The sequence below is a fragment of the Corynebacterium sp. TAE3-ERU2 genome (assembly GCF_019209955.1).
Lineage (GTDB): Bacteria > Actinomycetota > Actinomycetes > Mycobacteriales > Mycobacteriaceae > Corynebacterium > Corynebacterium megadyptis.
In genome coordinates this window covers 57,672-173,014 of record NZ_JAHUTL010000005.1, presented here as the reverse complement: position 1 = coordinate 173,014, position 115,343 = coordinate 57,672, and the positions used below count along the sequence as shown (strand labels likewise).

Annotated in this window: 99 protein-coding genes and 1 tRNA gene (2 of these 100 cut by a window edge); 69 read left to right on the top strand and 31 right to left on the bottom strand. The window is 63.5% G+C overall.

All coding sequences use genetic code 11. From position 1 onward, the window contains the following. From KRX12_RS08495 to secG, 15 genes are all read left to right on the top strand, one after another. Positions 1–977: the 3' portion of an RsmB/NOP family class I SAM-dependent RNA methyltransferase gene (locus KRX12_RS08495; RefSeq protein ID WP_218366344.1), read on the top strand. It extends 610 nt beyond the left edge of the window; only the last 977 of its 1,587 coding nucleotides appear in the window; its start codon lies beyond the left edge, outside the window; it ends in the stop codon at positions 975–977. Positions 978–997: 20 nt separating this feature from the next. Next, complete coding sequence (rpe, locus tag KRX12_RS08490; protein ID WP_151528718.1) at positions 998–1,660, top strand: ribulose-phosphate 3-epimerase; 663 nt, start codon at positions 998–1,000, stop codon at positions 1,658–1,660. Between the two features lie 12 nt (positions 1,661–1,672). Next, positions 1,673–2,701: a bifunctional diaminohydroxyphosphoribosylaminopyrimidine deaminase/5-amino-6-(5-phosphoribosylamino)uracil reductase RibD gene (gene ribD / locus KRX12_RS08485; RefSeq protein ID WP_218366343.1), complete on the top strand. Its 1,029-nt coding sequence runs from the start codon at positions 1,673–1,675 to the stop codon at positions 2,699–2,701. Further along, positions 2,702–3,328 (top strand): riboflavin synthase, encoded by a 627-nt coding sequence (locus tag KRX12_RS08480; RefSeq protein WP_218363299.1) that lies wholly within the window; start codon positions 2,702–2,704, stop codon positions 3,326–3,328. Continuing rightward, positions 3,321–4,598, top strand: a complete 1,278-nt coding sequence (locus KRX12_RS08475; protein ID WP_218366342.1) for a bifunctional 3,4-dihydroxy-2-butanone-4-phosphate synthase/GTP cyclohydrolase II — start codon at positions 3,321–3,323, stop codon at positions 4,596–4,598. The genes KRX12_RS08480 and KRX12_RS08475 overlap by 8 nt, the downstream gene beginning before the upstream one ends. A 4-nt stretch (positions 4,599–4,602) precedes the next feature. Continuing rightward, positions 4,603–5,073, top strand: coding sequence for a 6,7-dimethyl-8-ribityllumazine synthase (gene ribH / locus KRX12_RS08470; RefSeq protein WP_218363297.1), 471 nt, complete (start codon positions 4,603–4,605; stop codon positions 5,071–5,073). A 137-nt stretch (positions 5,074–5,210) separates the two neighbouring features. Further along, positions 5,211–5,717: a PH domain-containing protein gene (locus tag KRX12_RS08465; RefSeq protein ID WP_151528723.1), complete on the top strand. Its 507-nt coding sequence runs from the start codon at positions 5,211–5,213 to the stop codon at positions 5,715–5,717. 73 nt (positions 5,718–5,790) lie between these two features. Beyond that, entirely contained in the window at positions 5,791–7,845 is a 2,055-nt protein-coding gene (uvrC, locus tag KRX12_RS08460) for an excinuclease ABC subunit UvrC (RefSeq protein ID WP_218363296.1), read from the top strand. A 170-nt stretch (positions 7,846–8,015) separates the two neighbouring features. Continuing rightward, positions 8,016–8,882 carry an RNase adapter RapZ gene (gene rapZ / locus KRX12_RS08455; protein ID WP_192796099.1) on the top strand — a complete coding sequence of 289 codons (867 nt, stop codon included), beginning with the start codon at positions 8,016–8,018 and terminating at the stop codon, positions 8,880–8,882. 63 nt (positions 8,883–8,945) lie between these two features. Next, positions 8,946–9,917, top strand: a complete 972-nt coding sequence (gene yvcK, locus KRX12_RS08450) for a uridine diphosphate-N-acetylglucosamine-binding protein YvcK (RefSeq protein WP_218366341.1) — start codon at positions 8,946–8,948, stop codon at positions 9,915–9,917. Positions 9,918–9,951: 34 nt separating this feature from the next. Next, a complete protein-coding gene (gene whiA, locus KRX12_RS08445) occupies positions 9,952–10,938 on the top strand; it encodes a DNA-binding protein WhiA (RefSeq protein ID WP_218363294.1) in 987 nt (328 codons plus the stop codon). A gap of 481 nt (positions 10,939–11,419) precedes the next feature. After that, positions 11,420–12,427: a type I glyceraldehyde-3-phosphate dehydrogenase gene (gene gap, locus KRX12_RS08440; protein ID WP_151528728.1), complete on the top strand. Its 1,008-nt coding sequence runs from the start codon at positions 11,420–11,422 to the stop codon at positions 12,425–12,427. Positions 12,428–12,669: 242 nt separating this feature from the next. After that, positions 12,670–13,881 carry a phosphoglycerate kinase gene (gene pgk, locus KRX12_RS08435; protein ID WP_151548619.1) on the top strand — a complete coding sequence of 404 codons (1,212 nt, stop codon included), beginning with the start codon at positions 12,670–12,672 and terminating at the stop codon, positions 13,879–13,881. A 119-nt stretch (positions 13,882–14,000) separates the two neighbouring features. Continuing rightward, complete coding sequence (gene tpiA, locus KRX12_RS08430) at positions 14,001–14,786, top strand: triose-phosphate isomerase (protein WP_218366340.1); 786 nt, start codon at positions 14,001–14,003, stop codon at positions 14,784–14,786. A 135-nt stretch (positions 14,787–14,921) separates the two neighbouring features. After that, entirely contained in the window at positions 14,922–15,158 is a 237-nt protein-coding gene (gene secG / locus KRX12_RS08425; protein ID WP_018019764.1) for a preprotein translocase subunit SecG, read from the top strand. A 137-nt stretch (positions 15,159–15,295) separates the two neighbouring features. Here secG and pgl read toward each other — a convergent pair whose 3' ends face one another. The 5 genes from pgl to tkt form a co-directional block, all read right to left on the bottom strand. Beyond that, the gene (pgl, locus tag KRX12_RS08420) at positions 15,296–16,000 is read right to left on the bottom strand and encodes a 6-phosphogluconolactonase (protein ID WP_218366339.1); all 705 of its coding nucleotides are present in this window, start codon (positions 15,998–16,000) and stop codon (positions 15,296–15,298) included. A 28-nt stretch (positions 16,001–16,028) separates the two neighbouring features. Then, positions 16,029–17,000, bottom strand: a complete 972-nt coding sequence (locus KRX12_RS08415; RefSeq protein WP_218366338.1) for a glucose-6-phosphate dehydrogenase assembly protein OpcA — start codon at positions 16,998–17,000, stop codon at positions 16,029–16,031. A 72-nt stretch (positions 17,001–17,072) separates the two neighbouring features. Further along, positions 17,073–18,605 (bottom strand): glucose-6-phosphate dehydrogenase, encoded by a 1,533-nt coding sequence (gene zwf, locus KRX12_RS08410; protein ID WP_218366337.1) that lies wholly within the window; start codon positions 18,603–18,605, stop codon positions 17,073–17,075. Positions 18,606–18,797: 192 nt separating this feature from the next. Continuing rightward, the gene (tal, locus tag KRX12_RS08405) at positions 18,798–19,874 is read right to left on the bottom strand and encodes a transaldolase (RefSeq protein ID WP_218366336.1); all 1,077 of its coding nucleotides are present in this window, start codon (positions 19,872–19,874) and stop codon (positions 18,798–18,800) included. 114 nt (positions 19,875–19,988) lie between these two features. Then, a complete protein-coding gene (tkt, locus tag KRX12_RS08400; RefSeq protein ID WP_218366335.1) occupies positions 19,989–22,079 on the bottom strand; it encodes a transketolase in 2,091 nt (696 codons plus the stop codon). A 609-nt stretch (positions 22,080–22,688) separates the two neighbouring features. On the opposite strand from tkt, the gene KRX12_RS08395 reads away from it, so the two are divergent. Further along, the gene (locus KRX12_RS08395; protein ID WP_218363287.1) at positions 22,689–23,621 is read left to right on the top strand and encodes a heme o synthase; all 933 of its coding nucleotides are present in this window, start codon (positions 22,689–22,691) and stop codon (positions 23,619–23,621) included. 108 nt (positions 23,622–23,729) lie between these two features. On the opposite strand, the gene KRX12_RS08390 is transcribed toward KRX12_RS08395, so the two are convergent. The 5 genes from KRX12_RS08390 to mptB form a co-directional block, all read right to left on the bottom strand. Next, positions 23,730–24,689, bottom strand: coding sequence for a quinone oxidoreductase (locus KRX12_RS08390; RefSeq protein WP_218363654.1), 960 nt, complete (start codon positions 24,687–24,689; stop codon positions 23,730–23,732). Between the two features lie 132 nt (positions 24,690–24,821). After that, a complete protein-coding gene (locus KRX12_RS08385) occupies positions 24,822–25,811 on the bottom strand; it encodes a heme A synthase (RefSeq protein WP_218366397.1) in 990 nt (329 codons plus the stop codon). Positions 25,812–25,941: 130 nt separating this feature from the next. After that, positions 25,942–26,712: an ABC transporter permease gene (locus tag KRX12_RS08380; RefSeq protein ID WP_218363286.1), complete on the bottom strand. Its 771-nt coding sequence runs from the start codon at positions 26,710–26,712 to the stop codon at positions 25,942–25,944. Positions 26,713–26,772: 60 nt separating this feature from the next. Continuing rightward, positions 26,773–27,723 carry an ABC transporter ATP-binding protein gene (locus KRX12_RS08375; protein WP_218366334.1) on the bottom strand — a complete coding sequence of 317 codons (951 nt, stop codon included), beginning with the start codon at positions 27,721–27,723 and terminating at the stop codon, positions 26,773–26,775. A gap of 81 nt (positions 27,724–27,804) precedes the next feature. Next, complete coding sequence (mptB, locus tag KRX12_RS08370) at positions 27,805–29,556, bottom strand: polyprenol phosphomannose-dependent alpha 1,6 mannosyltransferase MptB (RefSeq protein ID WP_218366333.1); 1,752 nt, start codon at positions 29,554–29,556, stop codon at positions 27,805–27,807. Between the two features lie 156 nt (positions 29,557–29,712). Here mptB and KRX12_RS08365 point away from each other — a divergent pair, with 156 nt between their 5' ends. The 7 genes from KRX12_RS08365 to KRX12_RS08335 all read left to right on the top strand — a co-directional run bounded on the left by KRX12_RS08365 (position 29,713) and on the right by KRX12_RS08335 (position 36,382). Continuing rightward, entirely contained in the window at positions 29,713–30,492 is a 780-nt protein-coding gene (locus KRX12_RS08365) for a helix-turn-helix transcriptional regulator (RefSeq protein ID WP_370625114.1), read from the top strand. 2 nt (positions 30,493–30,494) lie between these two features. After that, complete coding sequence (gene sufB / locus KRX12_RS08360; RefSeq protein ID WP_218366332.1) at positions 30,495–31,928, top strand: Fe-S cluster assembly protein SufB; 1,434 nt, start codon at positions 30,495–30,497, stop codon at positions 31,926–31,928. 5 nt (positions 31,929–31,933) lie between these two features. Further along, positions 31,934–33,130, top strand: coding sequence for a Fe-S cluster assembly protein SufD (gene sufD, locus KRX12_RS08355; protein WP_218366331.1), 1,197 nt, complete (start codon positions 31,934–31,936; stop codon positions 33,128–33,130). Positions 33,131–33,227: 97 nt separating this feature from the next. After that, the gene (gene sufC, locus KRX12_RS08350) at positions 33,228–33,986 is read left to right on the top strand and encodes a Fe-S cluster assembly ATPase SufC (protein ID WP_218363281.1); all 759 of its coding nucleotides are present in this window, start codon (positions 33,228–33,230) and stop codon (positions 33,984–33,986) included. Positions 33,987–34,053: 67 nt separating this feature from the next. Then, positions 34,054–35,313 (top strand): cysteine desulfurase, encoded by a 1,260-nt coding sequence (locus KRX12_RS08345; RefSeq protein ID WP_218366330.1) that lies wholly within the window; start codon positions 34,054–34,056, stop codon positions 35,311–35,313. Between the two features lie 149 nt (positions 35,314–35,462). Next, positions 35,463–35,915: a Fe-S cluster assembly sulfur transfer protein SufU gene (gene sufU, locus KRX12_RS08340; RefSeq protein WP_218366329.1), complete on the top strand. Its 453-nt coding sequence runs from the start codon at positions 35,463–35,465 to the stop codon at positions 35,913–35,915. Between the two features lie 50 nt (positions 35,916–35,965). Then, positions 35,966–36,382 (top strand): metal-sulfur cluster assembly factor, encoded by a 417-nt coding sequence (locus KRX12_RS08335; RefSeq protein ID WP_218363278.1) that lies wholly within the window; start codon positions 35,966–35,968, stop codon positions 36,380–36,382. 41 nt (positions 36,383–36,423) lie between these two features. Here KRX12_RS08335 and KRX12_RS08330 read toward each other — a convergent pair whose 3' ends face one another. Next, positions 36,424–37,596, bottom strand: a complete 1,173-nt coding sequence (locus KRX12_RS08330; protein WP_218366328.1) for a lycopene cyclase family protein — start codon at positions 37,594–37,596, stop codon at positions 36,424–36,426. Positions 37,597–37,751: 155 nt separating this feature from the next. Here KRX12_RS08330 and KRX12_RS08325 point away from each other — a divergent pair, with 155 nt between their 5' ends. Beyond that, positions 37,752–39,383, top strand: coding sequence for an ABC-F family ATP-binding cassette domain-containing protein (locus KRX12_RS08325; RefSeq protein WP_218366327.1), 1,632 nt, complete (start codon positions 37,752–37,754; stop codon positions 39,381–39,383). Between the two features lie 47 nt (positions 39,384–39,430). Here KRX12_RS08325 and KRX12_RS08320 read toward each other — a convergent pair whose 3' ends face one another. The 3 genes from KRX12_RS08320 to KRX12_RS08310 all read right to left on the bottom strand — a co-directional run bounded on the left by KRX12_RS08320 (position 39,431) and on the right by KRX12_RS08310 (position 41,968). Next, positions 39,431–40,804, bottom strand: a complete 1,374-nt coding sequence (locus KRX12_RS08320; protein WP_218366326.1) for a PFL family protein — start codon at positions 40,802–40,804, stop codon at positions 39,431–39,433. Between the two features lie 49 nt (positions 40,805–40,853). After that, a complete protein-coding gene (locus KRX12_RS08315; RefSeq protein ID WP_218363274.1) occupies positions 40,854–41,123 on the bottom strand; it encodes an ACT domain-containing protein in 270 nt (89 codons plus the stop codon). 92 nt (positions 41,124–41,215) lie between these two features. Next, on the bottom strand, positions 41,216–41,968 hold the full coding sequence (locus KRX12_RS08310) for a glutamine amidotransferase (RefSeq protein ID WP_218366325.1): 753 nt from the start codon (positions 41,966–41,968) through the stop codon (positions 41,216–41,218). Between the two features lie 75 nt (positions 41,969–42,043). Here KRX12_RS08310 and KRX12_RS08305 point away from each other — a divergent pair, with 75 nt between their 5' ends. Next, entirely contained in the window at positions 42,044–43,723 is a 1,680-nt protein-coding gene (locus KRX12_RS08305) for a formate--tetrahydrofolate ligase (RefSeq protein ID WP_218366324.1), read from the top strand. Here the strand turns inward: KRX12_RS08305 and KRX12_RS08300 are convergent. Continuing rightward, positions 43,720–44,283 carry a TetR/AcrR family transcriptional regulator gene (locus KRX12_RS08300; RefSeq protein WP_151528750.1) on the bottom strand — a complete coding sequence of 188 codons (564 nt, stop codon included), beginning with the start codon at positions 44,281–44,283 and terminating at the stop codon, positions 43,720–43,722. The two genes, KRX12_RS08305 and KRX12_RS08300, sit on opposite strands and share 4 nt — an antisense overlap. A gap of 87 nt (positions 44,284–44,370) precedes the next feature. Further along, entirely contained in the window at positions 44,371–47,175 is a 2,805-nt protein-coding gene (acnA, locus tag KRX12_RS08295; RefSeq protein ID WP_218363271.1) for an aconitate hydratase AcnA, read from the bottom strand. Positions 47,176–47,601: 426 nt separating this feature from the next. Here acnA and KRX12_RS08290 point away from each other — a divergent pair, with 426 nt between their 5' ends. The 6 genes from KRX12_RS08290 to KRX12_RS08265 all read left to right on the top strand — a co-directional run bounded on the left by KRX12_RS08290 (position 47,602) and on the right by KRX12_RS08265 (position 54,421). Further along, positions 47,602–48,123 carry a DUF6676 family protein gene (locus KRX12_RS08290; RefSeq protein WP_218366323.1) on the top strand — a complete coding sequence of 174 codons (522 nt, stop codon included), beginning with the start codon at positions 47,602–47,604 and terminating at the stop codon, positions 48,121–48,123. Between the two features lie 772 nt (positions 48,124–48,895). Further along, positions 48,896–50,608 (top strand): DIP1281 family NlpC/P60 protein, encoded by a 1,713-nt coding sequence (locus tag KRX12_RS08285; protein WP_370625112.1) that lies wholly within the window; start codon positions 48,896–48,898, stop codon positions 50,606–50,608. A 161-nt stretch (positions 50,609–50,769) separates the two neighbouring features. After that, positions 50,770–51,882: a ferrochelatase gene (locus tag KRX12_RS08280; protein WP_218366322.1), complete on the top strand. Its 1,113-nt coding sequence runs from the start codon at positions 50,770–50,772 to the stop codon at positions 51,880–51,882. 1 nt (position 51,883) lies between these two features. Next, entirely contained in the window at positions 51,884–52,717 is an 834-nt protein-coding gene (locus KRX12_RS08275) for a DUF3097 domain-containing protein (RefSeq protein WP_218363268.1), read from the top strand. Positions 52,718–52,742: 25 nt separating this feature from the next. Beyond that, a complete protein-coding gene (locus tag KRX12_RS08270; RefSeq protein ID WP_151528754.1) occupies positions 52,743–53,177 on the top strand; it encodes an NfeD family protein in 435 nt (144 codons plus the stop codon). A gap of 8 nt (positions 53,178–53,185) precedes the next feature. Continuing rightward, complete coding sequence (locus KRX12_RS08265; protein ID WP_218366321.1) at positions 53,186–54,421, top strand: SPFH domain-containing protein; 1,236 nt, start codon at positions 53,186–53,188, stop codon at positions 54,419–54,421. Positions 54,422–54,500: 79 nt separating this feature from the next. On the opposite strand, the gene KRX12_RS08260 is transcribed toward KRX12_RS08265, so the two are convergent. Both KRX12_RS08260 and KRX12_RS08255 read right to left on the bottom strand, forming a co-directional pair. After that, the gene (locus KRX12_RS08260) at positions 54,501–55,079 is read right to left on the bottom strand and encodes a MarR family transcriptional regulator (RefSeq protein WP_151528756.1); all 579 of its coding nucleotides are present in this window, start codon (positions 55,077–55,079) and stop codon (positions 54,501–54,503) included. A 98-nt stretch (positions 55,080–55,177) separates the two neighbouring features. Further along, positions 55,178–55,912, bottom strand: a complete 735-nt coding sequence (locus tag KRX12_RS08255; RefSeq protein ID WP_218366320.1) for a TVP38/TMEM64 family protein — start codon at positions 55,910–55,912, stop codon at positions 55,178–55,180. Between the two features lie 521 nt (positions 55,913–56,433). Between KRX12_RS08255 and KRX12_RS08250 the strand changes: the two genes are divergently transcribed. From KRX12_RS08250 to meaB, 3 genes are all read left to right on the top strand, one after another. Next, complete coding sequence (locus tag KRX12_RS08250) at positions 56,434–58,269, top strand: methylmalonyl-CoA mutase family protein (RefSeq protein ID WP_370625566.1); 1,836 nt, start codon at positions 56,434–56,436, stop codon at positions 58,267–58,269. Between the two features lie 7 nt (positions 58,270–58,276). After that, positions 58,277–60,520 (top strand): methylmalonyl-CoA mutase, encoded by a 2,244-nt coding sequence (gene scpA, locus KRX12_RS08245; protein WP_151548593.1) that lies wholly within the window; start codon positions 58,277–58,279, stop codon positions 60,518–60,520. Between the two features lie 263 nt (positions 60,521–60,783). Then, positions 60,784–61,920 (top strand): methylmalonyl Co-A mutase-associated GTPase MeaB, encoded by a 1,137-nt coding sequence (gene meaB / locus KRX12_RS08240; protein ID WP_218366319.1) that lies wholly within the window; start codon positions 60,784–60,786, stop codon positions 61,918–61,920. A 110-nt stretch (positions 61,921–62,030) separates the two neighbouring features. On the opposite strand, the gene KRX12_RS08235 is transcribed toward meaB, so the two are convergent. The 3 genes from KRX12_RS08235 to KRX12_RS08225 form a co-directional block, all read right to left on the bottom strand. After that, positions 62,031–62,489 (bottom strand): hypothetical protein, encoded by a 459-nt coding sequence (locus KRX12_RS08235; protein ID WP_218366318.1) that lies wholly within the window; start codon positions 62,487–62,489, stop codon positions 62,031–62,033. Next, on the bottom strand, positions 62,486–63,259 hold the full coding sequence (locus tag KRX12_RS08230) for a MurR/RpiR family transcriptional regulator (protein ID WP_218363263.1): 774 nt from the start codon (positions 63,257–63,259) through the stop codon (positions 62,486–62,488). Before KRX12_RS08230 ends, KRX12_RS08235 begins: the two co-directional genes overlap by 4 nt. Positions 63,260–63,346: 87 nt before the next feature. Then, positions 63,347–64,975: an alpha-glucoside-specific PTS transporter subunit IIBC gene (locus KRX12_RS08225; RefSeq protein ID WP_218366317.1), complete on the bottom strand. Its 1,629-nt coding sequence runs from the start codon at positions 64,973–64,975 to the stop codon at positions 63,347–63,349. 232 nt (positions 64,976–65,207) lie between these two features. Here KRX12_RS08225 and KRX12_RS08220 point away from each other — a divergent pair, with 232 nt between their 5' ends. Together KRX12_RS08220 and KRX12_RS08215 are read left to right on the top strand one after the other, a co-directional pair. Beyond that, positions 65,208–66,071 (top strand): endonuclease/exonuclease/phosphatase family protein, encoded by an 864-nt coding sequence (locus KRX12_RS08220; RefSeq protein WP_218366316.1) that lies wholly within the window; start codon positions 65,208–65,210, stop codon positions 66,069–66,071. Positions 66,072–66,081: 10 nt separating this feature from the next. Continuing rightward, the gene (locus tag KRX12_RS08215; protein WP_218366315.1) at positions 66,082–67,842 is read left to right on the top strand and encodes an alpha-glucosidase; all 1,761 of its coding nucleotides are present in this window, start codon (positions 66,082–66,084) and stop codon (positions 67,840–67,842) included. Positions 67,843–68,040: 198 nt separating this feature from the next. Here KRX12_RS08215 and KRX12_RS08210 read toward each other — a convergent pair. Next, a tRNA-Leu gene (locus tag KRX12_RS08210) sits at positions 68,041–68,126 on the bottom strand. Between the two features lie 176 nt (positions 68,127–68,302). Between KRX12_RS08210 and KRX12_RS08205 the strand changes: the two genes are divergently transcribed. Together KRX12_RS08205 and KRX12_RS08200 are read left to right on the top strand one after the other, a co-directional pair. Next, the gene (locus tag KRX12_RS08205; protein WP_218363259.1) at positions 68,303–68,842 is read left to right on the top strand and encodes a YbhB/YbcL family Raf kinase inhibitor-like protein; all 540 of its coding nucleotides are present in this window, start codon (positions 68,303–68,305) and stop codon (positions 68,840–68,842) included. Positions 68,843–68,931: 89 nt separating this feature from the next. Next, a complete protein-coding gene (locus KRX12_RS08200; protein ID WP_218366314.1) occupies positions 68,932–69,381 on the top strand; it encodes a hypothetical protein in 450 nt (149 codons plus the stop codon). A gap of 81 nt (positions 69,382–69,462) precedes the next feature. Here the strand turns inward: KRX12_RS08200 and KRX12_RS08195 are convergent, their stop codons facing one another. The 3 genes from KRX12_RS08195 to KRX12_RS08185 form a co-directional block, all read right to left on the bottom strand. Beyond that, complete coding sequence (locus tag KRX12_RS08195; protein ID WP_218366313.1) at positions 69,463–70,566, bottom strand: quinone-dependent dihydroorotate dehydrogenase; 1,104 nt, start codon at positions 70,564–70,566, stop codon at positions 69,463–69,465. 77 nt (positions 70,567–70,643) lie between these two features. Next, on the bottom strand, positions 70,644–71,660 hold the full coding sequence (locus KRX12_RS08190) for a YncE family protein (protein WP_218366312.1): 1,017 nt from the start codon (positions 71,658–71,660) through the stop codon (positions 70,644–70,646). Positions 71,661–71,721: 61 nt separating this feature from the next. After that, positions 71,722–72,651 (bottom strand): aldo/keto reductase, encoded by a 930-nt coding sequence (locus tag KRX12_RS08185; RefSeq protein ID WP_218366311.1) that lies wholly within the window; start codon positions 72,649–72,651, stop codon positions 71,722–71,724. 62 nt (positions 72,652–72,713) lie between these two features. Between KRX12_RS08185 and KRX12_RS08180 the strand changes: the two genes are divergently transcribed. The 10 genes from KRX12_RS08180 to KRX12_RS08135 all read left to right on the top strand — a co-directional run bounded on the left by KRX12_RS08180 (position 72,714) and on the right by KRX12_RS08135 (position 85,200). Beyond that, complete coding sequence (locus KRX12_RS08180) at positions 72,714–73,538, top strand: undecaprenyl-diphosphate phosphatase (RefSeq protein WP_151528874.1); 825 nt, start codon at positions 72,714–72,716, stop codon at positions 73,536–73,538. Between the two features lie 75 nt (positions 73,539–73,613). Beyond that, positions 73,614–74,876 carry a cysteine--1-D-myo-inosityl 2-amino-2-deoxy-alpha-D-glucopyranoside ligase gene (gene mshC / locus KRX12_RS08175; RefSeq protein ID WP_218366310.1) on the top strand — a complete coding sequence of 421 codons (1,263 nt, stop codon included), beginning with the start codon at positions 73,614–73,616 and terminating at the stop codon, positions 74,874–74,876. A gap of 93 nt (positions 74,877–74,969) precedes the next feature. Next, the gene (locus tag KRX12_RS08170; RefSeq protein ID WP_218366309.1) at positions 74,970–75,386 is read left to right on the top strand and encodes a hypothetical protein; all 417 of its coding nucleotides are present in this window, start codon (positions 74,970–74,972) and stop codon (positions 75,384–75,386) included. Positions 75,387–75,547: 161 nt separating this feature from the next. Next, a complete protein-coding gene (gene metH, locus KRX12_RS08165; protein ID WP_255550174.1) occupies positions 75,548–79,168 on the top strand; it encodes a methionine synthase in 3,621 nt (1,206 codons plus the stop codon). A gap of 38 nt (positions 79,169–79,206) precedes the next feature. Continuing rightward, on the top strand, positions 79,207–79,662 hold the full coding sequence (locus KRX12_RS08160) for a DUF2867 domain-containing protein (protein ID WP_218366308.1): 456 nt from the start codon (positions 79,207–79,209) through the stop codon (positions 79,660–79,662). Then, on the top strand, positions 79,655–80,335 hold the full coding sequence (locus tag KRX12_RS08155; RefSeq protein ID WP_218366307.1) for an HAD family phosphatase: 681 nt from the start codon (positions 79,655–79,657) through the stop codon (positions 80,333–80,335). The genes KRX12_RS08160 and KRX12_RS08155 overlap by 8 nt, the downstream gene beginning before the upstream one ends. Before the next feature lie 81 nt (positions 80,336–80,416). Beyond that, positions 80,417–80,680, top strand: coding sequence for a phosphoribosyl-ATP diphosphatase (locus tag KRX12_RS08150; RefSeq protein ID WP_151548577.1), 264 nt, complete (start codon positions 80,417–80,419; stop codon positions 80,678–80,680). A 125-nt stretch (positions 80,681–80,805) separates the two neighbouring features. Then, entirely contained in the window at positions 80,806–81,651 is an 846-nt protein-coding gene (gene hisG, locus KRX12_RS08145) for an ATP phosphoribosyltransferase (RefSeq protein ID WP_218366306.1), read from the top strand. Between the two features lie 392 nt (positions 81,652–82,043). Next, complete coding sequence (gene aspA / locus KRX12_RS08140; RefSeq protein ID WP_218363249.1) at positions 82,044–83,483, top strand: aspartate ammonia-lyase; 1,440 nt, start codon at positions 82,044–82,046, stop codon at positions 83,481–83,483. A 406-nt stretch (positions 83,484–83,889) separates the two neighbouring features. Beyond that, positions 83,890–85,200 (top strand): anaerobic C4-dicarboxylate transporter, encoded by a 1,311-nt coding sequence (locus tag KRX12_RS08135; RefSeq protein WP_218363248.1) that lies wholly within the window; start codon positions 83,890–83,892, stop codon positions 85,198–85,200. On the opposite strand, the gene KRX12_RS08130 is transcribed toward KRX12_RS08135, so the two are convergent. After that, on the bottom strand, positions 85,197–86,324 hold the full coding sequence (locus KRX12_RS08130; protein WP_218366305.1) for a TDT family transporter: 1,128 nt from the start codon (positions 86,322–86,324) through the stop codon (positions 85,197–85,199). The two genes, KRX12_RS08135 and KRX12_RS08130, sit on opposite strands and share 4 nt — an antisense overlap. 91 nt (positions 86,325–86,415) lie before the next feature. Between KRX12_RS08130 and KRX12_RS08125 the strand changes: the two genes are divergently transcribed. Next, a complete protein-coding gene (locus tag KRX12_RS08125) occupies positions 86,416–87,366 on the top strand; it encodes a LysR family transcriptional regulator (protein ID WP_218363246.1) in 951 nt (316 codons plus the stop codon). A gap of 15 nt (positions 87,367–87,381) precedes the next feature. Here the strand turns inward: KRX12_RS08125 and KRX12_RS08120 are convergent, their stop codons facing one another. Next, on the bottom strand, positions 87,382–88,254 hold the full coding sequence (locus KRX12_RS08120; RefSeq protein ID WP_255550173.1) for a RecB family exonuclease: 873 nt from the start codon (positions 88,252–88,254) through the stop codon (positions 87,382–87,384). A gap of 66 nt (positions 88,255–88,320) precedes the next feature. On the opposite strand from KRX12_RS08120, the gene KRX12_RS08115 reads away from it, so the two are divergent. The 18 genes from KRX12_RS08115 to KRX12_RS08030 all read left to right on the top strand — a co-directional run bounded on the left by KRX12_RS08115 (position 88,321) and on the right by KRX12_RS08030 (position 109,557). Continuing rightward, entirely contained in the window at positions 88,321–89,565 is a 1,245-nt protein-coding gene (locus KRX12_RS08115) for a M18 family aminopeptidase (protein WP_218366304.1), read from the top strand. 47 nt (positions 89,566–89,612) lie between these two features. Then, entirely contained in the window at positions 89,613–90,452 is an 840-nt protein-coding gene (locus tag KRX12_RS08110; RefSeq protein WP_218363244.1) for a tRNA (adenine-N1)-methyltransferase, read from the top strand. A 44-nt stretch (positions 90,453–90,496) separates the two neighbouring features. Next, a complete protein-coding gene (arc, locus tag KRX12_RS08105; RefSeq protein WP_218363648.1) occupies positions 90,497–92,032 on the top strand; it encodes a proteasome ATPase in 1,536 nt (511 codons plus the stop codon). Next, positions 92,029–93,528 carry a depupylase/deamidase Dop gene (gene dop / locus KRX12_RS08100; protein ID WP_218366303.1) on the top strand — a complete coding sequence of 500 codons (1,500 nt, stop codon included), beginning with the start codon at positions 92,029–92,031 and terminating at the stop codon, positions 93,526–93,528. The genes arc and dop overlap by 4 nt, the downstream gene beginning before the upstream one ends. Before the next feature lie 18 nt (positions 93,529–93,546). After that, complete coding sequence (locus KRX12_RS08095) at positions 93,547–93,729, top strand: ubiquitin-like protein Pup (protein ID WP_218366302.1); 183 nt, start codon at positions 93,547–93,549, stop codon at positions 93,727–93,729. A gap of 102 nt (positions 93,730–93,831) precedes the next feature. Then, on the top strand, positions 93,832–95,268 hold the full coding sequence (gene pafA, locus KRX12_RS08090; protein WP_255550172.1) for a Pup--protein ligase: 1,437 nt from the start codon (positions 93,832–93,834) through the stop codon (positions 95,266–95,268). Next, positions 95,265–96,281 (top strand): YafY family protein, encoded by a 1,017-nt coding sequence (locus KRX12_RS08085; protein ID WP_218366300.1) that lies wholly within the window; start codon positions 95,265–95,267, stop codon positions 96,279–96,281. Before pafA ends, KRX12_RS08085 begins: the two co-directional genes overlap by 4 nt. A gap of 4 nt (positions 96,282–96,285) precedes the next feature. After that, complete coding sequence (locus tag KRX12_RS08080; protein WP_218366299.1) at positions 96,286–97,287, top strand: YafY family protein; 1,002 nt, start codon at positions 96,286–96,288, stop codon at positions 97,285–97,287. A gap of 2 nt (positions 97,288–97,289) precedes the next feature. Next, positions 97,290–97,658, top strand: a complete 369-nt coding sequence (tatA, locus tag KRX12_RS08075) for a Sec-independent protein translocase subunit TatA (protein ID WP_218366298.1) — start codon at positions 97,290–97,292, stop codon at positions 97,656–97,658. Positions 97,659–97,749: 91 nt separating this feature from the next. Then, positions 97,750–98,898, top strand: a complete 1,149-nt coding sequence (gene tatC, locus KRX12_RS08070; protein WP_218366297.1) for a twin-arginine translocase subunit TatC — start codon at positions 97,750–97,752, stop codon at positions 98,896–98,898. Between the two features lie 59 nt (positions 98,899–98,957). Further along, positions 98,958–101,759, top strand: coding sequence for an RNA helicase (locus tag KRX12_RS08065; protein ID WP_218366296.1), 2,802 nt, complete (start codon positions 98,958–98,960; stop codon positions 101,757–101,759). 65 nt (positions 101,760–101,824) lie between these two features. Further along, on the top strand, positions 101,825–102,955 hold the full coding sequence (locus tag KRX12_RS08060; protein WP_218366295.1) for a Xaa-Pro peptidase family protein: 1,131 nt from the start codon (positions 101,825–101,827) through the stop codon (positions 102,953–102,955). Then, positions 102,955–103,674: an SDR family oxidoreductase gene (locus KRX12_RS08055; protein WP_218366294.1), complete on the top strand. Its 720-nt coding sequence runs from the start codon at positions 102,955–102,957 to the stop codon at positions 103,672–103,674. Before KRX12_RS08060 ends, KRX12_RS08055 begins: the two co-directional genes overlap by 1 nt. A 15-nt stretch (positions 103,675–103,689) precedes the next feature. Beyond that, on the top strand, positions 103,690–104,868 hold the full coding sequence (gene cbiE / locus KRX12_RS11015) for a precorrin-6y C5,15-methyltransferase (decarboxylating) subunit CbiE (RefSeq protein ID WP_218366293.1): 1,179 nt from the start codon (positions 103,690–103,692) through the stop codon (positions 104,866–104,868). A 13-nt stretch (positions 104,869–104,881) separates the two neighbouring features. After that, positions 104,882–105,652, top strand: a complete 771-nt coding sequence (gene cobM, locus KRX12_RS08045) for a precorrin-4 C(11)-methyltransferase (RefSeq protein ID WP_218366292.1) — start codon at positions 104,882–104,884, stop codon at positions 105,650–105,652. Continuing rightward, on the top strand, positions 105,640–106,377 hold the full coding sequence (locus tag KRX12_RS08040) for a cobalt-precorrin-6A reductase (protein ID WP_218366291.1): 738 nt from the start codon (positions 105,640–105,642) through the stop codon (positions 106,375–106,377). The genes cobM and KRX12_RS08040 overlap by 13 nt, the downstream gene beginning before the upstream one ends. An 802-nt stretch (positions 106,378–107,179) precedes the next feature. Beyond that, entirely contained in the window at positions 107,180–107,821 is a 642-nt protein-coding gene (locus KRX12_RS08035) for a hypothetical protein (RefSeq protein WP_218366290.1), read from the top strand. A gap of 284 nt (positions 107,822–108,105) precedes the next feature. Next, the gene (locus KRX12_RS08030; RefSeq protein WP_218366289.1) at positions 108,106–109,557 is read left to right on the top strand and encodes a hypothetical protein; all 1,452 of its coding nucleotides are present in this window, start codon (positions 108,106–108,108) and stop codon (positions 109,555–109,557) included. Positions 109,558–109,641: 84 nt separating this feature from the next. Here KRX12_RS08030 and cobJ read toward each other — a convergent pair whose 3' ends face one another. From cobJ to KRX12_RS08010, 4 genes are read right to left on the bottom strand one after another with little or no spacing between them, the layout of a single operon-like run. Continuing rightward, positions 109,642–111,162 carry a precorrin-3B C(17)-methyltransferase gene (cobJ, locus tag KRX12_RS08025; RefSeq protein WP_218366288.1) on the bottom strand — a complete coding sequence of 507 codons (1,521 nt, stop codon included), beginning with the start codon at positions 111,160–111,162 and terminating at the stop codon, positions 109,642–109,644. Between the two features lie 2 nt (positions 111,163–111,164). Further along, a complete protein-coding gene (locus KRX12_RS08020) occupies positions 111,165–111,809 on the bottom strand; it encodes a precorrin-8X methylmutase (protein ID WP_218363228.1) in 645 nt (214 codons plus the stop codon). A 22-nt stretch (positions 111,810–111,831) separates the two neighbouring features. Further along, positions 111,832–113,052 (bottom strand): precorrin-3B synthase, encoded by a 1,221-nt coding sequence (gene cobG, locus KRX12_RS08015; protein ID WP_218366287.1) that lies wholly within the window; start codon positions 113,050–113,052, stop codon positions 111,832–111,834. Positions 113,053–113,056: 4 nt separating this feature from the next. Then, a complete protein-coding gene (locus tag KRX12_RS08010) occupies positions 113,057–113,533 on the bottom strand; it encodes a hypothetical protein (protein ID WP_218363226.1) in 477 nt (158 codons plus the stop codon). 18 nt (positions 113,534–113,551) lie between these two features. Here KRX12_RS08010 and KRX12_RS08005 point away from each other — a divergent pair, with 18 nt between their 5' ends. Further along, entirely contained in the window at positions 113,552–114,844 is a 1,293-nt protein-coding gene (locus KRX12_RS08005; RefSeq protein WP_218366286.1) for a lipase family protein, read from the top strand. A gap of 211 nt (positions 114,845–115,055) precedes the next feature. After that, positions 115,056–115,343, top strand: the start of a protein-coding gene (gene cobN / locus KRX12_RS08000) for a cobaltochelatase subunit CobN (protein WP_218366285.1). 3,333 nt of this gene lie beyond the right edge of the window; the window shows 288 of its 3,621 coding nt (coding positions 1–288); its start codon is at positions 115,056–115,058; its stop codon lies beyond the right edge, outside the window.

Here is a 115,343-nt window from a genome sequence, read left to right as displayed (position 1 = left end):
GCCGCTCCAGTCTCGAGCAGTGGCTGGATGATGCCGGGCCGAACATGGGTGTCGCCCGCACCGCCTTCCGCGCCCAGCACCCCACGTGGATCGCTCGCTCCTTCGCGGCGGCGCTGGGGCTGGATGCCGAGGGCCAGGCGGCGGAACTCGAGGAGGCCTTGGCGGCCAACTCGGAGCGGCCCACCGTGCACCTAGTGGCCAAGCCGGGGCTGATGAGTGCTGAGGAATTGGCCTTGATCAGCGGCGGCGAGGAGGGCGCCTATAGCCCTTATGCCGTCTACCTGCCCGGGGGTGACCCGGCGGAGTGCCCGCCGGTGCAGGAGAAGCTGGCCGCCGTGCAGGACGAGGGCAGCCAGCTCATTGGCCGCGCCCTTACCGAGGCCCCGCTGCTGGGCGAGGATAGCGGCCGCTGGCTGGATCTCTGCGCCGGCCCCGGCGGCAAGGCGGCCCTGATTGCCGCGATTGCTGGTATCGATGGCGCCGCCGTGGACGCGGTGGAGCCGGCCCCGCACCGCGCGAAGCTGGTGCGCACCGCCACCGAGGGGCTGCCGGTCACTGTCCATGAAGCCGATGGTCGGGACCCAGGGCTACGCCCTGGCTATGACCGCATCCTCGTCGACGCCCCCTGCTCGGGGCTGGGCTCTTTACGACGCCGCCCCGAAGCCCGCTGGACCAAATCGGAGAGCGATATCGCCGAGCTCACCGCCCTGCAATCGGAGCTGCTGGATTCTGCCGCTCACTTGGTCCGGGAGGGGGGAGTGATCCTCTATTCCACCTGCTCTCCGGATCTGCGCGAGACCCGAGAGATCGTGGATAGGGCGCTGCGGGAGCACCCGGAGCTGGAAGAGCTGGATGTACGGCCCCTGCTGGCGCCCATGGAGCAGGTGGGCGAGTACCTCTCGGCACACATGTGGCCGCACCGTCATGGCACCGACGCGATGTTCTGCGCGGTGCTGCGCAAAAAGAGTGTGTCCTAAGGGTGTCGTATGATCGAGGCATGAGTACCCCGATCATCGCCCCCTCTATTCTTGCCGCCGATTTCACCGCCCTCGGTGCGGAGATTGATCGCGTGGCCAACGCCGATTGGCTGCACGTGGACATCATGGATGGCCACTTTGTGCCCAACCTCTCCTTCGGTCCCGGTGTGACCGCCAATGTCAACGATCACACCGATACCCACCTCGATGTGCACTTGATGATCGAGCGCCCCGAGGCCTGGATCGACACCTACGTCAAGGCCGGCGCCGACTGCATTATTTTCCACGTCGAGGCCGTGGACGATCCCGTGGCCGTGGCCCGCCAGATTCGAGCCCACGGGGTCAAGGCTGGATTCTCCCTGCGGCCTGGCACCCCCATTGAACCGCTGCTCAGCGAGCTCGAGCACTTCGATCTCGTGCTGGTGATGAGCGTGGAGCCCGGCTTCGGCGGCCAGTCCTTCATGCCGGAGCAGCTGGAGAAGGTGCGCGCCCTGCGGGCGGAGATCGACTCCCGCGGTCTATCCACTCTCATCGAGATCGATGGCGGTATCGGCGCCGGCACCATCGAGCAGGCCGCGGCCGCAGGCTGCGATGCCTTCGTGGCCGGCTCCGCCGTCTTTGGGGCCGAAGACCCCGGAGCAGAGGTGGATCGGCTCCGCGAGCTGGCCGCTGGCGCCCGCTAAACCACCGCGCCGATGCAGCCAGACCCAGCGGCGCTGCTGCGCCGCGCCATCGAGCTCTCCCGTGCAGTTGCCGGCACGACCGCCCCCAACCCAGCGGTGGGGTGTGTGATCACCGATGCCACCCAGCGCCGCATTCTGGGCGAGGGCGCCACGCAGCCGCCTGGCGGGGACCATGCTGAAATCCAGGCCCTGCGCGCTGCGGGCGCGCCTGCTCGTGGCGGCTGTGCCTTCGTCACTCTCGAACCCTGCAACCACGTTGGCCGCACCGGCCCCTGCGTCGAGGCGCTGCTGGAGGCAGGTATTGCCGAGCTGCACTATATTCACGCCGACCCCAATCCCGTGGCCGCAGGCGGAGTCGAGCGATTGCGCGCTCGCGGTGTGCGAGTGGTGCAGCATCCGCAGCTACGCAGCGACCCACTCGTGCCCTGGCTTCTCAGTACCCGCCTCGGCCGGGCGCATCTCACGCTGAAAACAGCGCATACTCTCGACGGGTTTAGCGCCGCCGTCGATGGAACCAGCCAGTGGATCACCGGCCCAGTCGCCCGTGCCCGGGTCCACGAGGATCGCTCCCGCCGCGATGCCATCGTGGTGGGCACCGGCACGGTATGGGCCGATAATCCGCGGCTGAGCGCCCGCACCCCCGAGGGCCACGAATATCCCCACCAGCCCGAGGCGATCGTGCTCGGCACGCGCGCCCTGCCACCCGAGAGCCACCTGAACCGCCGCGGCGTCCGCCAGTGCGCCAGCATCGAGGAACTGCTGGACTACCTCCGGCAGCGCGGGCACGTGGATGTGCTCATCGAAGGTGGCGCGGCCGTGGCCGGCTCGCTGCTGCGGGCGGGGCTCGTCGACGCCCTCGAGTCCTATACCGCCCCCACGCTGCTCGGCAGCGGCCGCGGAATCAGCACCGGCGGGCTGGCCACCACCATCTCCGAGCAGCGTCGTTTTGTGCTTGAATCAAGCGAAGTCCTCGATAACGACGTACTACTTATCGCACGATCCCCGCAGGCCCACCGGCTGCTCGCAACCAGGAAGGAATAAATGTTCACCGGACTCGTCGAAGAAATCGGCCAGGTAGCCGCGATCGACCATGGCAGTGACTCCGCGCGGCTCAGCATCGCCTGCCAGCGCGTGCTCGAAGACGCCACCGCCGGCGCCTCCATTGCCGTCAACGGAGTGTGCTTGACGATCACGGAGTGGAACGCCACGAGCTTCAGCGTGGACGTCATGCAGGAGACCCTAGATCGCTCCAGCATCGGACAGCTCCAGGTGGGCGATGCGGTGAATCTCGAGCGCGCCATGGCCGCCGGCGGTCGATTCGGCGGCCATATCGTGCAGGGACATGTCGACGGCGTCGCCACGCTGCTCTCGCGCACCCCGGGCGAGCGCTGGGAGGTTGTCCGCTTCAGCCTGCCCGCCCCGCTGGCGCGCTATGTGGTGGAAAAAGGCTCCATCACCGTCAGCGGCACCTCGCTGACCGTCAGCGCCGTGGGGGAGGAGTACTTCGAGGTCTCGCTCATCCCCACCACGCTGCGCGATACTATCCTCGGCGAGCTCCAGGCTGGGGACACGGTGAACCTCGAGGTCGATGTGATCGCCAAGTATGTGGAGAAGATGACTCTCGGCACCACGCCCCGCGAGGGAAAGGACACCCCGCAGGATGACTGATCATGCAGGCGTGCGCCTAGATTCCGTAGAGGAGGCGCTGCGCGATATCCGCGAGGGTAAAGCCGTGGTGGTCGTGGATGATGAAACCCGCGAGAACGAAGGCGATATTATCTTCGCCGCCGAAAAAGCCACACCCGAACTCATGGCCTTTATGGTGCGCTATTCCTCCGGCTATATCTGCGCCCCGCTGCCGGCCGCCGACTGCGACCGGCTGGGTTTGCCGCCGATGACCGCGCACAACGAGGACGCCCGCGGCACCGCCTATACCGTGACCGTGGACGCCAATACCGGCACCACCGGTATTTCCGCGGCCTCCCGCGCCGAAACCGTGCGGCGGCTGGCTGATCCCTCCAGTACCCCAGATCACTTCACCCGCCCCGGCCACGTGGTGCCGCTGCGGGCGCGGGCCGGCGGGGTGTTGGTGCGCGCCGGCCACACTGAGGCAGCCGTGGATCTCTCCCGGCTGGCGGGGCTGCGCCCCGCCGGGGTGCTCTGCGAGGTGGTCTCCGAAGACGATCCCACCGATATGGCCCGGGCCCCAGAGTTGCGGCGCTTCTGCGATGAGCACGGGCTGCGCCTGATCTCCATCGAGCAGCTCATTCACTATCGCCGCCGCAAAGAACAACTGGTCGAGCGAGTCACCGACACCGTGCTGCCCACCGACTATGGCACCTTCCGCGCGATCGGCTACCGCAGTCTCGTCGATGGGGCCGAGCATGTCGCACTGGTGGTGGGCGATCCCGCCAGCGAGGGCGGTGAGGATGTGCTGGTGCGCATCCACTCCGAGTGTCTCACCGGCGATGCCTTCGGCTCGCGGCGCTGTGACTGCGGCCAGCAGCTGCATAGCTCGATGGCGATGGTGCAGCAACGAGGCCGCGGCGTGGTGCTCTATATGCGGGGCCATGAGGGCCGCGGTATCGGGTTGCTCGCCAAGCTCAAGGCCTATCAGCTGCAGGATGGGGGAGCAGATACCGTCGATGCCAATCTCTCCCTCGGCTATCCGGCCGATGCCCGCGAGTACGGCACGGGGGCGCAGATCCTCAAGGACTTAGGCATACGCTCGCTGAACCTCCTGAGCAATAACCCAGCCAAGCGGCATGGGATCGAGGGCCACGGGCTCACTATTGCCGAACGCACCCCCGTGCCGGTCGAGGCCCACGAGGACAATATCCGCTATCTGCGTACCAAGCGCGACCGCATGGGCCACGATCTTCCCGTGGTCGAGCAGTGGGACGCGACCCACCCCAGCACCGAGCCGAAAAGGAGCTAAAAATATGGCCAAAGAAGGACTCCCCAGCACCCCACATATCAAGGCAGAGGGCCTGACTGTGGGCATTGTGAGCGCCACCTGGAATGAGGAGATTTGCGACCAGCTGCACGCCCGCGCCATCGCCCAAGCCAAGGAGCTGGGCGCTAGGGTGATCGAGGCCCGCGTGATGGGCGCCCTCGAGCTGCCCGTGGTGGCCCAGGCGCTGGCTGAGCAGTGCGATGCCGTCGTTGCCAATGGCTGCGTGATCCAGGGCGGAACCCCGCACTTCGACTATGTCTGCGACTCCGTCACCGAGGGACTTACCCGCGTCGCCCTCGACGAGCGCACCCCAGTGGGTAATGGGGTGCTGACCACCCACACCGTAGAACAGGCCCGCGAGCGGGCCGGCTTTGCCGAGTCTGTCGAGGACAAGGGCGCAGAGGCCACCGTGGCGGCGCTGCACACTGCGGCAACGCTGGCGCGGCTGCGTCGCTAAGAGGCGGCGGCCGGCACGCTCGGCTGCCGGAGTTTTTAGCCCTTGAGCATGCAGGCAGGTAAGTTTGGTCTAGTGATAGTGAAGGCGTCGGTTGCACCCCGGTGCCACGCAAAAGCAGAAAGTGGTTGGGAAAGATAGTGACTAGCTCTCGCGAAGAGAACCTTCAGACATATGTCTCGGCGGATGCGGCCACCACTACCGATAAGCCTTGGGAGCTCGTGGTGACGTCTCGGATGTTGCGCGTGATTTCGTGGGCATCCATGGCGGTGGTGCTCGCCGTCCATATCTTCATGGCCTTCGTGGTGGCTGTGGGCGATACCGGCGCCGCCGTCACCCCGATCGACCAGTGGGCCTTCGTGGGCATCGGCCTCGTTTTCGTGTGGCTGTGCTGGGGCATTCGTCGTCCTCGCGTGCGGGCCAACGCAGATGGGGTAGAGGTACGTAACTTTATCGGTACCCGCTTCTACCCGTGGCAGCTGATTTATGGGCTGTCCTTTCCCAAGAAAAGCCCCGCCGCCCGGCTGGAGCTGCCGGACTTCGAGTTTGTTCCCATGTGGGCCTTCTTCGCCCGCGATGGAGAACAGGTGGTGCGCGCCGTCACCGATTTCCGTGAGCTTGAGTCCAGGTATATGCCCCAGGACTAGCCCAGCCCAGCAGCGCCGCTGCTGTCTTTCCTCCCACACCCGCACAGCTACGTGAAGGTCCAGACCACACCCCATGGCTGATCCAGCAACCTATCGCCCCGCCCCCGGCACCATTCCTGTGGATCCGGGGGTATATAAGTTCCGCGACGAGCACGGCCGCGTGATCTATGTGGGCAAAGCCAAATCGCTGCGCTCGCGGCTGTCCAGCTATTTCCAGGACGTGGCCAATCTGCACCCCCGCACCCGGCACATGGTGTTCGCGGGTGCCAGCGTGGAATGGACGGTGGTATCCAGCGAGGTAGAGGCGCTGCAGCTGGAATATACGTGGATCAAGAAATTCGATCCCCGCTTCAACGTCAAATACCGGGACGATAAAACCTACCCCGTCCTGGCCGTCTCCATGGGGGAGGACTATCCCCGCGCCTTCGTCTACCGCGGCCCGCGCCGCCGGAACGTCCGCTACTTTGGCCCCTACTCGCACGCCTGGGCCATCCGGGAGACCCTCGATCTGCTCACCCGAGTATTTCCCCTGCGCACCTGTTCCACGGGGGTATTCAAGCGCCACGAAAGCCTCGGCCGCCCCTGCCTGCTCGGCTATATCGACAAATGCTGCGCCCCGTGCGTGGCGCGGGTGACCATCCCGGAGTACCGGGAGATCGTCGCCGGGTTCATCGACTTCATGTCCGGCCGCACAGATCAGGTGCTCCGCCGCATCGAAGCCGATATGTACGCCGCCTCCGAGGAGCTGGACTTTGAAAAGGCGGCGCGGCTGCGCGATGATCTTGCCGCCGTCCAGAAAGTGATGGAGCGCCAAGCCGTGGTGCTCGGCGATGGCACCGACTGCGATATCATCGCCGTGTCCACCGATCAGTTAGAGGCGGCAGTACAGCTCTTCCACGTCCGCCAGGGCCGTATCCGTGGCCAGCGTGGATGGATTGTGGAAAAAGACGCCTCGACCGCCAGCAACACCGAGTTTAACGACGCCGCCGACCCGGCCATCCCCGCGCTGCTGGGCACCTTCCTCACCCAGTTCTATGGGGATGCCGCCGAGTCCTCCGAACACGCCGAGCTCGATATGTCCGATAACCGCCGCGGTGTGGATCAGGAATCCCGGGCCACCCCGGAGCGCCAGGCGGTGATTCCCCGCGAGGTGCTGGTGCCAGTCATGCCCGAGGACGCCGAGCAGCTGCGGACCTGGCTCAGCCAGCTGCGCGGGGCGAATGTGGATCTCCGCGTGCCGCAGCGCGGCGATAAGCGGGCCCTCGCCGATACCGTGGCCCGCAATGCCGCCGAAGCCTTGAAACAGCACAAGCTAAAAAGGATCGGCGATCTCACCGCCCGCTCTGCCGCGCTACACGACATCCAAGAAGCCCTCGGGCTCGAGCAGGCGCCGCTGCGCATCGAGTGCACCGATATCTCCCACATCCAGGGCACCGATGTGGTGGCCTCCTTGGTGGTGTTCGAGGACGGCGCCCCGCGCAAGTCGGACTATCGCCGCTACAAAATCAAAGAGGCCGCCGGCGAGGGGCGCTCGGACGATGTCGCCTCCATCGCAGAGGTCACCCGCCGCCGCTTCATGCGCCACAGCACCGATAAATCCGCGGTGCCGCACGAGGAAGAATTCGACGGCTCCACCTTCAGCGATGAAAAGGTTGAGGAGCAGTCCGCCGAGGCCAAGCGCTTCGCCTACCCGCCGCATCTATTCATCGTCGATGGTGGTCTGCCCCAGGTGAATGCTGCCCAGGCCGTCTTCGATGAGCTCGGGGTGGTGGATGTCACTCTCATCGGATTGGCCAAGCGCCTCGAGGAGATCTGGCTGCCCGGCGAGGAGGATCCGCTGATCCTACCGCGCAACTCCCAAGGACTGTTCTTATTGCAGCAGATCCGCGATGAAGCCCACCGCTTCGCCATTACCTTCCACCGCCAGCAGCGCTCCAAGCGGCTGCGGCACTCCGCCCTGGATTCCATCCCGGGTCTGGGACCGGCCCGCCGGACGGATCTGGTGAAGCATTTTGGCTCGGTGAAAAAGCTCCGCGAGGCCAGTGTGGAGGAGATTCAGGCCGTCAAAGGCTTCGGGCCGAATCTTGCCCAAGCTGTTTATGACGGGCTGCATTCCTCCACTACTTAGTGCGCGTGACGACGCCTCTTCCCCTCCTCCGCTCTGTGGCTAGAATGAAAGCCATGGATCGAGCCCCTCACTCCCCGGACCTGACAGACGATTCCCGCCCCGCCGAGGCGGCTGAGAGCCGCAGCGAGAAGGCGTCGACAAGCGCCGTGCACAAGGATGCAGAACGGCCGCTGGAGTCGAAGCCTGTGCTCATCACCGGTATGTCCGGTGCGGGGCTGAATACCGCGGCCCGCGTGCTGGAAGACCTGGGCTATCACGTGGCGCAGAATCTGCCGGCAGCAATGGTGCTGGAGTTTGTGGATCTCTGCCTGCGCGAGGGCTCACCGGTGTCGAAGTTCGCGGTGGTCACCGATGTGCGCTCCCGCGAGTTCAAAGGCAGCCTCGATCAAACCATCGCGGAGCTGAACGAGCGCGGCAATAATCCCACCGTCTTGTTCATGGAATCCCGCGATGATGTGCTCATCCGCCGCTTCGACTCGGTGCGCCGCACCCACCCCTTGCAGGGCTCCGGCACGCTACAAACCGGCATCGAACGCGAACGCGAGATGCTCTCGGCGGTGAAGGAACAGGCCGATGTGGTCATTGACACCTCCGAGATGTCCGTGCACGATCTGCGTCGCTCCATCGAATCGAGCTTCGCCACCTTGGAACGCCGCCGCCAGCACGTGACCGTGCAATCCTTCGGCTTCAAGCACGGCGCTCCCGCGGATGCCGACATCGTGCTGGATGTGCGCTTTTTGCCCAATCCCTATTGGGTGCCGGAGCTGCGGCCCTTCCGCGGCACCGACCAGGCGGTGTCCGACTATGTGCTCTCCCAGCCCGGTGCCGAGGAGTTCATCACCGCCTTTTTGGCCATGCTCACCCCGATGACCACCGGCTACCGCCGCGAGGGAAAGAACTTCATCTCGGTGGCAGTGGGCTGTACCGGCGGGCACCACCGCAGCGTGGCAGTGGCCGAGGAATTGGCGCGCCGCATCCGGAATAACTTCAGCGATGTGGATGTCTCGGTCGCGCACCGTCACTTCAGCCGCAACTAACGGCGGCTCGCCCGCTGTCCTTATACGTCTCTCGTCGTTGCAGAAACGAGTTATACACCAACTATGTCTTCCCAACCTGCTGTGATTACCAGCCTTGGTGGGGGCCACGGCCTCTTCCAGACCCTTCGTGCTGCCCGGCTATTGGCCACTGACTCCGTCAACGCCGTGGTCACCGTGGCCGATGATGGCGGTTCCTCGGGACGCATCCGCAAGGAGCTCAACCAAGTGCCGCCCGGGGATCTCCGCATGGCGCTGGCGGCGCTATCGGCCCGCACCGAGCACGGCCAGCTCTGGGAGGAGCTGCTGCAGCACCGCTTCGGCGGCAACGGTGCCCTCGCCGGCCATGCCGTGGGCAACCTGCTGCTGGCAGGGCTAGGGGAGATCCTCGACTCGCCGGTGGCCGCCCTGGACACGGTGGCGCAGCTCGTGGGCTGCTCGGGGCGGGTGCTGCCCATGGTGGAAGAGCCCCTCGATATCGAAGCCGACGTGGCGGGGCTGGACGATGATCCGCGCATCATGCACCCCGTGCGCGGCCAGGTGGCTGTGGCCACCACCCCCGGCACCGTGCGGCGCGTGCGCGTAATCCCGGAGGCCCCGCAGGTCAGCGAGCACGCCCGCGAGGCCATTCTGGGCGCCGATATCGTCACCCTAGGCCCGGGCTCGTGGTTTTCCAGCGTGATTCCGCACCTGCTGGTGCCCGGAATCGTCGACGCCATCGCAGAGACGAAAGCGCAACGCGTGGTGGTGCTCAACCTGACCTCCGAGCCGGGCGAAACGGCGGGCTTTTCCATCGAGCGCCACATTCACATGCTCTCCCAGCACGCGCCGCGGCTGCAGGTGGATCGCATCATCATCGATGCCGATACCCCCTTCACTCACAACGAGAAAAACTATCTCATCCGCGCCGCGCAGAAGCTCTCCGCGGAGATCGACTTTGCCCCCGTGCGTGGTCGCGACGATGCCGGCAGGTACCTTGATACCCACGATCCGCAGCGCCTCGCCACGGCTCTCGAGCACGCCTACGCCCAGCGCTAGACGCACCACCACCGCATAGAACACAGGGAGGACCATGGCCTCGCTCACCGCGCGAGTCAAAGAAGAACTCGCCGTTGCCCGTTGTACCCGGCCCCAGGCCCGCGCGGCGGAACTGGCCGCTCTCATCCGCTACGGCGGCGAGATCAGCATCGCCCAGAGCCAGCCGGTCATTGACATCGAGGTAGATACCGAGGCTATCGCCACCCGCGCCGAGACCTTTTTCCGCGAGCTTTTCGACGCCACCCCGAGCATCACCACCCCCGGTCCTGGCTCGACCTCGCGAGATGGCCGCTATGTGCTGCACCTCGAGGATGGCACCACCGATATCATTCGCCGGCTGGGGCTGGTGACCCGCTCGGGGCATCTCGTGGTGGGGCTGCCGCCGCATATCGTCTCCGGCACAGTCGTGGAGATCGAAGCGGCGCTGCGGGGTGCGTTCCTCGCCTCCGGGCAGCTGGCGGATCCCGCCCGCTCGACCGCGCTTGAGATCGCCGCGCCCTGCACCCTGGCGGCCTCCGCGCTGGTGGGTGGGGCACGCCGGCTGAACGTTAACGCCAAGGCCAAAGAAACCCGCGGGGTAGTGAAGGTAGTGGTCAAAGATGGCACCGATATCGGGGTGTTGCTTGCCCGTCTCGGCGCCCATCTGACACGACTGCAGTGGGATGAAGAGCGTATCAAGCGCGAAGACCAAGCCTCGGCCAACCGGCTCGCCAACTTCGACGATGCCAACCTCCGCCGCTCGGTGCGGGCAGCGGTGGCTGCGGCCGCCAAGGTGGAGCGGGCCATGGAGATCCTCGGCGACGATGTGCCCGAGCATCTCGTCGAAGCCGGCACACTACGCATCAAGCATCGCCAGGAATCCCTCGAGGAACTCGGGCGTCTGGCCGATCCGCCCATGACTAAGGACGCGGTGGCCGGGCGTATCCGCCGGCTGCTGACGATGGCCGATAAAAAAGCCGCCGAGATCGGGGTGCCGCCGACCAGCGAGGCCGTGGTCGAAGAGAACCTCGAGGATATCTAGCGCCCTCCTGTGGCGGGTGGTGTTGCTGTGACTGTTGGGGCGCTGTGCCCGTGCCATCCATCCACCGCCACAGTAACTGTGAGTAATCCCACTATCCTCTCGCGAAGGTGGAGGCAGGCGTAGCAATCGCCCCCGCCGCGCGGGAGGATTTTCACATTCGGGGGTGATGAGAGGCGCATGCGGTGGGAAATCGGGCGTCGGGGCGGGGCAATCGCATAAACGGGCAGAGAAACCTTTTTGTTTTATTGGTTTTCGGGAGCGGATGCGGGCATGAATGGGCGTCGATAAGCGAAAAAAGTGGGGATCCGCCACTGCATAAACCTTGCTACGTCGGTAGAGTAAGTAAGCGACACCGGATGAGCCAACCGGCCCGCTGCCAAGGTGAGTGTGGGAAACCACAACCGCCCCAGTGAGTAGGGGACTAGCCCCTGTGGGTGGCTTCATTCGGAGACAACATCCCCAATCTTCAAGGAGATCTTTCGTGACCATTCGTGTTGGTATCAATGGCTTCGGCCGCATTGGCCGTAACTTCTTCCGCGCTATTCAGTCGCGCGGCGCCGACATCGAGGTCGTCGCTTTCAACGACCTCACCGACAATAAGACTCTCTCCACTCTGCTGAAGTATGACTCCATCCTTGGCCGTCTGGGCAAGGAGGTCTCCTACGACGATGAGTCCATCACCGTTGATGGCCACCGCATGGTTGTGACCGCAGAGCGCGACCCGAAGAACCTGAAGTGGGGCGAGCTCGGCGTGGACATCGTTATCGAGTCCACCGGTTTCTTCACCGACGCTAACGCTGCCAAGGCTCACATCGAGGCTGGCGCCAAGAAGGTCATCATCTCCGCTCCGGCGAAGAACGAGGATGCCACCTTCGTCGTGGGTGTGAACCACACCGACTACGACCCGGAGAACCACCACGTCATCTCCAACGCTTCTTGCACCACCAACTGCCTCGCCCCGATGGCAAAGGTGCTGGACGAGAAGTTCGGTATCGAGCGCGGCCTCATGACCACCGTGCACGCCTACACCGGTGACCAGCGCCTGCACGACGCTCCCCACAAGGACCTGCGTCGCGCCCGCGCTGCCGCTCAGAACATCGTCCCCACCTCCACCGGTGCTGCCAAGGCTGTGGCCCTGGTTCTTCCGGAGCTCAAGGGCAAGCTGGACGGCTACGCACTGCGCGTGCCCGTGATCACCGGCTCCGCCACCGACCTCACCTTCACCGCTAAGAGCGAGGTCTCCGTCGAGGCCGTCAACGCTGCCATGAAGGAAGCTGCCGAGGGCGAGCTCAAGGGCATCCTGGCTTACTCCGACGATGAGCCGCTGGTGTCCACCGACATCGTTACCGACGCTCACGCCTCCATCTTCGACTCCGGTCTGACCAAGGTCATCGGCGACCAGGTCAAGGTTGTCTCCTGGTACGACAACGAGTGGGGCTACTCCAACCAGCTCGTCTCCCTGACCGAGTACGTTGGTGAGCGCCTCTAAGAGCCTCGGCTCTCTCTACGCCCTCCGCTGCGTCCCCGTCGTGAGATGCGGCTCGGCGTAGACCCTACCTCGCGGCCCCGGGGTGTGCCTCGCGGCACACCACCGACGGGCCGCGTTTGGTTTCACTAGGCTTGACTAGCGAATAAGTGAATATCCACGGCACCGCCCTTGAGCTGCGCGCTGGGGGAGTGCCGCCTCATGAAACACACTGTGTTGACACATTTTTAAGGAGCTCAGCCGAGATGGCTTTGAAGAACATTCAGGATTTGATCAATGACGGCGTGGACGGCCGCTACGTCCTCGTTCGCTCGGACTTTAACGTGCCGCTGAACGAGAACCAGGAGATCACCGATCCGGGCCGCATCAAGGCCTCCCTGCCCACCCTCAAGGCTCTCACCGAGGCCGGCGCGAAGGTCGTCGTGATGGCCCACCTCGGCCGTCCCAAGGGTGAGGTCAACCCGAAGTTCTCTCTCAAGCCCGTCGCCGAGGCCCTGAGCGAGGAACTGGGCCAGTACGTGGCTCTGGCCGGCGATGTCGTGGGCGAGGATGCCCACGAGCGCGCTAATGGCCTGAACGAGGGCGATGTGCTGCTGCTGGAGAACGTGCGTTTCGACCCGCGCGAGACCTCCAAGGACGAGGCCGAGCGCGGCGAGTTCGCCGACCAGCTCGTGGCACTGGTCCCGGATGGCGCGTTCGTCTCCGATGGTTTCGGCGTGGTCCACCGCGCCCAGACCTCCGTTTATGATGTGGCCAAGCGTCTGCCGCACTACGCCGGCTCCCTGGTGGAGAAGGAAGTATCCGTGCTCCAGGGCGTTGCCGAGGATCCCGCCCACCCGTACATGGTGGTGCTCGGTGGTTCCAAGGTCTCCGATAAGCTCGGCGTGATCGAGGCACTGTCCTCCAAGGCGGACAAGCTGATCATCGGTGGCGGCATGTGCTACACCTTCCTCGCCGCACAGGGCCACAACGTCCAGCAGTCCCTGCTCCAGGAAGAAATGATCGACACCTGCAAGGAGCTGCTCGAGAAGTACGGCGATAAGATCGTGCTGCCCGTCGACCTCATTGCCGCCTCCGAGTTCAACAAGGATGCCGAGAGCAAGGTTGTGGATCTCGACTCCATCCCCGAAGGCTGGATGAGCCTGGACATCGGACCGGAGAGCGTCAAGCACTTCGCCGAGGTGATTGAGTCCTCCAAGACCGTGTTCTGGAACGGCCCCATGGGCGTGTTCGAGTTCGAGGCCTTCTCCGCCGGCACCAAGGGTGTGGCCCAGGCCATCATCAACGCCACCCAAAACAACGACAGCTTCACCGTTGTCGGCGGCGGCGACTCCGCAGCCTCCGTCCGCGTGCTCGGCCTGGACGAGGACGGCTTCTCCCACATCTCCACCGGCGGCGGCGCCTCCCTCGAATTCCTCGAGGGCAAGGAACTGCCCGGCGTGGCTGTGCTCGCCTAAAACCCACCACTATCACCCGCCTCAGGTCTGGGCCGCACGACTGTGCTGTGCACCGGCCTGAGGCGGCAGGGGGCATTCCCCCGCAATCCACCACCTTTTGAGAGGACAACGAACACTTTATGGCTACCCGCACCCCGCTTATCGCCGGCAACTGGAAGATGAACATCAACCACCTCGAGGCCACCGCCGTCGTACAGAAGCTCGCCTTCGCCCTGCCGAAGGAGTACTACGAGACCGTCGACGTCGCCCTCACCGTTCCCTTCACCGACCTGCGTAGCGTGCAGACCCTCATCGAGGGCGACAAGCTGCAGATCAGCTACGGCGCCCAGGACGTCTCCCAGCACGACTCCGGCGCCTACACCGGCGAGGTCTCTGGCAGCATGCTTGCCAAGCTGGGCTGCTCCTGGGCCGTAGTGGGCCACTCCGAGCGTCGCGAGTACCACCACGAGACCGACGAGATCGTCGCTGCCAAGGCGAAGGCCGCTCTGAAGAACGGCATCAGCCCCATCGTGTGCGTCGGCGAGCAGCTCGAGGTCCGCGAGTCCGGCGAGCACGTCTCCTTCGTGGTCGAGCAGACCAAGGCCTCCCTGGCCGGTCTGGACAAGGAGGAGCTCTCCAAGACCGTCATCGCCTATGAGCCCGTCTGGGCCATCGGCACCGGCAAGGTGGCCTCCCCGGCCGACGCCCAGGAAGTCTGCGCCGCCATTCGCTCCGCCGTCGCCGAGCTCGCCGATGAGGACATCGCCGCCGGTATGCGCATTCTCTACGGTGGTTCCGTGAAGGTGGACTCCATCGCCGAGATCGTCTCCCAGACCGATGTGGACGGCGGCCTCGTCGGTGGCGCCTCCTTGGACGGCGAAGAGTTCGCCAAGCTGGCCGCTAACGCCGCTCAGGCCGTGTCCTAAAATCCCACGCGGCACACACCTCGCGCCGTCTACCAGCCGTAGGCGGCGTTGGTGTATGCTTAGGGATCGTTCATCGGGCGGTGCGCCACCGGCGTCTGCCGCCCACGTCTTAACTGCCTAATCCAGAGGAGACACATGGTTCTCGCACTCCAAATTGTGCTGGTTGTTTCCGCACTTCTGATGACCCTGTTCATTCTTTTGCACAAGGGCAAGGGTGGCGGACTGTCCAGCCTTTTCGGTGGCGGCATGCAGTCGAATCTTTCCGGTTCGACCGTCGTTGAAAAGAACCTCGACCGGCTCACCATCCTCACCGCCCTGGTGTGGATCGGCTGCATTGTCGGTCTGAACCTGCTGCAGGCCTACGCCTCCTAGCTAGAGATATCCCGCACGCACATGCTGTGCGGGAGAAAGAATGCCGCGCCACCTGTGATCGGTGACGCGGCATTTGTGCTGTTCCGGTGTAGCCCGCGGAGTTCGGGCGGCTAAGGGCTAGAGCCGTGGCCTGGTCGCTATACCTCGCTCTGGCTCAGCGCATCACTAGAGACATATAGGGCTGTTTCCACCGTGCCGCGCGCCCCGCAGGCCGGCCACTCGACGGGATCGCCGCCGTGGACCACATGGGAAACCGCCTCGGCCTTTTCCTCCCCAGAGACCAAGAGCCACACATAGCGGCAGGACTGTACCCGCGGCAGAGTGAGGGTGGCGCGCTCGGCGGGCGGCTTCGGGGAATCTTGCACAGCCATCACCGTGCTCTCGCTGGCGAGAGTCGCAGCGGCATGCGGGAAGAGGGAATTGATGTGCCCCTCATGGCCCATGCCCAAGAGGTGGAGATCAATGAGCTCCGGCAGCACAGCTGCGTAGTCACGGGCAGCAGCCTCGAGGCTCTTCTCGCCCAAGCCATAACCGTGAATATGCGCAGCGGGGATGTCCACATGATCCAAGAGTGCGGCGCGGGCCTGGCCTTCATTGGACTCCGGATCATCGACCGGAACGGCACGCTCATCGCCGAAATACACGTGCACCTTCTGCCAGTCCACGCGACACTCACGCAAGGCCGCGAGGGTGCCAATACCCACCGAGCCGCCGGTCAGTACCACATGCGCCTCGCCGCGTTCTGCGATGGCCTCGGCGATGATATCGGAGATATCGCGAGCCGCGCCCGTGCACACGGCCTCTTTGGTATCGAATTCACGGATGGCCACAATAGAATCCATAGTGCGTGCTCCTTGCGAAAGGTAGGGGTTAGTCCGTGGTGGTTACGCTCGCCGCGGCGCCCGCCGGTTCATCGGCGGGGTGGACCCGCGAGATCCCGCGTAGCGCTTGGCCGTAGGCGCGATCCGGGTCGAGGTGACGCAGCTCCTCGGCGAGACAATCCGCGATACTGCGCCGCGACGCCGCCACCAAGGCATCGGTGGAGCCGGGTACGGAGACACGCATAGTACGACGATCCACGGCCTCGACCACCAACGGCTCGGCATCCTTGCGGTGCAATACGAGCGTGAACACCGGCGAGGCGAGGCGGGCAAAGGCCACAGAGTGGCGCGCCACAGTGAGCCCCAGACGATCGGCCAGCCAGCCGCCGGCGAGCTCGACGGAGGGGGACTCCTGCGGACCGGTGATCTCCACACCCACGATCTCGTGATGCGGCGGCCGATCCAGTGCCGAGGCCACCACACCGCGCCAGGTGGTCAGGCGCGACCACGCCAGGTCGGAATCGCCGGGGGCATAGTTGCTGCGGCGAACGTAGATGGCGTCCTCGCGGGGATCGAAGAAGGAATCGGTGATGCGCCGCTGGGCGATCTTGCCGATGGGATCCTCCGCCGGAATCTCCGGCGCCCGAGAGGGCCACCAAGCCACGATCGGGGTGTCCGGCAGCAGCAGGGGAGTGACCAAGGAATCGATATGCGAGGCCAATTCGCCGCGCACTCGCATGACCACGATCTCGGAGGCGCCGGCGTCGCCGCCAATGCGGATTTCCGCGTTGAGATTGTCCTCGCCCTCGGTGTGGTCGGGTAGCACCATGAGCACGCGGGCGGGGTGCTCACGGGTGGCGTCGGTAGCCAATTCGATGAGTTCTGTGGTGTTGTCCTCGGTGGAGGCCACAATGATGAGAGTGAGTACGCGACCGGTCATCACCTGGGAGCCGGTGTCGCGGATGCTAACAAGCGCCTTAGAGATATCCCTAGACGTTGTGGAGGGCAGAGAAAAGATCACGGGAGACTTGTCTTTCCTTCGTTGGGGCAGCGGACGATAAAGGGCGGGCCATCATAGCTCGCGGTGGTCGCATTAGGGGCGACGCCAATGGCGTCCGTCGCGTTCCATCATAGTGTCGGCGGATTCTGGGCCCCACGTGCCGGCGCGATAGTCATCGGGCTGGCCGCGCTGCGCCCAAAACTCCAGGATGGGATCAAGGATCCTCCAGCTCAACTCCACCTCTTCATTGGTGGGAAAGAGGCTGGCTTCGTCGAGAAGCGCATCGAGGATGAGGCGCTCATAGGCCTCGGGCGATTCCTCAGTGAAGGCTTCGCGATAGGAGAAGTCCATGTTCACGTCGCGGACCTCCATGGTGGAGCCGGGCACCTTGGAGCCAAAGCGCATGAGCACGCCCTCGTCCGGCTGCACGCGAATCACCACGGCATTCGGGCCCAGGGTGCCCATGGTGGAATCCCCGAAGGGATTATGGGGCACATTCTTCAATACCACGGCGATCTCGGTGACCCGACGGCCAAGCCTTTTGCCCGTGCGCAGGTAGAAGGGCACCCCTGCCCAGCGACGATTTTCGATCTCGAGGGTGCAGGCGGCGAAGGTTTCGGTATTGGAATCGGGATCAAAGCCGTCCTCATCGCGCAGCCCAATGACCTTTTTCGAGCCCTGCCAGCCGGCGGTGTACTGCCCGCGGGCGGTGGTCTTGCCGAGTGGATAGACCGGCTTTGTTGCCCGCAGCACCTTCACCTTTTCCGACTGGAGCTCATTGGGGGAGATGGTGCGTGGCTCATCCATCGCTACCAGCGCCAGCAATTGCAGCAGGTGGTTTTGGATCACATCCCGGGCAGCGCCAATACCGTCGTAATAGCCGGCGCGCCCACCGAGGCCGATGTCCTCGGCCATGGTGATCTGCACGTGATCAATAAACTGCGCATTCCAGAAGGGCTCGAAAAGCTGATTGGCAAAGCGCAGCGCCATAATGTTTTGCACCGTCTCTTTGCCGAGATAGTGATCGATACGAAAAACGGCATTCTCGGGAAAAACCGAGTTCACGATCTCATTGAGTTCCTTAGCCGACTCCAGATCGTGGCCGAAGGGCTTTTCAATAATCACGCGGCGCCACGATTCGCCCTCGTCCTCGGCGAGACCGGATCGATCCAGCTGATGGCACACATCGGTAAAGAATGCCGGCGGAACCGAGAGATAAAAGGCCCAGTTACCGGCGGTGCCCCGAGAAGAATCAATGGAGTCGAGCGTGTCGCGCAGCCGATCGAAGTCCTCGTCCACGTCGAGGTTGCCGGTGACAAACTCCATGCCCTCGGCGAGCCGCTCCCACACGTTTTCGCGGAAAGAGGTGCGGGCGCCTTCCTTCACGGCGGTGCGCACATAGTCCTCGAAGTCCTGTTTATCCCACTCGCGACGTCCATAACCCACCAAGCTAAAACCAGCCGGCAGCAGCCCACGATGGGCGAGATCATATACCGCTGGCAGCAGCTTCTTGCGCGCCAGATCGCCCGTGACGCCAAAAATCACCATGCCGGAGGGGCCGGCGATACGCGGTAGGCGCTTATCGTGCGGGTCCCGCAAGGGGTTCGACGGCGGCTGATAGTCCATGTCAGTCCTCTTCTGATGTGTGGATCGTTCCTGCGTTCTCACTACCCCAAATCTAGCGCGCACGCTGCAGCATTGACGACGCCGCCTCCTCGGGGTACGAAAGCGAGCCGCTTCATTCTAGGCTGCAGGGCCATACAGCCGGAAACACCGCCTAGAGGGGAGATATTCCCCTAGGCGGTGCAGGTTCGGCCGCTAGATGCGGGCGTCGATCTTTTCCAGCAGGTCATTCCAGCTGTCAACGAACTTCTCCACGCCCTCGCGCTCGAGGGTGTCAAAGACATCCTCGAAGTCCACGCCGAGCTTATCGAGCTGGCTGAACAGCTCGTCCGACTCGGCGGAGTGGCCGGTGAGGGTCTCGCCCTTGGCGCTGGCGGCGAGGGTTGCGTCGATCGTCGCCTCGGGCATGGTGTTCACCGTGTGCGGGCCCACCAGCTCGGTGACATACAGATCCGCGGGGTAGTCCGGGTTCTTCACCCCGGTCGAGGCCCACAACGGGCGCTGCACATGGGCGCCGGCAGGCAGATCGGCGGCGTCGAAAAGCTCTTGGAAGACGTCATAGGCGCGGCGAGCATTGGCCACGCCCGCCTTGCCGCGCAGTGCCAGGGCTTCCTCGGAGCCGATCTTTTCCAGTCGGGCGTCCACCTCGGTGTCGAGGCGGGAGACGAAGAAGGAAGCCACCGAGTGAATAGTGGAGACATCGTGGCCGTTCTCGGCGGCGCGCTGAATGCCCTCGATATAGGCGGCAACAACCTCCCGGTAGCGGGCCACGGAGAAAATAAGGGTGACGTTGACGCTGATGCCCTCGGCCAGCGCATCGCTGATCGCCGGCAGAGACTCTTCGGTGGCGGGGATCTTGATCATCAGGTTCGGACGGTCCACCCGCTGCCACAGGTTGCGGGCCTGCACCAGCGTGGCCTCCCGCTCAGCAGAGATGCGGGGATCAACCTCGATGGAGACCCGTCCATCGACGCCCTTGGTCTGCTCATAGACCTCGGCGAAGGCGTCGCAGGCGCGACGCACATCGTCGATCGCCATGGCGTAGACGGCCTCATCCGCGCCCAGGCGGGAGCTGGCGAGCTCCTTCAGCTGCGCATCATAGGCGTTGCCGGTGGTCATGGCCTTGGCAAAGATCGCCGGGTTGGTGGTGACTCCCTTAATGGACGTGGAGGCGATCATCTCGGCGAGGTTGCCGGAGTCGAGGCGATCGCGCGAGAGATCATCGAGCCATGTGGAGGTTCCGAGCTCATAGATGTCATCGATAGTGCTCATAAACTGCACACTCTCCTTGAGAGCTAGTGGGGTAATGGATGCCCACCACCATAACCCCGGTCGCGGCGGACCGCTTGTGGCTATGGCGATGGGCAGAGGATGGTGAAGAAGTGCTTAGCGGGAGAGGCTCTTCGTGGCGGCGGCCACCACGGCGTCGGTGGTGATACCGAACTCCTCGAAAAGCTTCTCATAGGGGGCAGAGGCACCGAAGTGCTCCAGAGACACGGCCTCGCCCTGGCTGCCCAGCCACTGGTACCACGGCATAGCCACACCGGCTTCCACGGACACGCGGGCGCTCACTGCGGGCGGCAGCACCTCGTCGATATAGTCCTGGTCCTGCTCGGCGAACCAATCCATGCAGGGCATGGAGACCACGCGGGTGGCGGTGCCCTCGGCTTCCAGACGCTGGGCGGCCTCGACAGCCAGGTGCACCTCGGAGCCGGTAGCCATGAGGATCACATCGGGGGTCTCAGCGGATTCCTGCACCAGCACATAGCCGCCGCGGGCGACGCCCTCGATAGCCTTGTCCTTCGTGCCTTCCAGCACGGGGATGTTCTGGCGGGTCAGTGCCAAGCCCTTCGGTCCCTTGCGGTACTCCAGTGCCGCCTTCCACGCCGCGGCGGTCTCATTCGCATCCGCGGGGCGCAGCATGGACATATTCGGGATGGCACGCAGCGAGGCCAGCTGCTCCACCGGCTGGTGGGTGGGGCCGTCCTCGCCCAAGCCGATCGAATCGTGGGTCCACACGTAGAAGGCGTCGGTGCCCATGAGGGCGGCCAGGCGCACAGCCGGACGCATGTAGTCGGAGAAGATGAGGAAGGTTCCGCCATAGGGGCGGGTGCCGCCGTGCAGGGCGATACCGTTCATGATCGAGCCCATAGCGTGCTCACGGATACCGAAGTGCAGGTTGCGGCCATAGGGGCTGGTGGACCACGTATCGGTGGTGATCTCCGTCGGGCCGAAGGAGTCGGCGCCCTTGATCACGGTGTTATTGGAACCAGCCAGGTCGGCGGAGCCGCCCCAGAGCTCGGGCAGGGTGGCGCCCAGGGCCTGCAGCACGGCCTCGGAGGCCTTGCGGGTGGCCACGCCCTTGGCATCGGCATCCCAGGTGGGCAGCTCATCGGCATAGCCCTCGGGCAGCGTGTAGGCCTTGAGTCGATCGAAGAGGGCGCGGTTTTCCGGATTGGCCTCGGACCAAGCATCGAACTTCTCGGTCCAGGCCGCCACCTTCTCCTTGCCGCGCTCCACGGCTTCGCGGGTGTGGGCGATCACGGCGTCGTCGACGGCGAAGTGTGCCTCGGGGTCGAAGTCGAGCTCGCGCTTAATGGCGGCCACTTCCTCCTCGCCGAGGGCAGCGCCGTGGGAGGCGCCAGTGTTCATGGCGTTCGGGGCGGGGTAGGCGATCACCGAGCGCATACGAATGAAGGTGGGGCGCGAGGTCTCAGCCTTGGCCTGGGCGATCGCATCTTCGATGGCGGTCACGTCTTCGCCGGTGACCTCGAGCACCTGCCAGCCATAGGCCTCATAGCGCTTGGCGACGTCCTCAGTGAAGGCGATGGTGGTGTCATCCTCGATGGAGATGCCGTTATCGTCCCAGAACACGATGAGGTTACCCAGCTGTTGGGTGCCGGCCAGGGAGCACGCCTCGGCGGTCACGCCCTCCTGCACATCGCCGTCGGAGGCGATGACGTAGATGAAGTGATCGAAGGGGGACTCGCCGGGGGCGGCCTCGGGGTCGAAGAGACCACGCTCACGGCGGGCGGCCATAGCCATGCCCACAGAGGAAGCGAGGCCTTGGCCCAGCGGGCCGGTGGTGATTTCCACACCGTCGGTGTGGCCGTACTCGGGGTGTCCCGGAGTCAGCGATCCCCAAGTGCGCAGCGCCTTGAGATCGTCCAGCTCGAGGCCGAAGCCTGCGAGATAGAGCTGGATGTACTGGGTCAGCGAGGAGTGGCCGCAGGACAGCACGAAGCGGTCACGTCCGGCCCACGTGGGATCGTGCGGCGCGACGTTCATGACGCGGTGGTAGAGGGTATAAGCCAGCGGGGCCAGGCTCATGGCGGTACCGGGGTGGCCGGAGCCGCAGTTCTGGACGGCGTCGGCGGCGAGGACGCGCGCGGTATCCACGGCGCGAGTGTCCAACTCAGTCCACGTCTCCGGGTAGTTCCGGGCGGTGAATTCCTTCAGCTCAGGGGAAAGGGCCACTGCTTCAATCATCCTTCTTATCAGTGCTGGTCGTATGGTCGCGTCCACCGAAACTGTGAGACCCACCCGCGTTGGGGTGGGGCAGGGGCGGTGGCCGCGGCAGTGCGCGACGGGGCCACGCACAATCGTTCACCAGTGTAGTGGGTGCGGCGCCCTCGCACCCACACGCGGTAGCGGTGTTTCTCACACCCCACGGATGAGGCCGATTCCTCCCTCCCACACGGTGGGAAGGTGTGGCGGTGATTCACCTTCGGCGCTGGCGCACGCTAGGATTAGGCCCTTGGTGGCTGTCGTGGCCGCCGCCGCGGCCCGTGGTGTGGGTTGCGGCACACTTATTCGGTAGCGGCCCGCCCCATATAAGCGGGGTACGGAATTCGAGTCCGCATAAGCGATGCGAGATCGGTTCCCGAACCACTAGGGGGCGGCGTGTGGGAACTTTTTTGCCCCGGCCACCGACTACTCTCGAGGTGGACTGCGGAATTTTTCATGCAGCGAACTGAGAGTAGACGCACCGATGCCGCCGTTTCGTGCGTTGTGCACGGGTGCGCGGCAAGCACCAGACAGCGATAACCAGCGACGAGCGATGTACACCTGTGGGAAGGCGATTTCTTGGAGACGATCAAGGCTTATTTTGCGCTGACGAAGCCCAGAGTGATCGAGCTTCTCCTCGTGGCTACTTTCCCCGCGATGCTCCAAGCCGATCGCGGCTCCATCGACCTCGTCCTGATCCTGCTCACCCTCATCGGTGGCTGGATGGGCGCGGCCGCCGCCAATACCTTCAACATGGTGGCTGATGCCGATATCGATCAGGTGATGGCCCGAACTTCCACGAGGCCGCTGGTGAAATCGAGCGTCTCTACCCGCAACGCCGCCGTCTTCGCCTGGGCACTGACCGTCGCCAGCTTCCTCTGGCTATGGCTGCTGTGTGGCTCGCTGACCGCCGCGATGTTGGTGATGGTGACCATCGCCTTCTATATCTTCGTCTACACCAAATGGCTGAAGCGTCGCACCCCGATGAACGTTGTGTGGGGCGGCGCCGCGGGCTGTATGCCCGTGCTCGTGGGCTGGGCGGTGATTACCGATAACATCCCCAACCTCGCTAATGCCCAGTGGTGGCAGGCCATCGTGCTCTTCCTCATCATCTTCTTCTGGACCCCGCCGCACACCTGGGCGCTGGGAATGAAGTATAAGAAGGACTATGCGGCCGCGGGCGTGCCCATGCTGCCGGTGGTGGCCACGGAAACACAGGTGACCAAACAGATCGTGGTCTACACCTGGATCACCGTGGCGACCACGCTGCTGCTCTTGCCAGCCACAGGCTGGATTTACGCCGTAGCAGCTGTGGCTGCGGGCGTGTGGTTCATCATGGAAGCCCATCGCGTGCACCGGCTCACCGCCGCCGGTGATCGTTCCAAGCCCTACCGGCTGTTTATCATCTCTAATAACTATTTGGCCGTGGTATTCGTGGCGCTCTCCGTCGACGCCGCCTTGGGGTTACAGACCCTCGGCGAAGGCTTCGGCTGGGGCCAGATCCTCTTCTAATAGCGGCACCAGCCCAGCCGGTCCCCAGCGACAGCAGCACCCTCGATCCCTGAGAGTTCAGCGCAGGTATCGAGGGTGCTGTTATGTGTGCCGAGGGCACGACGGGTCTTAGATTTTCAGCACAATCGAGCCGGTGGTGGCGCGGCTCTGCAGATCGCGATGCGCCTGGGCGGCGTCGGCAAGATCATAGACCCCGCCGACTCGGACGTTGAGGTTGCCGTCGATAATCTCTTGGGTTACGGCCTGGGCGCGACGGGTAAATTCGCCCTCGAGGCTGGTCCACGCACCGATAGAGGGGCGGGTGAGATAAATGGATCCGTGGGTATTGAGCAGCTGCGGGTCGAAAGGCTCCACCGGCCCGGAGGCGGCACCGAAGAGACACACCACGCCCCGCGGTTTGACCACCTCGAGGGATTCGTGGAAGGTCGCCTGGCCCACACCGTCATAGACCACATCGACACCATGCCCGCCATTGAAGCGTCGTACCTGCTCGGCAAGGTTATCGGAGTAGCGGAAAACCTCGGTGGCGCCGGCCTCATAGGAGAGCTCGGCCTTCTCCTCGGAGGAGGTGACGGTGTAGACGGTGGCCCCGCGCAGCCGCGCGAACTGGGTAGCCATCAGGCCCACACCGCCCGCGCCGGCGGTGATGAGGCAGCTATCGCCCTGCTTCAAGGGATAGACGCCATCGGTGAGATAGTGGGCGGTAATGCCCTGCAGCAGCATGGAGGCCGCGACCTCGGGCTCGATGCCTTGGGGCACCGCCACGAGACGATCCCGGGGCACGGTGGCGTATTCCGCATAGGAGCCAAAACCATCGCACCACGCGACGAGCGTGCCAGCGGCGATCTCGCCCTGGGGGTCATAGGCCACCCGGCCGGTGCCTTCGAAGCCGATAGTCATGGGCAGCGAGGAGTGGTAAATGCCCTCGCGATAGTAGGTGTCGATATAGTTGACGCCCGCATAATCCACGGACACCAGCACCTCAGAATCACTCGGCTCGGGAACGCTGACCTCCTGTAGTTGGAGCTTCTCGACGCCACCAGGCTCCTCCACGCAGATCGCGCGCATGGTGCTGGGGACAGTGGTCTTCGATGCGGTATGTGCAGTCATAGTGTCGATACTAATGAACAACCCCAGCACCGCGCTGCGGGTTTAGCAGCGAGGTACTGGGGGAGAGGGGTTCGAGCGCTCGACAGGGCGCTAGTTCTTCGCGGTCTTGTTGCTGCGATCCTCTTGGATGATGGTGCGTTTTTCGTCGCCTGCAGGAGAACCGGTCACGAGCGCCGAACCTTGACGGCGGGCGTAATGAGCGTAGACCACGGCAGTCAGCGCGGTACACACCGAACTCATGCCGACGTGCACCGGCACGGTCCACGCCGGAATGGACCAGTTGTACTGGATGATGCCGATAGCACCCTGGACCACGACCATGGCTACCAACCAGAAGCCGAGCTTGACGATCTTCAGCTGGGTCTTCACTGCCACGAAGGCCACGGCCAAACCGATGGTGAGGCCGAGATAGAGATACATCGCGTGCGCGTGCAGATTGGCGATCTCCACAATGTCTACCTGCAGGCGATCCTCGGGGCGGATATCCGCGTCACCGGAGTGCGTTCCAGCGCCGGTGACCATGGTGCCGGTGATCACGGTGATGAGCAACGCCACGGCCGCGCCGGCGGCAAGCCCGCGAAGGGCGGCAGGATAGTTGAAGGTGATCGTGCCGGTATCGGGCTCTTGGACGCGCACGAAGAGTATGCCGGCGAAAAATACCAGCAGAATGGAGGGGATAAAGTGCAGGGCCACCGACCACCACTGGAGATTGATGAGCACCGAGATACCGCCGATAATCGCCTGCAACACGATGCCGAGGACCTGCACCAATGCGAGGTTGATGATCTCCTTGCGGCGCCCAGCGGAGATCACTGAGAGCAGCAGCATACCGGCGAAGATGATGAGCACGAAGGTCAGCAGGCGGTTGCCGAACTCGATGGCCTGTTGAATCCACGGTGCTGCCCCAGCTACGGGCACGAAGGAGCCATCGTGACATTGTGGCCACGTATTACACCCCAATCCGGAGCCGGTGACGCGCACAATGGAGCCGGTTACGGTGATGCCGCCTTGGGCGATCAGCGTGAATAGGGCGAGCAGGCGCTGGGTGGATACTTTGGGCGACTGGCTGCGCAGACCCATGCGACGATTCTGCACGGGTTGCGGCGGCGTTGGGGTCGATGCGTGGGTACTCACAGTTGTCCTATTTTATTGTCTGACGTGGCTGAAAGAAACTTAGGCGTGCATGAGAACAGCGAGGTGTGACACGGCTCTAGTCGTGGAACTTAAACCAGCGATTCGCAGCCCACATGGCCGCTGCTGCCCACAGCACCAATATCAGTGCCTGCGCGAGGGGGAAAGTGCCGTTGAAGGCCCGGTCGAGGCCGATGGCCAAGGCCACCGAGGGCACCGCATTTAACAGCCCAGCCGCGGCGGGGTCGAGCATGGAAAAACCGGCGATGCCGATGAGAATGAACCAGATGAGATTGGCGAGTGCGAGCACTGCCTCGGAGGAGAGCGTGCCGCCGAGCAGCATGCCGAGCGAGGTGGTGACGCACAACCCGATGACGAGCATGAGCGCGGCATAGGCCACCCCTATGCCGCTGGTGTGCCAGCCGAGGAGCAGGGCCGTGCCGCCGATGAGTACCACCTGCACGATAGTGACTACCACCACCGCGCAGATCTTGCCCACGATGATGGCCCAGGCCGGCACTCCCGAGGCGCCGATGCGTTTCAGCGCCCCGTAGCGGCGATCGAAGGCTACCGCGATGGCCTGACCGGTAAAGCCGGAACTGAGCGCCGCAATGGCGAAGGTAATGGGCACGGCGAGCGCGATGGGATCGTCGAGATCAAAGACGTTGACCTTGCTTATTCCCAGCAGCAGGGCAATGGGAATGATCACACTGAGCAGTTGCTGCTCGCCGTGGCGCAGGAAGAGCTTGGATTCAATCACCGCCTGGGCCCACACCATGGCCGGCACGGAGGCCCGTTGGGGATCCGCACGAAACGTGCCCGCGGGGAAGGGGGTCTGCGCGCTAGTCACTAGTTATTCCTCTTTTCTCTGCTTCAAGTCAGCGTCATGCAACGTGGGGCGCTCGCGCTTCTAGGAGCGCATCTCGCGTCCGGTGAGATCAAGGAAAACATCCTCGAGGGTGCGATGGTTGGTGGATATGCTGCGCAGCAGCACGTCCTGGGCGCGGGCGGTGGCGGCGAGCGTTTCGATCAGTGCCGGGGTGGCCGCCGCCTGCACGCGATAGCTGCGGGGGTGGGTCTCCACGACGTTCGCCCCCACGGCGGCGGAGAAGGCTGCGGTATCGATACCCACGCTGGTCTCAAAACTGATATCGGCGGTCTCCGCACTCAAGGAGCTGAGCTCTTCGGGGGTGCCCTCGGCCACGACGCTGCCGTGGTCGATGATGACGACGCGATCCGCGAGCGCCTCCGCTTCGTCCATGATGTGGGTGGTCAAGATCACCGTCACCCCATCCGCTTTGAGGCTGCGGATAATCTCCCATACTTGCAGCCTGGATTGGGCATCCATTCCTGCGGTGGGCTCATCCAAAAACACCAGTTCGGGGCGCCCGATGAGGGCACAGGCTAGGGAGACGCGCTGTTGTTGGCCGCCAGAGAGCCGCCGGTAGTTGGTCTTGACGATCCCCTCGAGGCCGAGGGTGTGCAGGAGCCAGTCCACATCGAGGGGGCGGGCCGAATAGGAGGCCACCAGCCGGAGCAGTTCTCCGACCTTGATGCCTGGATAGGTGCCGCCGCCTTGGAGCATGATGCCGATGCGCCGGCGGACGTGCTCTGGGTGAGTCGTGGGATTGATCCCCAGCACCTCAATGCTGCCTGTGGTGGGGGTGAGGAAGCCTTCGCACATCTCGATCGTGGTGGTCTTGCCTGCGCCATTGGGGCCAAGCAGGGCCACGACCTCGCCGTGATCCACGCTGAGACTGAGCGCGGCGACGGCCCGGGTGGCCCCGAAGGATTTGCTTAGCTCTTTAAGCGCGAGGGCGGGACCTGGGGCCGCCGTTCGATCTCTGTGCTCAGTATTCACAACTCGATAGTCTATGATACCCAGCCGCCGCGTGGCATAACCTGCCCACCGTGGCGCGCATCCTGTGCCGCTTATCGACGCTTAGTTCCAGCCAACGATCCCGCGACGGCGCAGGAAAACGTAGACCAGGGTGAGGAAAACCACGCCCAACAGGGCAGAGCCCACATAGATGGCGATCACTGTGGTGGGGGGAAGAGACAACCCGCGCGGCATGATGAACAAACTCAACAACGCGCAGTAGCCGGCTGCCCCGGCGCGGAAGAGTCGCCGGTTGGCCCAAGCGGCGAGAGGCAGGATTGCCCAGAGCATGTACCAGGGATGCACCACCGGAAAGAGGATCACCAGCATGAAGGTGGCCACGCCCAGTCCGCCAATGGGATGAATGGTGCCGCGATAGGTGGCAAAAAGCATGCGCACCATAAAGGCGGCGGCCAGCAGCAGGCCCACACCGCGGGTGATGGTCAATAGTGCCTCGGTGTGGTCGCCGAGTTCGAGCAGCATGCCGATCCAGCCGCCGATCACCCCGATGTCGGTGGTGAGGGAGAGCCAGGAGCGAATGGTGGCTGCACCGCCTTGGCCACTAATCCAACCCGTGGGGATACCCGTGAGCGCGGTGACGGCCGCCACGGAGCCGATGAGGACGGCGAGTTGCACCGCGCCGGCGCTGAGAACTGCCATGCTCGTGTGGCGTCCACGCAGATGGAAATGACGGGCGAGTGCCATGCCGATGAAGCCGAGGCCAATAAAGCCGGTGACTTTCACCATGCCTGCGCCGGAGATCAGCACGCCGCTGGCCACCACCAAGCCCCACGCCTGCCAGGCCGGTCCCTGGAGGGCGCTGAGCCGGTCGATGCCGCGCAGCCCCAATTCCATGCCGAGCAGCACGAGGCCTAATTGGATCGACTCATTATGAATCCCGCCCACCAGGTGCAAGATAGCTAAGGGATTGAGAATGCCCAGCCACAGCGCCGCCTGTACGGACACCCCGCAGCGAGTGGCAAGCTGGCTGAGCGCCCACGCCGCGAGAAGCATGCCCACCAAGCTGACGATGCGGTGGGCAAATACCCCGGCCGCGATCGAATCGCCGGTGATCTTGGCAATCACGGAGGCGATGCCGAGTGCCACGGGGCCATAGGGCGAGGGGGAGTGGGACCAAATCAACGGCACCGAGCGGGCCAGTACATCATCGGTGCCGAGGATATCCACGGGGCCAGCGCTATAGGGATCGAAACCGCGGTCAACGATCGCCCCCTGCGCCAGATAGGAATAAATGTCTTGGGTGAATAGGGGAGCGGTGAAGAAGATGGGCGCTACCCATGCCACGAAGGTGCGCGCCAGCATGGAGGTCGATACCAGCACCCGCGAGTGGCGGGGGCGGGCGATATCCGCGCCCACAAAGGGAGCAATGAGTAGCCACGCGATCACCATCAACCCCGCCCCGGTGATGACCAGGATGGAGGAGGTTTGGATCATGCGCCCCATGATCGAGCCGCCGGGAAAGGATGTATAGGGATCTCCCAATACCGGTTTGGCCCCGGCGCCGAGACCGCCGAGGGCCAGCATCAGTGCCCCGAGGGTGCCCAGCCAGCGCAGCGTCGCAAAGCGAGCGAGCTGCAGTGGATCCAAGCGCCGTGGGGCGCGGGAGCTAGAGACCGGGAGGAGATCATGGCCGGTGGCGGCGCGAACGATGGTGGATCCGCCCGCCTCAGACTCGGCACCAATGTGCAGACTGGCCGAGCGCGAGCCAGCGTGGCCGAGACGCGGCAGGGTCGCCTTGAAATCATCTGCTGCTGCGGCCGCGCGCCGGCGGCGGGGCTGTTGGGGGTCCGACACAGCTATGAGTCTAAAACATCACCGAGACATTCTTGGCGCACGCTATCCGGCGGGGATCGCGTTTGCGCGGCCCCGGCTAATTAAGGAACACTAGTGTTGTCTTATAATGAGACACGAGTTGTCCATCATAGTGAATTTAAGGAGGTGAACGCGCACATGACGCACTCTGTTTCCCGTCTCACCACTCCGTCCGTGCAGCCACGGGCGGCGTCTGCTGCTCGCCCGTGCCCCGCTCGCGGCGAGGAGAAGAAACGCGGCGAAGTCGAAACTCGCTCAACGGATGGTGATACCCGCAAGCACATCCTCATGACTCTGCTCAAGCAGGGGCCGATGACGGCCTCCGCATTGGGCAAGGCCTTGGGGCTATCCGCAGCAGGTGTGCGGCGTCACCTCGATATTTTGGTTGACGACGCCCTCGCGGAAACGGTGGAGCCTCGCTCCTCTCGCGGGCGTGGGCGCGGTCGACCAGCCAAAGCATTCCAGCTCACCGACGAAGGCCGGGCCCACTTTGGGCACGACTACGACACTCTCGCTGCGCTCGCTATCACGGCGCTGCGGGAGACCGGTGGGTCCGAGGCCGTGCGGCAGTTCGCTCGGCAGCGTGTAGCCCAGCTACTTGCGCATGTGGACCCTGCGGCGGACGATGAAGACTCGACATATAAAACAGCCCAACAGGTCGCGGATGCACTTAACGCCAATGGCTACGCATCCGAAGTCAAAGAAGCTGGTGGGGGCGTGCAAATTTGCCACCACCATTGCCCCATCTCGCACGTGGCCTCGGAACATCCGGAGCTGTGCGCTGCAGAGTATGAGGTGCTCTCCGAGCTACTCGGTCAACACGTGCAACAACTGGCGACCATTACCGAGGGGCACGGAATTTGCACGACCAACATTCCCTTAACACCCATAGACCACACTCCTGAAGAAAGGAGCTGAACATGACTCAAGCAACACCCACTGCTCCGTCCTCCGATGACGAGATCATTGAGTCCATTGGCCCCTATAACTACGGCTGGCATGACTCCGATGAGGCTGGCGCCACCGCCAAGCGCGGCCTCTCCGAGGACATCGTTCGCGACATCTCCTCTAAGAAAGATGAGCCGGAGTGGATGCTGAACAACCGCCTCAAGGCGCTCAGCATCTTCGATAAGAAGCCCATGCCCACGTGGGGCGCGGACCTCAGCGGCATCGACTTCGACCAGATCAAGTACTTCGTGCGCTCCACCGAGGAGCAGGCACAGACCTGGGATGACCTGCCCGAGGACATCAAGAACACCTATGACAAGCTGGGCATCCCCGAGGCCGAAAAGCAGCGCCTCGTCGCCGGCGTCGCCGCGCAGTACGAGTCCGAGGTGGTCTACCACCAGATTCGCGAGGACCTCGAGGCCCAGGGTGTGATCTTCCTCGATACCGATACCGCCCTGAAGGAGCACCCCGAGCTCTTCAAGGAGTACTTCGGCTCCGTGATTCCGGCTGGCGATAATAAGTTCTCCGCGCTGAACACCGCCGTCTGGTCCGGTGGCTCCTTCATCTACGTGCCCAAGGGAGTCCACGTCGACATCCCGCTGCAGGCCTATTTCCGAATCAACACGGAGAACATGGGCCAGTTCGAGCGCACCCTCATCATCGTGGACGAGGATGCCTATGTGCACTATGTGGAGGGCTGTACCGCCCCGATCTACAAGTCGGATTCCCTGCACTCCGCCGTGGTTGAGATCGTTGTGAAGAAGGGTGGTCGCTGCCGCTATACCACCATCCAGAACTGGTCCAATAACGTCTACAACCTGGTGACCAAGCGCACCAAGTGTGAAGAGGGCGCCACCATGGAATGGGTCGATGGCAATATCGGTTCCAAGGTGACGATGAAGTACCCGGCCGTGTGGATGACCGGCCCCCACGCCAAGGGCGAGGTGCTGTCTGTGGCCTTTGCTGGCGAGGGCCAGTTCCAGGACACCGGAGCCAAGATGACCCACATGGCTCCCTACACCTCCTCGAATATCGTCTCCAAGTCCGTGGCCCGCAGCGGCGGTCGCGCCGCCTATCGCGGCTTGGTGCAGATCAACAAGGATGCCCATCACTCCACCTCCAATGTGGAATGCGATGCCCTCCTAGTCGATAGCATCTCCCGCTCGGATACCTATCCCTATAACGACATTCGCAATGACCACGTGACCCTCGGCCACGAGGCCACCGTCTCGCAGGTGTCGGACGATCAGCTCTTCTACCTCATGTCTCGCGGCATCCCCGAAGACGAGGCCATGGCCATGATCGTGCGTGGTTTCGTGGAGCCGATCGCCAAGGAGCTGCCGATGGAATACGCCCTCGAGCTCAACCGCTTGATCGAATTGCAGATGGAAGGATCGGTGGGTTAAGCACAATGTCAACTCCCCTCACTGAAACCGAAGCAACTATCACCCCAGTTGGGGCCGGCACCGGCCACCAGACCAAGGGCGATCGCTTCACATCGTTCTCCACCGCCGATTTCGAAATCCCGAAGGGACGCGACGAGGACTGGCGTTTTACCCCCATGCGCAAACTCCGCGGGCTGCACGATGGCAGCGCCGCTGCGGGCCAGCGCGCCGCGATCACCGTCACGGGCGCGACTGAGGGCGTGAGCGTCAGCGAACTGGCGATGGACGATCCCTCGCTGGGCCGCGCCGGCGCCCCCGTGGATCGTGCCGCCGCTCAGGCATGGGAGAACTCCGAGGTAGCCGACCACGTGAAGGTGGCCAAGAACGTCGCTCTCTCCGAGCCCGTGGTGATTACCATCAGCGGCCCAGGCACCGATGCCGTCTCCTATGGCACCTTGGTGATCGAGCTCGAAGAGAGCGCCGAGGCCGTGGTGTTCCTGCGCTATGAGGGCTGTGGCGCCCACTCCGACAATGTGGAGTTCATCATCGGCGACAATGCCCGACTGAGCACTGTGGTGCTCGAGGACTGGGACGATGACGCCGTCCACCTGTCTAACTCGCACCTGCTGGTGGGAGCCGACGCCACCGTGCGCCACTACTACGCCGCCTTCGGTGGCGAGGTGGTGCGCGCCGTGCCGCACGTGCGCTATACCGCCCCCGGTGGTGACGCCGAGATGCTCGGACTCTACTTCGCCGACTCCGGCCAGTACTTCGAGCAGCGCCTGCTGGTGGATCACTCCATAAAGAACTGCCGCTCTAATGTGCTCTACAAGGGCGCACTGCAGTCCACTGGTGAGTCCAGCCGCTCCGAAGCCCGCACCGCGTGGATCGGCGATGTGCTGATCCGCCCCGAGGCCACCGGTACCGATACCTACGAGAAAAACAATAACCTGCTGCTCACCCAGGGTGCCCGCGCCGATGCGGTGCCGAACCTGGAAATTCAGACCGGAGAAATCGTCGGTGCCGGCCACGCCGCCACCGTCGGCCGCTTCGACGATGAGCACATGTTCTACCTGCAGTCCCGCGGTATCCCCGAGTCCGAGGCCAAAATGCTGATCGTGCGCGGCTTCTTCACCGACGTGATCAAGCGGATCCCGCTGCAGGAGATCCGCGACAACCTGGAAAAGATGGTGGAGCAGGAACTGACCGCCACGGTGCTCTAGCGCATCGTGCGCTACACCACCGCCCCTGCCACACCATTGCGACAAGGCGCCGCTATGCTCGGTGCCGATTCACCACAGTTAGGAATACATACCACTCATGAGCACTCTTGAGATTAAGAACCTGCACGCCCAGGTTGTGCCGGCCGACGAAAACGAGAAGCCGAAGATGATCCTGCACGGCGTGAACCTCACCATTAAGTCCGGTGAAACCCACGCCATCATGGGCCCCAATGGCTCCGGCAAGTCCACCCTGTCGTATGCGATCGCCGGCCACCCCCGTTATGAGATCACCGAGGGCGAGGTGCTTCTCGACGGCGAGAACCTGCTGGAGATGGACGTCGACGAGCGCGCTCGCGCCGGACTCTTCCTCGCCATGCAGTACCCGACCGAGGTACCCGGCGTCTCGATGGCGAACTTCCTGCGCAGCGCCGCCACCTCCGTGCGCGGCGAGGCCCCGAAGATTCGCGATTGGGTGAAGGAAGCCCGCACCGCAATGAATGAGCTCGACATCGACCCGGCCTTCGCCGAGCGTTCGGTGAACGAAGGCTTCTCCGGTGGCGAGAAGAAGCGCCACGAGGTGCTGCAGCTCGGCCTTTTGAAGCCGAAGTTCGCTGTGCTGGACGAGACCGACTCCGGTCTGGACGTCGACGCTCTGCGCATCGTCTCCGAGGGCATTAACCGCTATAAGGAGCGCGAGAACGGTGGCGTGCTGATGATCACCCACTACCAGCGCATCCTCAACTACGTGAAGCCCGATTACGTGCACGTCTTCGCCGCTGGTCGCGTGGTGGAGTCCGGCGGCCCCGAGCTCGCCCAGCAGCTCGAGGCAGAAGGCTACGAGAAGTTCATTAAGTAGTAGCCCAGCGAGTAGTCGCCGCCGCTGCGATCACCTCGACCGAGACACCCCTAGAGGAGAATCACCCATGGCAGAACGGCAGAGCCCTGTCGATACCGCGCGGATTCGCACGGATTTCCCGATCCTGAGCCGCACGGTGCGCGAAGAGCGCCCGCTGATCTATCTGGATTCTGGCGCCACCGCCCAGCGCCCTCGTCAGGTAGTGGATGCGGAGCGAGACTTCCTCTTCCACCACAATGCCCCCGTGCACCGCGGGGCCTATCAGCTGGCTGAGGAAGCCACCGATGACTACGAGCAGGCCCGCGAGCGTATCGCTGGCTTCGTGGGCGCATCGGTAGGGGAGATCGCCTTCACCAAAAATGCCACCGAGGCCCTCAACGAGGTCGCCTATATTCTCGGCGATGATCGCTCCGGCGGCTACGCCGTGGGCGCAGAGGATGAGATCGTGGTCTCCGAGCTGGAACACCACGCCAATCTCGTGCCCTGGCAGGAGCTGGCGCGACGTACAGGCGCCACCCTTCGCTGGTACAGCAGCACCGAAGATGGTCGTATCGACCTCGATTCCCTCGAGCTCAGCCCCCGCACCAAGGTGGTGGCACTGACCCACCAGTCCAATGTGACCGGAGCCGTGCTCGATGTCGAGGAAGCCGTGCGCCGCGCCCACGAGGTAGGGGCACTCTTCGTGCTCGATGCCTGCCAGTCGGTGCCGCATATGCCCGTCGATCTGCATCAGCTGGGGGTGGACTTCGCCGCCTTTTCCGGGCACAAGATGCTCGGCCCCACGGGAGTGGGTGTACTCTATGGCCGCCAAGAACTGCTGGATTGCCTTCCGCCCTTCCTCACCGGCGGCTCCATGATCGAGAAGGTGAACATGGACGGCTCCACCTATACGGTGGCGCCGCAACGCTATGAGGCCGGCACCCAGATGACGAGCCAAGTCGTGGGGCTCGGCGCTGCGGTGGCCTATCTCGAAGAGGTGGGGATGGAGGCGATTGCCGCCCACGAGCACGAACTCACCGCCTATGCCTTGGAGCAGCTGCAGCAGATCGAGGGGCTGCGCATCATTGGCCCCACCACCGCCGAGAATCGGGGTAGTGCCGTGAGCTTCGTGGTGGAGGGCATTCATCCGCACGATCTGGGGCAGGTCGTCGACGATCACGGCGTGTGCATCCGGGTGGGCCACCACTGCGCCTGGCCGGCGCACACCACCTTGGGTGTCCAAGCCACCGCGCGGGCGAGCTTCTACCTTTACAACGAGAAATCGGAGATTGACGCCCTCGTTGAGGCCATCACGGCCGCCCGCTCGTTCTTTGGCCTGAGCCGCTGATAGCACAGGCGGCCACGGCCACCATTTCCCCAAGCCGCTAAGATCGGGGAGATAGGTTGATAGCTTGAGGCGGGCGTGTGCACGCCTGCACCGCGGAATACCCCGTGCGAAAATCCGACTTTGTATTGCAGAAGGGCTAGTCCAGGCTGATGAAGCTGGAAAACATGTATCAAGAAGTGATCTTGGATCACTATAAAAACCCCCAACACGCAGGGCTGCGCGAACCCTTCAACGCGGAAGTGCATCATGTGAATACCTCCTGCGGCGATGAGCTCACCCTGCGCGTGCGACTGTCCGAGGACAAGTCCACCGTGGAGGACGTCTCCTATGAGGCCATCGGCTGCTCGATTAGCCAGGCCTCCACCTCGGTGATGGCAGAGGAGATCGTGGGCAAGTCCGTGGAGCAGGCCTTCGCGATTCTCGCCGAGTTCGAGAAGATGGTCACCTCCCGCGGCACCATCGAGGGCGATGACGAGATCATTGGCGATGGCATCGCCTTTGCCGGCGTCTCGAAATACCCAGCCCGCGTGAAGTGCGCTCTTCTGGGCTGGAAAGCCTTCGAGGCCGCCACGTATGATGCCGGCGCCGACCCCGCCGCCTAGAGCCACACCACCGCCAGCCCGAGCAGCTACCCACACCAAAGCGAGGACGCATGTCTGAAGAACACACCACGCCCGAGACCGAGGACACCACCATCGACGCGGCCGCCGAGCAGCCGCAACCACCCGCCGAGCGCACCCCTGAGCAGCTAGCGCTCGCCGGCAAAGTAGAGGAATACCTCATGGATGTGATCGACCCCGAGCTCGGCATCAACGTTGTTGATCTCGGCTTGGTCTATGACATCTGGATCGAAGGGGAGAGCACCGCCATGGTGAACATGACGCTGACCTCTCCCGCCTGCCCCCTGCAGGGGGTCATCGAAGAGCAGGCCAATACCGCCGTGCTCACGAACCTCGAGGGCGAAATCAGCGAACTCCAGATCAACTGGGTATGGATGCCCGCCTGGGGCCCGCAGATGATCAACGAGGAAGGCCGCGAGCAGCTACGCGCGCTCGGCTTCTCCGTCTAAGCGCGAGCCACCGTCGCCTACAGCCACGGCGCCGTCGTATCTCACCGCACACCCGCGGCGATACGGCGGCGCTTTGTGCTACTACGCAGCAGCGCGGGAAGCACAATCGCCCACGGCCGCCGCCACAGCGGGCGCAGAAAGGGGTGGCGCAGGCTGATGCGGCTCTGCAGCCGGACCATGGTGCGCGCTACCGCCCACGCATCCTCGCCGGTGACATACGCCAGCTGATCCGCCGCAGGCAAGGCGAAGAAACAGCCGAAGAAGTCCTGCAGCTGCGGGCCAGAGGCCTGGGTAATCAACTGGGCGCCGATATTGCGCAGCAGATGAGCCAGCCAGCGCCGTGGCTGCGGCATACGCAGAGCCGGAAAAACAGAGCGCTCGGCCGCGGCGAGCCGATCCAGCAGGGGATCGACGCTGCGTGCGGTGTCAGCCACCGAATAGCCAGTGGCGGGATTAATCGCCCCAGCTCGCGCCCCGCACGCCCAAGCACCGGACAGCGGCCGGCCATAGGTGCCCATCGGGATGAACACGATCTCCTCATCCTCCTGCGCGGCTGCGCCTGCGCCTGGATCCGCGAAATGGTCCGCTAGGCGGGTGTCGAGCCGCTCGCGGAGAAGAGCGAGGAGATGGCGTCGTGAAGCGGCATCAGTGCAATCGATATCGGTGGCGAGGATGGTTTCCTCCCACAGCCACTGCCCCTGCACCCGCTGGGTGTAGAGGAAACTCGGCGGCAGCTGCTGCTGGGTCGTGGGCTGCCGCCAATCCATGAATACCGGCGTATCCTGCGGCGGGGCCGCGGGCAGCAGCCGGCCGACGGCGACCTGCCAGAGCGCCCGCTGCGGGTTGGCGCCACGGCAATCGATGATCGCATCGGCGCTCACATCGGCGGCGCTATGAACAGCCTCGGGGTGAACTCGGAGCCGATCTGCCCGGCACAGCCGCTCTACGGCCTCGTGCACCGCGGCATTGTCCAGCATGCGATAGCAGAAGGGCAGCGGCTGCAATTGAGCGCTCCTGCCGCTGGCCTGCATGGGAGTCGGCGGCCCGAGTAGCGGCTCCAGCCAGGTGGGCAGCTGATGATCGATCAGGCCATAGGTGGCGTTCCACTGCCGCAGTCCGTTCGGGTCATAGGCGTCGATCTCCCAGCCGCGGGCTGCGGCGCGCAGCGCCACCATCGCCCCGGCCGGCCCTAGTCCGAGTATCGCTATGCGCACGCTTACCTTCCGGTTGTTGTCGGTGTTCGCCGCCGCCGATGGGTGGGAGCACGCAGGCTCGGTGATGGCCGTGGCCCCGAGTCATGTGCCACCCCGTGCCGTTCGCGCCGCCTCGCCGCATCGATGCCAAGGTGCACCTGCTATCTTGGCTGTTTGTGATTGTAACCAATGATCTTGAAGTCCGAGTTGGCGCCCGCACCCTGCTCAACGCACCGGGGCAGCAGCTGCGCGTGCAGCCCGGTGATCGTATCGGTTTGGTGGGGCGCAATGGCGCAGGAAAAACCACCACCATGCGCATCCTCGCGGGGGAGGGCGAGCCCTATGGCGGTAGCGTTACCCGCAGCGGCGAGATCGGTTATCTGCCCCAGGATTCCAAGGAGGGCGATATCGAGCAGACCGCCCGGGATCGCGTGCTGTCTGCTCGGGGGCTGGATCAGATCCGGCGCAGTATGGATAAGCAGCAAGAGATCATGGAATCCACGCTCTCTGATGCCAAGCGGGATGCCGCGATCGGCAAATATGCTCGGCTGGAGGAACGCTATCACTCTCTCGGCGGCTATGAGGCCGATAGCGAAGCTGCCCGCATCTGCCATGCGCTCGGCCTCGAGGAGCGCGTCTTAGAGCAGCAACTGAAAACGCTCTCCGGTGGGCAGCGTCGCCGTGTCGAGCTGGCGCAAATCCTTTTCGCGGCCACCGCCGGCTCGGGGCGCTCGGCGACCACGCTGCTGCTCGATGAGCCCACCAACCACCTCGACGCGGACTCGATTACCTGGCTGCGGGAGTTCCTCTCCAAGCACGAGGGTGGGCTGATCATGATTTCCCACGACGTCGAGCTCCTCGAGGCCGTGTGTAACAAGGTGTGGTTCTTGGACGCGGTGCGCGGCGAAGCCGATGTCTACAACATGGGCTGGAAGAAGTACCTAGACGCCCGTGCCACGGACGAGGCGCGCCGCCGGCGCGAGCACGCCAATGCGGAGAAGAAGGCCGCCGCCCTCAAACAGCAGGCGGCGAAGCTGGGCGCGAAGGCCACCAAGGCGAAGGCCGCCAAGCAGATGGCCGCCCGCGCGGAGAAAATGGTGGACTCCCTCGACGAGGTGCGCGTGAGCGACCGTGTGGCCTCCATTTCTTTCCCCACCCCAGCACCCTGCGGCAAGACACCGCTCAACGCGCAGGGCCTGACCAAAATGTATGGCTCCCTCGAGGTCTTCGCTGGGGTGGATCTGGCCATTGATAAGGGCTCGCGCGTAGTGGTGCTCGGGTTCAATGGTGCCGGCAAGACGACGCTGCTCAAACTGCTCGCCGGGGTGGAACGCACCGATGGCGAAGGCGGCATCGTCAGCGGTCATGGCCTAAAGATCGGCTATTTTGCCCAGGAGCACGACACCATCGATACCGAGGCGAGCGTATGGGAGAACGCCATCAACGCCTGCCCCGATGCCAATGAGCAGGACCTGCGTGGTCTTCTCGGTGCGTTCATGTTCTCCGGCGATCAGCTCGAGCAGCGCGCCGGCACCCTCTCTGGTGGTGAGAAAACCCGCCTGGCCTTGGCCACGCTGGTGAGTTCGCGCGCCAATGTGCTGCTGCTGGACGAGCCCACCAATAACCTCGACCCGCAATCCCGCGAGCAGGTGCTCGATGCTTTGCGCACCTACACCGGAGCGGTGGTGCTCGTCACCCACGATCCGGGCGCGGTGGAAGCCCTCGAGCCCGAGCGCGTGATCGTGCTACCCGATGGCACCGAGGATCTGTGGAACGAGTCCTATCTCGAGATTGTGGAGCTCGCCTAAGGCAACAGCGCAGCGTGCCGCCGCGAGGCGCCCCGCGGCGCCGGTGCCTAGTTGCGGAAACCGTGCACGGGCGCGGGGATGAAGCCGCCGCGGTCGATGAAGGCCTGATTGCCCACGGTATTCACGGGCATGACGGGCGCGTAGCCCAGAAGCCCGCCGAAGTCCACCTCATCGCCGACCTGCGCGCCCGGTACCGGGATCACGCGCACGGCGGTGGTCTTATGGTTCATCACGCCAATGGCCGCCTCGTCGGCGATGAGACCGGAGATGGTCGAGGCCGGGGTGTCGCCGGGAATGGCGATCATGTCGAAGCCCACCGAGCAGATGGCGGTCATGGCCTCCAGCTTGTCGATGCTGATCGCGCCCGAGCGCACCGCATCGATCATGCCCTTGTCCTCGGAGACGGGGATGAAGGAGCCAGATAGCCCGCCGACGCGGGAGCAGGCCATGAGCCCGCCCTTCTTCACGGCATCGTTGAGCAGGGCGAGCGCCGCGGTGGTGCCATGGGTGCCTACTTGGTCGAGGCCCATGTGCTCGAGAATGTGCGCCACCGAGTCGCCCAATTCGGCGGTGGGGGCGAGGGAGAGGTCCACGATGCCGAAGTCCACTCCGAGTCGCTCGGCGGCCATCACGCCCACCAGCTGGCCGGTGCGGGTGATTTTGAATGCGGCGCGCTTAATCTCTTCGGCCACCTGGTTCAGCGAGGCGCCGGCGAGGCTGCCGACGGCGCGATCGACCACTCCGGGGCCGGAGACGCCGACGTTGATCACCACGTCCTGCTCCTCGAGGCCGTGATAGGCCCCGGCCATGAAGGGGTTATCTGAGACCGAGTTGGCAAACACGACCAGCTTGGCGCAGGCGATGGCCGAGCGATCCGCGGTATTCTCCGCGCACTCCTTGATGATGTGGCCCAGCGTGGCCACGGCATCCATGTTGATTCCGGCGCGGGAGCTTGCCACATTCACCGAGCCACAGACCACATCGGTGGTGCTGAGCGCCTCGGGAAGGGAGGCGATGAGCCGTTTCTCTCCGGGGGTAGCGCCCTTATCTACCAGGGCGGAATAGCCGCCGATAAAGTTCACTCCCACTTCGGCGGCCGCCCGGTCGAGGGCGCGGGCGATCTCCACGGGGTTGCCGTCTACGGCAGAGGCCAATACGCCCACGGGGGTGATGGAGATGCGCTTATTCACGATTGGGATGCCGAGCTCGCGTTCGATCTCTTGGCACACCGGAACGAGATTCTCGGCGGCGGAGACCACGCGCTCATAGACCGCCTCGGCGGTGGCGCTCATGGTGGAACGAATGCATCCCATGAGGTTGATGCCCATTGTTACCGTCCGGATATCCAGGCGGTAGCGTTCGATCATCTCAATGGTTTCAAGAATGTCAAGGCTATTGCCCTGACGGTAGCGGGAATCCATGTGTCTTCTCTCTCGGATGTGGTATCGACTACTCGCGGAGGGGCTCCCGCTAAATGCTGTGCATGGCGGAGAAAATGGCCTCCGATTGGACGCGGATTTCCAGCTTCTCGGCGGCCTCCACTTCCTTCATGGCGTTCTGCACATCGGAGATGCCACGGACGGAATCGTCGAATTCGCAGTGCAGAATCATGGTGAAGTACTTATCCATGATGGTCTGAGAGACGTTGAGGATGTTCACATCCAGCTCTGCACACTTGGTGGAGACGGCAGCAATGATGCCGGTGTGGTCCAAACCGGTGACTGTCATGATTGCGATCATGGTCTTATTAGACCACACCACCCAGACACCCTCGGCTAGCGGATGCTTATCGACGCCACCTCGCCGCCCAGCACCGCGCCCGCGGCCAGCGCCTAGAGCGCGGGTGCGCGCAGCGCCGGCGACTGCGGAACATAGTCACGGGCGAAGGCGATGAAGTTGTGCACGATTGTGTGGGCGGGGCTGACATCGGCGGCATCGAGTTCCGCGCAGATGCGCTCATAATCGTCCTGGGCAAAGTAGCCGTCGTTCATATAGAAGCTCATGCGACGCTTCATGCCCGCGGCATTCATCTCGGGGTGGAACTGGGTGGCCCAGGAATGCTCGTGGGTGCGGAGCATGTGCGCGAACCCGCCGGGGCCCGTGGCGAGAACCGTGGAACCCGGTGCGGGCGTCACGACGTTTTCTTTATGGCCGGTCATGGCGCGGAAGGTCGTGGGCATCCCGGCGGTTAAGGGATCGCTGGCGGCGGCATCGCTCAGCGTCACCGTGGTCAGCCCAGCTACCTCGGGATGGGTATTTCCGACCTCGCCGCCACGGACGGCTTGGCTAAAGCCGGTACCGAAGCAGACGAAAAGGCTCGGCACGGGGGAGTGCAGGATGGCATCCAATTGCTCATGGACGGCCAATTGGTGCTCGCTGTAGTGCTCATTGGTCACGTTGAAGGGGCTGCCGCCGATGAACACCCCGGCGTAGCGGCGGAGATCCGGCAGCTGCGCTGTGGGGGAGTCGAGCATGTAGTGCTCCATCTCGGTGGCGTCGAGTCCTGCAGTGTTGAGGAAGTCGTCGAATTCTGCGCGGGCCACCGCATGGCCCAGACGAGGGGAAACCACCAAGAAAGTACGCATGGCAGACAGTGTACATACCGCTTGGTCTATTTTGTCAATACATGCTGTGTCCGAGCGTTCATTACGATGGATACTATGAGTTCTCGCACCCAACCCTCGGACGTTGACATTGCCCAGGCTCACACCCTTGAGCCCATCACTGATATCGCCCATCGCGCTGGATTCAGCGACGAAGAATTGATCCCCTATGGCACCCGCAAGGCCAAGGTGGATATCACCTCGAGCATCGAGAAGCCCGCCGACGCCAAGCTGGTGCTCGTCACCGCCATGTCGCCCACCCCCGCCGGGGAAGGAAAATCCACCGTGCTCATCGGCTTGGGCGATGCCTTGCGCACTGCCGGCCACAACACCATCGTGGCTATGCGCGAGCCCTCGCTCGGCCCCGTCATGGGTATCAAGGGCGGCGCCGCCGGCGGCGGCTATGCCCAGGTGGTGCCCATGGAAGACATCAACCTGCACTTCACCGGAGATTTCCACGCCATTTCCACCGCCACCAACACTTTGGCGGCAATGATCGACAATCACCTACACCAGGGCAATGAGCTCGGTATCGATCCCCGCAGCATCACCTGGAAACGCTGCCTCGATGTCAATGATCGGGCGCTGCGTACCGCCGTGATCGGCTTGGGTGGTCGCGCCCACGGCGTGCCGCGCGAGACCGGCTTCGATATCACTGCAGCCAGCGAGATCATGGCCATTCTCTGTCTCGCCAGCGATCTGGAGGATCTCAAGGCGCGCTTCGCCCGCATCGTGATTGGCTTCACCACCGACGGCGAGCCCGTGACCGCGGGCGATCTGCACGCTGAGGGCGCCATGACCGCCCTCATGGCCGATGCCATTCACCCCAACCTCGTGCAAACCTTGGGCGGCACCCCGGCTCTCGTGCACGGCGGCCCCTTCGCCAATATCGCCCATGGCTGCAACTCGCTCATCGCCACCACGACCGCCATGCGTCATGCTGATGTGGTGGTGACCGAGGCCGGATTCGGCTCCGATCTGGGCGCGGAAAAGTTCTTTGACATCAAGTGCCGCATGGGCGAGATCTCCGCCGATGCGGTGGTCGTGGTCGCCACCATCCGCTCCCTGAAGTACAACGGCGGGGTAGAGCGCGAGGCTCTCAATGAGGAGAATCTCGATGCCTTGCGAGCTGGTCTGGCGAATCTTGAGCGGCACTGCCGCACTATCGACACCATCGGAGCGCATCCCGTGGTGGCGCTCAACCGCTTCGTCTCCGATAGCGATGCGGAGCGGGCGGTGCTGCAGGAGTGGTCCGAGCGTACCGGCTTCGCCGTGGTGGATACCCAGGTATGGTCCGAGGGAGGCGCCGGTGCCGCCGAGCTGGCGGCCGCGGTGGCCGAGGAGATGAACTCTGGGCGCAATAACCCGGCTCCGCTCTATGACCCCGCCGAGGGCGTGGAGGCCTCCATCACCACCATTGCCACCACCGTCTACGGTGCGGCGGATGTGGAGTTCAGCAAGCAGGCCCGCAAGGATCTCCAGGTGCTGCGCGATCATGGCTGGGACACCCTGCCCGTGGTGATCTCCAAGACGCAATATTCCTTCTCCGATGATCCGAGCCAGCTGGGCGCGCCTGAGGGCCACACCCTGCATGTGCGGCAGCTGATTCCCAAGATTGGCGCTGGCTTCGTCGTCGCTCTCACCGGCGATGTGATGACCATGCCGGGGCTGCCGAAAATACCCGCCGCCAACGGCATTGATGTCGATGGCAGCGGGCGAATCTCGGGGCTGTTTTAACGGCCGCGGATGGTTTCCTCGATGAGGTTGAGAACCTGCTCCAAGTGGGCAGGTTCTTGGCCGCTCACGAGCTGAGAGATGAATCCATCCATAAAGGTCTCGAGGTAGACCATGAGCACATCCACTTCTACGTCATCGCGCATCCGACCGCGGCTGGCATTGTCGCTGAGGCGAGAGCGCACGGCCTCATCCAGCACCGCCTGATGCTGCTGCCAGAGCGAGCGGAAGTGGGGATCGGTGCGCAGCATGCGCGAGATCTCTAGCCGGGTGGAGAGCCAGTCATAGCGCTCAGGGTGGTGCAGCATATCGCGCATCACCTCCACTAGGCCTTCCCGGGCGGTCACTTCCGCCATGCGGGCAGCGTCTTCTCGGGCGAGTGCCAAGAAGAGGTGCTCTTTATCGTTGAAGTGGTGGAAGATCGCACCGCGGGATTTTCCCGTGGCTTCTTCCAGCCGGCGCACAGTGGCGCCTTCGTAGCCGTGCTGGGCAAAGCAGGCCCGCGCCGCGTCGAGAATGCCTTGGCGGCGCCGATTGAGGTCACTCGAACTGACTCGAGGCATAGTCCCGCACCTACTTTCTTCACGACAAAGGCGGGCAGGTGGCATTGGATGCTTCCTGCCCGCCTTGTCTCACGTCTGAGCTAGGACCTAGCTCTTGACCATGTTGCGCAGCACGTACTGCAGGATGCCGCCGTGGCGGTAGTACTGGGCCTCACCGGGGGTGTCGATACGCACAACGGCGTCGAACTCAGTGGTGGAGCCGTCTTCCGCGGTGGCGGTGACGTGCACGGTCTTCGGGATGGAGTCGTTGTTGAACTCCTCGATGCCCGTGATGTCGAAGGTCTCGTGGCCGGTCAGGCCCAGAGACTCGTGGGACTCGCCCTCTGGGAACTGCAGCGGCATGACGCCCATACCGATCAGGTTGGAGCGGTGAATACGCTCGAAGGACTCGGTGATCACGGCCTTCACACCCAGCAGCAGGGTGCCCTTAGCAGCCCAGTCACGGGAGGAACCGGTGCCGTACTCCTTGCCGGCGAGCACGACCAGCGGGGTGCCCTCGGCCTTGTAGTTCTCGCAGGCGTCGAAGATGAAGGACTGCGGAGCGTCATCCTTGGTGAAGTCCAAGGTGTAGCCGCCGGTCACATCCACCAGCTGGTTAGCCAGGCGGATGTTGGCGAAGGTACCGCGCATCATCACCTCGTGGTTACCACGGCGGGAGCCCAGGGAGTTGTAGTCCTGCTGCTCCACTCCGTTCTCGTCCAGGTACTGCGCGGCGGGGGTGCCGGGCTTAATGGAGGAGGCGGGGGAGATGTGGTCGGTGGTGACGGAGTCGCCGAGCTTCGCGAGCACGCGAGCACCGTGGATGTCCTCCACCGGAGCCGGCTCGGACTGCATGCCATCGAAGTAGGGAGCCTTGCGGATGTAGGTGGAATCATCATCCCATGCGAAAGTCTTGCCGGTGGGGATGTCCAAGGAGCGCCACTGCTCGTCGCCCTTGAACACATCGGCGTAGTCCTCGACGTACATGTCGCGAGAGATGGACTCGGCGATGACGTCCTCGATCTCCTGGGTGGAGGGCCAGATGTCCTTGAGGAAGACATCGTTGCCGTCCTGGTCCTGGCCGAGCGGCTGGGCCTCGAAATCGAAGTCCATGGTGCCGGCGATGGCGTAGGCGATCACCATGATCGGGGAGGCCAAGTAGTTCATCTTCACATCGGGGGAGATGCGGCCTTCGAAGTTACGGTTACCGGAGAGCACGGCGGTCGCAGTGAGGTCGTGCTCGTTGATGGCGTCCGAGATCTCCTGCGGCAGCGGGCCGGAGTTACCGATACAGGTGGTGCAGCCGAAGCCGGAAAGGTAGAAGCCCATGGCCTCCAGGTCCTTCCACAGATCAGCGCGCTTGTAGTAGCCGTCCACAACCTGGGAACCGGGGGCGCAAATGGTCTTCACCCATGGCTTTGCCTTCAGGCCCTTCGCCGCGGCCTTGCGGGCGATCAGGCCAGCGCCGAGCATCACGGAGGGGTTGGAGGTGTTGGTACAGGAGGTGATGGAGGCGATAGCCACCATGCCGTGGTCGATGGTGAACTCGCCACCGTGCGGGGACTGCACCACGACCGGGTTGGACTGGCGGCCCTCGGCGCCCACAGCGGCGGACTCGCCGTGGCCGGAGCGGGAGGCGTTGTAGTTGGACTCACCATCGGACTCGCCGGTCGGACCCTCGTGGTCCATACGCTTGGCGGGCTCGGAGGCGTCGACCGGCTCAGCAGAGCAGTAGTCCGGCAGATCCTTGCGGAACTGCTCCTTGGCCTCGGACTGCTTGATGCGGTCCTGCGGGCGCTTCGGGCCAGCGATGGAGGGCTCCACGGTGGAGAGGTCCAGCTCGAGGTACTCGGAGTACTTGGCCTCGGGGGCGTCCTGCTCCAGCCACATGCCCTGGGCCTTGGCGTAGGCCTCGACCAGAGCAACCTGCTCCTCGGGGCGGCCGGTCAGGCGCATGTACTTAGTGGTCTCCTCGTCGATCGGGAAGATCGCACAGGTGGAACCGAACTCGGGGGACATGTTGCCGATGGTGGCGCGGTTGGCCAGCGGCACCTGCTTCACGCCATTGCCGTAGAACTCGACGAACTTCTGCACCACGCCGTGCTGGCGGAGCATATCGGTAATGGTGAGCACCACGTCGGTGGCGGTCACGCCGGCGGGGATCTCGCCGGTGAGCTTGAAGCCCACGACGCGCGGGATCAGCATGGATACGGGCTGGCCGAGCATAGCGGCCTCTGCCTCAATACCGCCGACACCCCAGCCGAGGATGCCGAGGCCGTTTTCCATGGTGGTGTGGGAGTCGGTGCCGATGCAGGTATCGGGGTAGGCGAGACCCTCGTTGTCGAAGACGACGCGGGCCAGGTACTCGATGTTCACCTGGTGGACGATGCCGGTTCCCGGAGGCACCACGCGGAAGTTGGAGAAGTTCTCGGCGCCCCAGCGGAGGAACTTATAGCGCTCCTCATTGCGCTGGTACTCGATGTCCACGTTCCGCTCCAGGGCGTCGGAACGGCCGAAGGCCTCGACGATCACGGAGTGGTCAATAACCATCTCGGCCGGGTTCAGGGGGTTCACCTGATCAGGGTTGCCGCCCAGGCTGGACACGGCCTCACGCATGGTGGCCAAGTCCACCACACAGGGCACACCGGTGAAGTCCTGCATGAGCACGCGGGCCGGGGTGAACTGAATCTCGGTGTCCGGCTCCGCCTCCGGATCCCAGTTGGCGAGTGCCTTGATGTGGTCGGCGGTGGTGTTGAGCCCGTCCTCGGTACGCAGAAGGTTCTCGGCGAGAACCTTCAGAGAGTAGGGCAGCTTCTCCATGCCATCGACGGCATCGAGGGCAAAGTAGTCATAAGACTTATCGCCGACCTCGAGCGTCTTCTTCGCATCGAAGGAGTTATTGCTTTCAGTCACGTAAAGCTCCGTTTCCTAGAAAATATGAGTGAACTGCTGCGAGGGGCGGTTCGTCTTAGGCTGACTCCTCCCTCGCGGCGCCCCGAATCCGTGCCACTCACATGCATGGGCACTGGTATCCGGTGCGAACCCAAACCAGCATAACAGTACGCTCGTTATGTTTAATAAAGATTGGGCGGGCAACGCGGTGCAGCCAGCGCTTCCACCCCATCGCGGGGGTGAAAACGGCGGCGTGCGTCACGCCGCACCTATCTATCTATGGTAGCCGCAATGCCGTGGAGATGGAGGAGATTAGGGCACGTGTGGGCAAAGAATTGGGCAATATATATGTCCTCCGCGCGGCTGCTCGATCTGGGTGAGTGGTGCACTAGACTCAGGGGGCAATGATCCGCCCCCCTTAACGAGGGGTGTCCCGAGGGGCGGCGAGTGAGCGTCGATAAGCAAGAAAGCGATACAGCATCCATGGTTCCGAGCTCTATAGACATGGCCTCCATAATTGCCCAGCTGGAGGAGGACGGGGTGGCCTTTAGCTATGAGCATGAGGGCAATGCGGCGCTCAACGCCAAGCTCGTGGAGGTCGTGGAGATGGCCGCGGGCGAGGGGTATGAAAACCCCGGGATCATCGTGCTGGGTGCGACGCAGCCGGGGCCGGGGGATGAACGCGATATTGCACAGGCGGCCGCCGATGCCACGGACTCCAGCTTGATGATGGTGCGCACTCCCGGCAGTGCCGCGGTGGTCTCGAGCGAGCATGCCCGCGCCGATATCGAAAGTGTGCAGTATGAGCTCGCCACCACAAAGGATTATGTCCTCGGAGCGCGTGAGGTGGTCGAAGAGCTTCCCGAGTCAAGCGTAGGGGCTGTACCTCTAGTTATTGGAACGCTTGCCCTTGTGGCCGCCGCAACGGCCTTTAGTGTTCGCTGGAGCGCGAAGCTTCACCACAGGTAAAGCCCACAGGCTAGACAGTACTAAACCTAGCGTTCAGGCGTGTTCGAAAGTCGAACACTACCTTCACTCCTTTTCGCAGCGTGACACGCCGATATCTCCGCCCAAGTGACGAAACTCACATATAGTTTTGATAAAGCTAAGTCTGCAGGTGAGCCGCCCGCACAGTCATGGGGCAGGGCTTTACTCGTGTGACTCAAGTGGATTGTCTGGTTATTGGTGCCGATTGTGTCCTAATGTTTCCATTGTCAGCTTGTGAGTAGTGCTGGGTTCGAAAGACGAGAGTCTCTCAGCCCCTATCACCTTCAGACGCCACAGTTGTTCCACAGCGCCGCTTCACGCGGCGGGGTGATCCAGGACAACGCCCTCGCCTCTGGCGCCATGCCGGCGGCGGGATATCTTCATATCGAGTTCAGTGACTGCTGGTTTTTACCCGCATTCATCACAGACGCGTGGTCCGCAATCAAAGGTGCGGCCTGTGGCGCACTGCGATGGAGTATGGCCACACCGAAGAGCACGTGGGGAAGCTTGCTTTTAGCCGTGGTCGCAGGAGAGAACGAGAGCAGAACTCGAGAGGAAGACGCGGCGCTTAGATAGTGATAGCCGTGCGGTACTCACTGGCCGATAGATGGTGCGGCTGCCGCACGCCCGGTTCCCGCGGGCAAGGCTGCGGCCGCTGCATCCCTATCCTGATCTCGGCGTGTCTTAAAAAGGCGGCCGAGGCGGGAATAGGAGTAGTTCTGATCTAGTTTTCGATAGCGCCTAAGGAGAATTTGTGGCCACGTCTACCGAGCACCGAGGTCGTTTCCCTCGGCGGCGCGCACGCCGTGCACTGATGACGCTTGTTTCCTCCTCGCTTGTGTGCGTGCTGGCTTCGACGTCCGTCCACGCAGCGCCGAGTAATCCATCCGATGAGGCCATCCAGGACGCCATAAGTGCTGTGGATTCCTCCTCGCAGAGTGTCGCCCAATTGGCGAACACCGTCGCGGATGCCGCCGAGTCCATTGCTGCGATCGAAAACGAGATGGGTGCCCTCCGCGAAGCCGTGAATAAGGCCTTGGTGGATCTGCAGGATGCCCGTGCGGTGGCCGAGCTATCGCGCCAGCAAGCCCAGACGGCCCGCGAGGAGCTGGATGCGAGCCAGGCGGATATCGCCGAGGCCCAGGAACTGCTGAATGAGATCGCCCGTTCGGCCTATCGCCGCTCGGTATCTCCCTCCTCCCTCAATGATCTCGTCGGATCCTCCACGTCCGACGATGCGTTGGACCGCTTGACCTATCTGCGGCAGCGGGCGGAGGAGCAAAAGGACGCTATCCGGGATCTGGATTCACTGCGCACCGCTAAAGCCAATGCCGAGTCCTTGCTGCGCCAGGCCCGCCAGCAGGCCGATGAGCAGCTCAGCGCCGCCGAGGACGCGGAGCAAGACGCCCGCAACCAAATCGACGAGAGCTCCCGCCAACTGGAAGAGGCGGAAGCCCGTCGCTCCGAGCTCGTGCGCGAGCAGGCCGAGGCTCAGGCGCAGCTCGACGCCGCCCGTGGCCACGCCGATGAGCTGAACTCCCAGCGCAGCGAGTACGAGGAGTACCAGCGCGCGGAAGAAGAGCGCAAGCGCAAGGCTGAGGAAGAGCGAAAGGCCGCCGAGGAGCGTCGCGCCAAGCAGGAGCGGGAAGAACAGGCCCGCAAGGAAGCCGAAGCCGCTGCCAAGGCCGCCGAGGAAGCGGAGAAGGCTCGTGCCGCAGAGCGCGAGCAGGCCCGCAAGGAGGCCGAGGCGAAGCGCGCAGAGGCCGAAGCCGCCCAGCGCGAAGCGGAGAAGGCTGCCGAGGATGAGGAGAAGGCTCAGGCCGCCCGCGAAGAAGCCCAGCGTGCCTCCCAGGAAGCCGCCGAGGCCGTGGTCGCCGCCAATGAGCCGGACCACACTGCCTTGGACAATCCTTATCCCACCGATGAGGACGCCGAGGCAACCACGGTGGCAGCCGTGTCGGGGGAAAACACCACTGAGGCGACGGCGAACACCACCACCGATGAGGATGTGAGCGAGCAGGCCACCGAGGTGGTCTCTGGTACTCGCCAGCAAAAGATCGAGACCGTGATCGCCCGCGCCGAAAGCCAGCTGGGTGTGCCCTATGCCTGGGGCGGCGGCAATGCCTATGGCCCCACGAAGGGTATCCGCGATGGCGGCGTGGCTGACTCCTATGGCGACTACAACAAGGTCGGCTTCGACTGCTCCGGGCTGACGCTCTACGCCTTCGCTGGTGTGGGCATCTCCCTGCCGCACTATTCGGGCTATCAGTATCAGCGTGGTACCAAGGTGAGCCCCTCGCAGATGCAGCGCGGTGACCTCATCTTCTACGGCACCCACGCGCAGCACCACGTGACCATCTACTTGGGCAATGGGATGATGATCGAGGCACCGCAGTCCGGCTCCTATGTGAAGAAGTCCCCGGTCCGCTGGGCCGGCATGAGCCCCTATGTGGTTCGCCTGATCTAGTACCGGCACTCTGGCGCTTATCGACGTCGCCCTCCTGACTTTTCTCCCCGCGGGAAAAGAGCCACGGAGAGCGGCGTCGTTCTCGTCTCTCAGCCGCAGGTGACACACATCGGCGCCGCCGCGTGAAGGAGCTAGGGCTGAAGTTGGTAGTGTGTCTTTCTATGACATCGCCTCGTTCTGCTGATTCAACTCCCGTGGACTCGGTCCCGGAGGCAGATGCACTGCTCGTTCTTTCCTTCGGTGGCCCGGAAGGCCCCGATGATGTATTGCCCTTTTTGCGCAATGTCACCCGCGGTCGCGGTATCCCCGATGAGCGGCTCGTGGAGGTGGGTGAGCACTATGCCCATTTTGATGGTGTGAGCCCGCTCAACGAGCAAAACCGTGAGATCATTTCCGACCTGCAGCAGCGCCTGGCCGCCCATGGCTGGGATCTGCCGGTGTATTTCGGCAACCGCAACTGGCATCCCTTCGCCGAGGAGACGGTCGAGCGCATGGCCGCTGCTGGCGTGCGCTCTGCCTACGTTTTCGCCACCAGCGCCTGGGCGGGATATTCCGGCTGCAAGCAATACCACGAGGATATTGCTCGGATGCGCCGCCACCTTGCCGAGAAGGGGCTGCCGGAGATCGAATTCACCAAGTTGCGGCAGTTCTTCGATCACCCCACGTTCATTCAGGCCGCCGTGGACGAGGTGGCGCCACTTATCGCTGCGCACCCGCAGGCGCGCATGGTGTTTACGGCCCATTCCATCCCCACCGCGGCCGATGCTGCCTCCGGCCGCCCCGAGGACGGGGCGCTGTATTCCCACCAGATCGCCGAGGCGGCGCGTCTGGTCGCGGACAAGCTCGGAATCACCGACTGGGATGTGGTGTGGCAGTCCCGCTCCGGTGCTCCGCATATCCCGTGGTTGGAACCGGACATTGTGGACCATATGGAGGCCCTGGCTGATAAGGGAGTACGCGAGCTCATCGTGTTCCCCATTGGCTTTGTCTCGGACCATATCGAGGTGATTTGGGATCTCGATACCGAGCTGGTGGCTGCGGCCAACAAGCGCGATGTCTCCGTCTATCGCGCTGCCTCGGTAGGACACAACCCCCGTTTCGTGCAGATGATCATGGAGTTGATCCTCGAGGCCCGTGGGCTGGTGAGCCCGCAGCGCTTGGGCCATGAGCCCAGCTATGGCTGCGGGGTCAATGGATCACCCTGTTCTCCGGAATGCTGTCCTTCGGCACGGCCCACCCGGCCGGCTGCCCGACCCGCTACTGCAGAGGGCTGATATGTCGCGCTACTCATCTGATATTTTCTCCGGTCACGCCTCCCGCTCCGCGCCCCGCTACCCGCAGCTGGCGCTGCCCCCAGGCGAGGTGGTGGAGGTGCTGGCCACCGGGTTCGTCGGTGCCATCGTGGGCTATGAAAAGGCTGTCGAGGGCGATGTGGTGCGGCTAGAAGACCGCCGCGGTACCCGCCGCGTATTCGTGCTGCGCCCAGGCGCTTTCCTCGTGGAGGGCCAGCGGGTCACGCTGCAGCGCTATGTGGCACCGAGTGCCCCGCAACGCTCCAATTCCGGCTCCCGCAAGGTAGCCAATGTGCAGGCGAAGGTCGCCGCCCCCTCGCGCATTTGGGTAGAAGGTATCCATGATGCCGCGATCGTGGAAAAGGTGTGGGGCCACGATCTTCGCGTCGAAGGCGTGGTGGTGGAATATCTGGAGGGCTTGGATAATCTCGAGCAGCGACTGGCCGAGTTTCAGCCAGGGCCCGGCCGGCGTATCGGGGTGCTGGCCGATCACCTCGTGCGCGGCTCTAAAGAGACGCGCTTAACCGAGCGCCTCGGCCCCGATGTGTTCGTCACCGGTCACCCCTATGTGGATATCTGGGCGGCGGTCAAGCCCGAGCGCCTTGGTCTCACAGCATGGCCGGAGGTGCCCTATGGCGAAGACTGGAAGGAAGGGATCTGCCGCCGGGTGGGCTGGTCCGATCCGCGCGAGGGATGGAACCGGGTATATAACGCCGTGCACAGCTTCCGTGATCTCGATTCCACGCTCATCGGGGCAGTGGAAAGGCTCGTGGATTTTGTTACCGTTCCCGAGCTAACTAAGGAAGACCTCACTTAGTGCTTTTTCACGTATTCTGGACAGCGTGAGTGCACTAATTTGGTTCATTGCAGGCATAGCGCTCGTCGGTGCAGAAATGTTCGTCGGCGAGCTCACCTTTCTCATGCTCGGAACAGGGGCCCTCGCTGGGGCTGGTTCCGCGCTGCTCAGCGATTCCTTGTGGGTGCAGCTCATCGTGTTCGCAGTGGTATCAGTGAGCATGATCTTCTTCGTCAAACCGGTTCTTCGAAAGAAGATGCTCTCCTCTACCTCTGATCGAGGTAGCTCGCTTGCAGCCCTTGCTGGCCGCTCCGCCGTAGTGGTGGAGCCGGTAGATGAGCACCGCGGTTTGATTCGCCTCGATGGCGATCTGTGGTCGGCTCGTGCCGTTGATCCTGCCGAGTCCTATCAGCCGGACGATACCGTTCATGTCCTCAGAATTGACGGCGCTACCGCCGTCGTGTGGAAAGAGAGCTCATAACCCTAGCCATGGAATTTCTTCCTCTCGCATTATTTGCGTTAGTGATCGTGTTTGTCGCGGTCGCTATCGCACGCTCTATTGTGATCGTTCCCCAGGGCTCTGCCGCCGTGGTGGAGCGCCTGGGTAAATACACTCAGACGATCGCCCCCGGTATCGGCTTCCTCATCCCCTTCGTGGATAAGGTGCGCGCCAAGGTCGACACCCGTGAGCGGGTGGTGTCCTTCCCGCCGCAGGCCGTGATCACCCAAGACAACCTCACTGTCGCTATCGACACGGTGGTGACCTTCCAAATCAACGAACCCGATCGCGCCATCTATGGTGTGGACAACTACATCGTGGGCGTGGAACAGATCTCTGTGGCCACGCTGCGTGATGTGGTCGGTGGCATGACCTTGGAGGAAACCCTCACCAGCCGCGAGGTGATTAACCGTCGTCTCCGCGGTGAGCTGGATAATGCCACCACGAAGTGGGGGCTGCGCATCTCCCGTGTGGAGCTGAAGGCTATTGATCCGCCATCCTCCATTCAGGCTTCCATGGAGAAGCAGATGAAGGCCGAGCGGGAAAAGCGCGCCATGATCCTCACTGCTGAGGGCCAGCGCGAGGCGGACATCAAGACCGCCGAGGGTGAGAAGCAGGCTCGTATCCTCGGCGCTGAGGGTGAAAAGCACGCCTCGATTCTCGCCGCCGAAGCCGAGCGGCAGGCCATGATGCTCAAGGCTGAGGGTGAGCGCGCCGCTATCTATCTGCGCGCCCAGGGTGAGGCCCGCGCTATTCAGAAGGTGAATGCCGCAGTCAAGGCCTCCAAGCTCACCCCGGAGGTACTGGCCTATCAGTACCTAGAGAAGCTGCCGAAGATCGCCGAGGGCGAGGGCAACACCACCTGGATGATCCCATCCCAATTCGGTGACTCTTTGGAGCGCTTCGCCAAGTCCTTCGCCCAGAAGGACGAGGAGGGAGTGTTCCGCTACGAGCCCAGCGGCGTGGATGAGGAAACCAAGCGCGTCGCCGAGGTGGATGAGGACGAGGATTGGTTCAATACCGAATCCGCGCCCGAGATCGCCGCGGCGGTGGCCGCCGCTAATGCCGTGGCCAATAAGCCGGTGGATGAGTCCGATCCGGCCCGCTTGATCGAGGCCTCCGTACCGGATGGCACGGCTGCGCCGCAGCAGTCAGCGCTCGACACAGCACCCAGCCCGCTACCGGATACTCCGGCGGCACCCGCACCGCAGCAGCCCGCGGACTAAGGACTGCATACGCGGCCCCGCCCCACGCTTCTTCTGCTGGGGACGGGGCCGCATGCACGTCTGGGGCGGCGTATCGGGGCTAGGCGAGTGAATCGGCCCGCTGCAATAGGTGGACCGCCAACTGCCAGCCGGCGGATTCCGCCAGCCAGCCGGCTGCCTGCAGCCGCTGCGACATCGCTTGTTTCGAGATGCCGAGCTCCTCGGCGGCTTCATTCTGATTCAATCCCTGGCGCACCAAGGCGGTGGCCTCGCGTCCCTCGTGGGTGCGCTTGGAGAAGACATGATTGAGCAGGGCGAACACGGCAATAATGTCTTCGGTGATATCCGCGGTATCCACCCCGGGGGCGGAGATCTGGGCCTTGACCGTGCCCGCGCGCACGCGCTGCGGCATCGCGGCTGTGGCGATGGCCCGCACCCGCTCGGGGTCATTGGACAGGGGAGTCACCCCGATGGATACCGCCCACTCGCCGGCGCTCAGCAGTGCCATCGCGGTATCAGTGGTGGCACGGGCGGAGTCGATGGCCGCACAAATATCCTCCACGCCTAAGACATCGAAGGTCCCCACCCCGTCGAGGGTGGATAGCGCCTCGGCGGAGCGTGCCACCAGCTCGGCGCGGTGAGTGGAACGGCCCCGATAACGGGCGTGTACAGCAAACATCTAGATCCCTTTTTCACCTTGCACTCATAGGGAGGGGACGCCACCGGGCCTGGATAATGGCCGAGTGCGCGTCCCTTAAGTCAAGTCCTAAACGTAGACTATACCGAAGGCTGCGGCGGGTGTGTGGAGGCCGGGCGAAGCGGCAGGAGGGCGTCGATAAGCATCCCCATGCCGCCCACGATGAGCAGGGCGATAGTGATGAGCAGCAGGCGTGCATCGCCGCCGTGGCTCAATGCGGATCCCAGCACCACGGTGGCGATGGTGCCTGGTGCCGAGCCGATGAGGGTGGCGAGGGTGAACCAGCGACGCGGCACCTCTGAGATGGCGGCCACGTAGTTGAGAATGGAAAAGGGCACCCCGGCGATCATGCGCAGGCTAGTCACGGCCAGCCAGCCGCGACGGCGCAGATGGGCGTTGATGGTCCCCACCGCTGGGTGGGTGAGATGGGGGCGGATCCAGTCGCTGAGGAAGGCCCGCACCACGCTCAACGAGATCCATGCCGAGATAGTAGTGCAGCTCAGCGCCAGCACAATGCCGATCAGTGGCCCGAAAAGCACCCCGCTGGAGAGGGTGAAGACGGTGCGGGGAATAGGGAACTGGGTGGCCACGATGTAGATGAGGGCAAAGGTCAGCACGAACCCTGGGCCCAGAGCCTCGCTCCAGGCGCGCCACTGCTCCAAGCTGGGAATATCCACCAGTAGCGGCACCGCGATCACCGCCAGGACGCACCCCACGATAGCCACCTGGCGCAGCCGCGACTGGGCGCGGAAACCGCGGGCGATTCCACGCAGCGAGCGAGCTACGCGGCGCGCGGCGGCGGAGAGTCTGTGCATGGGCTCTGAGCATAGCGCCCCTGCCCGTATCCGCCCATATGCCCACGGACTGCGGACACACTCTGTGGACAAACCAACAGGGCGGTGTTGCTTTATTACCCACATTGGTGAGTATGAATCCATGCAGTTCTGCAGCTATGCGCGGGCAGGGCTGCTCGCGGCGGCGTCAATCTTCACATGAAGCAGGCGCTTGGCACTACACTGATGAGGTGAATGTGACCGTCTCCGGATACGGCGGCTCGGTGTGAGCACATCGCCTCGCGCCCGAGCGCTGCCGTGGCGGAAACGGAGCCCGCACTGCGACAGGGAACCGGTGCTCGACGCACCGCCCTGCGGGACCATTTCTGGCGCTGGAAAAGGTCACGATTCGAAGAGAATATTTCTGCGACAAATCAAGCTAGCGAGTCGGTCTCTACCTGGACTCGGGCGTCGTGCGGCCGCACCAGAAGGTGAGGCATGTGCTTTATGCGCGGCGCCTGCATACCAGGTAGGGGACGGCTCAATAAGGGAGAAGGTTCACTGTGACTGATACACAGTCCGGTACCCCCAACGCTGATCTTCCCGAGAACTACTCGGAGATGGAGAACGCGTGGCACAAGGCAGTAGCCAAAGTGTTCGCACGGGTACAGAAGAAAGATGTCGCCGACGTTCCACTCGATGTGTGGAAGAAGTTGGTGAAGGCCACCTATAACGATGTAGACATCAAGCCGCTCTACAACCGGGCCGATGAGCTCGCAGAGGCAGCTGCTCCCGGACACTTCCCGTACCTGCGCGGTGATAAGACTGCTCATGCTCGTGAGGGCTGGGGAGTGGCCGAGTCCTTCGAAGGCGAGACAGCGAATAAGGACATCCTGCACGCCCTGCGGGTGGGCACCACCCATCTCATCATCGATGGCACTGATCTGGAAAAGACCCTCGATGGCGTGCTGCTGGATCTCGCCCCGATCCGCCTCAACGCCGGTGCCAAGGTCTCTGCCGCGGCATCTGCGCTCTACCGGCTCATCGACGAGGCCGGCGAGGATGTGGCGCAGGGGGTGAACGTCGATCTCGGCGCCGCCCCGCTCACCGCCGTCTATGACGGCTCCGAGACCATCGAGCTCGACGAGGCCGTGGAGCTGGCCGTGGCTGCCGCCAAGCGCCCCGGCACGGTCCGCGCCATTCTCGTGGATACCGTGCCGCTGTCCAACCAGGGGGCGAGCGATATCCAGGAGATTGGCTACGGTATTGCCGCTGGTGTCGAGTACCTGCGGGCGCTTGTCGACGCCGGGCTCTCGCCCGAGGAGGCGCTCGGCCAGATCGCTTTCCGTGTGGCCGTCACCGATGAGCAATTCGCGCAGATCGCCAAGCTGCGTGCCCTGCGCACCCTGTGGGCCCGCGTTGCCGAGGTCATCGGTGTGCCCGAGGCCGGTTCGGCTGTGGTGCACGTGACGACCGCGCCGGTGATGTTCTCTCAGCGTGATCCGTGGGTGAACATGCTGCGCGTGACCGTAGCCGCCTTCGCCGGCGGTGTCGGCGGAGCCCAGGACATCGAGGTGCTGCCTTTCGACGCGGCTGTGCCCGGGGGCATGCCCACCGCCTCGCGTAACTTCACTCACCGCATCGCCCGCAATACCAACCTGCTGCTGCTGGAGGAGTCGCACCTGGGTCATGTGATCGACCCCGCCGGCGGTTCCTTCTACGTGGAGTCGCTGACCGCCCAGGTCGCCGACAACGCATGGGAGATCTTCACCTCCATCGAGGGCGAGGGCGGATTCACCTCCGCCACCGAGACAGTGCAGGCCGCACTGGATAAGCAGGCAGAGATCACCCGCGTGGACGTGGCTCACCGCCGCAAAAAGGTCACGGGCATCAACGAGTTCCCGAACCTCGCGGAAACCCCCTTGCCCCCAGAGAAGCGCGACGCCACCCCTGGCATTCGCCGCTGGGCTGCCGAGTTCGAGCGTCTGCGCGACCGCTCCGATGAATTCCTCGCCGACGAGGGTGAGCGCCCGCAGATCGGCTTGATTCCTTTGGGCCCGCTGGCCAAGCACAATGTGCGCACCGGCTTCACCACCAACCTGCTCGCCACCGGCGGTATCCAGGCCCTCAACCCGGGCCAGGTAGAGCCCGGCACCGAGGAGTTCACCGCCGCGGCACAGGCGTCGCCGATCGTGGTGATCTGCGGCACCGACCAGGAATACGCTGCCTCCGGCGAAGCGGCCGTTAAGGCCCTGCGCGAGGCCGGCGTGAAGGAAATCCTGCTGGCCGGCGCAGAGAAGTCCTTCGCCGATGCCGAGGAGAAGCCAGACGGCTACGTAAACATGACCATCGACGCGGCCGGCACCTTGTCCGAGCTGCTCGAGAAGCTGGGAGCGTGAGGAGACAATGACCACCATCCCGAATTTCGCTGATGTCGCTCGTACCCCCGAGGCGGCCACAGCGGCTAGCAACGTAGACGAGATCAAGGGCGAGGAGCAGGTCTGGGCCACCCCGGAGCGCATTGATGTCGCCCGCGTGTTCACCCGTGACAACCGCGATGAGGCCGTCAACGACACCCCCTCGCACCCGCTGGATTCCTTCCCCGGTATGCCCCCGTTCATGCGCGGGCCGTACCCGACGATGTACACCAACCAGCCGTGGACGATTCGCCAGTACGCCGGCTTCTCCACCGCGGCCGAGTCCAATGCCTTCTACCGCCGCAACCTTGCCGCCGGTCAGAAGGGCCTGTCTGTGGCCTTCGACCTCGCCACCCACCGCGGCTACGACTCCGATAATGAGCGCGTGCTGGGCGACGTCGGTATGGCCGGTGTGGCCATCGACTCCATCTTGGACATGCGCCAGCTTTTCGAGGGCATTGATCTCTCGAGCGTGTCGGTGTCGATGACCATGAACGGCGCCGTGCTGCCGATTCTGGCTCTCTACATCGTCGCTGCTGAGGAGCAGGGCGTGAAGCCGGAGCAGCTGGCCGGAACTATTCAGAACGACATTCTGAAGGAGTTCATGGTCCGTAACACCTACATCTATCCGCCGCAGCCCTCCATGCGCATCATCTCCAATATCTTCGAGTACACCTCGATGAAGATGCCGCGCTGGAACTCGATTTCCATCTCGGGCTATCACATCCAGGAAGCCGGTGCGACCGCCGACCTGGAGCTGGCCTATACCCTCGCCGATGGTGTGGAATACATCCGCGCCGGTAAGGCCGTGGGCCTGGACGTGGATAAGTTCGCCCCGCGTCTGTCCTTCTTCTGGGGCATTTCCATGAACACCTTCATGGAGATCGCGAAGCTGCGCGCCGGCCGCCTCCTCTGGAGCGAGCTCGTGGCCACCTTCGATCCGAAGAACCCGAAGTCGCAGTCGCTGCGTACCCACTCGCAGACCTCCGGTTGGTCGCTGACCGCCCAGGACGTGTACAACAACGTGCCGCGTACCTGCATCGAGGCAATGGCCGCGACCCAGGGCCACACCCAGTCGCTGCACACCAACGCCCTCGACGAGGCGCTGGCACTGCCCACCGACTTCTCCGCTCGTATTGCCCGTAACACCCAGCTGCTGCTGCAGCAGGAGTCCGGCACCGTGCGTCCGGTGGATCCGTGGGCTGGCTCCTACTACATCGAGTGGCTCACCAATGAGCTGGCCAACCGCGCCCGCAAGCACATCCAGGAGGTGGAGGACGCCGGCGGTATGGCTCAGGCCACCGCCGAGGGCATCCCGAAGCTGCGCATCGAGGAATCGGCTGCACGTACCCAGGCCCGCATCGACTCTGGCCGCCAGGCCCTCATCGGTGTGAACAAGTACGTGGTGGCCGAGGATGAGCAGATCGAGGTGCTCAAGGTTGAGAACTCGCGCGTGCGTCAGGAACAGCTGGACAAGTTGGAGCGCCTGCGCGCTGACCGCGATGAAGAGGCAGTAACCAAGGCCCTCGACGCCCTGACCTACGCCGCCGCCCACGAGGACGAGAAGGAAGCCGGGGATCTCTCCCTCAACCTGCTCAAGCTCTCGGTGGATGCGGCCCGCGCCAAGGCCACCGTGGGTGAGATCTCGATGGCTCTGGAGAAGGTCTTTGGCCGCCACGAGGCCGAGATCCGCACGCTCTCGGGCGTGTACAAGGATGAGGTCGGAAAGGAAGGCCAAGTGTCTAACGTGCAACGCGCCATCACGATGGCCGATGCCTTCGAGGCAGAGGAAGGTCGCCGCCCGCGTATCTTCATCGCCAAGATGGGCCAGGACGGCCACGACCGCGGCCAGAAGGTGGTGGCTTCCGCCTACGCCGATCTGGGCATGGACGTGGATGTGGGACCGCTGTTCCAGACCCCGGCCGAGGCTGCCCGCGCCGCCGTGGATGCCGACGTGCACGTGGTGGGCGTGTCCTCCTTGGCCGCCGGCCACCTCACCCTGGTGCCCGCGCTGAAGGAGGAGCTGAAGAAGCTGGGCCGCGAGGACATCATGATCGTCGTCGGCGGCGTGATTCCTCCCGGAGATTTCCAGGAGCTCTACGACGACGGCGCCGCCGCGATCTACCCGCCGGGTACCGTGATCGCGGACTCTGCCATCGATATGATGCAGAAGCTCGCTGCCGATCTCGGCTTTGATCTTCCGGATCCGAAGGAGGAGGCCGCAGCGGAGTAGCGCGTCATCGCCTCTGTCGCTGCCGGCTTAGCCGCACCGCCCCTTGCACAGCGCCACCTCGTGGTCTGTGCGAGGGGCGGTTATGCGTGTGGGGCAGAAGACACCTGCCGCGCTGCGGCCCGCACTGGGCTCGGCACACGATGGCTCTGGAGTGGTTAGGGTGATTCTTATTAACCCCCATCTGGGCTCACGCGCTGGGACACTCAGGCACAATGGGGAACGAAAGACTATTTATTGCAGAGAAAGGCTGGGAGCACCTAATCATGGAGGGCACACGCGAATATCTTGAGGAGAACCTCGGATCGCTGACTACCACGGCCGGAACCGATCTTGGCACTGCCACCGCCGTGGCCCCGGAGAAGGTGAAAAGGGCGCGCCGCCGCATTAATGTTGAGGAGCTTTTCGACGGCGTCCGCAAAGGTGAGCGCACCGCGATTGCCCGCGCGATTACGCTGCTGGAATCCAGTGCGGCAGCGCATCGAGTCTTAGCGCAGGAACTTCTGGTGAAGCTGCTGCCCTTTAGCGGCAACGCCTTACGCGTAGGTATCACCGGTGTACCCGGGGTGGGTAAGTCCACCACGATCGAAAGCCTCGGCATGAAGCTGGTGAATGAGGGCCACAAGGTGGCGGTGGTGGCCGTGGATCCCTCATCCACCAAGACCCGCGGTTCGATCTTGGGCGATAAGACCCGCATGGCCAAGCTCTCGGCGCAGGACAACGCTTTTATCCGCCCCTCACCCTCGGCAGGCACCCTCGGCGGCGTGGCGAAGGCAACCCGCGAATCCATGGTGGTCTTCGAGGCCGCGGGTTTCGACATCATCATCGTCGAAACCGTCGGCGTCGGCCAAAGCGAGGTGGCCGTGTCCAATATGGTGGACTGCTTCACCTTCCTCGCCCTGTCTGGGGCAGGCGATCAGCTCCAAGGCATTAAGAAGGGCGTGCTGGAGATGGCTGATCTGGTGGCCATCAACAAGGCCGATGGCTCGAATAAAAAGAACGCCAAGCGCGCCGCCCGAGAACTGGCCGCGGCGATGCGCATGGTGCGTTCCGAGGACGATGATTGGCACCCGCCAACAATCACCATGTCCGCCGTGGAGGACACCGGTATCTCCGAATTCTGGGAGATCGTGGAAAAGCACCACCAGTGCCAATTGGATACCGGCGCCTTCGAGCGGCTGCGCCGCGAACAGCAGGTGGGCTGGATGTGGCAGATGGTGCACGAAACCATTCTGCAGCGACTCAATACCAATGCCTCGGTGCAAGAGACCAAGCAATTGGTGGAATCGCAGCTCAAGCAGGGGCAGATCACCCCGACGCTCGCGGCGGAGCGCATCCTCGCCGCCTTCGATAATGCGGCGCAGCCAGCCCCGGCGCCGGGGCAGGGTGACGACGCCAACTAGGGCCGATATCCGCTCAGGACCGCTCTCAGGCCGGCCTTGATGAGAGCACGCAACTGCACCGCCAGCCCACGTCCACGGGGATGGCGGTGCAGCTATGTCTGCGCTGGTCTCTAGCCGCCCAGCATACGGTTGAGCTGCGCGACCAGCCACAGCAGCAGCACGAGCCCGATGAGGACCATGCCGCCAATAAGGAGCAGTTTCTGGGTGGGAGCGAAGCTCTCGCCCTTCGCTGGGGGCATGTAGTACACGATCAGCGCGGCGAGGATAAGCCCAATGACATTGCCAGTACAAAGCTGGTGGACCACGCTAAACATGGCGTAGATGCGCAGCGTGCGCAGGTTTTCGGCCTCGGCGACACGGAGGAGGGCGGCCATAATAATCACCGAACAGCTGGCGACGAACGCGAGCGCCACGCCGGGATCAGTAATGACCTCCTCGAAGCTCATCCCCGTCTGGGCGCTGACTGCGGTCTGGTAGAGCAGATAGGCCACGGCGCTGAGCAGCCAATACCAAAAGAGAATCGTAGTGGTACGGCGATAGTCCTTGAACATCGCGAAGAATGTGCTCACGAGCGCCTGCTTTCTAGTTGCTGTTCGTTGTAGACAATAAGGCTGCGGGCCACATAGTCCAGCAGCACGTTCAGTCCCACGAAGGAATGGTGCAGCCCGGTGTTGATGCTGGTCATCGTCGGGGTTGAGGTGTAGGTGAGGGTGCGATCGGCATGCTGGGCGATATAGCCATCGCTGCGTGCCGCGATCAGCAGTATCCTGATCCCGCGCAGCTCCATCTCGTGCAGAATCTCCTCGAGGCCATCGGTCGCTCCCGATAGAGAGACGATGACCACCATGTCTTCTGGCCCCATGACCGCGGTGGAGGCGCGGAACTCGTTGATGGTCGGCAACACCACGGTAAAGCGCCGGCTCGAAATCACTGACTTGGCGAATTCCTCGGTGGCAAGCTGTTGCGCATAGCCGGTGGCGAAGCAGTACAGCGTGCGCGCGCCGGCGATCCAGCGCAGGATCTCGGAGAGATCGGTGCCCTCCATGGTCGTGAGAGTGGCCTCCACATCCGAGCGCAGCACCCCAACCAGATCCTCTGAGGGAGTCGGGCTGTGGGCGAGGGAGTTTTTGATAAAGAACTTGAGTTCGCCGAAGCCTGTGAAGCCGAGCTTCTGGGTCAAGCGGATCACGCTCGAGGTGGAAGTGAAGGCCCGGTGTGCCACAGCGCTGAGCGTGGCATCGGCTACGAATTCTTGCTCGGCCAAAATGAAGGCCAAGACATCACGTTCTGTGGCACTGAGCCGAAGCTCAATCTTTTTTACATGATCCGCCAGATTCATGGCTCATAGTCTATCCCTAGAGTTAGCGCATCTGCTGCACCTCGTGGGACCTGCCCGCAGACACGGCACGAGGTGCAGCGCGAGGCACTACGCAGGAGAGTCGCTGGTGACCATCGCTTCGAAGGCGTCGCGGACTTGGGGAACATCCATGCCGACGATCACCTGGAAGGCGCGGCCCTTACGGACGATGCCCATCGCACCCGCGTCCTTGAAATCGGCGTCATTATCGGAGACCAGCGCGGCATCATCCACCGATACCCGCAGCCGGGTGGCGCAGTTATTCACATCGGTGATGTTGGCCGCTCCGCCGAGCAGGGCGAGGAAGTCCCGGGCACGTTGGCTATAGGGATCATCGGCCACCGCCTCAGCGCCGGTGTCCGTGCTGCCTTTCTTCTCCGCCTTCTTCGCCGCCTGCATCTCGCGGTATTCCTTCTTGGAGTAGAGCTTCACATCGGCTCCATCGGCCTCACGGCCGGGAGTCTTCAGGTCGAGCTTGAGAATGAGGAAGCGGAAGAGCAGGAAGTAGATGGCGGTGAAGCTGAGGCCGATGAGGATCTGAGCGATATAGGTGGCGTGGTGGTTGGCCCACAGCGGCACCCAGTTCTGGAACACGAAGTCGATCAGGCCACCGCCCATATTGCCGACCACGCCGAAGGAGTACATGACCGCGGCCATCGTCGCGGCCAGCAGGGCGTGGACGACGAAGAGAATCGGGGCGGCAAAGAGGAAGGTAAACTCCAGCGGCTCGGTGATGCCAATGAGAATGGCGGTCAAGCACACCGGCACCAGCAGGGTCAGGGTTTCCTTGCGCCGCTCGGGGCGAGCTGTCGTATAAAACGCGGCCGCGATACCGATGGGGGCGAATACCTTGGAGTTGCCGTGCAGCGAGAAACCGCCCGAGGGGAAGAGGTCCTTCAAGGATTCGGTGGAGGCGGCATACTCATTCAGGTGCGCCACCCAGTACTTGGTAATGCCATCAGGCACCACTGCGGGGCCAAAGACGAAGGGGGTGTAGATGAAGTGGTGCAGACCTGTGGGGATGAGGATGCGCTCCATAAACGTGTACAGCCACACGCCAAAGACGCCGGAGGAGATAAAGAATCCCTGCATGCTGGCGATGCCGCTCTGGATACTCGGCCAGATAAACGCGGTGAGGAGTGCCACCGGAATCATGAGGAAAAACCCGAGGGCATAGACATATTGGGTGCCCTGGAAGATGCCGAGGAAGTCCGGCAGTTTCGTGTTGAAGTAGCGGTTGTGCAACCACACCACAATCGCGGAGATAATGATCGCGCCGAAAATACCGGTGTCGAGGGTTTTGATGCCGGCGATCTCTTTCAAACCGGAGGTGCCGCCAACCTCAGCGCTGAAGTCCACGCCGAGCTTATCGCCGAAGTGCTCCAAGATAGAGCTGAGGAAGTACTGGAAGGTCAGATACACCATTGCGGCTTCCAGCACGGCGCGAGCATTGGCTGTTTTTGCCAGGGCGATAGGCAGGCCCAGCACGAATAGCAGCTCCATCTGATTGAAGACTGTCCAGGCGCCGGATTGCCACACGGTCCAGAAGGACCACCACCAACTTCCCTCGGCGGCAATTCCGCCCACGAGGTCTTCGTTGAGCGCGATGATTGACAGGCCCACCGCGAGGCCAGCGAAAGCGAAGATGAGGACCGGGGCCAGCATGGCCGAGCCGAACCTCTGGACTTTCTCCATCATGGTGTCTCGTCCCTTTCCACTTCAGGGGCGCAGCTAGGGTGCAGGTGTTGTGAGCTGCGTGTGTATTGGCTTTGTCTCTATTCATAGTTCTTCGCTTCAGTGCTGAGAAGCACTTTTGCGCCGGCTGGAGAACACTCCAGATTTTGGAGCATCGTGGCCTTCTGTGGCGCCGCCGCGCCTTCATACACTGGGGGAGACCGCTATTGTTGCGCCCCGTGAGCTAGGAAGGCCTATGAAGGTTCTCACCCTCAACACCCACAGCTGGATGGAAGAGATGCAGATTCCCAAGCTGTACACCCTCGCGCGCATGCTTGTCGACGAGAGCATCGACATTATCGCGCTGCAGGAAGTCAATCAGTCCCGCTGTATGCCGCCGGCCGCGGATCTCGAGGGCTGGATTCCCGCCCAGGATGCCCTGGAGTCCATTGCCGTGCACGGGGACAACTACGCACTACTGCTGGTGCAGGCCCTGCGTCAGCTCGACCCCCACAGCGAGTGGAGCTGGACATGGATTCCGGTGCACCGCGGCTTCGGTGTCTTCGATGAAGGCGCGGCGATCGTCTCCCGCCACGGTATCGAGGAGGCCCGCCAGCTCAGCCATGGTGGTGACTTCGACTATGACGACGTGCGCCGCCGCGCCTCGCTCGCGGTGCGTAGCGCTGGCCTGTGGTGGGTCTCCTCCCACTTCTCGTGGTGGCGAGGCGATAACGATACCTTCTTTGCCCGCGAATGGCGCCACATAAGTCCGCAGCTCGACCAGCTGCGCCGCCAAGCGCCGGTGGTGCTCTGCGGCGACTTTAATGTTCCTGCCGGAGACACCGACGGCGGCTACGACTACGTGATGCGCTCGGGTCAGTGGGCCGATAGCTTCTACCAGGCGGCCGAGGTGCACGGCGAGGCGACCGTGCACACAACAATTCACGGCTGGGACGACAACACCCAGGATTTGCGCATTGATTATGTGTTCACCAGCAGCGGGGTGCGCGCCCGCCGCCACACCGTGGTCTTTGCCGACAACAGCTCCGAGGCGGTGTCCGACCACTCCGGCATTGTGGTCTCCCTGGACACCACACATGCTGACAACCCACAACTCTAAGGAGTACCGAATGACCAGCCCACGCCGCAGCGTGCTCGACAACGCGGTGGTCTATCAGATTTATCCACGCAGCTTTAAAGATTCCGATGGCGATGGCATCGGCGATATCCGCGGCATATGCGAGAAACTCGATTATCTGGAGCAGCTCGGCGTCGACGTGCTGTGGCTGTCTCCTATTTTCGCCTCGCCCAATGACGATAACGGCTATGACATCTCCGATTATCGCGCCATTATGAAGGAATTCGGCACCATGGCCGATGTGGAGGAACTCATTGCGCAGGCGCGCCAGCGTGGGATGAGGATTCTGCTGGATCTGGTGGTCAATCACACCTCGGATGAACACGAGTGGTTTCGCCAGTCCTGTTCCTCGAAAGACAATCCCTATCGCGACTACTACATCTGGCGCGACCCAGCCGGATATAGCGAGGACGGCACGCCGCTGCCGCCGAATAATTGGATCTCCGCTTTTAGCCCCTCGGCTTGGGAATTCGATGAGACCACCGGGCAGTTTTATTTGCACATGTTCTCTCCCAAACAACCCGACCTGAATTGGGAGAACCCAGAGGTTCGTCGCGAAGTCTATGATCTCATGCGTTTCTGGCTTGATAAGGGCGTGGGCGGTTTCCGCATGGATGTGATCAACCTGATTTCCAAGCCGCAGGAGCTTATCGACGCACCCCTGGCGGTTAATGATCCCGCAGTCGCAGGCGGAAGCCGCGAATCCTCGCTCGCTATGAGCGCCAATGGGCCACGAGTCCACGAGTTTCTCCAAGAGATGCGCCGGGAGGTTCTCGACGACTATGACACGCTGACAGTGGGGGAGACCCCGATCACCACGGTGGAGGACGGCATTCTCTATGCCGGATTCGAGCGCGGGGAACTCGACATGATCTTCACGTTCGAGCATGTGTCCCTCGACTTTTCTGAGCAGGGATGGGGTAAATGGTCGGATCGTCGAACCAGTCTGAGCGCCCTCACTGCCACGCTGGAGCACTGGCAAAAGGGACTAGAAGATCGCGCCTGGAACTCGCTGTACTGGAATAACCACGACCAACCGCGGGCCGTATCTCGCTTTGGCAATGACAGCCCCGAGTACCGCGTGGTGTCCGCCTGCATGCTGGGCACCGTGCTGCACATGATATGCGGCACCCCGTATATCTACCAGGGCGAAGAGATAGGGATGACCAATGTCAGCTTCCCTGAGATCGATGACTATGACGATCTCGAAACCCACGACGCTTATGACACCTATGTGCGCAGCGGAATCATCTCCCATGAGCAGATGATGCGCTATATCGCGGCGAAGAGCCGCGATAACGCCCGCACCCCTATGCAGTGGGATGAGAGTGAGCACGCTGGATTCACCACGGGTACTCCGTGGCTGCCGCTGAACCCGAATTATCCCGAAATCAACGCCCGTGCCGCCGTGGCAGATCCGCACAGCGTCTATCACCACTACCGGCGTCTTATTGCCCTACGTCGCGAGCATCCAGTGATTCGCCGGGGGAGTTTCCACTTGCTCGAGCCAGGTAACGAGACCATCCTCAGCTACGCCCGCGCCACCGCGGAGGACAGGCTAGTGGTGGTGGCCAACTTCAGCGCCACCACGGTGGAGTGTGACTACGCAGCTGCATCTCCCGCGGCGTTGCAGCGCCGCGGCGTCGAGGGCGCTGGGTGGCAGCTGATCTCGTCGAACTACGCAGACGATGCGGGTAGCGTTCTGCGCCCCTATGAGGCGAAGGTGTATCTGGGCCACGCCCCGCAGTCCTAGCCCGCGAGCTGAAAGCGAGGGGAGACGTCCCGGCACGTATAGCGTGAACCGGGCTCTCCGCTCGCTTCTTTGTGGACGCGGCAGTGGGGTAGAGCCCGGTATCGGGGGCTACCCGCCGCCGTGGTTGCCGTGCGCCCCGCGCACCGAGACATGAAAAAATCCCGCGCTCATCCGAAGATGAACACGGGATTCGTAGAGTGCCCGAGGGGGGACTTGAACCCCCACGTCCGTTAATAGGACACTAGCACCTCAAGCTAGCGCGTCTGCCATTCCGCCACCCGGGCTTGGGTTTTGTTTGCAGCCTCTCGGCTGGGCACTCGCATACTGTAGCCCGAACGCGGCAATATAATCAAATCCCCTGCACAAGCGCCCATTTCCGCACCTATGGACGAAGCGAATCTCAGCGGTGAAAGTTCCGCCTTGCGGCGCGACTGTGAGTTTTTCGGTAAAAACGGGGAGTATGAGCAACTACAACGATGCACGATTCCCCGGACCCGACCCCTATGCCCCGTTGAAGGATCTTCCGAGCTTCCCGCTCTCCTCCAGTGACTTCGAGGACGGCGGCACCTTCAAGGAGGAGCAGCTCGGCGGCCAGGATGTCTCCCCGCAGCTGGCCTGGTCTGATCTTCCCGAGGGCACGAAGTCTCTCGCTATCACCTGCTTCGACCCAGATGCCCCTACGGCCTCTGGTTTCTGGCACTGGGCTGTGTTCAATATCCCCGCCGATATCACTGAACTCGCCACCGGCGCCGCCAATGATGGCACCCTGGAGTCTCTGGGCGATGTTGTCTCGCTGCGCGGCGATTCTGGCTCCCGCGGTTACTTCGGGCCGCAGCCGCCGGAAGGCCACGGCCCCCACCGCTATCTCTTCGCGGTGCACGCCGTCGATACCGAGAAGCTCGACATCGATCCGGACGCCACCCCCACGGTGCTCGGCTTCAATCTCTACTTCCACTCGCTCGGCCGTGCGATCACGTGGGGCTGGCACGAGAACTCCTAATCTCGCCGCCCTCTGCCAAGGCCAGCGCCCCCGCATTCGGTGCGGGGGCGTGCATATAACCCCAGCGTGGGGTAGTGTTTTGAATCACTATGGGAAAAAAGAAGCGTTCTCGGCCCCGCACTACTCCGGCATCCTCCGCGCAGCGTGCCCGCACACCGCGGGCGCAGGCTGAGGCTCCCGTGGTCGTCGTCCCTCCATTTTTGCGCGTGGGCGGCGCCTTTTTGGCCCTAGCCATAGTCTTGGCGCTGTTTACGCTCATCAGCCTGATCACTGGCGGTCTGACCGGTTTCTTTCCCGTGACGTGGGGGTTTCTGCTGATCATCGTCTCGGCCATGCTCTTGGGAGCCTTCGGCACCACTCACCGCAATGAGGAACGCACCACCCGCCATATCGTGGTGCTGGTGGTTGCTGTGGGCCTCGTCGTGTTTAGCCGCTTCATCACCACCGAGCCGATTTATATCTTGGAATCGTGGTGGCTGCCGGTCTACGCCACCATGGCTCTTATCTGTGCGCTGGTGATCCGCCGCACCGTGGCATAGCCGCTCAGGGGAGTCGAAGCACGGCAGAAAAATAAGGGCGCGCCCAGCGAGGGCCGCCCTTTTTCCTATGGTGTGCTGGTTCTAATCCACCCACGCCTTGCCGCAGCCGACGGCCTCGCTGAGCGAGGAGAAGCCGTGGGCACGAACCTGGTGGGCGATACCCTTATGGATATCGCGGATCCAGTCGGGGCCGCCATAGATCAGGCCGGTGTAGCCCTGCAATAGGCTGGCGCCGGCAGCGATGCGCTCCCAGGCTTGTTCGGGGGTCTCGATACCGCCGGCACTCACCAGCACCAGCTGATCGCCCACGTGCTCCCGCAGGAGTCGGAGCACCTCGAGGGAACGGGCGGCCACCGGCGGGCCGGAGATGCCGCCAGCTCCCATGGCCTCAACCTCGGCTGCGTTGGTGCGCAGCCCCGCACGGGAGATGGTGGTATTGGTGGCCACGATGCCGGCGAGCTTGAGCTCGAGGGCGAGATCGGCCACGGCCAGCACATCCTCGTCCGAGAGATCGGGGGCGATCTTCACCAACACCGGGGTGGTGGTGGATTCAAGGACGGCCTCCAAGATGGGGCGCAAGGAGTCCACCGCCTGCAGATCGCGCAGGCCAGGGGTATTCGGCGAGGAGACGTTCACCGTGACGTAATCGGCCAGATTGCCCAAGAGGGTCGCGGAGCGCCGATAGTCGCTGGCGGCGTGGGCGGCGTCCACTACCTTCGTCTTGCCGATGTTGATGCCGATGACATCGTCCGAGTTGCGGCGCTTGAGGTTTTTGGCCACCGCTGCGGCGCCATCGTTGTTAAAGCCCATGCGGTTGAGAATGGCGCGGTCTTCCGGCAGGCGGAATAGCCGCGGGGTGGGATTCCCGGGCTGCGGGGAGGCCGTGACGGTGCCGAGCTCGGCGTAGCCGAAACCAATCGGGGTCCAGGCATCCGGGGAGTTGCCGTTTTTATCGAAGCCTGCCGCCAGCCCCAGGGGGCGGGGGAAACGCACGCCGAAGATGTCTTGGGCCAGGATTTCGTCGTGCACCGGCAGGATCTTCTCCAGGCCGCGGTTGAGGGGCCCGGTGGTCTGCAGTACGGAGAGGCCGTTATTGATGATCCCGTGGATGCGTTCAGGACGCAGGGTGAACATCGCCTTCAAGGCCTTGTTGTAGAGGGTGGAACGGAACGAAGATGAGGCCATACAGGGGTGTCCTTAAACGATGAGTATCAACGGTGAATCAGGGGAAAGTCCGCCGGCGCCGACGACAATAGCCGCTGCTAGGAGTCGAGGAACTGAATGCCATCGCCGCTAGCCGAGGCAAGAACCTTGGTGCCATTATCCATCACAGCCAAGCTCGTGGCATCGGCCACGGTGGAGTAGCGCTGCTGCTCGAGCGGCTCGCCGGTGGACAGGTCATATCCCACCAGGCTATTGGTGCCGGTGGATGCCACCCAGGCCAGCTGCTGGGAGGAGTCCCAGGCCACCGCCCACGGGCTGCGGTCAACGGGCATTGATTGATGCAGGCGCACCACATCGAAGCGGGTATACACCAAGAGCTGGTCACCCTCGGTGTCGGCGGCGAGGAACACACCCTGCTCGCCGGGGGCGACCGTGCCGACACCGGCGCCGGCACGCAAACGCCCGCCCTCACGCCGCTGCTCCCTGTCGAGGCCTTGGATAGTGGTGAACTTGCGGTTGATTACCACGACCGGGTCGAGGTGATCGGCATAGGTGGTAGACACCAGCTGATCTACCGTGTCGGTCATCGAGATCTCGGTGGTGGCCGTGGGATCGTCATGCGGGAAAGTAATGATGCGTGAGGAATCTGCGGCGGCAGCCACCACATCGCCGGTGCTGGTTTGGGTGGCGGTGGTGAAGTTCTCCTCGGCGGTGCGCGTATTCTCCAGTGTCGGCGCAGCGGGGTCGATGAGATACACCACGCCGCCTTCTTCCGTGCTGTCTACTGCCTGCGGGCAGGCGAGCACAAAGTCGGTAGCGCCAGCGCTGAGTTCTCCACAGTCCTCTGCGATATCGATAACGCTGAAGTCCTTGTCCTCGAATTCTTCCCGCGTTCCGATACCGAGCCGATCGCCGGAGCGCACAGCAATATGATCGCCGAGAACGGCCAGCCCGTCGATCGTGCTGAACTCGCCGCCGAGCGTGAACACCTCACCGTCCACGTTCTCCGCGGCGGGGGAGCGTTGCGCCTCTGCCGATCCCACCGGACGAGCCTGTTTTCCGGGATCGTCTCCACTGGATCCGCAGGCGCCCAACACCAGAGCGGAGGAGGTCACAAGTGCTGCTAGAACTAGATTCCGACGCTTCTTCACAACGCTTAAGGCTACCAGAGCGCTCTTAGAGCGAAATGTCGTCTAAGGCCTCAATGATCGCCTTGGGCAGCTGCACCTCGGTCGCGGCGAAGGCCTCCTCGCACTGCTCCGGTGTGCGCGCCCCCACCAGGGTGGCGTCGACCCCGGGTTGGGCCAAGACCCAGGCGATGGCCGCCGTGGTGGCAGAGATATTCAATCCCAGAGCCGCCGTAGTCAGTGCTTCGACGATGGCGCGATCGCGTGCCTCGGAATAGGCGTGGGCCTCCGCGCTGCGCCCCTGAGCGGAGGCATTCTGCTCGCGATACTTGCCGGTCAGGACCCCATGAGCCAGCGGCGCACCGGCTATAAAGCCCACTTGGTGGTGGTGCGCCGAGGGCAAAAGCTCCTGCTCGGGTAGGCGATTGAGCAGGTTGTATTCGCCACTGGCGGCCACCACCCCTCGGGCGGCCACAGGCGCGGCGGCACGCAGCACGGCGAGTTGCCAGCCGCTGAGCCCACGCGCGCCGACATAGCGCACCCTGCCCGTGCGCACCGCATAGTCGAGGGCGTCGGCAACCTCCTCCACGGGGGTGAGCTCGTCCCAGTAGTCGATGGAAAAGAGATCGAGATGATCCGTTCCGAGCAGCCGCAGATAGCTATCGAGCTGGTTGAGCAATCCGCGGCGGGAGCAGTCGACGCGGCGGCCTACCGGCTGATCCGGCAGCGTGCCCGCGGCGGCGGAGATGATGAGATCCTCCCGAGAGATCTCAGACCCCAGAAATGTACCGAGGTACTCTAATGCGGCCGTGCCGGTGGTGTGCTGCGGGGTGACGTCGATAAGCGACGCGCCGGCGCTGGTGAACAGGCGCAGAATCTCGCTCGCCGACTCCCGATCGGTGCCTGCACCCCATGTCAGGGTGCCTAGTCCTAAGCGCGGGATGCGCAGTCCGCTCCGTCCTACATTGGTTTGTTCCACGCCTTAAGAGTAGTAGCCTCTAACGGGTGAACGACGTAATCGCTGCACAGGCCCCCGAAACGATGTCATGGACGCAAACCATTGTGCTCTCCATCGTGCAAGGCCTCACCGAGTTTCTTCCCGTGTCCTCCTCTGGGCATTTGCGCATCGTCTCCAGCTTGTTCTGGGGCGCCGATGCCGGTGCCTCCTTTACCGCCGTGGTCCAGCTCGGCACCGAGCTCGCGGTGCTGGTGTACTTCGCCAAAGACATCTGGCGCATCCTCACCGGCTGGTTCGCCGGCGTAGTCGATAAAAACAAGCGTGGCTTCGACTACCGCATGGGCTGGATGGTCATCGTCGGCTCCATCCCCGTGGGCGTGCTGGGGCTGCTGCTCAAGGACCTCATCCGCGACAACTTCCGCAATATGTGGATCACCGCCACCGTGCTGATTCTGTTCTCCTTCGTCTTCATTTGGGCGGAGCGCGTGGGCAAAAAACAGCGCAGCTATGACGAGCTGACCATGAAGGATGCGCTGACCATGGGCTTTGCGCAATGCTTGGCCCTTATTCCCGGCGTCTCCCGCTCGGGCGGCACCATCTCCGCCGGCCTGCTCGTCGGCCTGGATAGGGAAGTGGCCACCCGCTTCAGCTTCCTGCTCGCTATTCCCGCCGTGCTCGCATCGGGGCTGTTTTCGCTTCCCGACGCTTTCGCGCCGGACGCTGGCCAAGCCGCCAGCGGCCTGCAGCTGCTGGTCGGTACCTCCATCGCCTTCGTGCTGGGCTATGTCTCCATTGCCTGGTTGCTCCGCTTCGTGGCCAATAACTCCTTCGCGTGGTTCGCGGCCTACCGCATCCCCTTCGGCCTGCTCGTGATGGCGCTGCTCGGATTCGGAGTGCTGCAGGCCTAGAGAGTTATCTGCGCCTGTGCCCGTGGCTATCGCCCCGCTCTTTGATCCACTCTGCGATGGATTAGAGTGGGGCGCATGCATTCTTGGCCTCAACCTGATGTTCCTGCCCTGAGCGGGGACTGCGTAGAACTTCAGCTATACGACACCGCAGATCAGTGCGTGCGCCCCGTCCACCCCGCAGCAACCGCCGGGATGTACGTGTGCGGAATCACCCCTTATGACTCGACGCATCTAGGCCACGCGGCAACCTATGTCGCCTTCGATCTCATCTACCGCCAGCTCCTGGATAACGGCCACAAGGTGGTCTACGTCCAAAACGTTACCGACGTCGACGACCCCCTATTTGAGCGCGCCGCCCGCGATAATGTGGACTGGCGCGAGCTTGGCGACGACCAAACCACGCTCTTCCGCTCGGATATGACTGCGCTGAAGGTGATCCCGCCGCGCGATTTCGTCTCGGTGTCCGAGGCCGTCGGCGAGGTGATTACGGTGGTGCAGCAGCTGCTGGACAAGGGCGCCGCCTATGTGGTGGACGATCCGGAGCATCCTGATATCTACGCGCCGATCGACGCCACCGAGCACTTCGGCTATATCTCCGGCTATACCGCCGAGCAGATGCGGGACGTCTTCGCCGACCGCGGCGGCGATCCCGATCGCCCCGGCAAGCGCCACCCCTTGGATGCGCTGATTTGGCGCGCCGCCCGCGAGGGCGAGCCGAGCTGGGACGCCCCCTTTGGTGCGGGCCGGCCTGGCTGGCATATCGAGTGTTCCGCGATCGCCAATAACCGCCTGCAGGATATCTTCGATATTCAAGGCGGCGGCTCCGACCTGGCGTTCCCGCACCACGAATTCTCGGCCGCCCACTATGAATCGCTCACCGATTCCCAGCGCATGGCTGGGCACTATGTGCACGCCGGAATGATCGCCCTCGATGGAGTGAAGATGAGCAAGTCCCTGGGCAATCTCGTCTTCGTGCATAAGCTCACCGCTGCCGGTCACGAGCCGGCCGCTATTCGCCTCGGCATCTACTCCTCGCACTATCGCGGGGACCGTGACTGGTCCGATGCCGTCTTGGCCCGCGCGGAAGAGCGCCTCGCCGCCTACCGTGCCGCGATGGCCGCCACCACCGATGAGGCTGCCGCGCAGCACCTGGTGCAGCAGCTGCGCGAACACTTGGCTGCGGATCTCGACACCCCTGGGGCGCTAGAGGCCGCAGATGCCTGGGCCGCAGCGCAGGATACGGAGGGTACGGAAGCAGCGTCCCGGCAGGAGCAGCTCTCGGCCGCAGGCGAATATGTGCGCACCGCCTTCGACGCCCTGCTTGGCGTGGAACTCTAACTAGCTCTGCAGACACCGCGACCCAGCCTGGGGTGGGGCTGGCCGCGGTCTCCGAGGCTGCGCGGCGGCGGGTGCTCAGGCAGAATACTCATCATGAGCCAGACCACGCCCACACCGCGCAGCCATTTCGATTCCCAGATCAGCACGCTATGTGCTGATCTCAGTGACTTCGCCACCGGCGCTTATCTCTCCGACGGTGATACCGACTACTGGGAGGAGCCCTATCCACCGGCCATCGTGCCACTGGTGGAATCCGTGCTGCGGGGCTTTCTCGATCGCGCCTATCGCTGCGCCGAGGAGACCGGCACCGCCAGCGAGACGGCGCTGCACCGCGAGGTGGATGCCGCCATCGCCGAACTCGAACGCATTGATCGCAGCGTCGATTATGCCCTCCTCGATACCGAGGAATCGGCTGAGTTCAGCGATTTTTTCCGCGCGGTATGCCGCAGCCTCGGCGCGCCGCTGGAGCAGGAGTGGGAACTCGGCGAGTCCGCGAACGACACCGAGTAGACGCTGCTGAGCTGCGCCTTCCGGGCACCTTCGCGCTGGCCGATAAGCACCGGCGGGGGTAGGGAGAGCGCAGCTCAGGCGGTGATTAGACCGCTCGGTTTCTTGCGAGCAGGGCCATTGGCTTGGATCACGCACTAGTTGCGTACTAAGCTGTCTATTTCATGAGCCAGATTGACGCTATTTCGCAGATCACCACCCCGCCTCTCGCCGAGGTTCTCGGCACCCGCGTGCTCGTCGGCGATGGGGCCATGGGTACCCAGCTGCAAAACTTTGATCTGGACTTAGATAGCGACTTTCTCAATCTCGAGGGCTGCAACGAGATTCTCAACGTCACCCGCCCCGATGTGCTCCGCGAGATCCATCGCGGCTTCCTCGATGCCGGTGCCGAGCTGGTGGAGACCAATACCTTCGGCTGCAACCTGCCGAACCTGGCCGATTATGACATCGCCGATCGCTGCGAGGAGCTGGCCTACGCGGGCGCGCAGATCGCTCGCGAATTATGCGATGAATACTCCGCTGCTGACGAGGCCACGCCGCGCTATGTGCTCGGCAGTCTCGGGCCAGGCACGAAGCTGCCTTCCTTGGGTCACGCCCAGTTCGGCGATCTCAAGCAGTACTACTATCTGGCCGCCAAGGGCCTGCTCCGCGGCGGGGTCGACGCCTTCCTAGTGGAGACCGCCCAGGATTTGCTGCAGGTCAAGGCCGCTATCCACGGCATCCATCAGGCCGAGGCAGAGCTGCAGGCCAGTCGGCCGATTATCTGCCACGTCACCGTGGAAACCACCGGCACAATGTTGCTCGGCTCCGAGATCGGCGCCGCCCTCACCGCTCTGGAGCGGCTCGGCATCTCCATGATCGGCCTCAACTGCGCCACCGGCCCGCACGAGATGAGCGAGCACCTGCGCTATCTGGCCACCCACGCCTCGGTGCCGGTGTCCGTGATGCCCAATGCTGGCTTGCCGGTACTCGGGCCCAATGGCGCCGAATATCCCCTCACGCCCGTAGAACTCGGCGATGCGCTGGCCCGCTTCGTCGATGACTATGGGTTGGCCATGGTGGGCGGCTGCTGTGGTACGACGCCTGAGCACATCCGAGTTGTCGTCGACAAGCTCGAGGGCAAAAGGGATAACCCGACCGCACGGCCCCAAGAAGAGCCGGAGGATACTGTGTCCTCGCTCTATACGGCGGTGCCTCTCACCCAGGACACCGGTATCACCATGATCGGCGAGCGCACCAACGCCAATGGTTCCAAGGCCTTTCGTGAGGCGATGCTGGCTGGGGACATGGAGACCTGCCTCGATATCGCCAAGACCCAAACCCGCGATGGCGCGCACATGCTCGATGTGTGTATTGACTATGTGGGCCGCGATGGCCGCGAGGACATGGCACGCTTTGCGGAGCTGCTGGCCACCTCCTCCACGCTGCCGATCATGATCGACTCCACCGAGCCCGCCGTGATCGAGGCGGGGCTGGAAAAACTCGGCGGGCGCTGCGCGGTGAACTCGGTGAACTTCGAAGATGGAGACGGCCCCGATTCCCGCTATCGCCGCATCATGGAGCTGGTGCAGGCGCATGGCACGGCGGTAGTGGCCCTGACCATCGATGAGGAGGGCCAAGCCCGCACCGCAGAGAAGAAGGTGGAGATCGCCACCCGCCTCATCGAGGACATCACGGGCACCTACGGGCTGCGACATGAGGACATCATCGTCGACTGCCTCACCTTCCCGATCTCGACGGGACAGGAGGAGACCCGCCGCGATGGCATCGAAACGATCGAGGCCATCAAAGCACTCAAGGCGAAGTATCCACGGGTGCACACCACGCTGGGTCTGTCCAATATCTCCTTCGGGCTCAATCCGGCAGCCCGGCAGGTGCTCAACTCGGTGTTTCTCTCCGAATGCATCAACGCGGGCCTCGATACCGCGATCGCGCACTCCTCCAAGATCATCCCCTTCAACCGCATCGATGAGCGCCAGCGCGAGGTGGCGCTGGATATGGTGTACAACCGGCGCAGCGAGGACTATGACCCTTTGCAGGTGTTCATGGAGCTTTTCGACGGCGTCTCCGCGGCCTCTGCCCAGGATGCCCGCCAAGAAGCCCTCGCCGCTCTGCCGCTGCTCGACCGGCTGGCCCAGCGCATTATCGATGGCGAGAAAAACGGCATGCAGGAGGATCTTGACGCCGCGATGGCGGAAAAGAGCCCAATTGCCATCATCAATGAGGACCTGCTGCGGGGCATGAAGACGGTCGGTGATCTCTTCGGTTCCGGAGAGATGCAGCTGCCCTTCGTGCTGCAGTCCGCCGAAACCATGAAATCGGCGGTGGGCTATCTCGAAAGCTTCATGGAGGCCTCCGATAACACCGGGTCTAAGGGCACCATCGTGCTGGCCACGGTGAAGGGTGATGTGCACGATATCGGCAAGAACCTGGTGGATATCATCCTCTCCAATAATGGCTACACCGTGGTGAACCTCGGCATTAAACAGCCGATCGCCACCATCGCCTCCGCGGCGAAGGAACACGGCGCCGATGTGATCGGCATGTCGGGGCTGCTCGTGAAATCCACCGTAGTGATGAAGGACAACCTGCTCGAGCTCAACGAGCTCGCGGAGCGCGAAGAAGCGGATCGTTATCCCGTGCTTCTCGGTGGGGCGGCGCTGACGCGCACCTATGTGGAAGACGATCTCGATGCGCTCTATCACGGCGATGTGTTCTACGCCCGCGATGCCTTCGAGGGGCTGCGGCTGATGAACGAGGTCATGCAGGATGCGCGCGGCGACAAGGGCCAACTCAGCGAGGCCGAGGCAGCCGAGAAAGCGAAGCGCGAGGAGAAGAAGAAGGCGCGCCGTGAGCGCCGCGAACGCTCCAAGCGTATTGCCGCCGAGCGCAAGGCCGCCCAGGAACCAGTGGAGGTTCCCAGCCGCTCCGCAGTAAGTATTCCCGAAGAGGTCGCCACCCCGCCGTTCTGGGGCACCCGCGTGGTCAAGGGTATTGCCTTGAAGGAGTATATGACCTGTTTGGATGAGCGGGCCCTTTTCCTCGGGCAGTGGGGATTGCGCGGCAGCCGTGGCGACGGCGGACCGAGCTATGAAGAACTCGTGGAGAGCGAAGGCCGGCCGCGCCTGCGCGCGTGGATTGATCGGCTCAAGCCCGAGAGGATCCTCGATCATGCCGCCGTGGTCTATGGCTACTTCCCGGCCGTATCGGAGGGCGATGATGTGGTGGTCCTCTCCGAGCCCCGCCCGGATGCCCCAGAGCGGATGCGTTTTAGCTTCCCCCGGCAGCAGCGCGGCAAGTTCCTGTGTATCGCTGATTTCATCCTGCCTTGGGAGGAGGCGCGTGCCCGCGGCACGGTGGATGTGTGGCCGATGCAGCTGGTGACCATGGGCCAGCCCATCGCTGACTTTGCCAATGAGCTCTTTGCCAAGGACAACTACCGCGACTACCTCGAGATCCACGGCATCAGCGTTCAACTCACCGAGGCCCTCGCCGAGTATTGGCACGGGCGCGTCCGCGCCGAGCTGGCCTTCGCGGATGGCTCCGATGCGGCCAAGGCTGATCCCACCGACGTCAGCGGCTTCTTTGATCTCGAGTATCTCGGGGCGCGCTTTTCCTTCGGCTATGGTTCCTGTCCGAACCTCGAAGATCGAGCAGCACTCGTGGAACTGCTCGAGCCCGAGCGTATCGGCGTGGGCCTCTCGGAGGAGCTGCAGCTCCACCCCGAGCAATCCACCGATGCCTTCGTGCTCTATCACCCCGAGGCGAAGTACTTCAACGTCTAGCGCCGGCCGAAAACGGGGCGTGCGGTATCCTCGAACGCATGCTCACTGCCCCGAAACGGACCTTTGAAGACGAGCGCAGCGCCGTGTTCTGCCACTCTCCCCACGCTGTGTTCGCCACGCTGGAGCGTATCGGTGGCGAGAATGGCTGGTTCTCCCTGGCCCTGCCGTGGGCCATCCGCGGTCGCGTGGACGAGCTGCTCGGCGGGCCGGGAATGCGCCGACCCAGGCGGCATCCGCGCACCCTGCGCGAAGGCGATGCGGTGGGCTTCTTCGTGGTCTCCGAGATCGAGCGCCCCGAGCGGCTGGTACTGAAGGTCGCCGCACGTCTTCCCGGCAAGGCCACGCTCGCCTGGGAGATTCATGGCCACACCCTGACTCAACGGGCGCGCTTTCATAGCACCTCCGTGGCCGGCAATCTCTACTGGTACGCGCTTTTGCCCATCCACCTCTTCATTCTTTCTTCCATGCTCAAAGGGATTATTCGTAGTGCTTAAAGCTATTTTCTGGGATATGGACGGCACCCTTGTCGATTCCGAACCGCTCTGGGGGGTGGCCACCTATGAACTCGCCGAACAGATAGGGCGCCGACTCACCCCAGAGCTGCGGGAAAAGACGGTGGGCGGCAATTTCGATAACACGCTGGCTATCTGCGCCGCCCACGCCGGGGTAGAGGTGGCCGATCTCGACTATGAGGGCTTGCGCCAGCGGATGTATGCCCGTGTGACCGAGCTCTTTGATAATCAGCTGCAGCCGGTACCGGGAATGCGCGCGCTCTTGGGCGAATTCTCTCGCCGCGGCATCCCCATGGCGATCACCACCAACACCCCGCGCGCCTTGGCTCATCACGCAGTCTCTGCGGTGGGGGAGCACTTCTTTGACACTGCCTTCTTTGGCGATGAGGTGCCCCGGGCCAAACCGGCGCCGGATATGTACCTTCTCGCCGCCCAGCGATACGGCCTCGACCCCCATGACTGCCTGGTCTTCGAGGACTCGGCCACGGGCATGCAGGCTGCTGCCGCAGCTGGCTGCCGTGTAATCGGCGTAGTGGCGGATGCCACGACACCCACGCCTGAGCGGGTGCGTACCCTCGCCGAACTCCATGGCTCCATCGACTTCTCCACGATCACCGCCGATATGGTCGAGCAGTGGTTCGAGCAGCTGCCCTAGCCCTACGCAGCTGCCCTCGCTGTAGGGGAAAACACCGCCTCAGCGCACGCCCGCGGCGGCTCTGTGAAAGAATGATCGATTGTGAAAGATTTTGAATCGCTGTATGAAGAGCTCCTCGACCGCAAGAAGAATCGGCCCGCCGATTCGGGCACTGTAGCCGCCCTTGATGCCGGGGTCCATTCCCTGGGCAAAAAGGTTATTGAGGAAGCCGGCGAGGTGTGGCTCGCTGCGGAGTATCAGTCGGATGAGGAACTCGCCGAGGAACTCTCGCAGCTCATCTACTGGTCTCAGGTAATTATGGTGGCTCGTGGCATCCGCCCCGAGGACGTGTACAAGTACCTCTAAGCACGATCCACGGCGCCCCACAACGGGCGCTCCTTTTCTCAAGTGCAGCGCAGCATGCACCCCACAGCGCTCCAGCGGCACTAACCAGCGCCCAGTGCGACCCAGCGTAGAAAGCGAGCTAGATCATGTTGAAAGTGGCTGTCCCCAACAAGGGTTCCTTATCCGAGAAGGCCATGTCCATCCTCACTGAGGCCGGATATCCCTCCCGCGGTGATTCCAAAGCGCTGACCGTGATGGACACGCGCAATGACGTCGAGTTCTTCTTCCTTCGCCCCAAGGACATCGCCATCTATGTGGCCAGTGGCCAATTAGATCTCGGCATCACCGGCCGCGATTTGGCCGCGGATTGCCGCGAGGAGACCGAGGAGGTGCTCGCCCTCGGCTTCGGCGATTCCACCTTCCGCTTTGCCGCGCCCAAGGACGAGCAGTGGAGCATCCCGGATCTGGAAGGCGCCCGCATCGCCACCTCCTATCCCAACCTCGTGCGCTCCTTCTTGCAGGAACACGAGATCGATGCCAGCGTCATCCGCCTCGAGGGCGCGGTGGAGATCTCCATCAAATTGGGCGTGGCCAATGTGATCGCCGATGTGGTCTCTACCGGCCGCACCCTGCGCAAGCAGGGCCTCGCTCCCTTCGGTGATCCGATCATCACCTCCGAAGCGGTGGTTGTGGGCCGCAAGGGCCACCAAGTCACCCAGGAGCAGCGCGTGCTGCTGCGCCGTATCGAGGGCATTTTGCACGCCCACAACTTCCTGATGCTCGACTACAACGTCGAGGCCGACAAACTCGAGGAATGCGTGGCCATTACTCCCGGCCTATCCGGTCCCACCGTCTCGCCGCTGGCGCTGGAGAATTGGCGGGCTGTGCGCGCCATGGTGCCGCGGGAGGACGCCAATACCGTCATGGATCAGCTGGCCGCCGTTGGCGCCAAGGCCATCCTCGCCTCCGAGATCGCCATCGCCCGCATCTAGCAGCGGCCGCGCTCAACGGTCGCTGCGGCCGAGGAACTCTAGGCTCCGCCACTACCCGCATAGATACGGGTTGGCGGCGCCATAGCCAGCCCACTTCCCCCCCCGAAATAGGTGGAGGTGGGCGTTCTGTGTTTCTGGGAAAGCGGCCGCCGGAGCTGCAAGGCTCGCTTCTGAAACCGCAACGTGTTCTCAGCTCGGGAGCGCAGACGATGGGGGGATACTCAGCACGGATATTGATCCAGTACAACCGTTATACAAAAACTCTTCATTTCCTCTTATATTCGCCCCGATCTCTTTTCTGCCGCGACCCTTCCGGCCCGATTCGCCGCGCCAGAAGCGGCGTTACCATTGGGGTGGATAGACAAAGAATCGAGTGAATTGAAAGGGTTCGCATGGCTTCGACCTCCGCTTTTCGTACTGAAGAAGACCTGCTTGGAGAAATGCAGGTTCCGCAGGACGCTTATTATGGCGTGCATACCCTGCGGGCGATGCAGAACTTCCAGATTTCCGGCACCACCATTAATGATGTCCCCGAATTTATTAGGGGAATGGTGATGGTGAAAAAGGCGACGGCTATGGCCAATCATCGGCTCGGGGTGCTGGCAAAGGATAAGGCGGATGCCATTGTGTGGGCCTGCGATCAGATTCTGGACCATGGGGTAGCCATGGACCAGTTCCCGATCGACGTCTTCCAAGGCGGGGCAGGCACCTCGGTGAATATGAACACCAATGAGGTGGTGGCCAATCTCGCGCTCGAGCACATCGGGAAGAACAAGGGCGAATACGTCTTTATCAATCCCAATGACGATGTGAATATGAGCCAGTCCACCAATGACGCCTATCCTTCCGGTTTCCGGCTCGGCGTCTATGCGGCCGTGCAGGACGTGGTGGCCAAGATCGACGCCCTCTGCGAGGCCTTCGCGGCCAAGGGCGAGGAATTTTCTGGCGTCATCAAGATGGGGCGCACCCAGCTCCAAGACGCCGTTCCGATGACCTTGGGTGATGAGTTCACCGGCTTCTCGGTCAATCTTGGCGAGGAGCACGAGGTAATCCAGCACGCCGCCCACCGGCTGCTCTCTCTGAACTTGGGCGCTACTGCCATTGGCACGGGGCTCAATACCCCCGAGCGCTATCAAGACACCATCATCGAGGCGATGCGGGAGGTCACGGGGCTCGATATCTCCGCCTCCGAGAACCTCATCGAGGCCACCAGCGACTGCGGCGCCTATGTGCTGCTGCACGGCGCCTTGAAGCGCGCCGCCATGAAGCTGTCCAAGATCTCTAATGACCTGCGCCTGCTCTCCTCGGGCCCGCGCGCCGGCCTCAATGAGATCAACCTGCCGGAGATGCAGGCGGGGTCCTCGATCATGCCGGCAAAGGTGAATCCGGTGATCCCCGAGGTCGTGAACCAAGTGTGCTTCAAGATCTTCGGCAATGACAGCGTGGTCACCTGGGCCTCCGAGGCCGGCCAGCTGCAGCTGAACGTGATGGAGCCGGCCATCGGCCAAGCGATCTTCGAGAGCATCTCGCTTCTGGGCAATGCCTGCGACACTCTGCGTGAGAAGTGCGTGAATGGCATCACCGCCAACGAGCAGGTGTGCCGCGACTACGTGGATAACTCCATTGGAGTGATCACCTATCTCAACCCCTTCATTGGCCACCACAATGGCGATCTCATCGGCAAGGAGGCGGCCCGTACCGGCCGCAGCGTGCGGGAGCTCGTCTTAGAGCGTGGCTTGCTCGATGAGGAGACACTGGACGAGGTGCTGAGTGTGGACAATCTCATGCACCCGAAGTTCAAGGCCGCGCACCAGCAGCAGGAGCAGCAGTAGCTCTACCTGCTGGGCGCTAGGGGAGCAGTACCTTCACCCAGACACCCCCATACGTGAGGTAGGATGTCTCGGGCATGGGGATGAGCCGCGCTATCACTGGCTCATCTACTGCCCCTTTATTGGCATGCCTCGAAGCTATTTTCCATGCGCGCTGCGGCGTTGACTCGCCCGCTGCGCATCTCCCTCGCACTGGCTCTAGGCATGCGGTGTCCGCCTGTGCGCTCATGCCTTCCACACGAGACGTGAAGGCCCCTGCCGCAGCGCAGACGGCACGTGTACGTACCTGTTGTAGTGCTGAGGGCTTCTCTGAGGCCCTCAGGTGTGGGATGCGCTAGGCGGTGTCTGCAGCCGCGGGCGCGGTTGTGCTCACCGCAGCGCAGCATCCCAAAGATGTGAGGAGCCCTTCGTGCTTGTTGCCCTACAGATCCTTATTGTTCTCGCGGCGATCGTCCTCGGTGCCCGGCTCGGCTCGATCGCCATTGGTTTTGCCGGCGGCTTGGGGGTGTTGCTGCTGGGAGCCACGGGCGTGCCCGTGAGCCGAGAGGACATCCCCTTCGATGTCATCGGCATCATCATGGCCGTGATTGCCGCTATTGCCGCGATGCAGCGCGCCGGAGGTATGGACTATCTGGTGCACTGGGCAGAAAAGGTCCTGCGATCCAATCCGAAGCGGGTGACCTACTACGCACCGGTGGTCACCTATCTCATGACGCTGCTCGCCGGCACCGGCCATACTGCTTTTTCCACCCTGCCGGTAATCGCGGAGGTGGCCAAGGAAGGCAAAGTCCGCCCCTCGCGTCCTCTCTCGGTGGCGGTCGTGGCCTCGCAGATGGCCATCACGGCGTCCCCGATCTCCGCAGCGGTGGTGTTTATGGCCTCGATCATGGAGCCACTCGGGGTGGGGTATCTGCAGCTGCTCGCGGTGGTGATCCCCGCGACATTCCTCGCGATCTTCCCCACAGCCTTTCTCGCCAATCGCTCGGGCAAAGAACTCGAGGACGATCCCGTCTACCAGTCCCGCCTGAAACAAGGGCTGGTCTCCCCGCCACAGGGCGCACGGGACTATACCGCTCCCGCTGGGGCGCGTGCCTCGGTGCTGATCTTTCTCGCGGCTATCGCGCTGGTGATGGTCTATGCCACCCTGATCTCCGAGCAAGTGGGGCTGATCAGTGATCCGAGCCTGCCGCGCAATGAGGCGATTATGACGATCATGCTCAGCACCGCCGCCATCATCGTGATGGTGTGCAAGATTCCGGCGGCAGAGATTGTGGGCACCCAGGTGTTCAAGGCCGGTATGAGCGCCTGCGTCTGCGTCATGGGCGTGGCCTGGCTGGGCACCACCATTATCAATAACTACCTAGAGCAGATCACGGCCTTCTCGGCGGACTTCCTCACCGATTACCCCTGGACTCTGGCGGTGATTCTCTTCTTCGCCGCAGCCCTGCTGTACTCCCAGGCCGCCACCACCAAGGCGCTCATGCCGGCCGCCCTAGCCGTGGGCGTTGCCCCGCTCACGGCCGTGGCCTCCTTCGCCGCGGTGTCCTCGCTCTTTATCCTGCCCACCTATCCCACGCTGCTGGCCGCAGTGGAAATGGACGATACCGGCTCCACCCGCATCGGCAAGGCCGTGTTTAACCATCCCTTCCTCGTACCGGGCACCGTGTGCATCGCCCTTGCCGTGGGGCTGGGCTTTCTCATCGGTGGCGTCGTCCTCTAGCTGGATGCGCCTTTACGATGCTGGTGCGCAGCGACGATGCTGCGCACCGAACCATAGGCGGCGACGAGCCAGTGGAAGACGAGTAGCAGCAAAAAGGCGTGGCTCAGCGCCGCGAACAGTGGCATGTGCATACCCAAAAAGTGGGTGCCGAGCGCGAGTGTTCCCACCGGGAAGGTCAGCGCCCACCAGCCGGGATGTACCGGCATCGCGCTCAAGAAACCGCTATAGCTGAGATAGAAGGCGGCCAGCAGCATCGGAATGCCGAGCAGCATCATCACCAGCCCATACACGTCGGCGATATGCAGGATATGGCTGGCAGGCTCCGGTTGCGCGAAGGATGCTGCCTGGCGCGCGATCACCTGCGCCGCCGCGCTCGACTGGCCAATAATGCCCAGCGGAATCCACGCCGAGGTCAGCGCCGCCGGCGGCAGGGGAGAGCGTCGCCACGCATGCACATAGGACAGCATAAAGACGATCGAGGCCAGCACGAGGGCGATGAAGAAACAGGCGGTCGACGCCATAAGCAGCCACACCTTGGCGCCTGTCGACGCCAGCTGCGGTACCTGCGAGGCGCCCGTGGTCGCCGCCACCATCGGCGCGACGATCGGCAGTCCCCATACTGGGCGCGGCTCGGCGAGGCGGTTCCTGATGATCACATAGCCCATGCCGAAGGCGCCGATAATGCCGATCGTGGTGCCGATCAGCCACATCAGCATGTCCACGCTCCAGGCGGCATCCATCACCCCTGCTGGGGCCTCCCAGGCCCCCAAGACCACGGGAGTGGCCGCGCCCACCGAGAGATAGCCCATGGCCACCATGCCCCAGCCGGTGCACTGGCCGGTATCGGTAATCGAGGCAAAAAGCACGGCCCGATCACGCCGCGAACGGCGGAAAAACGCGGCGGTGATACCCACCAGCATCAGCCAGCCCAGCACGAGCATGACTGTGCCGAGCAGGCGCAAACCACCGACGGTGATGAACAGATTAGAAAGGATGCCGGTACCCATCACCGCACCGAACCAGGCGGGGCCGGGTCCGGGAACGAGGAGGGGACGCTGCCTACCCAGAACGCGGGCGTGCGGCAGGGAAGGGCGAGCCTGAGAGGTGGTTGTTTCTTGAGTCACGTCTACCACTGTGCCAGCACCGTGATGTGGAGAGTAGACCGCCTCTTCCGATGTGGTCACAAGCGCTGCCTGTGAGGGTTACTATCAAGGCATGTCGCTTAGTGATCTTCCTGATCTTCGCGCCCTCCAGATCCTGGTGGATAGTGCCCGCTTAGGCTCTTTTGGGGCTGCGGCCCGTGCCCATGGCTTGAGCCAACAGGCCGTCTCCGAGCGGATGCGGAGACTCGAAGGCGAACTCGGTGTCACCTTGTTTCATCGCGGCCCCACGGGCACCCGACTCACCGCCGCCGGGGAGAAGGTGCAGGCCACCGCCCAGGAGATTGTGGGGGCCTCGGCTGCTTTAGGCGATGCGCTTGAGCTCGAACGCCATCCCGCTGCGCCGAAGGTGAGCGTCTACGTCTCACGGACGGTGAGCGAGTACTACCTGCCGCGTTGGTTTGCCGCGCTACGCCACAGCCATCCGCAGGCCCAACTGGAGATGGTCGCCGTCAATTCCGATCAGGTGGCTACCGCCGTGGCGCAGGGCCACACCAGTCTTGGATTTATTGAGTCGGTGAATGTTCCCGTCCCCGACTCTCTCGGCGGCCACCGGGTGTTCAGCACCTCCGTCGTGTGCGAGGATCGGCTCTGTCTCGTCGTGCGCCCTGATCACCCGTGGGCGACAGCGGTCTCGGTGCGCAGCGCCGAGCTGACACGCACCCCGCTGATCCTGCGCGAGCATGGCTCCGGCACGCGGGAGGTGCTCGACATTGCCGTTGGGGTGCCGTGGGCTCCTCCCGTTGCGGAGGCGAGCAGCCCCATGGCGGTGATCAATCTCGCGCTCAGCACCGGCGCTCCGGCCGTGGTGCCGGCAATCAGCGTCGCCGAGCATTGTGCCAGCGGGGCGCTGGTGGAGGTGGATATCGCCGATGCCACGCTGCGCCGCCCCATTCGGGCGCTGTGGCGCACCGGATCGCGCCCGCGCGGAGCCGCAGCACTGATGCTGCGGGCGGCTCGCGAGGTGAGCGCACGCGAGGCACCGCCGCGCATACGACGAGACTAGCGATTCGGCCGCGCTCTACTTAGCGTCCTGGCCGGTGTCCTGCGCGGACTGCGCGGACTGCGCGGCGCTGACCTCGTGCAGGGGCAGCGTGTCCTGCGGCCCCGGCCAGCCGGGATACTCCGGCGGGGTGCCACCGAAGGCGGGGCAGAGGGACTGATGCGCGCACCAGCCGCAGAGCTTCGAGGTGCGGGGCCGGAAGGTGCCGCTGCGGCCATCGGCGAGGATCTTCTCCCAGAGCTCGCCGAGATCCCGCTCGAAATACTCCAGCTCTTCCTTGGAGGGGGTGAGAAACATCGAGTCGATCACCTTGAGATACATCAGCCGCAGCTGGTGCGGGATCACCCCATAAAGCCGCCAGTACACGAGGGCATAAAAGCGCATCTGGAACGTGGCGTCGTGGGAATAGCGGGGTAGTGGCTTTTTGCCGGTCTTATAGTCCACCACGCGCACTTCCCCCGTGGGGGCGACGTCTACTCGGTCGATGAAGCCGCGCACCGGCACCCCATTGGGCAGGGTGGTGTTCACATACATCTCGCATTGCTTGGCGTCGAAGCCCTGCGGATTTTCCATCTCGAAATAGCCCCGCAGCAGGGCGCGGCACTCGACGAGGAAATCATAGAGATCCTCCTCGGGCACCAGCTCCAGCAGCTCTGGGTCTTTCTCCACCATCTGCGCCCATAGTGGCTTCAGCTTTTTCACGGCCCGGGGAAAGTCGCGGCTGGAGCGCTGCTCTTTGTGCATCTCCTCGAGCACTGCGTGCACGAGAGTGCCCTTGATCTGGGGCAGGGTCGTGGGCTCGGGGATTTTATCGATGGCGCGGAGGCGGTAGAGCAGCGGGCAGCGCTGGTAGTCCGAGGCGCGGGAGGGAGAAAGTGCTAGCTGTGCCATAGTGACTATGTAGTCTAAGCCTCCCCGCGCAAGCGTGGGGAGTAGGCGGCACTATCCTTAAGTGCCATGACCTCATTCCGCGACTTTCTGCTCTCCTCGCCCAGTTCCTTTCACGCCGCCCGCAGCGGCGCCGAGCTGCTCGCCGAAGCGGGTTTCCGCCCCTATGACCGCAGCCAGCCCTTCGACGCTCAGCCCGGCGGCCACTATCTTCTGCGCGGCGGGGCGCTGCTCGCGTGGTGGGTGCCGGCGAAGGCCAGCGCCACCTCGCCGCTGCGCATTATCGGCAGCCATACCGATTCGCCAGGCTTCAAGCTCAAGCCCCACGCCGATAGCTACCAGCATGGATGGAACCAAGTAGAAGTAGAGGTCTATGGCGGCCCGATCTTCGCCTCGTGGTTGGATCGGGATCTCGCACTCGCCGGCGAGCTGGTGCTTCACGACGCCACCACGCGGCTCGTTCATACCCCGGCGATCGCCCGTATCCCGCACCTCGCTATCCACTTAAGCCGCGACAACGATATCTCCCTGAATAAGCAAACCCAGCTGCATCCCATCGCCGGATTCGGCCGCCCCGACCGCGCGGTGATTCTCGAAGAACTCGCCCGCTGTGCCGAGGTGAAGGTAGAGGATATTGCCAGCTTCGACGTCATCACCGTCGATGCCCAGCCCCCGGCGCTGCTGGGCGCCGAGCAGTCCATGCTGGCCGCTGGGCGGCTGGATAATCTCTCCAGCCTTTATCCCTCGCTGCTGGCCCTGCGCCAGGCTGCCGCAGCAGAACCGGACTCGATCATGGTGCTCGCCTCCTTTGACCACGAGGAAGTGGGCTCCCAATCGCCCACCGGCGCCGGCGGGCCGCTGCTGGAGGAGGTCCTGAGCCGGCTCTCCGCCGCCCTCGGTGGCGGCCGGGAGGAGTATCACCAGATGCTGGCGCAGGCCAGCTGCCTATCTGCCGATGCCGCACATGCGGTGCACCCCAACTACGCAGACAAGCACGCCCCCGAGCATCTGCCGCAGCTCGGCCAGGGGCCGGTGACGAAGATCAACGCTAATCAGCGCTATGCCACCACCGCCCACACCTGGGCGCTCTGGGAGCGGGCCTGCCGTGACGCCGGGGTTCAATGCCAGCAGTTCGTGGGCCGCAACGATGTTCCTTGTGGCTCGACGATCGGCCCGATCAGCGCCACGCGTCTGGGCATCGACACAGTGGATGTGGGCATCCCCATGCTGTCTATGCACTCCGCCCGCGAGCTGGCCGCACCGGAGGATGTGGATAACTTCGCCACCGCGATGCAGGCCTATCTGCTGTCCTAGAACCCTCTTTCGCCTCTCATACCCTTAAATAAAGGAGCACAATCGCCATGGCCTATTCCGGCCCCTTTCAGCCCGGTGACCGGGTGCAATTGACGGATCCCAAGCGCCGTCACCACACCATCAAGCTCACCCCGGGTGAGAGCATGTTCACCCACAAGGGCCAGATCAAACACGATGACATCATCGGCCTCGACGAAGGCTCGGTGGTAACCACCCCGCAGGGCGGGCAATATCTCTGTTTCCGCCACCTGCTGGTAGATCACGTGCTCTCCATGCCGCGCGGCGCGGCGGTGATCTACCCCAAGGACTCCGCGCAGATTCTCATCGAGGGCGATATTTTCCCCGGTGCCCGCGTGCTGGAGGCCGGGGCCGGCTCGGGAGCGCTGACCATGCAGCTGCTCCGCTTTGTCGGAGACGAAGGCGAGGTGATCTCCTATGAGATCCGAGAAGATCACCTTGAGGTCGCCCAGAACAATGTGAGCGAATACTTCGGCGGCACCGCTCCGAAGAACTGGTCGCTGCGGCTGGGAGATATGACGCAGGTGGGCCCCGAGGACACCGACGGGCCGGTCGATCGCATCATCCTCGACATGCTCGAGCCCTGGGAGTGTATCGACAATGTCGCTGAGCTGCTCATGCCGGGCGGAGTGTTTATGACCTATGTGGCCACGGTGCCGCAGCTAATGAAGATCATGGAGGCCATTCGAGACAAGAAGTGCTTCACCGAGCCGCGCGCTTGGGAGTCCTTGGTGCGCGAATGGAAGGTGGAAGGCTTGGCCACTCGACCCGAGCACCGGATGAATGCCCACACCGCGTTTTTGGTGTGGACCCGCAAATTGGCCGATGGAGTGACCCCTCCTCGTCCACAGCGCCGCGCCCGCAAGTAAGCTATGCCTTAAAAGTACGACACACTGTTAGAGGAGATGCGTCTATTTTGACCACCGACGCTCAGGAGACGACCTTTGAGGTCCGCCACCTCCAGCGCATCAACCGCGAGCTGGCCGGCAGAAACACCAAGCTCGTGGAGTTGTTAAAGTCCTCGCGCGATAAACTCGCCCTGCTCAACGAGCAGATGGAATCCATGGCCCAGCCTCCCAGTACCTACGGGGTCGTGCTTGACGCCGGCTATCAGGATTCTAGCGCGGACGTCTTTACCGGCGGACGCCGAATGCGGCTGATGGTCAGCCCCGAGGTCGCTGCCTCCGAGCTGGTGCCCGGCGCCTTGGTGCGGCTAGGGGAGAGCTCCGCGGTGGTCGAGGTATGCGGCACCCAAACCACCGGGCAATTAGCTACTGTGTCGGAAATACTGGATGGCTCTCGCATCCTGATTAGCACCACCACCAGCGATAATGCGGTACTCACCGTGTCTCAGGCGCTGCGCGAGCCCGGCGCGGTTAAACCGGGTGACACGGTGCTCTATGATTCCCGTGCACTGATGGCGCTGGAGGTGGTGGCGCACACGGAGATCAACCGTTTGGCGCTGGAGGAGATCCCAGATGTCACCTACACCGATATCGGTGGCCTGGATGAGCAGATCGAGATGATCCACGATGCCGTGGAGCTTCCTTTTACCCACCCCGAGCTCTATAAGCACTTTGATCTGCACCCACCCAAGGGGGTGCTGCTATATGGCCCGCCTGGCTGTGGCAAGACCCTTATTGCCAAGGCCGTGGCGAACTCGCTCTCGGCGCGTATTGGGGAGGTCGGCTCGTCCTATTTCATCAACGTCAAGGGCCCCGAGCTGCTGAATAAGTTTGTCGGCGAGACCGAGCGCATGATTCGTTTGATCTTCGAGCGCGCCCGGGAATTGGCCAGCGAGGGCCGCCCCGTGATCGTGTTCTTCGACGAGATGGAATCTATTTTCCGCACCCGTGGCTCGGGGCGTAGCTCGGATATGGAAACCACCGTGGTGCCGCAGCTGCTGGCGGAACTCGACGGTGTGGAGTCGGTGGCCAATGTCATCGTGATTGGTGCCACCAACCGCGAGGAGCTCATTGATCCGGCGATCCTGCGTCCTGGCCGTCTAGATGTGAAGATCAAGGTATCGCGGCCGAATAGGGAACAGGCCCATGAGATCTTTAGCCGCTATATCACCGACACGATTCCTTTGGCGTGCGAGCGCGAGGAGCTCATTCACCTCGCCACAGAGGAGCTCTTTACCCCGCGCCCCTATGTGGTGCTGACGCTGTCGAATGGCTGCAAGGAGACTCTCTACACCAATGATTTCGTCTCCGGCGCCATGATCGCCAATATCGTGGACCGCGCTAAGAAGCTGGCCATCAAGCAGCATTTGGCGGATCCGCAGGACACAGTGTGTGGCGTTTCTGCCGAGCACCTCCGCGAGGCCGTGCGGGTGGAGATGAAAGAAAACGAGGACCTACCCAATACCTCCAACCCCGATGAGTGGGCGCGGATTACCGGCCGGCACGGTGCGCGCGTCGTGGAGGCCCAGGTGGTGCTCTCATGATCTTCATTGGCACCGAAACCGAGTACGGTATTTCCACCCCGAGCGCACCGCTGCTGAGCCCGATTATCTCCTCCACCCACGCGGTGGTGGGATATGCCACCTCGCGGGGTGCACGGCGGGGCACGCAATGGGACTTCGGACCAGAGACCCCGCTGCGCGATGCCCGCGGTTTTGATCTGCGCCGCTATCACACCGCACCGACAATCGACCCGCATGCGCTCGGAGTGGCCAATCTCGTGCTCGGCAATGGCGGCCGCTTCTATGTGGATCACGCCCATCCCGAGGTGTCCTCGCCAGAGACCGCGGATCCCTTCTACGCTATGGTGCTCGACCAGGCGGGGGATAGGGTGGCGCTCGACGCCATCGCCGCAGTGGCGGAACTGAGTGAGGCTGGGATCAGCGCGCTGGATAAGCACGAGCCCTGCCCGCCGCTGAAGTTGTATAAAAACAATGTGGACGGCAAGGGCGCCTCCTATGGCTCCCACGAGAACTATCGCTATTCCCGCGCCGTGCCTTTCGATGAGCTCGCGGCCGCGCTCATCCCCTTCTTCGTCACCCGCCAGGTCGTGACCGGCGCCGGCCGAGTGGGGCTGGGCCCCCATGGAGACAAGCCGGGCTTTCAGATCAGCCAACGCGCCGACTATATCGAGCAAGAGATCTCCCTGGAGACGACGCTCAACCGCGGCATCATCAACACCCGCGACGAGTCTCATACCGACGATGAGCATTATGGCCGACTGCACGTGATCATCGGCGATGCTTCTATGTCGCAGATCTCGAGCTTCCTCAAGCTCGGTATGACCTCCCTTGTCATCGCCGCCATTCAGCGCGGCGAACGCTTCAGCGATCTGGCCCTAGCGCATCCCGTGGCCGAGGTCTCGGCCGTATCCCGGGATCTGACGTTGAGCCACCGCCTCGAGCTCGCCGATGGCCGGCGCCTCACGGCGCTGGAGATCCTCGGCGAATACCGCCGGCGTGCGGCTGCGGCGGTGGGAGATGGCGTCGATAAGCGCCTGCTTTCGGAGTGGGATGAGGCCGCGGACTTACTTGCCACCAACCCACTTGCGGCAGCGGACCGGCTGGACTGGGTCGCCAAATACGCGCTCATGAAGGGCTTCGTGGCACGCGGGGCCAGCTGGGATCATCCCAAGATTGCGCTGGTGGATCTGCAATATAGCGATATCGATCCGCGTACCTCGCTCTATCACGCCCTGGTGCGCAAACAACGCATGCGCACTCTCGTGGATGAAGAGACCATCCGGCGCGCCGCCTATGAGCCGCCCACGGACTCGCGCGCCTATACCCGCGGGATGTTTATGACGCGCTACCCCGATGAGGTCGTGGGCGCCAACTGGGACCGCGTGGTGGTGGCCGAGGGCGAGTCGATGCTCACTGTGCCTATGGTGGCCGTCGATGGATATACCCGCGCCGATACCGCGGCCGCCTTCGAGCAGCCCACAGCCGCCGCCGCGGCACGAATGATCAACCCCGAATAACTCAAGGAGACAGCGACGATGGCACAAGAACAGATCACCACCCCCGGTGGCGGGCCAGAGGAGAATAACCAGGACAGCGGTTTCGGCCAGCTGAACATCACCACCGAGGGCACCGACGAGCTGCTCGACGAGATCGATGATCTACTCGAGGACAACGCCGAAGAATTCGTGCGCGCCTATGTGCAAAAGGGCGGACAGTAGGCCAGCACGATGACACACGGGGATAGCACGCCAGCAGCTCAGAACACAGCAGCTCAGAACGCAGCTGCGGAATCAGCCGAGTCCGCGATTCTGCGGCGCATCATGGGAATTGAAACCGAATACGGTGTGAGTTTCCGCTGCGCCCCAGGACAGCGCTGCCGCGAGATCACCCCGGACGAGGTGGCCCGCCACCTCTATCGGCCGATCCGCGAGCGTTTTTCCTCCACGAATATCTTCACCCGCAATGCCGGCCGGCTCTATCTGGATGTGGGCGATCACCCCGAATACGCCTCTGCGGAATGCGACTCCATCGAGCAGCTCATCAACTATCACATCGCCGGTGATCGGCTGGTCAATCAGCTGGCCGAGCAGGCCCAAGCGAGCCTGGAGACCATGGGCTATCCCGGCTCGATTTATCTCTTCAAAAACAACGTGGACTCGCGCGGGAACTCCTATGGCGCCCACGAGAACTACCTTGTTTCTCGCGAGACCTCGCTGAAGGTGCTCTCGCGCACCTTGCTGCCCTTTTTGATTACCCGCCAGCTCATCTGCGGCGCCGGAATGATTCATCACCCACGGCTGCCGCAGGCGGATGATTTCTCCCTCGGCTATTGCTTGTCCCAGCGCGCCGACCACGTGTGGGAGGGGGTGTCCTCGGCCACCACCCGCACCCGGCCGATTATCAACACCCGCGATGAGCCGCATGCCGATTCCAAGCGCTACCGGCGGCTGCACGTGATCGTCGGCGACGCCAATATGGCCGAGCCCACCATCGCCCTCAAGCTCGGCTCCACCCTGCTGGTGCTTGAGCTCATCGAGGCAGGCATGCCGCTACCCGATGTGGAGCTGGAATCCTCGGTGGGCGCGATTCGCGAGATCTCCCGCGATCTCAGCGGGGCGGCCGCCGTGCCGCTGCGTAATGGCTCCACGTTGCCGGCGCTCGAAATTCAGCGCATCTATCTCCACGCCGCCCAGCAGTGGCTGCAGCAGCGACCCGAGCCGAACGCCGAACTCGAGCGGGTCGTCAAGCTGTGGGAGCGGGTGATTACCTGCTTCGACACCGGAGACTTCACCCCCGTCTCGCGGGATATCGACTGGGTGATTAAGCGCTCGCTGCTGCAGCGCTATCAAACGCGTCTCGGCTGTGGACTGGATCATCCCCGCTTGGCGCAGGTGGATCTGACCTATCATGACATCGCCCCCGATCGCGGGCTGGCGCTGCTGCTGCAGCGCAAAGGCCTGATCAATCGCTGGACGAGCGACGAGGCCATTGACGCCGCGATGTACCACGCGCCGACGACCACCCGCGCCCATCTGCGGGGCCGTTTCCTCGATGCGGCCTATAGCCGCGCGGCGCCGGTGGCGGTGGATTGGATGCGGATGAAGGTCTCACGACCGGAGCCGCAGCTGGTGGAGCTCGGCGATCCTTTCGCCACCGCCGATCCGGACGTGGACGCGCTCATCGCCTATATGGAGAAGCATTTTCCTTTGTGCGAAGGCGCACACTGCTGCCGCCAACGCGATAACCTGAGGCTATGAGTTCCTCCAGTACGCGCACGCCGAGCGAAGAGGCTCTGGAACGAGCCATCAACCTCACCTTCGCCCTGCTCAATGCCCCGGCCCAGGGCCGCGGGCTGAGCAAGGAATGGATCCGCGCCCATGTGTCCGGATACCAGAACAAAAGCGATGCCGCCTTTGACAAGATGTTCCAGCGCGACCGCGCGGTCTTGCGTGCGGTGGGCGTGCCCATCGTCTCTGAGGAAGATATCTTCAACACCAAGCGCTTCCGCCTCGTGGAGTCGCGCTACTCCCTGCCGGAGATGACCTTCACCCCCGAGGAAGCGAGTGTGCTGGCGCTCGCGGGGGAGCAGGGCATGAGCGGCGAGCTCGCCACCTTCGCCCGCTCCGGCTGGACCAAGATCGCCGCCGGCGGGGCGCAGCGCGGGGAGCTCAGCCCGGCAGGGGAGTACACCAGTGTGAGTGATCTCTCCACGCTGAGTACCACCACCTTCGAGCGTTTAGTGCGGGTGTGCCATCGCCGGTTGTCCATCACCTTCGATTACTACCGTCATGTCGGCGCCGACCCGCAGCGACGCGCCATGGATCCCTGGGCGCTCGCCCCGGTCGGCGGCCGCATCTACCTGCTCGGTTTCGATCTCGACCGCGCGGCCCCACGCGCGTTTCGTATCAGCCGTATCGATAACATCGCCGCTAACGGCCCGCGCACCCACGAACCACCCGCCGATACCACGCCCGCGGAGATCATCACCGAGCTGTTGTCTTTTCGCCAGCCGCTTGTCGACGCCCACCTCGTGCTACAGCAATCTCCCAGTTTCAGCTCCGAACTCTTGCGTGCCGCGGAGGAAACAGAGCCTGGGCACTATAGCCTCAGCGGTGTGGACTTCAACTGGCTGGTCACCACCGCGGTAGGTGAGGCGCCAGAGGTGCTGGTCACCTCGCCGCCGGAGGCCGTCGAGGCCATCACACATCGCTTGCGTGGATTCATAGCCACCCAGGAGTCCCTCGACCCGGACACCGCGAAAGGACACTGATCTCATGGCCCGTGCACACACCGGCGAGCGGGTCAATGATCTCGTTCGCCTGCTCAATCTCATTCCCTATTTCCAGGCGCATCCCGACACCACCATCGCTGAAGCCGCCGCCGATCTGGGCCGCTCGCCCGGTGAGATCGCCGCCGATTTGCGCCGGTTGTGGTGCTGTGGAACCCCGGGGTTGATGCCCGATAACTTGGTGGATTTCGAAACGGATTTTAAGTCCGTGACCATCACCAATAGCCAGGGCATGGACAAAGCGCTCAACCTCACAGCCAGTGAGGCGGGCACGCTGCTGCTCGCCCTCGAAGCCCTAGAATCGCGCGGCTCGGTGGCCGATGTGGACTCCATCACCTCAGCTGCGGAGAAACTACGCACCGCGCTCGGCGCCGCCGGGGCGCCGGTGATGGATGTGGAGCAGAGCCTTTCCGCTGCGGAACGAGATTTTCTCGCCACGGTGCGCCACGCCGTGGCCGTGGATAAGCGGCTGCGCTTCAGCTACTCCGGGGCGCTCGACGCCGAGCCCCAGCTGCGCACCATCAGCCCCGTCGCCATCTTCGATCACGATGGCCACTCCTATGTGCGTGGCTGGGACCACGACCGCGCTGCGGAGCGCACCTTTCGCGCCGACCGCGCCCACAGCGCGAGCGTGCTTGATCTGCCGCGGGAGGTCCCCAGCATCGTCACCCTGGACGCCGATGATCCCTTCGATCTCACGAGTTCGGGGGAAGACGTACACATCCAGTTAAAAGAAGAAGCGCTATGGGTGGCAGAATACTATCCTGTACAGCTTCAGCTGGAGCCTATCGACGGATGGTATCCAGCCACAGTGCGCATGCTGCATCCGCACTGGCTCTATTGCTTCGTGGCATCGCTGGGGGAGAATGTGAGAATCTCCTCGCCGGCGGTGGCACAAGAAGCGAGCCTCGTGCGCGCCCATGCTGCACTCGACGCGTATGATCAGTTCATAAACGACCACACGTCAGCGACAGCTACTGAGAGGTAACTATGCCAACTCTAGGCTTCTGGGAAATTGCCCTTATCGTCTTCGTCATCCTTGTCCTCTTTGGTGCGAAGCGTTTGCCGGATGCGGCCCGATCCTTGGGCCGTTCCATGCGCATCTTCAAGTCCGAGGTCAAGGAGATGAGCAACGACGATAACCCCCAGCCCGCCCAGCCCCAGCAACAGCAGCTGCCACAGCAGGGCCAGCAGCCGGTTAATGGTGCCTATATGCAGCAGCCGCAGGGCGTCCAACAGCCCCAGCCGGTGCAGCAGCCGCAGGGCGTCCAACAGCCCCAGCCGGTGCAGCAGCCGCAGCCCGATCCTGCCGCTCAGCAGTACCCGAACCAGCAGCAGTACCCGAACCAGCAGGGCTAGTTAACCGCCGCCGCGCGCGACCGCCACCAGTAGCTGTGGTGGTGGTGCGCGCGGTTGTTCATTATCTGGGTTGAAGAGGAATTCTATCCATATGAGCAGCTCCACTCCCGGCTCTCCGCGGCGCGCGGTGAGTACTGCCGGCCGCAGCAAGCCGAAGCGCCGGAAACCACCGAAGTCTCCCGATGGCACGATGTCGCTGTCGGATCACATCCGCGAGCTCCGCACGCGCGTGATCATCTCGCTGATCGCGTTCAGCATCGGCACGGTGGTGGGCTTCGCCTGGTTCCAAGTGAGTGTGGGGCCGATCCAGTCTCTCGGCGAGATTCTGCGCGGCCCCTACTGCAGCGTGGACCCAGACTTGCGGGCGGACTTTACGATGAGAGACGAGTGCCGCTTGTTGGTGACCTCGCCTTTCGAGATGTTCCTGCTGCGCATGAAGGTCGGCGCGTTGGCGGGGGCGGTGTTGGCCTCCCCGGTCTGGCTCTATCAGCTATGGGCTTTTGTTACCCCCGGGCTGAAGAAGAACGAGCGCAAGTGGACGGTCACCTTTGTCGTGCTGGCCGTGACCCTATTCATCGTGGGTGCCTGCTTGGCGTATTTCATCGTGGACATCGGGCTTGAATTCCTCATCACCATGGCCTCCGATGTGGCGGTGGCGGGCCTGAACGCCCACTCGTATTTCCGCTTCCTGTTGGCGCTGGTGCTGATCTTCGGAATCAGCTTCGAGGTGCCTCTCATCCTGGGCCTGCTCAACATCATGGGCGTGGTCTCCTATGATCAGCTCAAAGATAAGCGCCGCATCATCATCGTGCTGCTCTTCATTTTCGCGGCTGTGATGACCCCCGGCCAGGATCCCTTCTCCATGGTGGTTCTCGCCCTGAGCCTCATCCTGCTCGTCGAGGGAGCGCTGCAGTTCACCCGCTTCAATGACAAGCGTCGGAAAAAGCAGCGCCCCGACTGGATGGATGTGGACGATGAACACGCCTCGACGTTGTCCACCCAGCCTGGTGGGGTGGATGCCCCGCAGCCGATCGCGGATCCCTCCGCCACCGCGCAGGTGCGCCCCACAGCGCCGACAGCGCCGGTGAACTCTGCCGGGTCTATCTCGCAGCCAGGTGGCGTCAGCCAGCCGAATCCGGTCGCCCAACCGGGACAGGTCACTCCCAGCCAGCCGGGAGACCAGAAACCCTCCTCCAGTTATGGCAGTGCGCCCTCCTCGCACTTCGATGACGTCCTCTAGTTCCGCTAGGCACTGGGTGCCCGCGGCTGGTGTCGCGGGCATGCCTTAAAGTGGGGTGCATGGCGCTAAAGATTGATCCTTTATCTCATCTGGGAGTGTTCACCGCGGAACTCGGATTCGAGCTCGATGATTTCCAGATCGAGGGCTGCCAAGCAGTCGAGGCCGGACGTGGCGTGCTGGTCTGTGCGCCCACCGGCGCGGGCAAAACGATCGTGGGGGAGTTCGCCGTCTCTCTCGCCTTGGCTCGCGGCACCAAATGCTTTTACACCACTCCCATCAAGGCCCTGAGTAATCAAAAGTTCCACGATCTCGTCGCCATTCATGGCGAAGAAGAGGTGGGGCTACTCACTGGCGATGTCTCTATTAACGGCTCCGCAGACATCCTCGTGATGACGACCGAGGTGCTGCGCAATATGCTCTACGCCGACTCCCCAGCACTGGACCGGCTGGGCTATGTGGTGATGGATGAGATCCACTTCCTCGCCGATCGCTCCCGCGGCGCGGTGTGGGAGGAAGTGATCCTCAACCTCGCCGAGTGGGTGAGCGTGATCGGGCTATCTGCCACCGTGTCCAACTCGGAAGAGTTTGGCGAATGGATGCGCACCGTGCGCGGCGATACCGATGTGATCGTCACCGATTCCCGCCCGGTGCCGCTGGATCAGTGGATGCTCGTGGGCCGACGGCTGTTTCCGCTCTTCGAAAAAGGCGATGGCGCGGAGGATCCCGAGGTCAATCGCGGCTTGGTAGAAAAAATCACCAAGCTCGAATCCCGCGCCGATACCCCGGCCGCGCCGCGCTCCGGCTCCTTCCGGAATCGGGCGAGCTCCCGCGGTGCGCCCGCCCGTTCGGCCCGCCGCTCGGGCCAGACGCGCTCCCAGGACGCCTATCGCCCCCTCGCTCGCCCCGAGGTGCTGCGGGTGCTGCAGGATCACGACATGCTGCCCGCGATCACCTTTATCTTCTCTCGTGCCGGCTGCGATGGCGCCCTCTACCAGTGCCTGCGCTCCAAGCTGGTGCTCACCGATGAGGAGGAGGCACAGGCCATCGCCACGGCCGTGGACGCTGGGGTGGCGGATATTCCCGCCGACGATCTCGAAGTCCTGCAGTTTCGCCGCTGGAAGCAGGCGCTTATGCGGGGCTTTGCCGCGCACCATGCCGGCATGCTGCCCGCGTTCCGGCACATCGTGGAAGATCTCTTCTCGCGGGGGCTGCTCAAAGCCATCTTCGCCACAGAGACCCTGGCGCTTGGCATCAATATGCCGGCACGAACCGTCGTGCTGGAAAAGCTGGTGAAATTCGACGGCGAAGGACATGTGGATCTCACCCCTGGCCAATACACTCAGCTCACCGGCCGCGCCGGTCGCCGCGGGATCGACACGGTGGGCAATGCGGTGGTACTGTGGCAGCCCGCGATGGATCCGCACCGCGTGGCGGGTCTGGCCTCCACCCGCACCTATCCGCTCAACTCCACCTTCGAACCCGGCTACAACATGAGCGTGAACCTCTTGGCCACCCAAGGCTATGAGGCCGCGCTCACCCTCATCGAGCAGTCCTTTGCCCAGTTCCAGGCCGATGGGACCGTGGTGGAGGAGGTTCGCTCGCTACAGCGGGCAGAAAAACGCCTCGAGGAGGCGCGCACCACCCTCGAACGCAGTCTCGAGGATGTCGAGCTCGATATTCCCGCGGCCGAGGCCGCCCAGCAGCTCAGCGACTATGCCGCCCTGCGGCAGCGGCTCAGCGAAGAGGAAAAACAGGCCAAACGTGCCTCGCTGCTCGATCGTTTTCAGGAGGCAGACGCCACGCTGCGGCGGCTCGAGGTGGGCGAAGTCATCGCCGTGCCAGGCCAAAAGAAGCCCTTGCTCGCAGTGGTGATTGAAAAGGCCCGCTTCGCTAATAACCCGGCCCCGCTAGTGCTGCTCGAAAGCGGCTGGATGGGTCGCATCGACTCGGAGGCGGTGGGCATGGCACCCGAGCGGCTGGGCACTATGCGGCTGCCGCGGGCGATAGTCCACGGCAAAGCCTCGAAGAAGCAGCGCAGCCAGCTGACTGGCCAGCTGCGCCACGGCGGTTTTGCCCGGCCCAAGCGCATGCGGGTGCGCACGCGCCCGAATAAGAAGGTGAATGCTCTCCGCGCGGCGCTGACTGAACATCCCGCGCATCGCTATCCGGAGCGCGAGCACCTGGTGGCGATCGCCATGGAGTCAGCGAAGGCGCAGCGTCGCGTCGATAAGCTGCGCACGCGCATCGATACCGCCACCGATAGCCTCGGCAAAAAGTTTGACCGGATTCTCGGGCTGCTCACCGAGCTGGACTATGTCGAACTCGATCCCGAGACTCGGGAGCCCGTGGTGGCCGAGGAAGGCGAGAAGCTCGCGCATATCCACAGCGAATCCGATCTGCTTGTGGCCCAGTGTCTGCGGCGCGGAATCTGGGATGGCCTCGACCCCGCTGAGCTGGCGGGGGCAGCGAGCTGCGCCAGCTTCGAAAACCGCAAGCCGGGCCAGGGCAGTCCGCAAGCGCCGACCGATGCGCTCGCGGCCGCTATCGACGGCACGATGCGGGTGTGGGATGAGCTGGTGGTGGATGAAAAGCGCCATCAGCTCGACCAGACGGCGGTACCGGATGCGGCCTTTGCCTTGGCGATCCATCAGTGGAGCGCCGGCGCGCCCCTGGATTATTGCCTCGCCGCGGCCAATGAGTGCGGCGCCGAGCTGACCCCCGGCGATTTCGTGCGTCAGGTGCGCCAGGTCGCGGATCTGCTCGAGCAGGTGCGCAAGACCGGCTATAACGAGGAGACCAAGCGGGCTGCACGGCAGGCCATCGACGCCATGCGGCGCGGCGTGGTGGCGGTGGGCACCTAGCACGCTTGTCGACGCCGCCCGCCTAATGTAGTGGGCAGGCAGCACCGCACAGTATCCCCGTGCCCATGAAGAAGAAGGTGAAGGCTGTAGTGAGTATCGATTATTCAGCACGTATTGCACGCGCCCAGGCGCTCATCGCGGAGAAGGGTTATGCCGCGCTGGTGGCCAGCCCGGGGCGAGAGTTTCGTTTCTTCACCGGCCTCGGGTTCGATACCCACGAGCGGCTCACCGCGCTGGTGATTCCCGCCCACGGCGAGCCCGTGGTGGTGATCCCCGAAGTGGACGCCCACGAGGCACCCGCCTCCGTCACCGTCCGCGGGTGGCGCGATGGGCAGGACCCCTATGGCATGGTTCGCGCGGTATTCGACGATGCCGCCAGCGACGCCCCGCTGGCGTTGAGTGAGCAGATGCCCCTCGCGCATGCAGCGCACTTTATGGACCGGCCGATCCGTGGGGTCGATAGCGCCTTTCCGGAGTTGAGCGTGGTCAAAGAAGACATCGAGATCGAGTGGCTCGCCGAGGCCGCAGCCGCCATCGACGCGGTGCACGCCCAGGTTCCCGCGCTGCTTCAGGAGGGCGTGAGTGAGCGCGCTATCGCCGAGCAGCTGCACACGCTCATCCTCCGCGCAGGGCATAGCACCGTGGACTTCGTCATCGTCGGCTCTGGGCCTAATGGCGCGAATCCGCACCACAGCTTCTCCGATCGCCGGCTGCAGGCCGGCGACATCGTGGTCGTGGATATCGGCGGCACTATGCCCAGCGGCTATCACTCCGACTGCACCCGCACCTACGCGGTAGGCGAGATCGACGCCGACGTCGCGGAGATGTACTCCGTGCTGGATCGGGCGCAGCGCACCGCCATCGCCGCCATTGCGCCTGGGGTGCGCGCGGCAGACATCGACGCCGCCGCGCGGGACATCATCGAGGCCGCGGGCTATGGCGACGCCTTTTTCCACCGCACCGGCCACGGCATCGGGCTCGAGGTACACGAGCAGCCCTTCATCATCGCGGGCAATGATCTCGTGCTGCAGCCGGGTATGTGCTTCTCTGTGGAACCGGGCATCTACCTGCGCGGGCGCTTCGGCGCCCGCATCGAAGACATCGTGGCGGTAGACGATGACGGGGTGCGCGTGCTCAACACACGCCCCCGGAATCTCTATCCCGATAGCTCCGGCGCGCACCCCGAGGATCACTGATGTCAGAGACCCTTCTGCTGCTTGGCGGCACCTCTGATATCGGCGGCGAGATGGCGTCCCGGCTCTGCCGCGGACGGCCCGTTGTGCTGGCCGGGCGATCCCCGGAAAGAATGCAACCGGTGGCCGAGCGGCTCCGCCGACTGGGAGCCGCCAGCGTGCAAATCATCGAGTGGGATGCCACAGAGCTGGACTCGCACCGCCGCCTCGTTGAACAGGCAGGGGGAGCGGCGATCACCGATGCCATCGTCGCCTTCGGCATTCTCGGCGAACAAGAACGCGCAGAGCACGAGGAACAGCACGCCGCCGAGATCGCCCACATCGACTACGTGGCGCAGGTATCTATGCTCACCGTGCTGGCCGATGTGATGCGCTCGGGCACCATCTACGCTTTTTCCTCTATCGCCGGCTGGCGGGCCCGACGCGCCAACTACGTCTACGGTTCCACCAAGGCCGGCCTGGACGCCTTCTGCCAAGGACTCACTGATCGGCTGCATGGCACGGAGGTGCATCTGCTCACTGCCCGCCCTGGGTTTGTGATCGGGTCCATGACCACCGGCATGTCGCCGGCGCCGCTGTCATCCACCCCCGATCAGGTTGCCGAGGCGGTGCTGGCTGCCCGCGGCCGCAGCGCCACGGTATGGGTGCCGCGTCGGCTGCGGCTGCTGGCGTGGATCATGTCTCTGGTTCCGCGCCCGGTGTGGCGGCGGATGCCGCGTTAAGAAAGGTCAGCTTCTGTGATCATTGATGTCATCGGAATCGGCGCCGAGGGGCTGTCCTCGCTCAGCCCCGCCGCCCGTGCCGCCCTCGACTCCGCCGAGATTGTGCTGGGCTCGACGCGCCAGCTCGCGCTGGTCGATGCGCCCGCCACCCGCGCCTGGCCCTCACCGCTCGTGCCCGCCCTACCGGGCATGATCGCCGAGCTGCAGCAGCAGCGCGTCGCTGTGCTCGCCAGCGGTGATCCGCTCTTCCACGGCATTGCCAGCACGCTGCAGCGGGAGGTGCCGGAGGCGCAGCTGCGCATCTATCCGGCGGTGTCCTCCTTCGCTATGGCCTGTGCGCGTCTTGGCTGGGCGCAGCAGCACACTCCGCACACTTCGCTGGTGACCGGCGATGTCGCGAGCATTGGAGTGCTGGTGGATCAGGCCCGGCCCTTCCTCGTGCTCGGGCGCGATCGCTCCTCCGCGGCCACGATATGCGACTATCTTCGCGAACGCGGCCTCGAGGACACGGCCGTGACGGTGCTCGCTGATCTCGGGGCGGCACACGAGTGCATCACCACCGGTACTGCCGCCGCGCCACCGGAACAAGACAGCGGCCTTGCCGTTATCGCGGTCGAACCGCCGGCACGGGCGGCGCGTACCCTCGCCCCTGGGCTGCCCGATGACAGCTACGACCATGACGGACAGCTGACCAAACAAGATATTCGTGCGTTCACCGTGTGCGCGCTGGCGCCCCGAGCAGGGGAGCTGCTGTGGGACATTGGCGGCGGTTCGGGATCAATCAGCATCGAATGGCTGCGACTCGATCCCCGTAACCGCGCCCGCATCTTCGAAAGCCATCCGCAGCGTGCCGAGCGCATCGCGGCCAACGCCCGCGCCCTCGGCGTGCCCCAGCTGGACATCAGCGGCGCCGCCCCCGATGCTCTACTGCGTAGTGACTCTCCCGACTGCATCTTCATCGGCGGCGGGCTGACCGCCGAGGGAGTCTGGGAGGCGGCGTGGGCGGCCCTGCGCCCAGGTGGGCGCCTGGTGGCCAATGCGGTGACGGCAGAAAGCGTCGACAAGCTCTGGCAGCTGAAACGAGACTACGGCGGCACGCTGCGGCGCATCGCGATTGAAAACGAAACCTCGATCGGTTCCTTCACCGCCTATAAGCCGGCCTATCCTGTATGGCAGTGGCGTGTAAGCAAATAGAAAGACAACCCCTATGACTGTGTACTTCATTGGCGCTGGCCCCGGTGCCGCCGATCTTTTAACGCTGCGGGCCGATGCCCTCATTCGGCGTTGCCCCGTGTGCCTCTACGCCGGCAGTATCGTGCCGGAGGAGGTACTGGAGCACACCCCAGACGGCGCGGAGGTGATTAATACCGCCCGCATGCCGCTCGACGCGATCATGGAGGTGATCGAGCGCGCCCACAAGGAGGGCAAGGACGTGGCCCGGCTGCAGTCGGGGGATCCCAGCGTCTATTCGGCGCTAGCGGAACAGGCGCGGCGTGTGAGCGCGCTCGGGATCGACTACGAGATCGTGCCAGGGGTGCCCTCCTTCGCCGCTGCGGCCGCCAGCCTCGGCCATGAGCTGACGGTGCCCACCGTGGGCCAGTCCGTAGTGCTCACCCGCATCAATGGTCGCGCCAGCCAGATGCCCGAAGGGGAGGAGCTGGAGAACTTCGCCCGCACCGGCACCACCCTGTGCATTCATCTCGCCGCTCACGCAATTGACGAGGTCGTGGCCACTCTCGAGCCCTACTATGGCGACTGCCCAGTGGCCGTGGTGGCCTATGCCTCCCGCCCCGAGGAGCAGATCGTGCGCGGGCGCTTATCGACGATCGCTGCCGCCATCCGCGACGCAGGAATTACCCGCACTGCCATGATTATCGTCGGCAAGGTCCTCGCCGCCGAGCAGTTCCCGGATTCCTTCCTCTACTCGGATGACCGGCCCCGCGATGAACACGGAAGGACGATTCCATGCGTGCACTAATTTTGGGCGGCACCTCGGAGGGACGCGACCTCGCTAAGCGCATGCTCGCCGAGAACTGGGAGGTCACGACCTCGCTGGCGGGCCGGGTAGCGAATCCACGCCTGCCTGTGGGCATGGTGCGTATCGGCGGCTTCGGCGGACCGGCGGGGCTGGCGCAGTGGATCGTGAGCAACGATATCGACGTGCTCATCGATGCCACCCACCCCTTCGCCGAGGTCATCAGCGAATCCGCCGCCGAGGCGAGCCGCGCCACCGGCCGCCCGCTCATCGCTCTTCACCGCCCCGCTTGGACCCCGCAGCCGCGGGATCGCTGGCACTCCGTGCACAGTGTGGACGAGGCAGCGCGCGTGGTGGCCCGCGACTACTCGCATATTTTCCTCACCATCGGGCGGCAAAAGCTCGCGCCCTTCGCCGCCGATACCCATAATCTCTACGTCATCCGCTGCGTCGATCCGCCAGAGGTAGCGCTGCCGCCGCGCAATCGCGTTCTCCTCGATCGTGGCCCCTTCGACGTCGCAGCGGAGAAGAAACTCATGATCGGCAACCAGATTGACGTTGTCGTCACCAAAAACTCCGGCGGCAACTACACCCGGGCCAAGCTCGACGCTGCCCGGGAGCTCGGCATCGACGTAGTCATGGTCGAACGACCCCCGCTACCGGGTGGCTCCAACGTGATCGTGGTGGACAACGCCTCTGACGCTATGCGCGAAGCTCGGCTGGTCTAGCCGACAGGCTCCTATCCCCACCCCGAGGCCCGAGGCTCCGAGACCGGATACCTCTCCGACCCCTCTCCATCCCTTCTGCATAACAGCGGCAGGGGAGAGGGGTCTTTGTTCTGCCTTCAATCGGCTATTACCCCCTAAAAGGGCCAAGGGAACCTCGCGGCCCCGTGGATACGTCTACTCCCTGTGAGCGCATGAGTGCGCGCGGTGTCCCACCCATGACACCACGGCGCGAACCATGAGCTCGCAACCACACTGTATTGCAGCGCTGTGGCCGAGTGAACGTACCAATATCTGAGTCTAAGGGGGAAGCAGCACACATGGTTTGTGGTGCTACTACGCAGCTGAGTGATGCGGCGGCGCTTCGCCGTTCGCTTCGCTTTGGTGCGGCTCTGATGTGGGAACGGAACTCGAAAGATACTGCCTCTCACCGCAGCGTGCGCCCATGGAGAAAGCCTCACGCCGGCGATCCCGGCGAGGGGTGCCTCTCCGAGAAGGCGCGTGCTCGCCACCGCACACCCAGCGGCGGAATCCGCTTCCAGCGGCGACCGTATTGTGGCGACGCACACCCCGGCAGCATCGGCTGCGTGCTCAAACATAGGGGTTGTTTGAGCAGCGCGCCCCGTCGCCGCCATATCCACTGGCAATGGCGGCGACATTGGCGAAGTGGTGCAGAGATGGCCTCGGGGGATGTCGTCTCTGCACCCACTTCGCTACCCCTTAAAAGGGCACCCGCAGTGAGTTGTACTGCACGATTGTCCATCCTCATTCACTCTTATTTTTACCCACCTAATGAAAGGACCCCATGAGGAACCTCCGACACTCCGCAGTACAACGCCGCCGCACCCTCGGCACCGTCCTAGCCCTAGCGCTGGTCACAACCAGCGGCTGCGCAACAGTGACTGGGCAAGCAGAAACTGAGGAGGCAACAAGCAACACCACCAAGGAAGATTCGACGACCACTGAGGAATCAGGCACTGAATTATCCGACTGGTTCGAAGCCACCTCAGAGAACTTCGACTACCAGGCGCCGGGATTTGATTATTTCAATACCTGCGAAGTAATTTCGCCGGCAGACATGGAAAAGCTCGGACTAAAGAAACGTAAATTTGTTCCGCATATTTTCAACGATGGAATTGATTCATGCGTGTACCATACTGAACTGTCGGACTCGACGTCTTATTTAACGATGACGGACCCAAACACCCTCGAGAGCCTAGAAGCCAGGGTGCGAATCCACCCGAAAGGGAAGTTTATTACAGATGAGAAGGTTCACACTTTTGAGCTTCCAGATTCGGTAGTAACGCATTGTGGAGCCGGAAGTTTCACCCCAGAAGGACGGGTGTCGGTTATTTCCACAACACATTTTTTTAAGCACACACAACACGATGCATGCAACCTCGCATATAACGTACTAAAACATATATCGGAAAAGACGAAGGGGTAATCACGATGGACGTCTGCACTGGAAATCTTGGCTTCAACGGGGATCGAATAAGTTCATGCCTAGAACGGATGGACTTCATGCATTTTTATATAGCCAATGGCTCCGTAATAAAAACTTTCACCGAAGTCTCCGGGCTAGACCAGCTGGGCATGCAGCATGGGAATGTTCTTCTGTCCACTCCAGGCAGCTTGACACAAGTCGCCTCGCTTTTTGTGAAGCACGTTCACTGGCTCAGCGACGCCACGCATGCAACAAATGGCGGGTTCCAGTTTCAGGATGAGGCTATGCGTGAAAGCCTTTACGGAACATCCTCTGCGGAAGTCTTGGGAACGTTTCCACCGAAACCGAGCATCTTCTACAGTGATTTCCCCTTCGCGCCAGCGGTGGTTAATCCAGCCACCTCCTTGCAAGCGCTCCAGGCGGCCTTCGCCGCGACACGGCTCAACATTGTTGGTGCTACGGCCGACCTTTGGCGATGGATTTCTACTGAATCGGCCGCCATCTCCGCTGATCTGCACCACATAGCTGCAGATATCGCCGGCACCAATGAGGGCGAAGCGGTCGAAACCTCTGCAGCCACCATCCGAGAAGCTGCGCAACAAGCCCAGAATTTCTCCGTCAATGCCGAGGCGATGGGCATGACGGTGCAGAACCTGCACACCATCCATAGCTACGGCCACTCCCTCGTTAACGAGGCGGCGGCGCGTACCGCCCACATCACCGATCCGGCCCTCAAGGCTCAGGCCGAGGACGCCTTCGTTAAAACTTTCACCACCACACTCTTTCCGCCCACACTGCACATGGGTGTACCGGTTCTCCGCAATCTCATGGCCACTCCACCACAAGGCGGCTACGCCCATCTCATTCCCACGGGCATGGATCACGCCGTTGACGCCGCGGGAGCCAACGTCCCTAAAACACTTCGAACCCTCGACGCCATCACCCACAACAGCACCAGCAACCAGCCGGGTTCTATGGCGCGTGCCCACGCCGCCCTCAACGAACTCTCCAGTATCGCCGCGCCCTCCACCGAGACCGCCGGCACCACCACGGCACCCAGCACCTCAGCGGCCGCACCACAGCTGTCGCAGAACCCGCTCCATCCTTCTTCACCGCAGGCATCCCCGCTCGCCGGCACGGTGGGCGGCGCGAGAAGCCCACAGACGTTCACCAATGCGCTCACCACGCCCACCACGTTGGGCTCGCCATCCCCAGCATCTGCCGGCCGCCACACCGCAACCAGTCCAGTGCATCCACTTGGAGCGATCCCACGCGCCACCGGCTCAGCCCGCGGGGTGACATCCACTACGCCGCGGCACGCCGGGCTTTCCGCACCAGGTGCGTCCCTGCGTAGTAGCAGTGGGGCAGGGGCTACCCCCTTGGCACGCTCTGCTCAGCCGCTGATCCCGCCCGCGGCTACTTCTACTCCGAATCACTCCCCGAACCCGACGGCGTCGCCACGCGGTGCCGCCACGGCACCGCCGGCGGTGCTGGGGCAGAATACGAGCAACAGCAAGCCCAGCCCTGGTCGTGGCCCCATGGCGGCGTTCGGCCCCACTGCGGGCCGCAGCCCTAAGACACAGGGGAAGGGGCCTGTCATCTCCGTCCTCGCGCCGGAGGAAAAGGATGCAAATAAACGCGCTTTGCTGGGCAAACAAACGCCGCGTGTGGCCGGTCCCATCGGCACGTGGGCTCGCCAAAGCCCAGACAAGCGCCAGGAATCGAAGAAAAACTAGGCTCTTATTGCTTCGCTACACAGCACAGCCGGCTGCAGCACCCTAAGAGGTGCGCAGCCGGCTTCATCATTGCTGATTCAGACCCTAAAACAGGTTCAACGGGTCCTGGGTGTCATAGCGGCGAGAGGTAAACACCCTCGTGGCCTTCTCCGGCCCGCCGCGATACACGGTGGTGGTGGAGGCGCCGATAATCACCATGGTGCGCATGTCCACGATCTCCGGGTCGAAGTCGCGGAGCGTGGTCACCTGCACCCGTTCTTGCTCGGAGCCCACGGCGCGGGCGACGATCACCGGCAGCTCGGGCGACTGGTACTCGCCGACGATCTCGGCGAGTTTCGCCACCTGCTCGCGGCGGGTCTTCGATGCCGGGTTGTACACCGCGAAGGCCATGTCGGCGGAGGCAAGTGCACGGATCCGCTTCTCGATAACCTCCCAAGGCTTCAGCCGGTCGGACAAGGAGATCATGCCGAAGTCATGCCCCAAAGGGGCACCGACGCGCGATGCCACAGCCTGCGCTGCGGTCATTCCCGGCACGACCCGCACCGATACATCGGCCCATTGCGGATCTTGGGCCACATCGAGCACCGCTGAGGCCATGGCGAATACTCCCGGATCACCGGAGCTGACCACGGCCACACGCTTGCCTTCTTTCGCCAAGTCGAGGGCCATGGCGGCGCGCTCGGCTTCCACCTTGTTGTCCGAGAGATGCTGGCGCTGTCCGGCCCGCTGCGGCACCCGCCGCACATAGGTGGAATAGCCCACCACATCGGTGGCTCTGGCGAGCTCCCAAGAGGTCTCGGGGGTGGTCCATGCAGAGTTGCCTGGGCCGAGTCCCAGCACCACCACCTCACCATGGGAGGGCTGTTGATCCTCAAGTACAAAGCCTTGACGCTGGCTGGGCACCACAACGCAGGAGAAGTAGGGAATATTCTCCGGATCGGCCTCGCGGACAGGCACGATGCGCTGGCCGTCCATGCTGGCGCGGGAGACGATATAAGAATCCTCCAGTCGGCCGGTGGCCTCCAAGGCGTCTCGGACGGCGGTGAAGGTGCGGCCCAGCTTCATGATCACGGCCGTATCGGCGGTGCTCAGTGCGCGCTTGAGGTTTTCCACGCCCACGGTGGCGGGCAGCACAGCGAGTATGTCCTCGGCCTCGGCGAGGGGAAGCCCCAAGGCATCAGCGGAGGCGGTAATAGACGGGATACCGGGAATGATTTTTGCCTCAAAGTCGCTTGCCAATAGCCGGTGCAGGTGCTGATACGAGGAGTAGAGCATGGGATCGCCCAGGCTGAGCACCACCACGGTCTTGCCGGCGGCGAGATGCGCGCTGAGTCTTTCGGCGGCCTCGCTATAGAACTCGGCCATGGCCCCGGCGTAGCCGCCGGGGTGGTTGGTAATCCCAGTGGTCACAGGGTAGGCGAGCAGTTCCTCTTCGCAGTCGGCGGGCAGGTAGTCGGCGGCGATGGATCGCGCGGTCGAGCTGCGCTTCGGGCCGGCGTGATAGACCACCACATCGGCCTGCTTCAACGTGGCGACGGCCTTGAGGGTGAGTAGTTCGGGATCACCGGGTCCGACCCCGATGCCGATGAGTGTTCCGGAAGCCACGGTTAGATGATCTCCTTCTCGGTGGCTAGGGCGTTCAGGGCGGCGCAGGTGATGGCAGAGCCGCCGCGGCGGCCATGAACGGTGAGGAACTCGATTCCGAGATCGGCAGCGGACTCCGCTAGGGCCACCTTGGATTCGGCGGCGCCGACGAAACCGACGGGAATGCCGAGCACGGCTGCTGGGCGAGGTCGCTGCGGATCCTCGGCGAGCCAGTTGAGCAGGTGGAATAGCGCGGTGGGGGCGTTACCAATGGCCACCACGGCGCCTTCGAGGATCGGCTCCCAGCGTTCCACGGCTGCGGCAGAGCGCGTGGTTCCTCTGCTGCGGGCCAGCTCGACGGTCTCCTCATCGCGCAACATGCAGACAACATCGTTGTCCGCGGGCAACCGGGTGCGCGTCACGCCTGAGCGCACCATATTCACATCGCTAATGATGGGAGCTCCGCTGCGTAGTGCCTCTCGCGCGGCGGGGACAAGTCCAGCAGAGAACTCGATATCGGCTGCGAGGTCGGTGGCGCCGGCGGCGTGGATCATGCGCACAGCCACCTGGGACTGCTCTTTATCGAAGGGGGAGAGATCGGATTCCTCGCGGATCATGGCGAAGGACTGCCGGTAAATCTCGTTGCCGTCTGTTTCGTAGGTGTACACCTGACAGGGTTTCCTCTCGGGGTTAGAAGGTGCGCGCGGTAGCGGGAGTGCCGCTGGCGACGGTGACGTCGTAGTCGCCATCGCTTTCGGCCACATAGTCCCAGTAATTGTGCAAGGGGTGCCCACAACGGCGTTCGCAGCCGGAGAAGTGCACCGCGTCGGCGGTGGAGGGATCGGGCAGGGCCTGGGTGCGGATCGCGCTCAGGGCATCGCCGCGCACATCGCTGCGGGATTTGGTGCAGCCGGGAAGCCCAGTGCAGGCGCTGACGCGCAGCCACGGGGAGTGGCGGTCAAATACCAGCCCTTGGGGCGCAAGCACCTTGGCCACGGCCTCGGCTTCGTCTTCGTCGAGATCGCACACCACCACGCCGGCCCACGGCGTAATACGAACGGGTTTGTCGCTGGCGGCCAGCATCTGCGCCACTCGGGCGCTGAGGACGCCAAAAGGCAAGGAGGCGCCGAGATCCACCCGGCCATCGCTGCGCTCCAGCCAGCCGATGGGGGCGTCCTCGGCTTTGGCTCGCTTCGTCAGCTGCACGGTCTCGCAGGTGGGGCTGCACTCGGGCAGCTCCGCCAGATAGTCGAGCAGCTGGGCGCGCCGCTCGGGGCTTTCCTGCACGCGCCAGCACTCACCACGGATTCGTTGCCACTGTTCAGCGGCGTGGATGAGGACCTGCGGGGCGGCGTCGATAAGCACCGAGAGGGCAGTGGGGAGACCACCGAGGATCACGATGGCCTCGCGCTGCGAGATCAATTGGATGCCGAAGTCGGGGTGCTGGGCGGTGATGCCGCCGTCGCCGCCGTCGAGGCCGAAGAGGGTGCGCCCGGATAAGCCGGTGACTTCCTCGCTGGCCAGCAGCCCGCGATCGAGGTCGGCGACGAGCGCGTCGAGGTCGCGGGAGAGGGGAGAGGCGATGATATTGCGGATCTTGTCGTGGGCGATGCTCGGTAAGAGGCCGAGCTCGCACACCGCCGAGGAAAACGCCTCGCGCTGGCGGATGCCGCGGATTTGGACGTTGCCGCGGGTGGTGACGTGAATATCGCCATCGCCATGCTCCTCGGCAAGGTGGGCGAGCGCGGCAAGATGCTCCGAGCTGGCGCGACCACCGGCGATGCGGATGCGGCCGATGAACCCATCGGCGGCCTCATGCATCTTCAACGCGCCAGGGCAGCCATCACCGCGTTGGCGATTGCCAAGACCGAGCGTGTCGGCGACAGAGGGGACGTGATCGAACTTCTCCATAGCTTTAAAGATAGTCCCGTGCCGAGCCCAGAGCCCATGCCAGCCCCGGCGCGGCGTCGAGCGGCTCCTCGGGAGCGGTGCCGAATACGGCCATTTTCACCCAGGACCCAGGAAAGAGCAGCTGCTCGTGGTCGGCGCGGGCGAGGCAGTAGGTGAAGGTGATCTCGCCGGGGATTTTCGGCGGTGCCCACACCAGCGCCCACTCCCACTGCCCGGTGGCCACGAGGGCCTGGCCGAGCAGCATGGTCACATACTCCGCCTCCTCGGGAACGGGCAGCCCCAAGGCGCCGAGAACCTTATCTGCGTAGTCGCTCTCGAGACCATAGGCGCGCAGCAGAATCTGGTCGAGCTCCGTGAGCGCGGCATCGCTGAAGTCTTGGTCCCAGGACTCCAGCAGGGACTGTGCGCTGCGTTCATAGCTATCGAGGGTGTCGCCGAAAAGCTCCCTTCCGAGAGCAATGTTCTGGTCAAATTCAGACATGGGTTTATCCTATCTGGCATGGATGATCCTCAGTCTCCTCCTAGCGAGCCGCGGCGGCGCAGCATGCCTACGGGTCGGGGAGTGGCCGCGCAGCTGCGGGTGGTGGCCGGTCTGGTTGGCCATGCGCTCCGGCGGCCGCCCGCGGCCCCTGCGGTCGAGGTGCGCACCCAGCCGCACCCGGATGCGCGAGGACTCCTCATCGATGCCCAGCCCACCTCCACTGTCGGGGTGGGTGGGCGTGCCATCCCGGCGCGCAGCTGGCGTTTTAGCTATACCACCGACGATTCGACCGGCCGGGTCATTCCCGCCACCGGCTTGTATATCCGCCCGTTGCGCCCGTGGACGGGGCCTGGGCCGCGCCCGGTGGTGGCGTTCGCTCCCTCCACCCAGGGCATGGGGGCTTCTTCTGATCCCTCGCAGTCGGCGCCGATCGGCTGGGCGGTGCGGCGCCGCGGCCGCCGTATCGAGGATGTGATCTTCGCCTATGAGCTGCCGGTGATCAATCACTTTGTCTCCCGCGGCATGGGGGTGGTGGTCATCGATTATCCCCGCGATCCACGCACCGGCATTCAGCTCTACGCCAACAACATCGCCTGCGGTTATGCGCTTATCGACGCCGTCCGCGCCTGCAGTAGCCATTTCTTTCCCGCAGCCGCCCCGGTGGGGTGGTGGGGATTTTCTCAGGGCGGGGGAGCCGTGGGCAAGGCCTGCGAACTGGCCGCTACGGCTGAGCCCCGGCCCCGAGCAGCGGTGGTGGGGGCACCGCCCTCAGACCTGGTGAAGGTATTGCGCTTTGTGGATCACCACACCCTCACCGGCATTGTTTCCTTTGCCGTGCTCGGTTTTTATACCTCCCATCCGGAGACGGTGCGTGCGGCGTTGGCGAATGTCAGTGACTACGGGCTAGAGCAGATCCGGGCCACAGCGCTGCTCTCGGCCTTCGGCGCGGCGCTGCGCGGCGGCTGGCGGGGCAGTAGGCACTGGACTACGAATGACCAGCGTCTTAGCGCCAGTCTTGATGAGTCTGCGGCGCTTACCGCCGAGTTAGAGCGGCATCGTTTAGGCACCCAGCCGCTGCATCACCCCACGTTATTGTGGGGCAACCGCTATGACGATGTGATCCCTTTCCCACAGGTAGAGGAAGTGGCGCACGGCTGGGCCAGGCTCAGCCCGGAGTATCTGGATTATCGGGTATATGCCTTTTTGCCCACCGTCTTTCACTTCACTGTGGGCCACTTTGGCACCTATGCCTTAACGATGCGTCGTCATGCGCAGTGGCTGTGCGATCATCTCTATGACGCAGAGAGATAAAAACTTGCGGTAGATCGACCGGCTAGTGCCCTTGAGACACATCACATATGTGTAGGGTTAGGTCACAGTCAGTGTCTTGGGAAACCGGTGCAACTCCGGTCGCGGTCGCGCCACTGTGATAGCCAGACCTCAAGGCCGCTGCCGATGTTGTACCCCCATTGTTCGCGTGGGCGCGCACACCCACACACGATGAAAGCGAGTCATCTGCTCCATGATTCTGTTGCTCTCCACGTCTGATACGGACTTGCTCTCCGCTAAGGCCGCCAATGCCGAGGACAATGTTCATTTTCGCTATGCCAATCCCACCGGATTGAGCTCTGAACGCATCGATGAGCTGGTGGGCGACGCCGAGATCATCGTCGCTCGGCTGCTGGGTGGCTACCGCTGGTGGGAAGATCTCATCACCACCGTGCTGGCGCATAACAAGCCCACCGTGTTTGTCTCGGGCGAGTTGGCCGTCGACGCCGAGCTCACCCGCACCTCCACCACACCGGCGGGT

What these genes read in the sequence shown, in the direction of transcription:
- KRX12_RS08315 (WP_218363274.1), bottom strand. Translation starts at nt 41,123, where the DNA reads ATGATCGCAATCATGACAGTCACCGGTTTGGACCACACCGGCATCATT.
- KRX12_RS08180 (WP_151528874.1), top strand. Translation starts at nt 72,714, where the DNA reads ATGTCATGGACGCAAACCATTGTGCTCTCCATCGTGCAAGGCCTCACC.
- metH (WP_255550174.1), top strand. Translation starts at nt 75,548, where the DNA reads ATGAGCCAGATTGACGCTATTTCGCAGATCACCACCCCGCCTCTCGCC.
- tatC (WP_218366297.1), top strand. Translation starts at nt 97,750, where the DNA reads ATGAGCAGCTCCACTCCCGGCTCTCCGCGGCGCGCGGTGAGTACTGCC.
- mshC (WP_218366310.1), top strand. Translation starts at nt 73,614, where the DNA reads ATGCATTCTTGGCCTCAACCTGATGTTCCTGCCCTGAGCGGGGACTGC.
- KRX12_RS08065 (WP_218366296.1), top strand. Translation starts at nt 98,958, where the DNA reads ATGGCGCTAAAGATTGATCCTTTATCTCATCTGGGAGTGTTCACCGCG.
- KRX12_RS08195 (WP_218366313.1), bottom strand. Translation starts at nt 70,566, where the DNA reads ATGGCCTCATCTTCGTTCCGTTCCACCCTCTACAACAAGGCCTTGAAG.
- KRX12_RS08310 (WP_218366325.1), bottom strand. Translation starts at nt 41,968, where the DNA reads ATGCGTACTTTCTTGGTGGTTTCCCCTCGTCTGGGCCATGCGGTGGCC.
- KRX12_RS08475 (WP_218366342.1), top strand. Translation starts at nt 3,321, where the DNA reads ATGACTGATCATGCAGGCGTGCGCCTAGATTCCGTAGAGGAGGCGCTG.
- KRX12_RS08110 (WP_218363244.1), top strand. Translation starts at nt 89,613, where the DNA reads ATGGCCTATTCCGGCCCCTTTCAGCCCGGTGACCGGGTGCAATTGACG.
- KRX12_RS08255 (WP_218366320.1), bottom strand. Translation starts at nt 55,912, where the DNA reads ATGCACAGACTCTCCGCCGCCGCGCGCCGCGTAGCTCGCTCGCTGCGT.
- whiA (WP_218363294.1), top strand. Translation starts at nt 9,952, where the DNA reads ATGGCCTCGCTCACCGCGCGAGTCAAAGAAGAACTCGCCGTTGCCCGT.
- KRX12_RS08120 (WP_255550173.1), bottom strand. Translation starts at nt 88,254, where the DNA reads ATGGCACAGCTAGCACTTTCTCCCTCCCGCGCCTCGGACTACCAGCGC.
- sufU (WP_218366329.1), top strand. Translation starts at nt 35,463, where the DNA reads ATGAAGCTGGAAAACATGTATCAAGAAGTGATCTTGGATCACTATAAA.
- ribD (WP_218366343.1), top strand. Translation starts at nt 1,673, where the DNA reads ATGCAGCCAGACCCAGCGGCGCTGCTGCGCCGCGCCATCGAGCTCTCC.
- cobM (WP_218366292.1), top strand. Translation starts at nt 104,882, where the DNA reads ATGACTGTGTACTTCATTGGCGCTGGCCCCGGTGCCGCCGATCTTTTA.
- KRX12_RS08230 (WP_218363263.1), bottom strand. Translation starts at nt 63,259, where the DNA reads ATGAATCTGGCGGATCATGTAAAAAAGATTGAGCTTCGGCTCAGTGCC.
- KRX12_RS08300 (WP_151528750.1), bottom strand. Translation starts at nt 44,283, where the DNA reads ATGCCTCGAGTCAGTTCGAGTGACCTCAATCGGCGCCGCCAAGGCATT.
- cobG (WP_218366287.1), bottom strand. Translation starts at nt 113,052, where the DNA reads ATGGAGAAGTTCGATCACGTCCCCTCTGTCGCCGACACGCTCGGTCTT.
- KRX12_RS08085 (WP_218366300.1), top strand. Translation starts at nt 95,265, where the DNA reads ATGAGTTCCTCCAGTACGCGCACGCCGAGCGAAGAGGCTCTGGAACGA.
- KRX12_RS08205 (WP_218363259.1), top strand. Translation starts at nt 68,303, where the DNA reads ATGAGCAACTACAACGATGCACGATTCCCCGGACCCGACCCCTATGCC.
- KRX12_RS08030 (WP_218366289.1), top strand. Translation starts at nt 108,106, where the DNA reads ATGCGTGAAAGCCTTTACGGAACATCCTCTGCGGAAGTCTTGGGAACG.
- KRX12_RS08280 (WP_218366322.1), top strand. Translation starts at nt 50,770, where the DNA reads ATGACATCGCCTCGTTCTGCTGATTCAACTCCCGTGGACTCGGTCCCG.
- sufC (WP_218363281.1), top strand. Translation starts at nt 33,228, where the DNA reads ATGAGCACTCTTGAGATTAAGAACCTGCACGCCCAGGTTGTGCCGGCC.
- hisG (WP_218366306.1), top strand. Translation starts at nt 80,806, where the DNA reads ATGTTGAAAGTGGCTGTCCCCAACAAGGGTTCCTTATCCGAGAAGGCC.
- KRX12_RS08480 (WP_218363299.1), top strand. Translation starts at nt 2,702, where the DNA reads ATGTTCACCGGACTCGTCGAAGAAATCGGCCAGGTAGCCGCGATCGAC.
- uvrC (WP_218363296.1), top strand. Translation starts at nt 5,791, where the DNA reads ATGGCTGATCCAGCAACCTATCGCCCCGCCCCCGGCACCATTCCTGTG.
- KRX12_RS08160 (WP_218366308.1), top strand. Translation starts at nt 79,207, where the DNA reads ATGCTCACTGCCCCGAAACGGACCTTTGAAGACGAGCGCAGCGCCGTG.
- tpiA (WP_218366340.1), top strand. Translation starts at nt 14,001, where the DNA reads ATGGCTACCCGCACCCCGCTTATCGCCGGCAACTGGAAGATGAACATC.
- pgk (WP_151548619.1), top strand. Translation starts at nt 12,670, where the DNA reads ATGGCTTTGAAGAACATTCAGGATTTGATCAATGACGGCGTGGACGGC.
- aspA (WP_218363249.1), top strand. Translation starts at nt 82,044, where the DNA reads ATGGCTTCGACCTCCGCTTTTCGTACTGAAGAAGACCTGCTTGGAGAA.
- yvcK (WP_218366341.1), top strand. Translation starts at nt 8,946, where the DNA reads ATGTCTTCCCAACCTGCTGTGATTACCAGCCTTGGTGGGGGCCACGGC.
- KRX12_RS08345 (WP_218366330.1), top strand. Translation starts at nt 34,054, where the DNA reads ATGGCAGAACGGCAGAGCCCTGTCGATACCGCGCGGATTCGCACGGAT.
- KRX12_RS08040 (WP_218366291.1), top strand. Translation starts at nt 105,640, where the DNA reads ATGCGTGCACTAATTTTGGGCGGCACCTCGGAGGGACGCGACCTCGCT.
- zwf (WP_218366337.1), bottom strand. Translation starts at nt 18,605, where the DNA reads ATGGACTATCAGCCGCCGTCGAACCCCTTGCGGGACCCGCACGATAAG.
- KRX12_RS08365 (WP_370625114.1), top strand. Translation starts at nt 29,713, where the DNA reads ATGACGCACTCTGTTTCCCGTCTCACCACTCCGTCCGTGCAGCCACGG.
- KRX12_RS08220 (WP_218366316.1), top strand. Translation starts at nt 65,208, where the DNA reads ATGAAGGTTCTCACCCTCAACACCCACAGCTGGATGGAAGAGATGCAG.
- sufD (WP_218366331.1), top strand. Translation starts at nt 31,934, where the DNA reads ATGTCAACTCCCCTCACTGAAACCGAAGCAACTATCACCCCAGTTGGG.
- KRX12_RS08095 (WP_218366302.1), top strand. Translation starts at nt 93,547, where the DNA reads ATGGCACAAGAACAGATCACCACCCCCGGTGGCGGGCCAGAGGAGAAT.
- KRX12_RS08225 (WP_218366317.1), bottom strand. Translation starts at nt 64,975, where the DNA reads ATGATGGAGAAAGTCCAGAGGTTCGGCTCGGCCATGCTGGCCCCGGTC.
- KRX12_RS08060 (WP_218366295.1), top strand. Translation starts at nt 101,825, where the DNA reads ATGAAGAAGAAGGTGAAGGCTGTAGTGAGTATCGATTATTCAGCACGT.
- KRX12_RS08275 (WP_218363268.1), top strand. Translation starts at nt 51,884, where the DNA reads ATGTCGCGCTACTCATCTGATATTTTCTCCGGTCACGCCTCCCGCTCC.
- pgl (WP_218366339.1), bottom strand. Translation starts at nt 16,000, where the DNA reads ATGGATTCTATTGTGGCCATCCGTGAATTCGATACCAAAGAGGCCGTG.
- KRX12_RS08125 (WP_218363246.1), top strand. Translation starts at nt 86,416, where the DNA reads ATGTCGCTTAGTGATCTTCCTGATCTTCGCGCCCTCCAGATCCTGGTG.
- KRX12_RS08335 (WP_218363278.1), top strand. Translation starts at nt 35,966, where the DNA reads ATGTCTGAAGAACACACCACGCCCGAGACCGAGGACACCACCATCGAC.
- tatA (WP_218366298.1), top strand. Translation starts at nt 97,290, where the DNA reads ATGCCAACTCTAGGCTTCTGGGAAATTGCCCTTATCGTCTTCGTCATC.
- ribH (WP_218363297.1), top strand. Translation starts at nt 4,603, where the DNA reads ATGGCCAAAGAAGGACTCCCCAGCACCCCACATATCAAGGCAGAGGGC.
- dop (WP_218366303.1), top strand. Translation starts at nt 92,029, where the DNA reads ATGATCTTCATTGGCACCGAAACCGAGTACGGTATTTCCACCCCGAGC.
- meaB (WP_218366319.1), top strand. Translation starts at nt 60,784, where the DNA reads ATGGAGGGCACACGCGAATATCTTGAGGAGAACCTCGGATCGCTGACT.
- KRX12_RS08215 (WP_218366315.1), top strand. Translation starts at nt 66,082, where the DNA reads ATGACCAGCCCACGCCGCAGCGTGCTCGACAACGCGGTGGTCTATCAG.
- KRX12_RS08305 (WP_218366324.1), top strand. Translation starts at nt 42,044, where the DNA reads ATGAGTTCTCGCACCCAACCCTCGGACGTTGACATTGCCCAGGCTCAC.
- KRX12_RS08035 (WP_218366290.1), top strand. Translation starts at nt 107,180, where the DNA reads ATGAGGAACCTCCGACACTCCGCAGTACAACGCCGCCGCACCCTCGGC.
- pafA (WP_255550172.1), top strand. Translation starts at nt 93,832, where the DNA reads ATGGGAATTGAAACCGAATACGGTGTGAGTTTCCGCTGCGCCCCAGGA.
- KRX12_RS08080 (WP_218366299.1), top strand. Translation starts at nt 96,286, where the DNA reads ATGGCCCGTGCACACACCGGCGAGCGGGTCAATGATCTCGTTCGCCTG.
- KRX12_RS08055 (WP_218366294.1), top strand. Translation starts at nt 102,955, where the DNA reads ATGTCAGAGACCCTTCTGCTGCTTGGCGGCACCTCTGATATCGGCGGC.
- tal (WP_218366336.1), bottom strand. Translation starts at nt 19,874, where the DNA reads ATGAGCACTATCGATGACATCTATGAGCTCGGAACCTCCACATGGCTC.
- KRX12_RS08170 (WP_218366309.1), top strand. Translation starts at nt 74,970, where the DNA reads ATGAGCCAGACCACGCCCACACCGCGCAGCCATTTCGATTCCCAGATC.
- KRX12_RS08265 (WP_218366321.1), top strand. Translation starts at nt 53,186, where the DNA reads ATGGAATTTCTTCCTCTCGCATTATTTGCGTTAGTGATCGTGTTTGTC.
- KRX12_RS08010 (WP_218363226.1), bottom strand. Translation starts at nt 113,533, where the DNA reads ATGTCTGAATTTGACCAGAACATTGCTCTCGGAAGGGAGCTTTTCGGC.
- sufB (WP_218366332.1), top strand. Translation starts at nt 30,495, where the DNA reads ATGACTCAAGCAACACCCACTGCTCCGTCCTCCGATGACGAGATCATT.
- rpe (WP_151528718.1), top strand. Translation starts at nt 998, where the DNA reads ATGAGTACCCCGATCATCGCCCCCTCTATTCTTGCCGCCGATTTCACC.
- KRX12_RS08320 (WP_218366326.1), bottom strand. Translation starts at nt 40,804, where the DNA reads ATGGATTCCCGCTACCGTCAGGGCAATAGCCTTGACATTCTTGAAACC.
- KRX12_RS08005 (WP_218366286.1), top strand. Translation starts at nt 113,552, where the DNA reads ATGGATGATCCTCAGTCTCCTCCTAGCGAGCCGCGGCGGCGCAGCATG.
- KRX12_RS08200 (WP_218366314.1), top strand. Translation starts at nt 68,932, where the DNA reads ATGGGAAAAAAGAAGCGTTCTCGGCCCCGCACTACTCCGGCATCCTCC.
- scpA (WP_151548593.1), top strand. Translation starts at nt 58,277, where the DNA reads ATGACCACCATCCCGAATTTCGCTGATGTCGCTCGTACCCCCGAGGCG.
- KRX12_RS08260 (WP_151528756.1), bottom strand. Translation starts at nt 55,079, where the DNA reads ATGTTTGCTGTACACGCCCGTTATCGGGGCCGTTCCACTCACCGCGCC.
- KRX12_RS08390 (WP_218363654.1), bottom strand. Translation starts at nt 24,689, where the DNA reads ATGCGCGCGATCTGCGTGGAGGAGCCTGGTGGCGTCGAGAAGCTCCAA.
- secG (WP_018019764.1), top strand. Translation starts at nt 14,922, where the DNA reads ATGGTTCTCGCACTCCAAATTGTGCTGGTTGTTTCCGCACTTCTGATG.
- KRX12_RS08115 (WP_218366304.1), top strand. Translation starts at nt 88,321, where the DNA reads ATGACCTCATTCCGCGACTTTCTGCTCTCCTCGCCCAGTTCCTTTCAC.
- KRX12_RS08385 (WP_218366397.1), bottom strand. Translation starts at nt 25,811, where the DNA reads ATGGGTCTGCGCAGCCAGTCGCCCAAAGTATCCACCCAGCGCCTGCTC.